The sequence below is a fragment of the Flavobacterium chuncheonense genome, assembly GCF_042686145.1.
Taxonomy (GTDB): Bacteria; Bacteroidota; Bacteroidia; order Flavobacteriales; family Flavobacteriaceae; genus Flavobacterium; species Flavobacterium chuncheonense.
This window is the reverse complement of record NZ_JBHUPC010000006.1, coordinates 172,509-287,851: the sequence shown is the minus strand read 5'-3', so window position 1 is coordinate 287,851 and position 115,343 is coordinate 172,509. Positions and strand designations below refer to the sequence as shown.

99 protein-coding genes, 3 tRNA genes and 1 pseudogene (2 of these 103 cut by a window edge) are annotated in these 115,343 nt (G+C 32.6%); 53 read left to right on the top strand and 50 right to left on the bottom strand.

The annotated features are described in order from the left end of the window. The 4 genes and pseudogenes from ACFS5J_RS01550 to aroB all read right to left on the bottom strand — a co-directional run. Nucleotides 1-71: pseudogene (locus ACFS5J_RS01550) on the bottom strand (DNA primase); its annotated part reaches 226 nt to the left of the window's first position; the annotation flags it as partial. 89 nt (nucleotides 72-160) lie between these two features. After that, nucleotides 161-1,141, bottom strand: coding sequence for a deoxyhypusine synthase family protein (locus ACFS5J_RS01545; protein WP_379810171.1), 981 nt, complete (start codon nucleotides 1,139-1,141; stop codon nucleotides 161-163). 10 nt (nucleotides 1,142-1,151) lie between these two features. Next, nucleotides 1,152-2,555 (bottom strand): arginine decarboxylase, encoded by a 1,404-nt coding sequence (locus ACFS5J_RS01540; protein ID WP_379810170.1) that lies wholly within the window; start codon nucleotides 2,553-2,555, stop codon nucleotides 1,152-1,154. 299 nt (nucleotides 2,556-2,854) lie between these two features. Further along, nucleotides 2,855-3,922 carry a 3-dehydroquinate synthase gene (gene aroB, locus ACFS5J_RS01535; RefSeq protein ID WP_379810169.1) on the bottom strand — a complete coding sequence of 356 codons (1,068 nt, stop codon included), beginning with the start codon at nucleotides 3,920-3,922 and terminating at the stop codon, nucleotides 2,855-2,857. A 94-nt stretch (nucleotides 3,923-4,016) separates the two neighbouring features. On the opposite strand from aroB, the gene ACFS5J_RS01530 reads away from it, so the two are divergent. Next, the gene (locus ACFS5J_RS01530) at nucleotides 4,017-5,183 is read left to right on the top strand and encodes a proline dehydrogenase family protein (RefSeq protein ID WP_379810168.1); all 1,167 of its coding nucleotides are present in this window, start codon (nucleotides 4,017-4,019) and stop codon (nucleotides 5,181-5,183) included. Nucleotides 5,184-5,286: 103 nt separating this feature from the next. Here the strand turns inward: ACFS5J_RS01530 and ACFS5J_RS01525 are convergent, their stop codons facing one another. Then, a complete protein-coding gene (locus tag ACFS5J_RS01525; protein WP_379810167.1) occupies nucleotides 5,287-7,089 on the bottom strand; it encodes an OmpA family protein in 1,803 nt (600 codons plus the stop codon). A gap of 568 nt (nucleotides 7,090-7,657) precedes the next feature. Between ACFS5J_RS01525 and ACFS5J_RS01520 the strand changes: the two genes are divergently transcribed. Next, complete coding sequence (locus tag ACFS5J_RS01520) at nucleotides 7,658-9,679, top strand: sensor histidine kinase (protein WP_379810166.1); 2,022 nt, start codon at nucleotides 7,658-7,660, stop codon at nucleotides 9,677-9,679. Here the strand turns inward: ACFS5J_RS01520 and ACFS5J_RS01515 are convergent. The 8 genes from ACFS5J_RS01515 to porX all read right to left on the bottom strand — a co-directional run bounded on the left by ACFS5J_RS01515 (nucleotide 9,676) and on the right by porX (nucleotide 14,752). Continuing rightward, a complete protein-coding gene (locus tag ACFS5J_RS01515; RefSeq protein WP_379810165.1) occupies nucleotides 9,676-10,311 on the bottom strand; it encodes a LuxR C-terminal-related transcriptional regulator in 636 nt (211 codons plus the stop codon). The two genes, ACFS5J_RS01520 and ACFS5J_RS01515, sit on opposite strands and share 4 nt — an antisense overlap. A gap of 175 nt (nucleotides 10,312-10,486) precedes the next feature. After that, a tRNA-Val gene (locus ACFS5J_RS01510) sits at nucleotides 10,487-10,561 on the bottom strand. Nucleotides 10,562-10,625: 64 nt separating this feature from the next. Next, a tRNA-Val gene (locus tag ACFS5J_RS01505) sits at nucleotides 10,626-10,700 on the bottom strand. Between the two features lie 65 nt (nucleotides 10,701-10,765). Next, nucleotides 10,766-10,840 (bottom strand) — tRNA-Val (locus ACFS5J_RS01500). Between the two features lie 96 nt (nucleotides 10,841-10,936). Further along, nucleotides 10,937-11,323: a DUF4258 domain-containing protein gene (locus ACFS5J_RS01495; protein ID WP_379810164.1), complete on the bottom strand. Its 387-nt coding sequence runs from the start codon at nucleotides 11,321-11,323 to the stop codon at nucleotides 10,937-10,939. A gap of 129 nt (nucleotides 11,324-11,452) precedes the next feature. Further along, nucleotides 11,453-12,649, bottom strand: coding sequence for an alanine dehydrogenase (locus tag ACFS5J_RS01490; protein ID WP_379810163.1), 1,197 nt, complete (start codon nucleotides 12,647-12,649; stop codon nucleotides 11,453-11,455). 102 nt (nucleotides 12,650-12,751) lie between these two features. After that, nucleotides 12,752-13,165 carry a tRNA (adenosine(37)-N6)-threonylcarbamoyltransferase complex ATPase subunit type 1 TsaE gene (gene tsaE, locus ACFS5J_RS01485; protein ID WP_379810162.1) on the bottom strand — a complete coding sequence of 138 codons (414 nt, stop codon included), beginning with the start codon at nucleotides 13,163-13,165 and terminating at the stop codon, nucleotides 12,752-12,754. Between the two features lie 33 nt (nucleotides 13,166-13,198). Continuing rightward, entirely contained in the window at nucleotides 13,199-14,752 is a 1,554-nt protein-coding gene (gene porX, locus ACFS5J_RS01480; protein ID WP_379810161.1) for a T9SS response regulator signal transducer PorX, read from the bottom strand. Nucleotides 14,753-15,068: 316 nt separating this feature from the next. Between porX and ACFS5J_RS01475 the strand changes: the two genes are divergently transcribed. From ACFS5J_RS01475 to ACFS5J_RS01360, 24 genes are all read left to right on the top strand, one after another. Beyond that, nucleotides 15,069-16,862 carry a T9SS type A sorting domain-containing protein gene (locus tag ACFS5J_RS01475; RefSeq protein WP_379810160.1) on the top strand — a complete coding sequence of 598 codons (1,794 nt, stop codon included), beginning with the start codon at nucleotides 15,069-15,071 and terminating at the stop codon, nucleotides 16,860-16,862. Nucleotides 16,863-17,591: 729 nt separating this feature from the next. Then, entirely contained in the window at nucleotides 17,592-18,827 is a 1,236-nt protein-coding gene (locus tag ACFS5J_RS01470) for an HD domain-containing protein (RefSeq protein WP_379810159.1), read from the top strand. A gap of 107 nt (nucleotides 18,828-18,934) precedes the next feature. Then, nucleotides 18,935-19,960: a UDP-3-O-(3-hydroxymyristoyl)glucosamine N-acyltransferase gene (gene lpxD, locus ACFS5J_RS01465; protein WP_379810157.1), complete on the top strand. Its 1,026-nt coding sequence runs from the start codon at nucleotides 18,935-18,937 to the stop codon at nucleotides 19,958-19,960. An 11-nt stretch (nucleotides 19,961-19,971) separates the two neighbouring features. Continuing rightward, nucleotides 19,972-21,360, top strand: a complete 1,389-nt coding sequence (locus ACFS5J_RS01460) for a bifunctional UDP-3-O-[3-hydroxymyristoyl] N-acetylglucosamine deacetylase/3-hydroxyacyl-ACP dehydratase (protein WP_379810156.1) — start codon at nucleotides 19,972-19,974, stop codon at nucleotides 21,358-21,360. A gap of 21 nt (nucleotides 21,361-21,381) precedes the next feature. Continuing rightward, nucleotides 21,382-22,167 (top strand): acyl-ACP--UDP-N-acetylglucosamine O-acyltransferase, encoded by a 786-nt coding sequence (gene lpxA / locus ACFS5J_RS01455; protein ID WP_379810155.1) that lies wholly within the window; start codon nucleotides 21,382-21,384, stop codon nucleotides 22,165-22,167. A gap of 34 nt (nucleotides 22,168-22,201) precedes the next feature. Beyond that, a complete protein-coding gene (gene efp, locus ACFS5J_RS01450; RefSeq protein WP_379810154.1) occupies nucleotides 22,202-22,762 on the top strand; it encodes an elongation factor P in 561 nt (186 codons plus the stop codon). Nucleotides 22,763-22,791: 29 nt separating this feature from the next. After that, entirely contained in the window at nucleotides 22,792-23,721 is a 930-nt protein-coding gene (locus ACFS5J_RS01445; protein WP_379810153.1) for a UDP-3-O-(3-hydroxymyristoyl)glucosamine N-acyltransferase, read from the top strand. Between the two features lie 4 nt (nucleotides 23,722-23,725). Continuing rightward, the gene (locus ACFS5J_RS01440; protein WP_379810152.1) at nucleotides 23,726-24,088 is read left to right on the top strand and encodes a nuclear transport factor 2 family protein; all 363 of its coding nucleotides are present in this window, start codon (nucleotides 23,726-23,728) and stop codon (nucleotides 24,086-24,088) included. 94 nt (nucleotides 24,089-24,182) lie between these two features. After that, a complete protein-coding gene (gene sucD / locus ACFS5J_RS01435; protein ID WP_379810150.1) occupies nucleotides 24,183-25,055 on the top strand; it encodes a succinate--CoA ligase subunit alpha in 873 nt (290 codons plus the stop codon). A gap of 208 nt (nucleotides 25,056-25,263) precedes the next feature. Continuing rightward, nucleotides 25,264-26,010 (top strand): 3-oxoacyl-[acyl-carrier-protein] reductase, encoded by a 747-nt coding sequence (fabG, locus tag ACFS5J_RS01430; protein WP_379810148.1) that lies wholly within the window; start codon nucleotides 25,264-25,266, stop codon nucleotides 26,008-26,010. A 188-nt stretch (nucleotides 26,011-26,198) separates the two neighbouring features. Then, a complete protein-coding gene (locus tag ACFS5J_RS01425) occupies nucleotides 26,199-28,115 on the top strand; it encodes a hypothetical protein (protein WP_379810147.1) in 1,917 nt (638 codons plus the stop codon). 394 nt (nucleotides 28,116-28,509) lie between these two features. Next, nucleotides 28,510-28,887, top strand: coding sequence for a hypothetical protein (locus tag ACFS5J_RS01420; protein ID WP_379810146.1), 378 nt, complete (start codon nucleotides 28,510-28,512; stop codon nucleotides 28,885-28,887). A gap of 97 nt (nucleotides 28,888-28,984) precedes the next feature. Further along, a complete protein-coding gene (locus ACFS5J_RS01415) occupies nucleotides 28,985-33,319 on the top strand; it encodes a CusA/CzcA family heavy metal efflux RND transporter (protein WP_379810145.1) in 4,335 nt (1,444 codons plus the stop codon). Between the two features lie 2 nt (nucleotides 33,320-33,321). Further along, complete coding sequence (locus tag ACFS5J_RS01410; RefSeq protein ID WP_379810144.1) at nucleotides 33,322-34,434, top strand: efflux RND transporter periplasmic adaptor subunit; 1,113 nt, start codon at nucleotides 33,322-33,324, stop codon at nucleotides 34,432-34,434. Nucleotides 34,435-34,568: 134 nt separating this feature from the next. Continuing rightward, on the top strand, nucleotides 34,569-35,282 hold the full coding sequence (locus tag ACFS5J_RS01405) for a VIT1/CCC1 transporter family protein (RefSeq protein ID WP_379810142.1): 714 nt from the start codon (nucleotides 34,569-34,571) through the stop codon (nucleotides 35,280-35,282). Nucleotides 35,283-35,552: 270 nt separating this feature from the next. Beyond that, nucleotides 35,553-36,410, top strand: coding sequence for an ATP phosphoribosyltransferase (gene hisG / locus ACFS5J_RS01400; protein ID WP_379810141.1), 858 nt, complete (start codon nucleotides 35,553-35,555; stop codon nucleotides 36,408-36,410). 17 nt (nucleotides 36,411-36,427) lie between these two features. Then, complete coding sequence (gene hisD, locus ACFS5J_RS01395) at nucleotides 36,428-37,714, top strand: histidinol dehydrogenase (protein ID WP_379810140.1); 1,287 nt, start codon at nucleotides 36,428-36,430, stop codon at nucleotides 37,712-37,714. Next, on the top strand, nucleotides 37,711-38,751 hold the full coding sequence (gene hisC / locus ACFS5J_RS01390) for a histidinol-phosphate transaminase (protein ID WP_379810139.1): 1,041 nt from the start codon (nucleotides 37,711-37,713) through the stop codon (nucleotides 38,749-38,751). Before hisD ends, hisC begins: the two co-directional genes overlap by 4 nt. Beyond that, on the top strand, nucleotides 38,751-39,890 hold the full coding sequence (gene hisB / locus ACFS5J_RS01385; RefSeq protein ID WP_379810138.1) for a bifunctional histidinol-phosphatase/imidazoleglycerol-phosphate dehydratase HisB: 1,140 nt from the start codon (nucleotides 38,751-38,753) through the stop codon (nucleotides 39,888-39,890). The genes hisC and hisB overlap by 1 nt, the downstream gene beginning before the upstream one ends. Then, the gene (gene hisH / locus ACFS5J_RS01380; protein WP_379810137.1) at nucleotides 39,890-40,480 is read left to right on the top strand and encodes an imidazole glycerol phosphate synthase subunit HisH; all 591 of its coding nucleotides are present in this window, start codon (nucleotides 39,890-39,892) and stop codon (nucleotides 40,478-40,480) included. Before hisB ends, hisH begins: the two co-directional genes overlap by 1 nt. Before the next feature lie 3 nt (nucleotides 40,481-40,483). Then, nucleotides 40,484-41,209, top strand: a complete 726-nt coding sequence (hisA, locus tag ACFS5J_RS01375) for a 1-(5-phosphoribosyl)-5-[(5-phosphoribosylamino)methylideneamino]imidazole-4-carboxamide isomerase (RefSeq protein WP_379810136.1) — start codon at nucleotides 40,484-40,486, stop codon at nucleotides 41,207-41,209. A 2-nt stretch (nucleotides 41,210-41,211) separates the two neighbouring features. Then, nucleotides 41,212-41,967: an imidazole glycerol phosphate synthase subunit HisF gene (hisF, locus tag ACFS5J_RS01370; RefSeq protein WP_379810135.1), complete on the top strand. Its 756-nt coding sequence runs from the start codon at nucleotides 41,212-41,214 to the stop codon at nucleotides 41,965-41,967. An 18-nt stretch (nucleotides 41,968-41,985) separates the two neighbouring features. Next, nucleotides 41,986-42,585: a bifunctional phosphoribosyl-AMP cyclohydrolase/phosphoribosyl-ATP diphosphatase HisIE gene (gene hisIE / locus ACFS5J_RS01365; protein ID WP_379810134.1), complete on the top strand. Its 600-nt coding sequence runs from the start codon at nucleotides 41,986-41,988 to the stop codon at nucleotides 42,583-42,585. Between the two features lie 65 nt (nucleotides 42,586-42,650). Next, on the top strand, nucleotides 42,651-43,316 hold the full coding sequence (locus ACFS5J_RS01360) for a DUF2461 domain-containing protein (protein WP_379810133.1): 666 nt from the start codon (nucleotides 42,651-42,653) through the stop codon (nucleotides 43,314-43,316). Here the strand turns inward: ACFS5J_RS01360 and ACFS5J_RS01355 are convergent. Further along, nucleotides 43,313-43,711 carry a glyoxalase gene (locus ACFS5J_RS01355; protein WP_379810132.1) on the bottom strand — a complete coding sequence of 133 codons (399 nt, stop codon included), beginning with the start codon at nucleotides 43,709-43,711 and terminating at the stop codon, nucleotides 43,313-43,315. The genes ACFS5J_RS01360 and ACFS5J_RS01355 overlap by 4 nt on opposite strands. A 202-nt stretch (nucleotides 43,712-43,913) precedes the next feature. On the opposite strand from ACFS5J_RS01355, the gene ACFS5J_RS01350 reads away from it, so the two are divergent. Then, nucleotides 43,914-44,303: an acyl-CoA thioesterase gene (locus ACFS5J_RS01350; RefSeq protein WP_379810131.1), complete on the top strand. Its 390-nt coding sequence runs from the start codon at nucleotides 43,914-43,916 to the stop codon at nucleotides 44,301-44,303. Here ACFS5J_RS01350 and ACFS5J_RS01345 read toward each other — a convergent pair. The 4 genes from ACFS5J_RS01345 to ACFS5J_RS01330 form a co-directional block, all read right to left on the bottom strand. Further along, on the bottom strand, nucleotides 44,300-45,541 hold the full coding sequence (locus tag ACFS5J_RS01345; RefSeq protein ID WP_379810130.1) for a mechanosensitive ion channel family protein: 1,242 nt from the start codon (nucleotides 45,539-45,541) through the stop codon (nucleotides 44,300-44,302). The two genes, ACFS5J_RS01350 and ACFS5J_RS01345, sit on opposite strands and share 4 nt — an antisense overlap. Before the next feature lies 1 nt (nucleotide 45,542). Beyond that, nucleotides 45,543-45,830: a DUF3817 domain-containing protein gene (locus ACFS5J_RS01340; protein ID WP_379810129.1), complete on the bottom strand. Its 288-nt coding sequence runs from the start codon at nucleotides 45,828-45,830 to the stop codon at nucleotides 45,543-45,545. Further along, complete coding sequence (locus tag ACFS5J_RS01335; RefSeq protein WP_379810128.1) at nucleotides 45,827-46,435, bottom strand: YqaA family protein; 609 nt, start codon at nucleotides 46,433-46,435, stop codon at nucleotides 45,827-45,829. The genes ACFS5J_RS01340 and ACFS5J_RS01335 overlap by 4 nt, the downstream gene beginning before the upstream one ends. 118 nt (nucleotides 46,436-46,553) lie before the next feature. Beyond that, nucleotides 46,554-46,922 (bottom strand): hypothetical protein, encoded by a 369-nt coding sequence (locus tag ACFS5J_RS01330; RefSeq protein ID WP_379810127.1) that lies wholly within the window; start codon nucleotides 46,920-46,922, stop codon nucleotides 46,554-46,556. Between the two features lie 225 nt (nucleotides 46,923-47,147). On the opposite strand from ACFS5J_RS01330, the gene ACFS5J_RS01325 reads away from it, so the two are divergent. Then, entirely contained in the window at nucleotides 47,148-49,067 is a 1,920-nt protein-coding gene (locus ACFS5J_RS01325; RefSeq protein WP_379810126.1) for a DUF294 nucleotidyltransferase-like domain-containing protein, read from the top strand. Nucleotide 49,068: 1 nt separating this feature from the next. Next, complete coding sequence (locus ACFS5J_RS01320; RefSeq protein ID WP_379810125.1) at nucleotides 49,069-49,686, top strand: 3'-5' exonuclease; 618 nt, start codon at nucleotides 49,069-49,071, stop codon at nucleotides 49,684-49,686. 1 nt (nucleotide 49,687) lies between these two features. Here ACFS5J_RS01320 and ACFS5J_RS01315 read toward each other — a convergent pair whose 3' ends face one another. The 10 genes from ACFS5J_RS01315 to ACFS5J_RS01270 form a co-directional block, all read right to left on the bottom strand. Continuing rightward, nucleotides 49,688-52,171 carry a zinc-dependent metalloprotease gene (locus ACFS5J_RS01315; RefSeq protein ID WP_379810124.1) on the bottom strand — a complete coding sequence of 828 codons (2,484 nt, stop codon included), beginning with the start codon at nucleotides 52,169-52,171 and terminating at the stop codon, nucleotides 49,688-49,690. A 132-nt stretch (nucleotides 52,172-52,303) separates the two neighbouring features. After that, entirely contained in the window at nucleotides 52,304-54,211 is a 1,908-nt protein-coding gene (gene acs, locus ACFS5J_RS01310; RefSeq protein ID WP_379810123.1) for an acetate--CoA ligase, read from the bottom strand. Between the two features lie 90 nt (nucleotides 54,212-54,301). Continuing rightward, the gene (locus ACFS5J_RS01305) at nucleotides 54,302-56,200 is read right to left on the bottom strand and encodes an acetate--CoA ligase (RefSeq protein ID WP_379810122.1); all 1,899 of its coding nucleotides are present in this window, start codon (nucleotides 56,198-56,200) and stop codon (nucleotides 54,302-54,304) included. An 11-nt stretch (nucleotides 56,201-56,211) separates the two neighbouring features. Then, a complete protein-coding gene (locus ACFS5J_RS01300; RefSeq protein WP_379810121.1) occupies nucleotides 56,212-56,571 on the bottom strand; it encodes a response regulator transcription factor in 360 nt (119 codons plus the stop codon). Nucleotides 56,572-56,585: 14 nt separating this feature from the next. Then, nucleotides 56,586-59,279: a sodium:solute symporter family transporter gene (locus tag ACFS5J_RS01295; protein WP_379810120.1), complete on the bottom strand. Its 2,694-nt coding sequence runs from the start codon at nucleotides 59,277-59,279 to the stop codon at nucleotides 56,586-56,588. Continuing rightward, the gene (locus ACFS5J_RS01290) at nucleotides 59,272-59,466 is read right to left on the bottom strand and encodes a hypothetical protein (RefSeq protein ID WP_379810119.1); all 195 of its coding nucleotides are present in this window, start codon (nucleotides 59,464-59,466) and stop codon (nucleotides 59,272-59,274) included. The genes ACFS5J_RS01295 and ACFS5J_RS01290 overlap by 8 nt, the downstream gene beginning before the upstream one ends. A 106-nt stretch (nucleotides 59,467-59,572) precedes the next feature. Continuing rightward, the gene (locus tag ACFS5J_RS01285) at nucleotides 59,573-61,327 is read right to left on the bottom strand and encodes a sodium:solute symporter family protein (protein WP_379810118.1); all 1,755 of its coding nucleotides are present in this window, start codon (nucleotides 61,325-61,327) and stop codon (nucleotides 59,573-59,575) included. 25 nt (nucleotides 61,328-61,352) lie between these two features. Next, nucleotides 61,353-61,610, bottom strand: a complete 258-nt coding sequence (locus ACFS5J_RS01280; protein WP_379810117.1) for a DUF4212 domain-containing protein — start codon at nucleotides 61,608-61,610, stop codon at nucleotides 61,353-61,355. Nucleotides 61,611-61,633: 23 nt separating this feature from the next. Continuing rightward, the gene (locus ACFS5J_RS01275) at nucleotides 61,634-62,869 is read right to left on the bottom strand and encodes a hypothetical protein (protein WP_379810116.1); all 1,236 of its coding nucleotides are present in this window, start codon (nucleotides 62,867-62,869) and stop codon (nucleotides 61,634-61,636) included. 97 nt (nucleotides 62,870-62,966) lie between these two features. Beyond that, nucleotides 62,967-63,386, bottom strand: a complete 420-nt coding sequence (locus ACFS5J_RS01270; RefSeq protein WP_379810115.1) for a transposase-like zinc-binding domain-containing protein — start codon at nucleotides 63,384-63,386, stop codon at nucleotides 62,967-62,969. A gap of 245 nt (nucleotides 63,387-63,631) precedes the next feature. Between ACFS5J_RS01270 and ACFS5J_RS01265 the strand changes: the two genes are divergently transcribed. From ACFS5J_RS01265 to ACFS5J_RS01215, 11 genes are all read left to right on the top strand, one after another. Beyond that, on the top strand, nucleotides 63,632-64,240 hold the full coding sequence (locus ACFS5J_RS01265) for a flavin reductase family protein (RefSeq protein ID WP_379810113.1): 609 nt from the start codon (nucleotides 63,632-63,634) through the stop codon (nucleotides 64,238-64,240). Between the two features lie 98 nt (nucleotides 64,241-64,338). Next, nucleotides 64,339-66,633 (top strand): oxidoreductase, encoded by a 2,295-nt coding sequence (locus ACFS5J_RS01260; protein ID WP_379810112.1) that lies wholly within the window; start codon nucleotides 64,339-64,341, stop codon nucleotides 66,631-66,633. Nucleotides 66,634-66,796: 163 nt separating this feature from the next. Further along, entirely contained in the window at nucleotides 66,797-68,395 is a 1,599-nt protein-coding gene (locus ACFS5J_RS01255; protein WP_379810111.1) for an AMP-binding protein, read from the top strand. Between the two features lie 39 nt (nucleotides 68,396-68,434). Next, nucleotides 68,435-68,863, top strand: coding sequence for an acyl-CoA thioesterase (locus tag ACFS5J_RS01250; RefSeq protein WP_379810110.1), 429 nt, complete (start codon nucleotides 68,435-68,437; stop codon nucleotides 68,861-68,863). Nucleotide 68,864: 1 nt separating this feature from the next. Beyond that, nucleotides 68,865-69,845, top strand: coding sequence for a carbon-nitrogen hydrolase family protein (locus ACFS5J_RS01245; RefSeq protein WP_379810109.1), 981 nt, complete (start codon nucleotides 68,865-68,867; stop codon nucleotides 69,843-69,845). Between the two features lie 2 nt (nucleotides 69,846-69,847). Then, a complete protein-coding gene (locus tag ACFS5J_RS01240) occupies nucleotides 69,848-70,957 on the top strand; it encodes a cupin domain-containing protein (RefSeq protein WP_379810108.1) in 1,110 nt (369 codons plus the stop codon). A 36-nt stretch (nucleotides 70,958-70,993) separates the two neighbouring features. Continuing rightward, nucleotides 70,994-71,905 carry a fumarylacetoacetate hydrolase family protein gene (locus ACFS5J_RS01235; RefSeq protein ID WP_379810107.1) on the top strand — a complete coding sequence of 304 codons (912 nt, stop codon included), beginning with the start codon at nucleotides 70,994-70,996 and terminating at the stop codon, nucleotides 71,903-71,905. A 1-nt stretch (nucleotide 71,906) separates the two neighbouring features. Further along, on the top strand, nucleotides 71,907-72,656 hold the full coding sequence (locus tag ACFS5J_RS01230) for a maleate cis-trans isomerase family protein (protein WP_379810106.1): 750 nt from the start codon (nucleotides 71,907-71,909) through the stop codon (nucleotides 72,654-72,656). A gap of 109 nt (nucleotides 72,657-72,765) precedes the next feature. Continuing rightward, nucleotides 72,766-76,062: a T9SS type A sorting domain-containing protein gene (locus ACFS5J_RS01225; protein WP_379810105.1), complete on the top strand. Its 3,297-nt coding sequence runs from the start codon at nucleotides 72,766-72,768 to the stop codon at nucleotides 76,060-76,062. 190 nt (nucleotides 76,063-76,252) lie between these two features. Beyond that, on the top strand, nucleotides 76,253-77,176 hold the full coding sequence (locus tag ACFS5J_RS01220) for a hypothetical protein (protein WP_379810103.1): 924 nt from the start codon (nucleotides 76,253-76,255) through the stop codon (nucleotides 77,174-77,176). An 87-nt stretch (nucleotides 77,177-77,263) separates the two neighbouring features. Further along, entirely contained in the window at nucleotides 77,264-77,671 is a 408-nt protein-coding gene (locus ACFS5J_RS01215; protein ID WP_379810102.1) for a hypothetical protein, read from the top strand. 59 nt (nucleotides 77,672-77,730) lie between these two features. Here ACFS5J_RS01215 and ACFS5J_RS01210 read toward each other — a convergent pair whose 3' ends face one another. Beyond that, nucleotides 77,731-79,707 (bottom strand): alpha-ketoacid dehydrogenase subunit alpha/beta, encoded by a 1,977-nt coding sequence (locus ACFS5J_RS01210; protein WP_379810101.1) that lies wholly within the window; start codon nucleotides 79,705-79,707, stop codon nucleotides 77,731-77,733. Nucleotides 79,708-79,916: 209 nt separating this feature from the next. Between ACFS5J_RS01210 and ACFS5J_RS01205 the strand changes: the two genes are divergently transcribed. The 5 genes from ACFS5J_RS01205 to ACFS5J_RS01185 all read left to right on the top strand — a co-directional run bounded on the left by ACFS5J_RS01205 (nucleotide 79,917) and on the right by ACFS5J_RS01185 (nucleotide 84,151). Beyond that, nucleotides 79,917-80,870, top strand: coding sequence for an isopenicillin N synthase family dioxygenase (locus tag ACFS5J_RS01205; protein WP_379810100.1), 954 nt, complete (start codon nucleotides 79,917-79,919; stop codon nucleotides 80,868-80,870). Nucleotides 80,871-80,942: 72 nt separating this feature from the next. Then, nucleotides 80,943-81,275 (top strand): translation initiation factor, encoded by a 333-nt coding sequence (locus ACFS5J_RS01200; RefSeq protein WP_379810098.1) that lies wholly within the window; start codon nucleotides 80,943-80,945, stop codon nucleotides 81,273-81,275. A 45-nt stretch (nucleotides 81,276-81,320) separates the two neighbouring features. Continuing rightward, complete coding sequence (locus ACFS5J_RS01195; RefSeq protein ID WP_379810097.1) at nucleotides 81,321-82,187, top strand: nucleoside phosphorylase; 867 nt, start codon at nucleotides 81,321-81,323, stop codon at nucleotides 82,185-82,187. 156 nt (nucleotides 82,188-82,343) lie between these two features. Beyond that, nucleotides 82,344-83,189 carry a substrate-binding domain-containing protein gene (locus ACFS5J_RS01190; RefSeq protein ID WP_379810096.1) on the top strand — a complete coding sequence of 282 codons (846 nt, stop codon included), beginning with the start codon at nucleotides 82,344-82,346 and terminating at the stop codon, nucleotides 83,187-83,189. Between the two features lie 29 nt (nucleotides 83,190-83,218). Further along, nucleotides 83,219-84,151, top strand: coding sequence for a transglutaminase (locus tag ACFS5J_RS01185; protein ID WP_379810095.1), 933 nt, complete (start codon nucleotides 83,219-83,221; stop codon nucleotides 84,149-84,151). A gap of 11 nt (nucleotides 84,152-84,162) precedes the next feature. Here ACFS5J_RS01185 and ACFS5J_RS01180 read toward each other — a convergent pair whose 3' ends face one another. Continuing rightward, a complete protein-coding gene (locus tag ACFS5J_RS01180; RefSeq protein ID WP_379810094.1) occupies nucleotides 84,163-84,840 on the bottom strand; it encodes a uracil-DNA glycosylase in 678 nt (225 codons plus the stop codon). Between the two features lie 75 nt (nucleotides 84,841-84,915). On the opposite strand from ACFS5J_RS01180, the gene ACFS5J_RS01175 reads away from it, so the two are divergent. The 3 genes from ACFS5J_RS01175 to ACFS5J_RS01165 are packed head-to-tail and all read left to right on the top strand — an operon-like array spanning nucleotide 84,916 to nucleotide 88,287. Beyond that, nucleotides 84,916-85,692 (top strand): hypothetical protein, encoded by a 777-nt coding sequence (locus ACFS5J_RS01175; protein WP_379810093.1) that lies wholly within the window; start codon nucleotides 84,916-84,918, stop codon nucleotides 85,690-85,692. Further along, on the top strand, nucleotides 85,689-87,857 hold the full coding sequence (locus ACFS5J_RS01170) for an endonuclease MutS2 (protein WP_379810092.1): 2,169 nt from the start codon (nucleotides 85,689-85,691) through the stop codon (nucleotides 87,855-87,857). Before ACFS5J_RS01175 ends, ACFS5J_RS01170 begins: the two co-directional genes overlap by 4 nt. Nucleotides 87,858-87,867: 10 nt before the next feature. Continuing rightward, nucleotides 87,868-88,287 carry a thiol-disulfide oxidoreductase DCC family protein gene (locus ACFS5J_RS01165; RefSeq protein ID WP_379810091.1) on the top strand — a complete coding sequence of 140 codons (420 nt, stop codon included), beginning with the start codon at nucleotides 87,868-87,870 and terminating at the stop codon, nucleotides 88,285-88,287. 46 nt (nucleotides 88,288-88,333) lie between these two features. Here the strand turns inward: ACFS5J_RS01165 and ACFS5J_RS01160 are convergent, their stop codons facing one another. The 3 genes from ACFS5J_RS01160 to aroC form a co-directional block, all read right to left on the bottom strand. Then, entirely contained in the window at nucleotides 88,334-89,401 is a 1,068-nt protein-coding gene (locus ACFS5J_RS01160; protein ID WP_379810090.1) for a T9SS type A sorting domain-containing protein, read from the bottom strand. A 222-nt stretch (nucleotides 89,402-89,623) separates the two neighbouring features. Continuing rightward, nucleotides 89,624-90,682 carry a T9SS type A sorting domain-containing protein gene (locus tag ACFS5J_RS01155; protein WP_379810089.1) on the bottom strand — a complete coding sequence of 353 codons (1,059 nt, stop codon included), beginning with the start codon at nucleotides 90,680-90,682 and terminating at the stop codon, nucleotides 89,624-89,626. An 84-nt stretch (nucleotides 90,683-90,766) separates the two neighbouring features. Further along, a complete protein-coding gene (gene aroC, locus ACFS5J_RS01150) occupies nucleotides 90,767-91,828 on the bottom strand; it encodes a chorismate synthase (protein WP_379810088.1) in 1,062 nt (353 codons plus the stop codon). Nucleotides 91,829-91,980: 152 nt separating this feature from the next. Here aroC and ACFS5J_RS01145 point away from each other — a divergent pair, with 152 nt between their 5' ends. From ACFS5J_RS01145 to ACFS5J_RS01135, 3 genes are read left to right on the top strand one after another with little or no spacing between them, the layout of a single operon-like run. Further along, on the top strand, nucleotides 91,981-92,814 hold the full coding sequence (locus ACFS5J_RS01145) for a UDP-2,3-diacylglucosamine diphosphatase (RefSeq protein ID WP_379810087.1): 834 nt from the start codon (nucleotides 91,981-91,983) through the stop codon (nucleotides 92,812-92,814). A gap of 36 nt (nucleotides 92,815-92,850) precedes the next feature. Then, a complete protein-coding gene (locus ACFS5J_RS01140) occupies nucleotides 92,851-93,657 on the top strand; it encodes a hypothetical protein (protein WP_379810086.1) in 807 nt (268 codons plus the stop codon). A gap of 27 nt (nucleotides 93,658-93,684) precedes the next feature. Further along, on the top strand, nucleotides 93,685-94,191 hold the full coding sequence (locus ACFS5J_RS01135) for a hypothetical protein (protein WP_379810085.1): 507 nt from the start codon (nucleotides 93,685-93,687) through the stop codon (nucleotides 94,189-94,191). Between the two features lie 45 nt (nucleotides 94,192-94,236). On the opposite strand, the gene ACFS5J_RS01130 is transcribed toward ACFS5J_RS01135, so the two are convergent. The 12 genes from ACFS5J_RS01130 to ACFS5J_RS01075 all read right to left on the bottom strand — a co-directional run bounded on the left by ACFS5J_RS01130 (nucleotide 94,237) and on the right by ACFS5J_RS01075 (nucleotide 106,011). Further along, nucleotides 94,237-94,680 carry a protease complex subunit PrcB family protein gene (locus tag ACFS5J_RS01130; RefSeq protein ID WP_379810084.1) on the bottom strand — a complete coding sequence of 148 codons (444 nt, stop codon included), beginning with the start codon at nucleotides 94,678-94,680 and terminating at the stop codon, nucleotides 94,237-94,239. Beyond that, the gene (bshA, locus tag ACFS5J_RS01125) at nucleotides 94,681-95,811 is read right to left on the bottom strand and encodes an N-acetyl-alpha-D-glucosaminyl L-malate synthase BshA (RefSeq protein WP_379810082.1); all 1,131 of its coding nucleotides are present in this window, start codon (nucleotides 95,809-95,811) and stop codon (nucleotides 94,681-94,683) included. Between the two features lie 69 nt (nucleotides 95,812-95,880). Then, nucleotides 95,881-96,336 carry a DUF1801 domain-containing protein gene (locus ACFS5J_RS01120; protein WP_379810081.1) on the bottom strand — a complete coding sequence of 152 codons (456 nt, stop codon included), beginning with the start codon at nucleotides 96,334-96,336 and terminating at the stop codon, nucleotides 95,881-95,883. A 2-nt stretch (nucleotides 96,337-96,338) separates the two neighbouring features. Continuing rightward, nucleotides 96,339-99,224 (bottom strand): glycoside hydrolase family 3 N-terminal domain-containing protein, encoded by a 2,886-nt coding sequence (locus ACFS5J_RS01115; protein WP_379810080.1) that lies wholly within the window; start codon nucleotides 99,222-99,224, stop codon nucleotides 96,339-96,341. A 106-nt stretch (nucleotides 99,225-99,330) separates the two neighbouring features. Further along, a complete protein-coding gene (locus tag ACFS5J_RS01110; RefSeq protein ID WP_379810078.1) occupies nucleotides 99,331-99,957 on the bottom strand; it encodes a hypothetical protein in 627 nt (208 codons plus the stop codon). 170 nt (nucleotides 99,958-100,127) lie between these two features. Continuing rightward, nucleotides 100,128-100,610 (bottom strand): ABC transporter ATPase, encoded by a 483-nt coding sequence (locus ACFS5J_RS01105; protein ID WP_379810077.1) that lies wholly within the window; start codon nucleotides 100,608-100,610, stop codon nucleotides 100,128-100,130. Then, nucleotides 100,610-101,233, bottom strand: a complete 624-nt coding sequence (locus ACFS5J_RS01100) for a hypothetical protein (protein WP_379810076.1) — start codon at nucleotides 101,231-101,233, stop codon at nucleotides 100,610-100,612. The genes ACFS5J_RS01105 and ACFS5J_RS01100 overlap by 1 nt, the downstream gene beginning before the upstream one ends. Nucleotide 101,234: 1 nt before the next feature. Then, nucleotides 101,235-102,026 (bottom strand): (Fe-S)-binding protein, encoded by a 792-nt coding sequence (locus tag ACFS5J_RS01095; RefSeq protein WP_379810075.1) that lies wholly within the window; start codon nucleotides 102,024-102,026, stop codon nucleotides 101,235-101,237. Nucleotides 102,027-102,055: 29 nt separating this feature from the next. Beyond that, nucleotides 102,056-102,496 carry an LNS2 domain-containing protein gene (locus ACFS5J_RS01090; protein ID WP_379810074.1) on the bottom strand — a complete coding sequence of 147 codons (441 nt, stop codon included), beginning with the start codon at nucleotides 102,494-102,496 and terminating at the stop codon, nucleotides 102,056-102,058. Between the two features lie 39 nt (nucleotides 102,497-102,535). After that, nucleotides 102,536-103,867: a 4Fe-4S dicluster domain-containing protein gene (locus ACFS5J_RS01085; RefSeq protein ID WP_379810072.1), complete on the bottom strand. Its 1,332-nt coding sequence runs from the start codon at nucleotides 103,865-103,867 to the stop codon at nucleotides 102,536-102,538. An 11-nt stretch (nucleotides 103,868-103,878) separates the two neighbouring features. Further along, nucleotides 103,879-104,841, bottom strand: coding sequence for an MlaD family protein (locus ACFS5J_RS01080; RefSeq protein WP_379810071.1), 963 nt, complete (start codon nucleotides 104,839-104,841; stop codon nucleotides 103,879-103,881). A gap of 36 nt (nucleotides 104,842-104,877) precedes the next feature. Then, nucleotides 104,878-106,011 carry an N-acetylmuramoyl-L-alanine amidase family protein gene (locus ACFS5J_RS01075; RefSeq protein ID WP_379810070.1) on the bottom strand — a complete coding sequence of 378 codons (1,134 nt, stop codon included), beginning with the start codon at nucleotides 106,009-106,011 and terminating at the stop codon, nucleotides 104,878-104,880. A gap of 64 nt (nucleotides 106,012-106,075) precedes the next feature. Between ACFS5J_RS01075 and ACFS5J_RS01070 the strand changes: the two genes are divergently transcribed. Continuing rightward, nucleotides 106,076-108,811, top strand: a complete 2,736-nt coding sequence (locus ACFS5J_RS01070; protein WP_379810069.1) for a putative LPS assembly protein LptD — start codon at nucleotides 106,076-106,078, stop codon at nucleotides 108,809-108,811. A 10-nt stretch (nucleotides 108,812-108,821) separates the two neighbouring features. Further along, nucleotides 108,822-109,208 carry a RidA family protein gene (locus ACFS5J_RS01065; RefSeq protein WP_379810068.1) on the top strand — a complete coding sequence of 129 codons (387 nt, stop codon included), beginning with the start codon at nucleotides 108,822-108,824 and terminating at the stop codon, nucleotides 109,206-109,208. On the opposite strand, the gene ACFS5J_RS01060 is transcribed toward ACFS5J_RS01065, so the two are convergent. From ACFS5J_RS01060 to ACFS5J_RS01040, 5 genes are all read right to left on the bottom strand, one after another. Then, on the bottom strand, nucleotides 109,205-109,588 hold the full coding sequence (locus ACFS5J_RS01060; RefSeq protein WP_379810065.1) for a methylglyoxal synthase: 384 nt from the start codon (nucleotides 109,586-109,588) through the stop codon (nucleotides 109,205-109,207). The two genes, ACFS5J_RS01065 and ACFS5J_RS01060, sit on opposite strands and share 4 nt — an antisense overlap. A gap of 3 nt (nucleotides 109,589-109,591) precedes the next feature. Further along, on the bottom strand, nucleotides 109,592-110,443 hold the full coding sequence (locus ACFS5J_RS01055; protein WP_379810064.1) for an N-acetylglucosamine kinase: 852 nt from the start codon (nucleotides 110,441-110,443) through the stop codon (nucleotides 109,592-109,594). 78 nt (nucleotides 110,444-110,521) lie between these two features. Continuing rightward, a complete protein-coding gene (gene gap, locus ACFS5J_RS01050) occupies nucleotides 110,522-111,523 on the bottom strand; it encodes a type I glyceraldehyde-3-phosphate dehydrogenase (RefSeq protein ID WP_379810063.1) in 1,002 nt (333 codons plus the stop codon). Nucleotides 111,524-111,578: 55 nt separating this feature from the next. Continuing rightward, nucleotides 111,579-112,565 carry a 6-phosphofructokinase gene (gene pfkA, locus ACFS5J_RS01045; RefSeq protein ID WP_379810199.1) on the bottom strand — a complete coding sequence of 329 codons (987 nt, stop codon included), beginning with the start codon at nucleotides 112,563-112,565 and terminating at the stop codon, nucleotides 111,579-111,581. A gap of 20 nt (nucleotides 112,566-112,585) precedes the next feature. Beyond that, nucleotides 112,586-115,343: the 3' portion of a translocation/assembly module TamB domain-containing protein gene (locus ACFS5J_RS01040; RefSeq protein ID WP_379810061.1), read on the bottom strand. 1,643 nt of this gene lie beyond the right edge of the window; 2,758 of the gene's 4,401 nt are visible here — the last part of the coding sequence; its start codon lies beyond the right edge, outside the window; its stop codon occupies nucleotides 112,586-112,588.

The window sequence follows — 115,343 nt, the reverse complement described above, 5'->3', positions numbered from 1 at the left end:
GGAAACTTCTCAACTAACAAAGTCAAGATCTCACTTGTTAATTTAGCGTAATCAACAATTACTCTTTTCATTGGGTTAATTTTATGCTTGTATTTTTGTCAAATGTAATATCCTAAATGAAAATATCAAATACTTTTTGATTTATTTTTTTATCATTTTTTTACCAACCCAATAGGTAAGCGAAAATCAACGGCGCAACTATCGTAGCATCAGATTCTACAATGAATTTAGGAGTTGTGATGTCTAATTTACCCCAAGTAATTTTTTCGTTTGGAACAGCTCCAGAATACGATCCATAACTTGTTGTAGAGTCAGAAATTTGACAGAAATAGCTCCAAAATGGTACATCGTGCATTTCCATATCTTGGTACAACATTGGTACAACACAAATAGGGAAATCTCCAGCGATACCTCCTCCAATTTGGAAGAAACCAACACCTTTACCAGAACTGTTTTTTGGATACCAATCTGCCAACCACATCATGTATTCGATACCACTCTTCATAGTAGTCGCTTTGAATTCTCCTTTGATGCAGTAGGAAGCAAAAATATTACCCATAGTACTGTCTTCCCATCCTGGAACTACAATTGGTAAATTTTTCTCTGCAGCAGCAACCATCCAAGAATCTTTAGGGTCAATTTCATAATATTGCTCTAAAACTCCTGAATTAATCATTTGGTACATGAATTCATGTGGGAAATAACGTTCTCCAGCTTTATCTGCTTTATTCCAGATATCAAATAAATGCGATTGTAATCTTCTAAATGCTTCTTCTTCAGGAATACAGGTATCGGTTACACGGTTGTAATGGTTTTCTAATAAATCCCATTCTTCTTGTGGTGATAAATCACGGTAGTTTGGAACTCTTTTATAAGAGTTGTGAGCAACCAAGTTCATAATATCTTCTTCAAGGTTGGCACCTGTACACGAAATAATATGAATTTTATCTTGACGAATCATTTCCGCTAATGATTTACCCAATTCAGCTGTACTCATAGCCCCAGCCAAAGTAACCATCATTTTACCATCTGCCAATAAATGCTCTTCATATCCTTTTGCAGCGTCTACTAACGCAGCTGAGTTAAAATGAAGGTAGTGTTTTTCTATAAATTGACTAATAGGACCTTTATTATTGCTCATAGTTTTTGTATTATTTGTTTTTATTGTAACCTAAAATATTCAATACGTCTTCAGCTTGCTGTTGTTCAGAAAATACTTCTGTTGCAAGGATACCATTTTTATCGCGATCGATTAAAATGTGTTTGGGTTGTGGGATTAAACAGTGGTGTAAACCTCCAAATCCTCCAATTGTTTCTTGATACGCACCAGTATTGAAGAAACCAATATATAATGGTTTTTCTTTGTTGTACTTTGGTAAATAAACCGCATTCATGTGTTGCTCTGAGTTGTAATAATCATCACTGTCGCAAGTCAAACCACCCAATAACACTCTTTCATAAGTGTCGTTCCAACGGTTTACGGCAAGCATCACAAAACGCTTGTTAATTGCCCAAGTATCAGGTAAAGTTGTAATGAATGAAGAGTCAATCATGTTCCAATTTTCTCTATCATTTTGTTGTTTTTGGTATAAAACCTCATAAATAGCACCACCAGATTCTCCAACTGTAAAGGAACCAAATTCGGTGTAAATGTTAGGTACATCTACTTCAGCTTCATCACAAGCAATTTTGATTTGGTTTAAAATTTCATCAATCATGTATTGGTAATCGTACTCAAAAGCCAATGAATTTTTGATTGGGAAACCACCACCAATATTCAAACTATCAAGAGTAGGACATTCCTTTTTTAAAGCAATATAAACTTTCATACATTTTAAAAGTTCATTCCAGTAGTAAGCCGTATCACGGATACCTGTATTGATAAAAAAGTGAAGCATTTTTAATTCAACTTTTTTATTTTCTTGGATTTGCTTTCTGTAAAAAGGAACAATGTTTTTGTAACCAATTCCTAAACGAGAAGTATAAAATTCAAATTTTGGCTCTTCTTCAGCTGCAATTCGAATTCCAATTTTAATTTTACTCTTAATTTGTTCTTGTAACAAATCCAATTCTTCATAATTATCAATTACAGGAATTGTATTACGATGTCCATTGTTGATTAAACGTGCAATATTCTCAATGTATTGGTCACGTTTAAAACCGTTACAAATAACAAAGGTGTTTTTGTTTATTTTACCTTCTTCAATCAATTTTTCAACAATGTTGATATCAAAAGCAGAAGAAGTTTCAATATGAATGTTATTTTTTAAAGCCTCATTCAAAACGAATTCAAAGTGAGAGCTTTTTGTACAATAACAGTAAAAGTATTTTCCATCATAATCGTGTTTTTCCATTGCATTTCGAAACCAAGTTTTTGCGCGCTTGATGTTTTTCGAAATTTTTGGCAAATAAGTGAACTTTAATGGAGTACCATATTCTTCGACTAATTTCATCAAATCTATTCCATGAAATTGAAGGGTGTCCTTGTTTAAAGTAAATTCTTCTTGCGGGAAATAAAAAGTTTGATTGATTAAGTCATAGTATTTTGTATTCATTTGAAATGTAATAGTTTTAAATTTAAAATAAGTGAAATAATGAGAGGATTACAGACTAATCTCAAACTCTAATATTCGCAAATACGATTAAAAGTTTTTCGTGAAAAGCTTTTAAAAATTTAAACAAATCAATAAAAAACATAGACTGTGATTGCTGATTAAGCAATACAGGACAAGGAAACAACGGAGTTGTCACAGTGTTTTGGTAGTGAAAATAATTTTCGCGTTTATGTTCTTTCATTAACGCAAAGGTAAAAAATAATCTGTCTTAATTTATAATCTTATTCTTTAAAAAAAAGTTATAATTGATAATCAGTAAAAGCATTGTGAATCAATTCGTTACTACACGTTTGATTTAGTTTTGTTTTTCCTATTTCTTCAAGAAGGACAAATTGCACTTTTCCAAATTCATTTTTTTTGTCGAAGATTAACAAATCGATGATCTGATTAATAGCCTCTGTGGTAAATGAGACTTTTTCAAAAATATCCGAAATACAGTATTTGATTTCATGATACGCTTCATTATTCAAAAGCCCCATTTCCTTTGATATATGACTTTCTAAAATCATCCCAATGGCTATTGCTTCTCCATGAAGCAAACTTTTTACATTTGGATGTTCAAGGCAGTAACTTTCAATAGCGTGTCCTAAAGTATGGCCAAAATTCAACGCTTTGCGAATACCATTCTCAGTTAAATCTTCTGAAACGATAGTGTTTTTTATTGCAATCGATTCGTGAATTAAAGTGTCTAAATCATTTGTATTTAAGTTACTTAGATCTTTAAATTTATTCCAATAGGATTTATCATAAATTAAACCATGTTTAAGCATTTCGGCTAATCCAGAACGCATTTGACTGCCATCAAGAGTTTGTAAAAAATCAGTATCAACTATTACAGCTTTCGGCTCTCTAATAATTCCGATTTGATTTTTTAGAATGCCTAAATCAACACCATTTTTACCGCCAATTGCTGCATCAACCATACCTAAAAGCGTGGTAGGAATATTGATAAAATCAATACCTCTTTTAAAGGTACAAGCTACAAAACTACCCAAATCAGTTACTACGCCGCCGCCTAAGTTAAGAATAATGCTTTTTCGGTCCCCTTCAAGTTCTGTTAAAGAGTACCATACTTGTAAACACGTTTCAATATTCTTATTTTCTTCTCCAGCCTCAAGTTCAATAATTTCAATTTCAATATTGGTAGCCAAATGAGCTAGAAAATTAGGCAAACAATATTCAGCGGTATTACCATCAACAATAATAAAAATTTTAGAATACAGTTCAGGCTTAAGAATTCTGTTTAAGTATTCGTATCCATTTTCATTAAAATATACAGAATAGTTTGTAGCGGTAATTGTTTGCATTTTCAGTAATTTCGATTTCCTGCAAAATAAAACATTTTTTATTTAAAATTGGTAAAGGTAGATTATATTTGCAAGGCAAATTATGACACACATCATGAGAAATTTATTCCAAAATACTGAGGTAGCTTTTGCTTTAAAAAGTGATACAGAGCTTGAAAGAGCTTATTTTTTATTTAAATTAATTGAAAGAGAACCACTTGTACGAATTGGTACTGCGGTAACAAATTTTGCTTTGAAAGCGCATTTACCAGTTGAAGGTTTAATTCGTTCTACAGTTTTTGATCACTTTTGTGGCGGTGTAAACGAGAATGATTGCTTGTCTGTGGTAGATAAAATGTTTACAAAAGGGGTTTCTTCGGTTTTGGATTATTCTGTTGAAGGGAAAGAAGAAGAAGCACAATTTGATGCTGCTTTGGAAATGACGTTGAAAACGGTTGATTTTGCCAAAGAACGTATGGCTATTCCGTTTGCGGTTTTTAAACCTACGGGCCTTGGACGTTTCGCTTTGTATCAAAAGATAGGCGAAGGTGCAACATTAAATGCTGAGGAACAAAACGAATGGGATAGAGTAGTGGAACGTTTTGATACGATTTGTCGTATTGCTCATCAAAAAGATGTGGCGTTATTGATTGATGGTGAAGAAAGTTGGATGCAAGATGCTGCAGATGATTTGGTAACAGATATGATGCGTAAATACAATAAAGAAAAAGCTTTGATATTCAATACGCTTCAAATGTACCGTTGGGACAGATTAGACTATTTGAAAAAGTTACACGAGATTGCAAAAGCGGAAGGTTTCTATATAGGAATGAAATTGGTTCGTGGTGCTTACATGGAAAAGGAAAATGCTAGAGCACAAGAAAAAGGATACAAATCACCAATTTGTGTTAGCAAGCAAGCTACCGATGAAAATTATGATGCAGCGGTGCTTTACATGGTGGAACATTTGGATAAAATGGCCATTTTTGCAGGAACACACAATGAAAATAGTTCGTATCGCTTAATGGAATTAATGCAAGAGAAAAATATTGCAAAAAATGATTCTCGAATATTTTTCGGTCAATTGTATGGTATGAGTGATAATATCAGTTACAACTTAGCGGCTGTAGGTTACAACGTAGCGAAATACCTTCCTTTTGGACCGGTGCGTGATGTTATGCCGTATTTAATTCGTAGAGCAGAAGAAAACACTTCTGTAGCCGGACAAACCAGTAGAGAACTGGATTTGATTAAAAAAGAAAGAAAAAGAAGAAAATTATAATAAAGAGCTTTTGTAAAAGGACTTTTTTAAAACAGAAAACCCCGCATTGCGGGGTTTTTCAGGTGTAAAGTTAAACTTTACATAGGGCAAACGAGTAAATAAGTTAGTCAATTATGGTAAATTCACTTCTTCTATTCGCTTGATGTTCCGCTTCTGAGCAACGAACAGCGTTGGAACATTGGTTAATAAGCAGCGTTTCTCCATACCCTTTTCCTGATAATCGCGAGCGACTAATTCCTTTTTTAAGTAACCAATTAATTGTTGCTTGTGCTCTTTTTGAAGACAACAGCATATTGTAATCGTTTGAAGCTCTACTGTCGCAATGTGATTTTATCGTTATATTCAACCAAGGATATTCTTCTAAGAGTGTGAGTAGAATATTCAATTGTTTTTCAGCCTTGTCTGTAATTTGCCATTGGTTTACTGCAAAATAGATATTTTCAGTAGCATAATTTTTTGCAAAATCCTGAACAGAAATTACAAGTGGAGCAAGTCTTATGTCATAAATAGCATCACCCTTTTGTGATAAAGAAAAAAGAGCATTTTCATAAGGCAGATAATTATCCGTTAAAACACGTATAAAATATTTATTTGCGCAGTTTATATTTTTAAACAGATAGGTTCCATCACTATTAGATGTTGTCTGATCAATTTCGTTCATTTTTTCGTCCAATAAAAGAACTTGTGCTTTATATACCACAGCGTATGAATTTGCCTCTGTGATTGTACCAATTAAAGTATTGTTGCAACTTAGGACTAATGGTACGTTTTCTTTAAAAGAATAGATTTTGTCTGCTTTATTGCGATTAGAAGAAACAAATCCGATTGTATCATAATTTGAAAAAGCAAAATCATCGTATTCAGAATTAAAGGGTTTTCCAATATTTATAATCTCTCCAGATTGCAGATTTTTTGTTTTTACAGCAAATATGTCAAGTTTTCCTAGTCCCAAATGCCCATCAGAAGCAAAATATAAAATATTATTGGCCGAAATAAACGGAAAGGTTTCACGGGCATAGGTATTAATGTTTTTGCCCAAATTTTCAGGTTTACCAAAGATTTTATTTGGATTAATAGAAACTTTATAAATATCAGAACTTCCATATCCACCTGGCATGTCCGATGCAAAATAGAGTGTTTGTTCATCCGGACTCAAAGCAGGGTGCGCACAGTTGTAGCTATCACTGTTAAAAGGTAACTCTTGAATTTTTGTCCATTTTTTGCCATTATAAATGGCACGATAAATTTTCAATACGACTTCGTTACCTTCTTTTGTTTTTTTATCGTTTGCACAAAAATAGAGGGTTTTACCATCTTTAGTAATAACGGCAGAAGATTCATTATAAGTGGTATTGTTTTTTTCTAAAAGAGGTGTTATAGTGCTTAAAACACCTATTGAATCGAATTGTGCTTGATAAAGAGTTTTTGTTCGATTGTTATTGCTGTTTTGGTGGTCTTTTGAAGTAAAAATAAAATCAGAATTATGTACAAATCCACCAAAAGTGTCTGTATTTGAATTTGTATTAATACCATTCAAAGTAGCTCTATTAGAATTTTTAGCAATTCTATCAAGATAATTTTCATTTTCGGTATTTGGATTGGCTCTCATATCCTCAGGAACCAGTTGGGAAAACCACTCAAAATAGGATTCAGCTTTTTTGTAATTTCCAGTGAATTTTAAGGATTGAGCATAACGGTAAATAATTTCGGTATTTTCATAATTCGTGTCAGAAAATAGATGGGAATACCAATAGATGGCCTTTTTGTAATGTGCTTTAAAATAGTAGCTGTCTCCTAGTTTTTCATAAACACTGCTATCAATATTCTCTTTTTGTGCTACTTTTTCATAAAAAGCGATTACATCAACTAAAGAATTATTATCAGTTGGATGATTTGTCGTTATCATTTTATATTGGGCCGATAGCTTTAAATTGAATAGAATAAGAATTAATAACACGTAATTTTTAATAGACATTTGGAGATTATTTTAGATTGCATAAGCTTTTTATACGGAATAAGCTTATTATTTAGGCATGATATTTATTTGAATCACAACTTTATGTAGTATTTCAAACTAAAGACTGTAATTTTAAAGAAATGTTTGAAATTGATGTTTTTTGTTATTTTTGAGCAGCTCAACATTATAAATGAAGCTTGAAATAGTAATAACATGACGCTTTAAATGGATAATTGATTTATTTATCATTGAATAGTGAGTTTTGTATAAAAGCATGGTTAACAAGCTGTTTAGTTTAATTGAAAATGGTTTTGTTAATTATATTACGAAAAAAGTAGGTTGTAAAACAAATATGAAAAATCATATTTTCAATTATAGTTCTTTGTGGAAAAACTAAATCTATTATGCAAAAATCATCTTTATAAAAAGAAAATGAGTAGAAAAGAGCAACAAATGTAGAGGTATGAAACTACATTAATTTTAATGTAGTAATGCTATTTGAAACACTATTAACCACATGAAAAAAACAACAAATCGCAAGTTCCAATTTTTAATTTTCACCCTTTTTATAGCTACTAATGTGTTCGCTCAATTTCACATAAGTAAGGCATTGGTAAATGATTTAAATGATACACTTCGGCCAAAGGATTTGAATCACGTCAAATTGAATGAACTCTGTTCTATTATGGATGCTACAGCCGTTACGTTGGTTGAACACAATCAAGAGTTTTTACAATTATTTAATCAACTGGAAAAATTTGATAAATCAAAATTAACAAGAGAAGAATCAATAAGTGCGTATTATACCTTAATGACTTTTTCTAGAAATAATTTTGAAGATTTAATTCCAGTTGTTCAATATGGTGATACGCTTAAAAATTATATTGGAAATAGTATTAAAGGCTACGAAAGGCACATTATCAATTATTACGCAATTAAAGCTGCGGCCTATATAAGTGGTGAAAAATATTCTGAAGCGGTTTACACTTGTAATGAAGCATTAAATTTATATCCGAAAATCAAATACAAGCATTTTTTTATCAATATTTACAGTTGTTTGGGGCATTTGTACAAATTAACGTATCAGTTTGATGAGAGTAATTTTTATTTCAATCAGGCTTACAAAGCAGTGGATAAAAATTCAGCATACTTTAAAAATTACTTTATATACGCTTTTCCTGATTTAATAGTGGAAAACACTTTATTAAATTACCTGCAAAATTCAGAAGATGATCGATTATTATCTCAAGTCGAAAAGGCTTTGGATGAAAATTTCTCAAAGGAGTTGAATCCTGAATGGCTTTCAAAATGGCACCTACAGAAAGCATATTTGAACTATTTTAAAGGTAATTTAAACTTAGCGCAAACGGAATTTGAAATAGCGGATAACATTGACTATCCAAAACGAAAATGGGATATTATTGATGCAAATTATAAAACCTTGGCCGTTTTGCTATGCTTAAAAAATAAAGAAGAAGCCAAAGCAATTCAAATTTTAGAAAATCTTCCAAACGGAATTAATACGTATTTCGAAAGTGTGGTGTATGAAAAAATTTACAAACATTACAAGGAAAATAATGATTTTGAAAAAGCATATAATTACCTAGAAAACTACACAAACAGTGTGACTTTTGAAAATAATCATAAGTATAAAGGTGAGATTTTAGTTGCTGAAAACAAGTATAAAGCACGTGAAAACGAAATTGAAATTCAAAATTTAAAAACAGAAGCTTCAATAAAAAACACACGGTATCAGTTGCAAATAGCGCTTCTTATAGTTTTGGTTTTAGTCGTTTTTACAGTCCTAATGTATTTCAACAGGCAGTTAAAAATAAAAAAATTAGAATCTGAAAAACAATTGCAAGAGCGTAATGATTTTATACAACAGTCATTGAAAGATGCGGAACAATTAATATATAAGGAACGTACTAAAATTGGTGTAAACATTCATAATAATTTGTTGTCTAGAAATTTAGTGCTACAGCATAAATTAAAAAAACAAATAGCCACACTAAAAGAAGAAAACGCGAACCCAAATTTGGAGTTTTTTGAGGGTTTAGTACGTGAGGTTGAAGAAATTTACGAAGAAGCACGAAACTTTTCACATGTATTGACAAATTCAAAGACAGAGGAAGTGGCACAAAACCTTTTAAAATATCTGGAAAATATAAAGGTAAGGTTAAGCGAATCCAATTTGTTGAATGTTTCAATTCTAATGGATGAAGCGGTGCAAAATAGCATTCAAAGTTTTGATAACAAAGCCATTTCGGAAAGTTTGCTACCGCTTATTAAGGAAACCTTATCAAATACCATCAAGCATACCGATTCTTTAAATTACACCATTGCTTTTGAAATTAAAGATCAAATATTGCAAGTGGATATCTCAAATGACGGCAATCCAATTAAAACTAAAAATAAATCAAAAGGAATCGGACTAACAAGTTTAAAAGTTCAAATTGAAGCCTTATCGGGTAAATTTGAAACCGAAAAACTACCAAAGGGATTCAAAGTCAAAGTGAGATTGCCACTTGCGGCTTAGTGAATGTTATAATACCCTTTTTCAATGGCTTTTAAAATCAAATCAGGTGTTCGATTAACACCCATTTTATTCATCAAGCGTTTAGTGTAATAATGAATGGTATTCAAACTTAAATCAAGTTCATACGCTATTTCTTTTGCGGTTTTAGCTTTGCAGATTAACTGTAAAAGTTCGTCTTCACGAGGCGACAATGAAATAGCAGAACCAGACAGTGTATGTTCTAATAATACATCGGATATTCTTGGGCTTACTTTGGTCTTATTCGGAGATTGATTGACTTCATTAAATAAATCAATAATTTCGTCTACCGCATCATTCTTACAGGCATAGCCATTTGCTCCGGCTTTAAAAGTGTCCGAAATAATTTTAGGCTCGATACAAGAACTAAGCATGATGATTTTTAAATCTTCATTAGAATAATCTTTTCTACATGCTTTTAAAACGGTTAAACCATTTTCTTGATTGATGTAAAAGTCTAAAAACAGAAAATCTAATCTGTTATTTTCCAAAAAAGTAAATAGGGCAGAGGCGGAATTAAAAATGTGAATTTTTGAATGCGTCAGTTTACGACTTAAATTGTCTTTTAATAATTCTGCTAATAATTCATGATCGTCTAAAATTCCGATAGTCATGGTAATAGGTTGTTTTGGTTAATAGAATTGTAAAATACAAAAGCTAATTAAAACTTTAATATAATTATTCCGGAAATTAGCAGGTTTGGGTTAAACTGTTTTATTGGGGATTTCAAAACAATTTTTACAAAAGGGTATAAAAAAGAAAAACACTTTTAAAAAGTGTTTTATTTTGTGGGCGATGAGGGGTTCGAACCCCCGACCCCCTCGGTGTAAACGAGGTGCTCTGAACCAGCTGAGCTAATCGCCCTTTCGGGTTTTAAAACAAATTAATGTTTTAAGGTATGCAATAAATAGTATCCTGAAATACGTTGTGGGCGATGAGGGGTTCGAACCCCCGACCCCCTCGGTGTAAACGAGGTGCTCTGAACCAGCTGAGCTAATCGCCCTTTCGGATTTTAAAACAAATTAATGTTTTAAAGGTATTCAATAAAAAGTATCCTGAGATACGTTGTGGGCGATGAGGGGTTCGAACCCCCGACCCCCTCGGTGTAAACGAGGTGCTCTGAACCAGCTGAGCTAATCGCCCGAATTCGGGTTGCAAACTTTAGTAATGCTTACTTCCGTATTGCGAGTGCAAATATACACGCATTATCTGTATCTGCAAGCGTTTTTTAAAAAAAAATTATCTTTTTTCAATCTTATCCAATATCACTTTATTGCTATAATTAATCATGGTTACGGTAATTGCTTCATTGTCAGAATTTTTACCTGCTATCACATAAACCTTACCCGATTTGTACGCCGTATTACTTTTTGAAAAATCGACATCACCATACTGCATGGTTTTCTTAATATCGTCAAGATTGACCCAATTTTGCTCCAATGTAGCTTTCGCTTCAGGAGAATATTCTAATGATTTACTGCGTAATTCTTTTAAAACCCTACAATTTGGCAGGTAACAAAACTCAACCCCTTTTGAATCGGCTTTTGCACCAAGAAAATAAATTACAAAAAAACCGCCCAATAAGGCGCCAAATAGATAATAAGCTAAACGATGCTTGAATTTCATGTCAAATAAATTTGTGCAAATTTAGCAGAAATATAAGATTTAGCATTATAGTTCGAAAGGTTTAACAACAAACGAGCACTTCAAATGAAGTGATAGAGTCGTTTTAGTAAGGAATGCAAGCAAATAAAATTAAAATACGATAAGATTGATGTCGCGGTATTCCAAATTAAACCAATCCGCAATGGATTTATTCGTTAATAAACCATGGTAAAAATAAATACCATTTTTCAAACCACGATTACAACGAATAGCACTTTCAATACCGCCATCTTCTGCAATTTGCAATAAGAAAGGGGAGATAATGTTACTAATTGACATAGAAGCGGTTTTAGAATAACGCGAAGGAATATTCGGTACACAATAATGAATCACATTATTTTTAATGAAAATAGGTTTTTCATGTGTGGTTACTTCTGAAGTTTCAAAACAACCCCCAGTATCAATACTCACGTCAACAATTACAGCTCCTTTTTTCATGTGCTCGACCATCGTTTCGGTAACAACAATAGGAGTACGGTTTTTACCACGCATGGCTCCAATGGCCACATCGCAACGGCGTAAGGCTTTTAATAACCCTTTTTCTTGTATTGTTGAAGTAAAAATGCGTTGGTTTAAAGTATTCTGTAAGCGACGTAATTTGGTAATCGAATTGTCGAATACTTTTACATTGGCACCAATTCCTAGGGCGGTACGGGCTGCATATTCTGCTACGGTTCCAGCTCCTAATATCACTACTTCTGTAGGTGGAACACCTGTAATATTACCAAATAAAAGTCCTTTACCTATACTTTGATTGATCATCAACTCGGCAGCAATATGAACAGAAGCAATACCCGCAATTTCAGAAAGTGATTTTACAGCAGGGTAAGAACCGTCTTCATCTTTTATAAATTCAAAAGCTAGTGCTGTTATACGTTTTCCTGCCAAAGCTTCAAAATAAGCTTTGCGTTGTGTTTTCAATTGGATAGCAGAAATGATGATGGTTTGAGGATTCATCAATTCAATTTCAGGTAGGGTAGCAGGTTCTACTTTTAAAATAATTGGGCAACTAAAGACCTTTTTGGTATCGTTAGTTATTTCGGCACCTGCATCACTATAATCCTTATCAGAATAACTAGAGCTTTCTCCAGCACCCGCTTCAATCATAACCCGATGTCCGTGGCTTGTAAGGGAATTTACAGCATCTGGAGTTAAACAAATACGACGCTCTTGATAAGCGGTCTCTTTGGGTACTCCAATGAACAATTCACTCTTTGCTCTTTTAATTTCCAATTTCTCCTCCTGTGGAAGCAACTGCATTTTTGAAAACGGACTGTATATCGACATAACTAAAGCATGTAAAGTTGCGCCAATTTAATACTTTTTTTCATAACAGGAAACAGATTTAGCATAAAAGAAATAAGAATTTTTGAGTTAAAATCGTGAATACTAGTTCTTAAGCTCTAGTACACGTAACCCATCCTTAGTTTGTGTAATTGAGATAGTTGCGTGGTCTATAGGAATTAAATTCGGGGTTTTATCAGGCCATTCAATAAAACACCAATCGCCCGAATAGAAGTATTCGTCAATGCCCATATCATACGCTTCTTCTTCACTTTTCAAACGGTACAAGTCAAAATGGTAAACAGCTTCCCCTTTATCGGTACGGTATTCGTTTACCAATGAAAAAGTAGGACTACTCGAGTGATCGTTTACACCCAATTGACGTACCAATTCCTTGATTAAAGTAGTTTTACCAACGCCCATTTCAGCATGAAAAGTGATTACTTTTTTCAAGTGTGGTGTGGCAAGAATTTGTTGTGCAACCTGCTGCAATTCATCTAAGCCGAATGTTATCTGCATATACTGTATTTAAAAAGAAGTTTGAAAAGGCTATTATTTTGGTTCCAAAATTACAAAAGGAATAATCATTTCTTCCAATGAAACACCACCATGTTGATACGTATTACGATAATAACTTACATAATGGTTGAAATTATTCACGTAGGCTAAAAATAAATCATTTTTTGCAAAAATAAAAGAACTACTCATGGTTAAAGCGGGTAATCCAATGCGTTTTGGATCTTTAACCGCATATACATCTTTATCTTCATAAGTTAAACTACGTCCCGTTTTATAGCGTAAGTTCAAGCTGGTATTTTTATCTCCGATAACTTTCGAAGGATTTTTACAATTGATCGTTCCGTGATCGGTAGTAATAATCAATTTAAAACCTAGACGTTGCGCTTGCTGAATGATTTCCAATAAAGGCGAATTTTTAAACCAACTCACCGTTAGCGAACGATAGGCTTTATCATCGGCAGCCAATTCTTTTACGACATCCATTTCGGTTTTGGCATGCGATAGCATGTCAACAAAATTATAGACGATTGTCGTTAAATCGTTATCTTTTAATGATTTAAAGTTTTCAGCTAATTTCTTTCCGTCTTTGAAATTGGTAATTTTATAGTATTCTTGCTTGATGTTCAATCCCAAACGTTTTAACTGCTCGGTTAAAAATTCTCCCTCATACAAGTTTTTACCACCTTCGTCAATATCATTTTTCCAATATTGCGGGAATTTTTTCTCCATTTCCAAAGGCGTTAAACCCGAAAAAATAGCATTTCGTGCATACTGCGTAGCCGTAGGTAAAATAGAGTAGTAGCTGGTTTCTTTTACGGTTTTATAATAGGTAGCTACGGTACTTTCAAAGGCTTTCCACTGATCGTAACGCAAGTTGTCAATAACAACAAATAAAATAGGCTTGTCTTTTTTGCGAATTTCAGGCGCTACATATTGTCCAAAAACACGATGCGATAATACCGGAGCATCATCAGGATCTTGAATCCAATCTTCGTAATTACGTTCAATGAACTTACCAAACTGCATATTGGCTTCAATTTTCTGACTTTCCAAAATCTCTACCATGCTTTGGTCTTCAATGGTTTCAAGCTCCATTTCCCAGTACACCAACTTTTTATACAACTCTACCCAGTCTTCATAGGAATTCACCATCGCCATTTCCATGGCTATTTTTCGGAATTCTTTTTGGTAATCTAGCGTAGTTTTTTCAGAAACCAAACGCGAATGGTCTAAGTTTTTCTTTAAACTCAATAATATTTGGTGGGGATTTACCGGCTTGATCAAATAATCGGCAATTTTAGAACCGATTGCTTCCTCCATGATGTATTCCTCTTCACTTTTGGTAATCATTATTACCGGAACCGATGATTTGCGTTCTTTGAGTTCTTGTAGGGTTTCCAAACCACTCAAACCAGGCATATTTTCATCTAAAAAAACCACATCAAAATTGTTCGCATCAAACAGATCGATGGCGTCTTGACCGTTGTTACAGGTGGTAACCTCGTAGTTTTTCTTTTCTAAAAATAAGATATGTGGTTTTAACAAGTCGATTTCATCATCAACCCAAAGTATTTTTATTTTATTCATCGATTTACTGGAATAAAGTGTTTTCTAAATTTTATGTGCAAGTTACTATAACTTCAACGAGCTTTGCCTTAAAATTAGTATAAAATTTTTACAATAAAATTATTTTTTTAGAGCATCGCTTTTGCCTCAATGCAGTTTGTGAGGTATTTTAAACTACTGCAGATAAAGGATTACTTGCTTGTATATTGTTGCTTTATAACTCTATAACCGACATATGTGCAATAAAATTGTAAGTATTTATTGAAATATTATTTTATATTTGAATACAACATAAAGCGCTATACGGTGTTTTTGGTGCTATATTAAATTAAAACATATGAAAAGAATTTTACTACTTCTGGTGCTGTGCTTAGGTACTTTAACATTACAAGGACAAGGTTTTCAATGGTTGCAAAATGGTGGAGGAAACAATATTGTCAATGGCTCGAGTTTTTGGGATAAAGAACAAGTTATTGATATGGCAACCGATAGCAACAGAAATATTTATGTCCTATCCGTAATCGCAATGAGTGGTGTAGAAGTAAACAACAATCCACCTATAGCTGTAAACACCTTTGAACAAAACCCAAATAGAACTGATTTTATTCTAATAAGTTATGCTTGCGATGGCACATATCGTTGGCACAAAGTTTTCGGGGGAGGGGGGTTCGATTATCCATCTGGAATTCAAATAGATAGTCAAAACAATGTATATATATCAGGAAGGGTAACCCAATGTAGCAATAATGACGGGAGTGATCCATTTTATTCCATACCGCGTATAGGTGATAATACAAATATTGATTATACCTTCAATACCACCTTTAACTCTTGTTTACAAATTTTTTTAGCAAAATTCAACAATAATGGTGTCTTCCAATGGATACATTTTCCACATGACCCGCTAACGATTACAGCTACGCAACACATAAGAATTATGCGTAACTTTTATATGGTGAACGACGTCATTCACTGGATAGTGCAATTAGCACCAGGTAGTTATGAAAATGGTGCATTTACTAACACCAATACTACGGCAACATTTCTGTATTATGTATTAAAGTATGACACCAATGGTACTTTTATCAGCGCCACACCGTTTGATTTACAATTTTCAAACTATCCAACAGGCGAACTTCGTTGGTACCGTAATCCTAATAATGGTAATTATTATGTGGTGTACTTTAATACCGCTAATATAACAGTAACAGCTGGTAGTAACACCCTATCTCCCAATTTACCTAAAATTATCTGCTTTAACAATCTAGGACAGTATTTATGGCATAGAGAAACTACAGGTACTTCTATGAATTTTCAATCACTTAATTTTGATATACAAAATAATATATATGTAACTGGTGTTTCAGTTAACTATACTGCTCTTACTAATAGTTTTTTAGGCTGGAGTTTGCCAGGTACCAATACTGGGTTTGCATCTTTTATTATGAAATGTAATCCTACAATGACTAGTTATTATTGGGTATCAAATCATAGTCCAGGCTCTGCTAAAGGAGAAAATGACATCTATTATACACCTAATCAAATATATTTTGTAGGAGCGGTTAATCAATCCACTTTTAGTTGGGGAACACAAACAATTACAGGTCCCGGCCCAAACAATGATTTTGATTCTTTACTTGCAACTTTTGATCCCTCAACAGGTAACTGCAATGGTTTACACCGCTTAATAGGGGGAAACGGTTTTGATGATGGTTTTACCAAAATTATACAAGACAACAACGGAGATATTATATTAGGAGGTTTTATGGGGTATGATTTAACGGATACTAATGGTACAAGTTATTATAGCTATGGAGGCAATAGTGATTTCTTTATAACCAAATTTGCATCACAAGCGTGTCCTGCCTTAGGGACAATGCTTTTTGAGGAAACGTCTATTCGTTTGTATCCTAATCCTTCCAAAGGGATGGTTACCTTGGATTACCAATTGGAAACTGCTGCACAGTTGCAGATAATAGATCTTTCGGGGAGAGTAGTTTTGGAGCGTGAATTGGTTGCAGCTGAGACTTCGTTGCAATTTGAGACTAGGGCTATGGCGCCTGGGGTGTATGCGGTACAGGTTTTAGGTAGTGATGGTGGGGTTTGGAGGCATAAATTGGTAATAGAATAATCTTTTTCTTTTTGTCTTGAAACAAAAAGAAACAAAAAATTCAAGGCTGTATTTCTCTGCGGTTACCTATACTTTCATAAGCTAAATAAAAAGAACTCGCTTCGCTCAGACAGCTTTTTATATTTGCTTCGCCAGTTCGCTTCGCTCGTGTTACGCTTATTTCAAGCAGGCAACATTCGCCTACGAAACACTAGGCCGTTTTAGAAATGTGGTGAATAGGAAATTTAACTTCGGGACAGCTCCGTAAGTTTTGGAATCTGAAGTTGTACGTGGAATTCCCTCCCTAAGATTTGATAGTAAGAGGAGAAACGAAGTTTCGGTCTTTTGGAGGTGTTTTTTTATGGGGTTATTGGTACATTTATTTTAGGGTAATTCAGGGTGTACAGATAGTGTATGGATAAAGCATAGATAAAGCATGGATAATGCATGAGGAGTGCATGAAAAGTAAAAGCTTTAATAATGCTTATTTTGTGCTGTTTATTGTTACTTACTTGTTAAACTGAAATTTTAACAAAAACGGCAGATTATCTGTAAAGGAGTTCATGGTAAGTTGGTTACATTTGCGAACCCAATTTATCATAAAACTTGATCTCAAGAGTTTTTTAAGCAGGAGTAACCTCCTGCTTTTTTATTTTTAAATTTTAATCTTTTCGGGTACTTTAAATTGGAAAACATGAGCCATTGTTATCCAATTTAAAATTAATTACATTTGTTAGCAAAACAAATACTGTGAGCCAAACAAATAAACTCAAAATATTTAACGATCCTATTTATGGTTTTATAACCATTCCGAATACTTTAATTTACGATTTAGTCCAACATCCTTATTTTCAACGTTTGCGTCGCATATCACAAATGGGGATGTCGTATTTGGTCTATCCAGGAGCGCATCATACCCGTTTTCATCATGCATTAGGTTGTATGCACATTATGCAAAAAGCAGTGCAAACCTTGCGTTTTAAAGGGGTGGATATTTCCCAAGCGGAAGAAAATGCCTTATACATTGCTATTTTATTGCATGATATTGGTCACGGTCCTTTCAGCCATGCTATGGAACACAGTATAGTAGAAGAGGTGCATCATGAAGCCTTGTCGTTACTATTTATGGAACAGTTGAATAAAGAGTTTAACGGACACTTGGCGTTGGCAATACAAGTATTTAAAGGGGAATACCATCGTAAATTTATGCTGCAATTGATTTCAAGTCAATTGGATATGGACCGTATGGATTACTTAAAACGCGACAGTTTTTACAGTGGTGTAGCGGAAGGCAACATCAACAGCGAACGTTTGATTCAAATGATGAACGTGCAGAACGATGTGTTGGTGATTGAAGAAAAAGGAATCTATTCGGTTGAGAAATTTCTAGTAGCCCGTCGTTTGATGTATTGGCAAACTTATTTGCACAAAACATCGGTGGTGGCTGAAGTTACGCTGACTAAGATTTTAAAGCGTGCCAAAGAATTAACGCAAAAAGGTGTTGTATTGGAAGCTAGTAAACCGTTGCAATACTTTTTACAAAACAAAGTAACATTTGAAGATTTCACGAGTGGTATTTTGGATACTTTCGCACAATTAGACGATTATGATTTATTAAGTGCTATAAAAGCGTGGCAATTTCAGGATGATTTTGTGTTATCATCTTTGTGTAAAATGATCATTCACCGTGATTTGTTGAAAATCAGAATGGTGGATGAAAAACCTACTCGAGAGTTATTGATACCTTATAAAGAAGCATTTGCTAAAAAGCATGCTTTACCAGAAAAAGATATGGAATACTTTGTTTTCAAAGGAAAAATTAAAAACCAGGCATACAACAAACAAGGAGATTCTATTTGGATTTTGAAAAAGGATGGCAGCATAGAAGATGTAGTTGAAGCATCCGATCAGTTGCACTTAAAAGCCTTATCAAAACCTGTTACTAAATATTTCATATGTTTTCCAAAAGTAATTTTAGATGCATAAGTATTTAATTTTATTTTATATTTTTGTCAAAATGAAAAGGAGTCAAGTTATTGGACAGCAGTGGAGCGTTTTTTCCTAGGCAATTAGGACTAATTTAAATTATTTAAATGAAATTTACAGCAGAGCAAATTGCAGGTATTTTAGAAGGTGAAGTAGTAGGAAATCCTAATGCTGAAGTTTTTAAATTGTCTAAAATAGAAGAAGGATCTGAAGGTTCGCTGACTTTTTTAGCCAATCCAAAATACAACAATTACATATATTCTACAAAGGCAACCGTTACAATTGTCAACAATAGTTTTGTTGCCGATCAACAAATTACCACTACATTAATACGTGTTGAAGATGCGTACCAGGCTTTTTCAAAATTGCTTGAATATTACAATCAAGTAAAATTAATGAAATCGGGTATTGAACAACCATCAGTAATTTCAGAAAATGTAACCTATGGTGAAAACCTGTATTTAGGGAGTTTCTGTTACATTGGTAAAAATGTAGTAATAGGAGAAAATGTAAAAATATATCCCAACAGTTTCATTGGTGACAATGTAACCATAGGGGATAACTGTGTGTTTTTCGCAGGTGCTAGAGTGTATTCGGAAACGGTAATTGGCGATAATTGTACCATTCATTCCGGAACGATTATCGGTTCAGATGGTTTTGGTTTTGCACCACAAGAAGACGGTTCGTACAAAAAAGTGCCTCAAATTGGAAATGTTATTCTAGAAGATAATGTTGAAGTAGGGGCTTGTACTACAATTGATAGAGCTACATTGGGTTCAACTGTAATTCGAAAAGGGGTTAAGTTGGACAATCAAATTCAAATTGCTCATAATGTGGAAATTGGTGAAAATACTGTAATTGCTGCCCAAACCGGTATTGCAGGTTCTACTAAAATTGGTAAAAACTGTGTAATTGGAGGTCAAGTAGGTTTTGCAGGACATCTTACTATAGGTGATAATGTAAAAATACAAGCACAATCAGGAATTAGTAAGAATTTAAAAGACAATGATGTTGTACAAGGTTCGCCAGCATTTGGCTACACCGATTTTGCGAAATCATTTATACATTTTAAAAATTTACCAAAAATTGTTACGGAAGTTGAACAATTAAAAAAGAAGAATAATAACATTTAATTATAATAATAATGGCTAAGCAAACAACTATTGCTAGTGAAATCTCTTTAACAGGTGTAGGATTACACACCGGACAAGAAGTTAAGATGACTCTTAAACCAGCACCAGAAAACAATGGATTTACCTTTGTTCGTGTTGATTTAGAAGGAGAACCTATAATTGAAGCAGATGCTAATTACGTAGTAAATACCCAAAGAGGGACCAACTTAGAAAAGAATGGAGTAAAGATTCAAACTCCTGAGCACGTTTTAGCAGCGTTAGTAGGATGTGACCTTGATAACATAATAATTGAATTAAACGCTTCTGAATTACCAATTATGGATGGTTCTTCAAAGTTTTTTGTTGAAGCGATTGAAAATACAGGTATAGTTGAGCAAAATGCTGAGCGTATTGAGTTTGTAGTTAAAGAAGTTATTTCGTATTTAGACGAAACAACAGGAAGTGAAATTACGGTAATACCGCATGAAGATTACTGTGTTACAGCAATGGTCGATTTTGGTACTAAAGTTTTAGGTACACAAAACGCTACTATGAAATCTTTGAACGAATTCAAAACAGAAATTTCAAATTGTAGAACATTCAGTTTTTTACATGAATTAGAAGCCTTATTAAACCATGGGTTAATTAAAGGTGGCGATTTAAACAATGCTATTGTTTATGTAGATAAAGAAATTTCTGCTGAAACAATGGAAAATTTAAAGAAAGCCTTTGGAAAAGATGAAATATCAGTTAAACCAAATGGTATTTTAGACAACCTTACCTTACACTATCCAAATGAAGCGGCACGTCACAAATTATTAGATGTTGTGGGTGATTTAGCTTTAATCGGACGTCGTATCAAAGGAAAAGTCATTGCCAACAAACCAGGCCATTTTGTAAACACACAATTTGCTAAAAAAATGGCTAAGATTATAAAAATTGAAGAGCGCAACCAAGTTCCTACTTACGATTTAAATAAGGAACCTTTAATGGACGTAACCAAAATTATGACCATGTTGCCACACCGTCCACCATTTTTATTAGTGGATAAAATTTTAGAAATGTCAGATTCTCATGTTGTAGGATTGAAAAATGTTACCATGAATGAAGATTTCTTCGTAGGTCATTTCCCTGGAGCACCAGTAATGCCAGGTGTTTTAATTGTTGAAGCAATGGCACAAACAGGAGGGATTTTAATTTTGAGTTCTGTTCCAGATCCAGAGAATTATTTGACCTATTTCATGAAAATAGACAACGTAAAATTCAAAAACAAAGTTTTACCAGGAGACACATTAGTTTTCAAGTGTGATTTGATTTCACCAATCCGAAGAGGAATTTGCCACATGCAAGCTTATGCTTATGCTAATGGTAAATTAGTTACGGAAGCAGAATTAATGGCGCAAATAGTAAAAGCAAAATAATAAACCGAATACAATTCGATTATGAATCAACCACTAGCATATGTACATCCAGGAGCAAAAATAGCACGTAATGTTGTTATCGATCCTTTTACTACTATTCACAATAATGTTGAAATTGGAGAGGGAACTTGGATCGGTTCCAATGTAACCATCATGGAAGGCGCTCGTATAGGTAAAAATTGTAATATTTTCCCAGGAGCTGTAATTGCAGCTGTACCACAAGATTTAAAATTTGGGGGAGAAGATTCTTTAGCAATTATTGGCGACAATACCACAGTTAGAGAATGTGTTACAATCAATAGAGGAACCATTGCATCGGGACAAACAAAAATTGGTAAAAACTGTTTAATTATGGCCACGGCGCACATTGCGCACGATTGTCACATTGGTGATAATGCCATTATTGTAAACGGAGTTGCTTTAGCAGGCCACGTAATTGTAGGTGATTATGCTATTATTGGAGGTTTAGCCGCTGTTCATCAATTTATTCATATTGGTGATCACGCAATGATTTCTGGAGGATCTTTAGTTCGTAAAGATGTTCCACCATTTACTAAAGCAGCAAAAGAACCTTTATCATATGTAGGAATCAATTCTGTAGGTTTAAGAAGACGTGGTTTTACAACAGAAAAAATCAGAGAAATTCAAGATATTTACAGAATCTTATATCAAAAAAATTACAATACTACACAAGCGTTAGGTATTATTGAAGCAGAAATGGAGGCTACTCCAGAACGTGATGAAATTATCCAATTCATTAGAAGTTCTTCACGTGGGGTAATGAAAGGTTACTCAGGAATATATTAATAATAAGAATTAAATTAAAGTTATACTAAATAAAATGGCAAGTACAGCAGATATTAGAAACGGTTTATGTATTAAATACAACCACGATATTTATAAAATTATTGAATTCTTACACGTTAAGCCAGGAAAAGGTCCTGCTTTTGTAAGAACAAAATTAAAATCATTAACAAATGGAAAAGTTTTGGATAATACTTTTTCAGCAGGACATAAAATTGATGTAGTGCGTGTTGAAACGCACACATTCCAATATTTATATGCGGAAGGAAATGATTTCCACTTTATGAACAACGAAACTTTTGAACAAATTACATTAAACAGAGACGTTTTAGATGCTCCAGATTTATTAAAAGAAGGAGAAAATGTAATGATTCAAATCAACACTGAAACAGATTTACCTTTATCAGTTGATATGGCAGCTTCTGTAATTTTAGAAGTTACATATACAGAGCCAGGAGTTAAAGGAAATACAGCGACTAATGCTACAAAACCTGCTACAGTGGAAACAGGAGCTACAGTAAATGTACCTTTGTTCATCAACGAAGGTGATAAAATTAAAATTGATACAGCTTCTGGTAAATACATGGAGCGCGTTTAATTCATTACCCCATTTAATGGGGTTTTTTTATGAAATTCAACAGAACACATACTTTAAAAGAAATAGCAGCATTAATAAATTCAAAATTTATTGGTGCTGATGATTTTCCAGTTCAAGGGATGAATGAAATTCATGTTGTAGAACCTGGAGATATCGTTTTTGTAGACCATCCGAAATACTATGATAAAGCATTACAATCTGCGGCCACTATTGTTTTAATTAATAAAGAAGTTGAGTGTCCAGAGGGAAAAGCATTATTAGTTTCAGATGACCCTTTTCGAGATTTTAATAAATTAACGAAACATTTCAAGCCTTTTACAGCGGCTTCTGCTTCGATATCAGATACTGCTATAATAGGGGAAGAAACGGTTATTCAACCCAATTGTTTTATTGGTCACAATGTAACGATTGGTAAAAACTGTTTGATTCATGCAAATGTTACCATTTATGATAATACAGTTATCGGTAATAATGTAATTATACACTCGGGTTCAATTTTAGGAGCAGATGCTTTTTATTATAAAAAGCGCCCAGAAGGTTTTGACCAATTGTTATCTGGTGGTAGAGTAGTAATTGAAGACAATGTTGGAATAGGGGCTTTATGTTCTATCGACAAAGGGGTAACAGGTGATACCACTATCGGAGAGGGAACTAAACTCGATAATCAGGTACATGTCGGGCATGACACTGTAATTGGTAAACGTTGCTTAATTGCAGCTCAAACGGGTGTTGCTGGCTGTGTTGTGATAGAAGATGAAGTTACCTTATGGGGACAAGTAGGTACTACAAGTGGAATTACTATTGGAGAGAAGGCTGTAGTTATGGGACAAACGGGGGTAACTAAGTCTATTGAAGGCGGTAAAACCTATTTTGGAACACCTATTGAAGAATCACGTGAAAAATTAAAGCAGCTAGCTAACATCAAACGTATTCCAGAATTGTTGAATAAATTAAAGTAATAACATGTCGTACAAAAAGAAAATTGAACATTTTTATCTTTCAGATGGTTTACGTGATACGAATCAACTTCAAGAGATTCTTCACGATGATGTACAATTGGAATGGGATAGCTCAGAAGGAAAATTAAATTATTCTAAAGCTGATATTTTAAACTTAGCCGAAAATTTAAAGCAAAATTTTGAATCTTCAAAAGTGATAATTTCTAATTTAATCGAAGAGGAAAACAAAGTCGTTTTAAAATACACTCATTTTGTAAGTACAATTGAAAATCCAAAAGAAGAAATGCCAATTGCCAAAATGGTAGTTATTTGGGAGTTTTCTGGCGACAAATTATACAAAGGTTATCAAATAAGTCAACCCGCATAAAATTGCAAAAATAAACGATAAAAAAGTTCTTGTTTTTTCTTAAAAAACTTACTTTTGCATCACACATTTTAAAAAATAACAAAATAATCATATCATGAGTGTTTTAGTAAATAAAAATTCAAAAATAATCGTTCAAGGTTTTACAGGTAGCGAAGGAACTTTTCACGCTTCTCAAATGATTGAATATGGAACAAATGTTGTAGGTGGTGTTACTCCAGGTAAAGGAGGAACTACACACTTAGATAAACCAGTTTTCAATACAGTTAAAGAAGCTGTTGAACAAGCAGGTGCTGATACATCTATCATTTTCGTTCCACCAGCATTTGCTGCAGATGCTATTATGGAAGCTGCTGAAGCAGGTATCAAAGTAATTATTTGTATTACTGAAGGTATTCCGGTTGCTGATATGATTAAAGCTTACGACTACATTCAAGGTAAGGATTGTCGTTTAGTAGGACCTAACTGTCCAGGTGTAATTACTCCAGAAGAAGCTAAAGTTGGTATTATGCCAGGTTTTGTTTTCAAAAAAGGTAAAGTAGGTATCGTTTCTAAATCTGGAACTTTAACATATGAAGCTGCTGACCAAGTTGTACGTCAAGGTTTTGGTATCACTACAGCTATCGGTATTGGTGGAGACCCAATCATAGGTACTACTACTAAAGAAGCGGTTGAATTATTAATGAACGATCCAGAAACTGAGTGTATCATCATGATTGGTGAAATTGGAGGTCAATTAGAGGCTGATGCTGCTCGTTGGGTTAAAGCTGACGGAAACCGTAAGCCAGTTGTTGGTTTCATTGCAGGAGAAACTGCACCTAAAGGAAGAACAATGGGTCACGCTGGTGCTATCGTAGGTGGTGCTGATGATACAGCTGAAGCTAAAAAACGCATCATGAGAGAAAACGGTATTCACGTTGTAGATTCTCCAGCTGAAATTGGTAAAAAAGTTAAAGAAGTTTTAGGATAATCTCTAAACTCTAGATAATATTAAAAAAACCCTTCATCTAAGATAAAGGGTTTTTTTATTTTAAAACATTCGTGTCTTTTCAGTTCTTGTTTAAATCTAACTAGATATATAAATTGTACACGAAAGCAAAATAACATTTTTATAATGCATCAAATTATTCCTATATTTGGGGCTTTATTTTAAAAACAAACTAACGGATATATTAATTATGAAATTACTTCAAGGTAAGGTAGCAATAATTACAGGTGCTAGCCGTGGAATAGGTAGTGGAATTGCAAAAGTTTTTGCGGAACAAGGTGCTAATGTAGCGTTTACATATAGTTCTTCTGCTGAGTCTGCTTTGGCATTGGAAAATGAATTAACAGCAATGGGAATTAAAGCCAAAGGATACAAATCAAATGCAGCTGATTTTAATGAAGCAGAACAATTGGTTGCTGACGTTTTAGCTGATTTTGGAACAGTTGATGTTTTAATCAATAATGCTGGAATTACGAAAGATAATTTGTTAATGCGTATGTCTGAAGAAGATTTCGATAAAGTAATTGAAATCAACTTGAAATCTGTTTTCAACATGACTAAAGCAGTTCAAAAAACAATGCTTAAAAACAGAGCAGGATCAATTATCAACATGAGTAGTGTAGTAGGAGTTAAAGGTAATGCTGGACAAGCAAACTATGCAGCTTCTAAAGCAGGTATGATTGGTTTCACAAAATCAATTGCATTGGAATTAGGTTCTCGTAACATCCGTTGTAATGCTATTGCTCCTGGTTTTATTGAAACGGAAATGACTGCAAAATTAAATGAAGATGTAGTTAAAGGATGGAGAGAAAGCATTCCTTTGAAAAGAGGAGGTTCTCCAGAAGATGTAGCTAATGTTTGTGTATTCCTTGCTTCAGACATGAGTGCATATGTAACAGGACAAGTAATTAATGTAGATGGGGGTATGTTAACGTAATTGCAATAAATTATTATTGCAGATTGTAAAGAAAACCTTATTTTTACAATTACAATATAAATTGCAAATATAATAACATGACCAGTAGCACTATTTTGCTTATATCGATAGCTCTTATAATAGCAGCTTCTGTCTCATTTTTTCAATATTTATACAAAGCCAAAAGCAATTCAAAATTGAATTTGTTTTTGGCTTTTTTGCGTTTTGGGACACTTTTTACACTTTTGCTTTTACTTATCAATCCTGTAGTTAAAACCAAATCTTTAGAAATTGTAAAAACGCCATTACCGGTTGTAATCGACAATTCCAGTTCTATTGCTGGTTTTGTACCTAAGGAAACTGTAGAAGAATTAGTAGAGAAAATAAAAATAAATTCCAAAATTCAAGAAAAATACAATGTTCAGTATTTTCAATTTGATACCGAACTTAAAAGTTTGGATACTTTAAATTTTAAAGGCAATCAAACGCATATTGATAATGTAGCAAAATCGTTGCAACAATTCAATCGTAATCAAGATTACCCCGTTGTTTTATTGACTGATGGAAATCAAACAGTAGGGAATGATTATGTATACAGTTTTAAAGAAAACACACCTGTATTTCCCATAGTCTTAGGTGATACCACTACTGTATTAGACTTTAAAATCAATAAAGTAAATGCCAACAAATACGCATTTTTAAAAAATAAGTTTCCAGTTGAATTATTTGTACAATACAACGGAAAACAAACGTCAACCGCTACACTAAGCATTCAAGAAGGGAAACAAACTGTTTCTAAACAAAATATTACTTTTTCAAAGGATAAAAAAGCACAATCGCTATTAATAGTATTAGATGCAAATACTGTTGGCTTAAAAAAATACACTGCAATACTTTCAACTTCAATCAACGAAAAGAATACCAAAAACAATGCTAAACAATTTGCCATTGAAGTAATGGATCAACGCAGTGAAATTGCCATTATTTCAGATATTACTCACCCTGATATTAGTGCTATTAAAAGAAGTATAGAAACTAACAAACAACGCAAAGTAAGCATATTTAAACCATCTGAAGTAAAATCATTAGACGCTTTCAATGTAATAATCTTTTATCAACCCAATAGTGGATTTAAATCTTTAATAGAGAATGCTAAAAAAGCACAAAAGAACAGTTTTATAATAACCGGACTCTCTACAGATTTTAATGCTTTAAATCAATTACAAAATGATTTTTCTTTTAAAATGAGTGCACAAAAAGAAGATTATTTGGCTGATTTCAATTCAAATTTTACCACTTTTTCAATTCAAAATATTGGTTTTGAAAGTTTTCCACCGCTTGAAAATAAATTTGGAACGATAACCGCTTTAAAGAACAATACACCTCTTTTAAATGCTAGAATTCGAAATGTAGCGTTGGAAAGTCCTTTATTAACTTTTTTAGAAGAGGGTAAATGCAGAACCGCTTATTTATTTGGAGAAAACCTTTGGAAATGGCGTATGGAAACCTATTTGAATAAGAAGTCATTTGAAGATTTTGATATTTTTATGGATAAAACAGTCCAATATTTAGCTTCAAATTCAGACAAGAAAAACTTAATGGTTACCGCTGAACGTTTCTATAATTCTGGACAACCTATCGTGATATCGGCACAATATTTCAACAAAAACTATGAGTTTGATACCCAAGCCGAATTAAGCATAATAGTGACTAATAGTGATACTAAAGCAAGTAAAACCTATAATTTCTTAATTAAAGGAAATGAGTTTCAGGTTAATTTTGATGGTTTGGAAAAAGGGAATTATTCGTATTTGGTAACCGAAAGTAAATCCAAAGCTAAGGTTGCTGGAAATTTTGAAGTTTTAGATTTTGAAATGGAGCAACAATTTGTGAATCCTGATAAAGAACGTTTAGAGCAATTGGCTGCTATAACTGATGGAGCAGTATATTATCCAAATCAAGTTAATGATTTAGTAAATAAATTATTAGATGATAAAAAATATATCCCAATCCAAAAGGAGATTGTTGAAAAATCCCCTTTAATTGATTGGAAATGGTTAATAGGCATTGTAATTTTCTTTTTATCACTTGAATGGTTTACACGCAAATACAACGGATTAGTTTAATTGCTGGTACTGGTGGTTTTGTAACATATAAGCTGCTGTTTGATAGTAGGCAGTTGTAGCATTCAATAGTTTATTATCTATTTTTTCGCGTTCTACTTCTTCATAAAACAAATGTGTTCATTATCCAAAATAGATTTTGAATTAGTTTCAATTAAAACTGCTCTTGTTTTGGATATAATCCAAATCCTCATATAGAGCACGTGAGTAATTCATTATTTAAAATCTAATAACAAAGAATTATGCTCAAAAACAATTAAAAATTGATTTTTAAAACTAGTAATCCTTAGTAGATTTTAAGATTATTTTATGATTTTTTACTCTAAATTTGTAAAACAACCAAAGTAACTTTGAAAATATTTCTTTTAGTAGAAATTAACTATTTCAAACTCGATAAATGAAAAAAGTAATTGCTTTTCTTTTGATAACTATATTTTTGTGTGCCAACACATCAATAGGGCAGTTGCTTAAAGTTCCTAACTTAATGGAACACTATAAAGAACATCAAAAAGAAACAGCTTCAAGCTCAATTTCTTTTGTTGAATTTCTAAAACTACATTATTCAAAGAATTTTGAAAACAATCAAAAAGAACATCAAAATTTGCCTTTCAAAACATTTGAATATGCAACAAATGTGCTGTTTGCAATTTCGTTTGCTTATTTTCAAATTCAATTGGTAAGAACCTTAATTTCTGGTAAGAAAAAGTTTTTTTATAATAAATCATTCAAATCCAATTTGGTAACTTCAATTTGGTTGCCTCCTAAAATAGCCTAACATTTATTTTTTGTAAGAACGTGTTACGTTTTTACTTTTCAAATATTTATCTGTGTGTAACAGGTAAGTACAGTTTTTATCTTTTAATAAAATTAAAATGTTAGGAAAAATTATAGCCTTTAGTTTAAGGAATAAACTTATAATTTTACTTTTCACCTTTGCAATATTAGGTTTCGGAATTTATTCTGTTTTTCAAATTTCAATTGGAGCGGTTCCAGATGTAACCAATAATCAGGTACAAGTAATTACAACTTCTCAAAATCTTTCAACAGAAGATATTGAACAATATATAACAGCACCGGTAGAACTAGAAATGGCCAATCTACCGGGTGTAGTAGAAATCCGTTCCATTTCAAAATTTGGTATCTCTGTGGTGACCATTGTATTTGAAGAAAATATGGGAACGTATCTTCCTCGTCAATTGATTGCAGAAAAAATAAAATCCGCTTCGGAGAAAATTCCTGATGGCTTTGGAATACCAGAAATGGGACCTATAACAACAGGTTTAGGCGAAATTTATCAATATACTTTAGAGGTAAAACCAGAATACGCCGATTTGTACACCATAACGGATTTGCGCACCATTCAAGATTGGACAGTAAAGCGCTATTTATCAGGTATCAGTGGTGTGGTCGAAATTAATACTTGGGGTGGGTATTTAAAGCAATATGAAGTGGCGGTGAATTCAGCAACTTTAAAAGCGATGAACATTTCGATAACTGATTTATTTTCAGCACTTGAAAAAAACAATAGCATTGCTGGTGGTGGTTATATAGAGAAAGCAAATGAAAGTTACTTCATACGAGGAGAAGGTAAGGTTGCAAATCTTGATGACATTAAATCTATAGTGGTTAAAACCACAAATGGAATTCCTATTTATGTAAAAGATATAGCTGAAGTACAGTTTGGTCATGCTAATCGCTTTGGTGCCGTTACGGGGAATGGGCAAGGAGAGAAGGTTATGGGCCAAATTATGATGTTAAAAAACGCTAATTCCAAACAAGTACTTAACGATGTTAAAGAACGTGTAGCGGAATTGCAAAAAAAGATGCCTCAAGGCGTTTACATCAACCCTTTTTTAGAAAGAGGTGAACTTGTTGGTAAAACTACTTTTACCGTTGCAGAGAACCTGATTTTAGGATGTTTGATTGTGATTTTTGTAGTTGTTCTTTTATTAGGCAATTGGCGCTCAGGATTAGTCGTAGCTTCCGTAATTCCACTTTGTCTTCTATTTGCTATTTCCTTTATGAATATTTTTGGTATTGATGCCAATTTGATGAGTTTAGGAGCAATAGACTTTGGAATCATCATAGATGGAGCAGTAATTATAGTGGAATATATTGCCTATCAAATTACAAAAAAGACAGTTGTTTTAAATCAATTATCGAAAACGGATAAACAAAATGAAATAGACCAAATTACGTTTGCTAGTGCTTCAAAAATGATGAATTCAGCCATTTTTGGACAATTAATCATTTTAATCGTTTTTATTCCTATACTTTCATTAACAGGTGTAGAAGGGAAAATGTTCAAACCGATGGCTTTAACCTTTAGTTTTGCTTTGGTAGGTGCAATGTTACTTTGCTTAACGTATGTTCCGGTTGTTTCTTCTTTATTTTTAAAACCAAAAGAGCATAAGGAAAGTTCAATTTCAAATCGATTGATTAACAAATTAAATACTTGGTATTTACCAGTAATTCATTGGGCATTACAAAACACAAAAAAAGTGCTAATCAGTGCTTTTAGTTTATTAGTTGGAACAATTATTCTGTTTACAACAATGGGAGGAGAATTTATACCTACACTGGACGAAGGTGATTTTGTAATCCAACCGGTTTTGAAAACTGGGACTTCATTAGGTAAAACAATAGAAATTACAACTGAAATTGAAAAAACTATTTTAGACAATTTTCCAGAAGTCGAACAAGTAGTAAGTAGAATTGGCGCTGCCGAAGTACCTACAGACCCTATGAGTATGGAAGAAAGCGATGTCATTATTAAGTTAAAACCCAAGAGTGAATGGGTTTCTGCTGATTCCAAAGATGAATTAGCTGATAAACTAAAAGAAGCCATTGAAAGTAAAATTCCAAATATTGATATTGAATTTACGCAACCTATTGAAATGCGCTTTAACGAATTAATCTCAGGCACGCGTTCTGATATTGCTGTCAAACTATTTGGAGAAGATTTAGACATTTTGGCTCAAAAAGCTATTGAAATTGAAGAAGTAATTAATAAAGTAGAAGGAGCTTCTGATGTAATTGTTGAGAAAACAGAAGGTTTACCGCAAATGAACGTACGCTATAACAGAAGTAAAATAGCGCGTTACGGATTAAATATTGCCGATTTAAACAATTTTGTAGCACTGGGCTTTGCTGGACAATCAACAGGACAAGTTTTTGAAGGTGAAAAACGCTTTGATTTAGTAGTTCGCTTAAATGAGAACAAACGTTCTTCTATTGATAATTTGCGAAATTTATTTGTTTCCTTGCCGAATGGCGAACAAATTCCTTTGAATGAATTAGCAACAATTGAATACAGCAAAGGACCTGCTAAAATTTCACGAGACGATACAAAACGTAGAGTAGTAGTAGGGGTTAATGTTAGAAACCGTGATTTACAAAGTGTTGTTAATGATATCAAAGTAAAAATAAATAGTAAAATTGATTTACCTTCCGGCTATTATATCGAATATGGAGGACAATTTAAAAATTTAGAAAGTGCAAAAGCCCGATTAATGATTGCAGTACCTATTGCATTGGTTTTAATATTTGTATTGTTGCATTTTGCCTTTGGTTCAGTAAAAGAGGCTGCAATGGTATATTCAGCAATACCACTTTCGGCAGTTGGAGGAATTTTATTTTTATGGATACGTGATTTACCTTTCAGTATTTCAGCAGGTGTTGGTTTCATTGCTTTGTTTGGAATAGCGGTTTTAAACGGGATTGTATTAATCGAACATTTCAAAGAATTAAAAGCACATCAAGGTGAAATGACTTTAGATGAATTAATTATAAAAGGAACTACTGATAGATTACGACCAGTTTTGTTAACAGCTTCTGCAGCAGCATTAGGTTTCCTTCCTATGGCTATTTCTGCATCAGCAGGAGCAGAAGTACAACGACCGCTAGCAACAGTAGTTATTGGAGGTTTAATAACTGCAACACTGTTAACGATGATTGTACTTCCAGTTTTATTTAAGCTGTTAGATGAAAAAGAAACCAAAAAAATAAAATTTAAAAAAATGAAATCAGGCACTTTAATCTTAATTTTTATGTTTTTTGGATTTAGCGCTAAAAGCCAAGAAAAAAATGAAGAATTATCAAGTTTGATTCAATTGGCTACTGAAAATAATAAAGCATTAAAAGCGCAAGAACTTAAATTGGAAAAAGCAAAGGTTAATGCAAGTACTGCTTTTACACTCGATAGAACCTCAGTGTATTACAGCTATGATCAAAATAATCTTGCGGTTAATAACGAACCTTTAAAAGTTTTCGGAGTGCAACAAGATTTTGATTTTCCAACGCTTTATTTTGCTAAAAAAACTCAATTAAAAGCGGATTATGATGTAGAAAGTAAAGCAATAGCAATTGAAAAAAACAAGCTACATTATAACGTTACCAAGAACTATTACAAAATTGTATATTGGCAAAATAGAGCACATTTGTACCAGTATTTGGATAGTTTGTATCAAAGTTTTTCAATAGCTAGTAACAGACGATTTGAATTGGGCGAAACTAATTATTTGGAAAAAATAACCGCTCAAGCGAAGTCACAAAAAATTACTGCTGAGCTGCAGAAAATTGAAAAAGAAAAAGCAGCAGCTTACAATGCTTTACAGAGTACATTACAAATCGATTCATTAGTTATTGTAAATGAAATTGAATTAAAAAAATATTTAAGTAATACTTTAAATAATGATATTTATAAATCTTATTATGAAAGTATTTATAATAATTATAATTCGCAATTAAAACTTCAAAAACAAGCTTGGTTTCCTTCTATTTCAGCGGAATATTTTCAAGGTAAAAATACCGGTTTATCAAGTTCTCTTTACGGATTTCAAATTGGATTAAATGTTCCCTTATTCTTTTCTGGAAATGCCAAGAAGACAAAAATTTTGAAATTAGAAAAGGAAAGTTGGAACTATCAGAAAGAAGCTGAAATAGTTAAAATAAATCAATTCATTGAAGCTAAAAATAATCAGTTGGTTGGCATACAAACCACTATTGATTATTATGAAAATTCAGGAAAAAAGCTTTCGGATGAAATATTAAAAGTAGCCAATGTGAGTTACAAACACGGAGAAATTGATTTTTTTCAATACATACAAAGTTTAGAAAACGCATTGCAAATTAAAATCGATTATTTGGATGCTATTTTAGAATACAACAATACACTTTTAGATATAGAATACATTAATTATCAATAGCTATGAACAAAATACTATATACCTTTTCTCTTTTATTCTTATTCGTTTCTTGTAAAGAGACCAGTGCCGAAGAACCACTTAATGAAAATGAATCTTCAAATGTAATAACGATTTCAAAAGAACAATTTGAAACTTCAAAAATACAAATCGGCTCTCTTATAGAACAAGATTTTGATGTTGTATTAAATGTTACAGGAAAAATTGACGTACCTGCAAAAGACAAAGCCAATATAACAGCCGTTTTAGGAGGATACATAAAGAAATCGTTTGTCATGATTGGTGATAACATCAAGAAAGGACAAGCAATTGCTATCATTGAAAATACCGAATTTGTCGATATCCAACGTGATTATTTGGAAGTTTCAGAACAGTTAAAATATTTAAAATCAGAATATTTACGACAAAAAGCATTGTTTGATGAAAATATAACGTCCCAAAAGAACTACTTGAAAGCAGAAAGTGAATACAAGAAAAATTTAGGAAGTTACAATTCATTACGTACCAAATTACAATTAATTAATATCAACCCCGATGCTGTTCGAGGAGGAAACTTAACTTCTTCCATAACTATTTATTCCCCTATTGATGGAGTAGTGGTTAAAACTAATGCAAGTTTAGGGGCTTATATAGCTCCCGAAAACACAATTGTTGAAATTGTAGACAATCGTAATTTACATTTGAGTTTAGCTGTATTTGAAAAAGATATTTTAAATGTTTTTAAAGGGCAAGAAATTCAATTTAGTATTGGTGATAATGCAACTAAAAGCTATACTTCAAAAATTGAAATCGTTGGAAAAGCTATAAATGAAGAAGACCGCTCAATTTCTGTTTTTGGTAAATTAACAGATGATTTAAAAGAAAAATTAATCGTGGGAATGTTTGTAAATGCCTCAATATTACAATCTAATAAAAAAGCAATGGCACTACCAAAAAACGCAGTAATTTCTGAAAATGATAAAAAGTTCGTACTTTTATTACAAAAGAAATCAAACACAGTTTATACCTTTAAAAAAGTGGCGGTTAAAACAGGTGTAGAAAGTGATAATTTTATTGAAATAATTCCAAATTCATTGGTAAATAATACAGCGGAATTACTGACAAACGGTACATTATAAGTTTTTTTAATCGTCATTCAAATTGATAATTAATTAAAACAAGTTTAATACAGTACTTTGCAATACTTCTGAATTTGATTTATAATATTGGTTTTTCTTAAAAATAAAATAATATAACCTTTTTTAAAGCACATATGAATCAAAATGAACCCATAGATGATTATTTAGACAATCATTACATTCATCGAAGCAATTGGCTTAGAGCTGCTGTTTTAGGTGCTAACGATGGTATTTTATCAACAGCAAGTATCGCTATTGGAGTTGCAGCTGCTAGTGATAACAGAGATGCGTTAATACTTGCAACACTCGCAGGTTTAGTTGCAGGGGCATTATCAATGGCTGCGGGAGAATATGTGTCCGTAAGCTCTCAAACCGATATTGAGAATGCCGATATCGAGAGAGAAAAACAAGAGTTGATTGAAACGCCAGAATTAGAATTGCAACGCTTAGCTGAAATTTATGAAAAAAGAGGTTTAAAAAAAGAAACAGCCTTATTAGTAGCACAAGAATTGACAGAATTCGATGCCTTAGGAGCACATGTAAGGGATGAATTAGGAATAAATGAAATCAATCAAGCCAATCCATTTCAAGCTGCATTGGCGTCGGGAGCAGCTTTTACAATAGGAGGAATCTTACCATTGTTAGTTACAATTTTCTTACCAATGGCTACTATGGAGCTTTATCTATATGTTTCTGCAATTTTGTTTTTGATGCTTTTAGGTGGATTAGCAGCAAAAACAGGTGGGTCTAGTGTTCTAAAGTCTGCTATTAGAATAACCTTTTGGGGTACAATTGCTATGGGACTTACTGCACTGGTAGGACATATTTTTGGCGTCAACATAGTGTAAATCTGCAATTTAAGAGCATAAAAACAAAAAAAACGAATAAAGATTTGTTTTATTCAAAAATTAATTTCTAAGTTTGCATCGTTAAAGCAAAGAATATGTTTTTAAATCAATTACATCATCATCATCATACCTCCGCTCAAGCGAAGTAATGATGCTATGTAATTAATCCATATAAATCAGAAACCCGTTTGAGTACATCAAGCGGGTTTTTCATTTTCTGATAGTTTTAACTCTTCTTGGTGTACTCATTTTAAATCAAATCCAATTAAAATGAACACTTTAAAAATTGCTATTCAAAAAGCAGGTCGACTACACGATGAAAGCATCCAGATTCTTAAAGATAGTGGCATTGCAATCTATAATGGAAATGACCAATTGAAGGTTTTAGCTTCAAATTTTCCTTTAGAAGTTTACTATTTACGAAATTCAGACATTACACAATATTTAATCGACGGAGTGGTCGATATTGCAATTGTTGGCGATAATTTATTGTTCGAAAAAGGAGCCAATATTCAAATAGCAGAAAAACTAGGTTTCTCAAAATGTAAGGTTTCAGTGGCTGTCCCAAAGAATTTTGAATACAATTCCATTCAAGATTTAAATCAATTACGAGTAGCAACATCGTATCCCAAAACGGTTGTCCAATATTTTTCTTCAAAAGGTATTTCAGTAGACATCCACCAAATTTCCGGTTCCGTTGAAATTGCTCCTAATATAGGTCTTTCGGATGCCATTGTTGACATCGTTTCTTCAGGGAGTACGCTTTTTAAAAACGGATTGAAAGAAGTGGAAGTCATCTTAAAGAGTGAAGCTGTTTTAGCCGTTTCTCCTAAAATTTCAAATGATTCCAAAGTAATATTAAAAAAACTACTGTTCAGAATTCAATCAGTTTTACGTTCCAGAAAATCAAAATATATTTTGATGAACGTTCCAAATGACAAGATTTCAAAAGTAAGTGCAATTCTTCCTGTTCTAAAAAGCCCAACAATTATGCCTTTAGCAGAAGAGGGCTGGAGCAGTTTACACTCTGTAATTGATGAAGATCAATTTTGGGAAGTAATCGACCAATTGAAAGAAAACGGAGCTGAAGGTATTTTGGTGTGTCCAATTGAAAAAATGGTATTATAATTTTAAAACTCACAACTATGCAAATCATATTTAATCCAAAGAAAGAATCTTGGTCGGAAATACTAAAAAGACCAACACAATCATTTGAAGATATTGAAGAAACTGTAAAAGAAATATTCAAAGAAATCCAACAAAAAGGAGATGTGGCCGTTCAAAAATATACATCTCTATTTGACGGAACTTTGTTTGAAAATATTCTAGTTTCCCAAGAAGAAATTGACGAAGCTGCTTCATTAGTTTCTAAAGATTTAAAAGAAGCTATTGAAGTAGCAAAAAACAATATTTACAATTTTCACGCCGCTCAAAAAACAGAAAAAGTTGAAGTAATCACAACTAATGGAGTTACTTGCTGGCAAGAAAAAAGGCCTATTCAAAGAGTAGGATTGTATATCCCGGGTGGCTCAGCGCCTTTATTTTCAACGGTATTAATGTTGGCATTACCAGCACAAATTGCAGCTTGTAAAGAAATTGTTTTATGCACACCACCAAATAAGGAAGGAAAAATAAATCCAGCTATTTTATTTAGCGCTCAATTATGTGGGGTTACTAAAATTTTTAAAGTTGGCGGAATTCAAGCAATTGGCGCTTTAACTTTTGGAACAGAAACTATTCCTCAAGTTTATAAAATATTTGGCCCTGGAAATCAATTTGTAACGGTTGCAAAGCAATACGCTACTCAATTTGGTGTTGGAATCGATATACCTGCCGGACCAAGTGAATTGTTAGTTTATGCTGATGATTCTGCAAATGCAACTTTCGTTGCTTCTGATTTATTGAGTCAAGCCGAACACGGAAAAGACAGTCAGGTAATTTTGGTAACGACTTCTAAAGAAATGATTTCGAAAGTTGAAAAAGAAATTATTGCGCAAATTGATGAATTACCTCGTAAAGAAATTGCCAAAGTTACCATTCAAAATTCTAGACTCATTTATGTAACTACTGAAACAGAAGCAATAGAATTTATTAATGAATATGCTCCCGAACACTTTATCGTTTGTTCTAAAAATGAAGATTTCTTTATCAACGGAATTGCAAATGCAGGTTCTGTATTCATTGGGAATAATACACCAGAAAGCGCTGGAGATTATGCTTCTGGAACCAATCACACGCTACCAACAAACGGATATGCTAAAAGTTATAGTGGAGTAAATTTAGATAGTTTTATGAAAGCGATGACGTTTCAAAAAATCACCGAAGAAGGAATACAAAATATTGGACCAAGTATTGAAATTATGGCCGATGCTGAAGGATTACAAGCACATAAAAATGCGGTCAGCTTACGTTTAAATGCTTTGAAAAAATGAAAACATTCGATTTAAATGCCTTGGTTCGCAATAATGTGAAATCATTAAAACCGTATTCATCGGCAAGAGATGAGTTTAAAGATTTTAATCAAAAGATGATTTACTTAGATGCTAATGAAAATCCGTTTGAAAACGGAGTAAATCGCTATCCAGATCCTCAACAGCAAGAATTAAAGGCTTTATTGGCGTCAAAAAAAGGAATAAAAGCAGAAAATATCTTGATTGGAAATGGAAGTGATGAAGTTTTGGATTTAATTTTTAGAGCCTTTTGTGAACCCAATAAAGACAATATTATCACGTTGCCTCCAACTTACGGAATGTACAGTGTATTAGCAGATATTAATGCAATTGAAAACAAAAAAATCATATTAAAAGAGAATTTTCAACCTGATATTGAAACGATTTTAAACGAAGTAACGAAAGAAACAAAGTTGATTTTCCTTTGTTCACCCAATAATCCAACAGGTAATTCTTATACAGATGAAGCAATCAAAACGTTATTAGAATCCTTTAATGGATTGGTTGTAATAGATGAAGCGTATATTGATTTCTTTGAAAAAGAAAGTTGGTTACAAAGCTTGGAACAATATCCAAATTTAATTGTAACACAAACACTTTCCAAAGCTTATGCAATGGCTGGTTTAAGAATAGGAATTTTATATGCTTCTAAAGCAATAATTTCGATTTTAAATAAGATAAAACCACCGTATAATGTAAACGAATTATCACAGCAAAAAGCTATTGAATTGTTGCGTTTAAACAAAACGAATACTCAAATAAAAGAGCTGATTTTTGAAAGAAATAGAGTAGCAAAAGTACTTACAGAAATTCCATTTGTATTGGATGTTTACCCTTCTGATACTAACTTTATTTTATTTAAAGTAGATGATGCAATAAAACGATATAATCAATTATTAAACAAAGGAATAGTGATTCGAAATAGAACAAACGAACCACAGTGTAACAACTGTTTGCGAATCACAATTGGAACTTCAGGTGAAAACGAAAAAGTTATCTCAATTTTAAAAACATTATAATGGCAAAAAAAATATTATTTATTGACCGCGATGGCACTATGATAAAGGAAGTGTCCGACTATCAGATTGATGCTTTTGAAAAAATGTATTTCTATCCAAAATGTCTAACCTTTCTAGGAAAAATTGCCAGGGAATTAGACTTTGAATTGGTACTAGTTACCAATCAAGATGGTTTAGGAACTTCATCTTTTCCAGAAGAAACTTTTTGGCCGGTTCACAATTTCATTATGAAAACTTTTGAAGGCGAAGGCGTTGTTTTTGCAAATCAATGCATCGATAGAAGTTTCCCCGAATATAATGCATCTACACGCAAACCTCGTACAGGAATGCTCACACAATACATCAACAATCCTGCTTATAATTTGACAAAATCCTTTGTAATTGGTGACCGAATTACCGATGTGGAATTGGCTAAAAATTTGGGTTGCAAAGCTATATTTATTAACGATGGAATACAAGCAGGAACAACTGAAGTTGAAAATTCATTAGAAGAACTTCAAAAATCAATTGCTTTAGAAAGTAATGATTGGGAAAAGATTTATGAATTTTTAAAACTACAAGAACGTTCTGTTTCAATTATTCGTAAAACAAATGAAACGGACATTGCGATTACCTTAAATTTAGATGGGACAGGAAAGAGTTCAATTGATACAGGTTTAGCCTTTTTTGATCATATGTTGGACCAAATTGCGAGGCACGGCCAAATGGATTTGACTATTCAAGTGAAAGGCGATTTACAAGTAGATGAACACCACACAATTGAAGATACTGCAATAGCTTTAGGTGGAGTTTTCGCCAAAGCTTTAGGCAATAAATTAGGAATTGAACGCTACGGTTTTTGTTTACCCATGGACGATTGTTTAGCACAAGTAGCTATTGATTTTGGTGGCAGAAATTGGTTGGTTTGGGAAGCCGATTTTAAACGTGAAATGATAGGTCAAATGCCAACGGAAATGTTTTATCACTTCTTCAAATCCTTTACCGATGGTGCTAAAGCAAATTTGAATATAAAAGCAGAAGGTACAAATGAACATCATAAGATTGAGGCGATTTTTAAAGCTTTTGCAAAAGCAATTAAAGTTGCAGTAAAAAGAGATACTGAAAAACTGATTTTACCATCAACAAAAGGAATGTTGTAATGAAAATAGCGATTATAGATTACGGTTCAGGAAATGTGCAAAGTGTATTGTTTGCCTTGAATAGATTGGGTTATGCAGGTGAAGTTACTTTTAATTGGGATATTATTTCAAAAGCTGATAAAGTAATCTTTCCAGGAGTAGGTGAAGCGTCAAGTGCCATGAAAATGCTACAGAATTTAGGATTAGACAAATTAATTCCTACGTTAAGACAACCTGTTTTAGGTATTTGTTTGGGAATGCAATTATTATGTAAACATTCGGAAGAAGGAAATACCAATGGGTTAGGAATCTTTGATGTAAATGTTGTCCGATTTTCAAATGCTGTAAAGGTTCCTCAAATGGGTTGGAATACCATCAAAAAATTGAGTACAGATTTATTCAAAGAAATAAAAGAAGAAGAGTTTATGTATTTGGTGCATAGTTTCTTTGTTCCAAAATGTAAATACACAATTGCTACAACTGAATATGATATTGAATATGCAATTGCTATACAAAAAGATAATTTTTATGGAGTGCAATTTCATCCTGAGAAAAGTGGAATTCAAGGTGAAAAGATTTTAAAAAACTTCCTTGAACTAAATAATATTTGAAAAATGAGAATAATACCTGCAATAGACATCATTGACGGAAAATGTGTAAGACTTTCAAAAGGAGATTACGATACAAAGAAGATTTATAACGAAAATCCTTTAGAAGTTGCAAAAGAATTTGAAGCATACGGTATTCAATATCTGCACTTAGTGGATTTGGATGGTGCCAAATCGAGTCGAATTGTGAATTATAAAGTATTAGAACAAATTGCATCTAAAACCTCTTTAAAAATTGATTTTGGTGGAGGCATTAAAACCGATGAAGATATTAGAATAGCTTTTGAAAGTGGCGCGAAACAAATCACTGGTGGAAGTATTGCTGTAAAAAATCCAGAAATTTTCAAAAAATGGATTGCTCAATATGGTTCCGACGCAATTATTTTAGGTGCTGATACCAATAATGAAAAAATAGCCATTTCGGGTTGGTTAGAAGAATCTACAGAAGCATTAATTCCATTTATTCAAAAATACCAATCAAAAGGAATTGAATATGTTATTTGTACCGATATTTCAAAAGATGGTATGTTACAAGGACCAAGTTTTGATTGGTATGAAAAGATTTTAAAACAAATTCCAAATATCAAATTAATCGCTTCAGGAGGAATTTCAACATATGATGAATTACCCAAATTAGCTGAATTGGGTTGTGAGGGAACAATAATTGGCAAAGCCATTTATGAAAACAGAATTAGCTTAAAACAATTGGAAAATTACATTTTAAACAATTAAAAATGCTAACAAAACGAATTATCCCTTGTTTGGATATTAAAAACGGACGTACCGTAAAAGGTGTTCATTTTTTAGATTTAAGAGATGCTGGTGATCCTGTTGAATTGGCTAACAAATACGCCAAAACTGGTGCAGATGAGTTGGTTTTTTTAGACATTTCAGCAACGGAAGAACGAAGAAAAACACTAGTCGATTTGGTTCGAAAAGTAGCGGAAGCAATTAATATTCCGTTTACTGTTGGGGGTGGTATTTCTTCTGTAGAAGATGTTGCTATTTTATTAAGAAATGGTGCCGATAAAATTTCAATCAATTCATCAGCAGTAAAAAGATCTGAGATAATTAATGAGATTGCTGCCAAATATGGAAGTCAATGTACTGTTGTTGCTATCGATGCAAAGGAAATAGAAGGAGAGTGGATGGTGCATTTGGTTGGTGGTAAAATTCCAACCAATATTAAACTATTCGATTGGGCAAAAGAAGTAGAAGAAAGAGGCGCAGGTGAAATTTTATTTACTTCTATGAATAATGATGGAACAAAAAACGGTTTTGCTAATGACGCTTTGGCTAAATTATCCGAAATAGTAAATATTCCTATCATAGCTTCTGGTGGCGCTGGGACTATGCAACATTTTACTGATACCTTTAAAGAAGGAAAAGCCGATGCCGCTTTGGCAGCAAGTGTATTTCACTACCAAGAAATCGAAATTCCAGAATTAAAACAATTTTTAAAAACACAGCATGTTCCTGTTCGAATTTAATAATAAGCAAATAATAAAATGAATATAGATTTTTCAAAATATACTGATGGGTTGGTCCCGGCCATTATTCAAGATTATGAAACTAAAAACGTATTAATGTTAGGTTATATGAATCAAGAAGCTTTTACAAAAACAATCGAGACAAATAAAGTTACTTTTTTTAGTAGATCAAAAAATCGATTGTGGACAAAAGGAGAGGAGAGTGGTAACTTTTTGAACTTAATAAATTATGCTTTGGACTGCGATAAGGACACCCTTTTAATAAAAGTAAATCCAGTAGGACCAACGTGTCATAAGGGTTCTTATACTTGTTGGAACGAAAATAATAAACAAGATTACGGTTTCTTATCCAAATTAGAAAAAATTATAAACAATAGAAAAAATAATGCTTCAACTGAAAAAAGTTATGTCGCTTCTCTATTCGAAAAAGGAATAAATAAAATTGCCCAAAAAGTAGGAGAGGAAGCTTTTGAAGTGGTTATTGAAGCAAAAGATAACAATAAGGAATTATTTCTAAATGAAAGTGCCGATTTATTATTTCACTATTTGATTTTATTACAAGCTAAAGAATTTGAGTTAGATGATGTTGTAAAATTGTTAAAAGAAAGAACAGATTAATATTTTGACTGATTTCAAAATAGCTTAATATAGTTTTGTAAATTTAGATATCAAATGAAATATTAATGATAACACAAAATACACTTTCTTTTTTAAAAGAATTGAGACACAACAATAACCGAGATTGGTTTGAAACTAATAAATCGATTTTTGAGAAACAACAAAAGGAAACCAAAGCTTTCTTTAATGAAATTGGACAAGAACTTTCTAAAATTGATAGTATCGAAAAAACTAAGATTTTTAGAATTTACAGAGATGTCCGTTTTGCTAAAGACAAATCACCATATAAAACCAATTTTGGGGTAACATACAGTAGAACAAAACCGATGCTACGTGGTGGCTATTATTTACATATTGAGCCAGAAGGTTCTTTTATAGCTGGCGGTTTTTGGGAACCTAATAAAGAAGATTTACTTCGCATAAGAAAAGAAATTGAATTGGATGCAAATGAGTTAAGCGAAATTATTAGCACCGATGAATTTAAAAAATATTTCGGTGAATTAACGGGTGAAGAAGTCAAAACAGCTCCAAAAGGCTTTGATAAAAACCATCCTGATATAGATTTAATCAAGAAAAAACAATATTTAGTAATTCGAAAATTCACTGACAAAGAAGTTTTATCACCTGACTTTAAAACTGAAGTTATAGTAACCTTTAAAGCAATGCATCCGTATTTTAATTACATGAGTGCTGTTTTGACAACAAATTTAAACGGAGAGCCGCTTTATTAAGCGGCTTCTTCAAAAAGTTGGACTTGACTTTTTAAACGTTCAATGAGTAAATTCATCATACGCTTATTCAAATTAGAAGAATTTTGAATGTATTCTTCATATTCCTGTAAAGTAAACATACCTATTACAATCCCTTTAAGTGAATTTCTAAACTTAATATCGCGCTGTATTGCCGTTTCAATATAATGCATCTTCTTATCAGGAGTTAAACTAAAAAATACACTTTTTTGCTTGGTTGCATAATTTCTAAAAACAGCTAAAAAAAGATCATTCTGAAATTTTAGTATTGGTCGCAATGTTTGATTTTGAAATTTTTCTTCCGAAGAAGAAGTTTCAAAAACATTTCCAATAGCAGTGCCTCTAATTTCTAAAATTGCTTCATCTTTCGTTTTCATAACAAGTTTATTTAAGGGTTACTTAAATTTACAAAAAAAGGATTTTACTTGTGCTTTTTTCATTTTAAGTTATTAAGACATAATAGTTAATAACTCCACACAGCATTGCTTTTCTAAATAATGCTATAAAAAAGAATAATGTAAAAATCTTACTAAACTTATATTTCTTTTGTAATTTCATAACAGCAAATAAATTAGAATTATGAGATTTCATACAAGAAAATGGGTAAAACCCGAAGATTTAAATCCAAATGAAACTTTATTTGGTGGTAAACTGTTAGCTTGGATAGACGAAGAAGTTGCTTTATATGCAATTATTCAATTAGAAAACACAAAAGTAGTAACCAAACATATGAGCGAAATCAATTTCATGAGTTCTGCTAAGCAGGGTGATATTATTGAATTGGGTATCGATGTGGTTAAGTTTGGAAAAACATCCTTAACTCTTAAATGTGAAGTCCGAAATAAAATGACACATGAAACCATTCTTACAGTAGATACAATTACAATGGTAAATTTGGGTCCTGATAATAAACCTAAAGCTCATAACAAAACCCAAATTGAATATGTAAAAGATCGTTTAAAGAATTAATTATCTAAATGAATGGAATTATCCAATTCATACAATTCTAGATCAAAAAATTGTACTGAAGCTATAATGTGGTCAAATATATCAGCCATAATGTGCTCATAATTTTCCCAAACTTTATCTTTTGAAAAGCAATAAATTTCTAAAGGTATTCCTTTATCAGTAGGTTGTAAATGACGTACCATCAACATCATATCCTTGTTAATGCCAGGGTGTGATAATAAATATTGGTTGATATATTTGCGAAACAATCCCAAATTGGTCAAATTTCGACCATTTACAATCATGCTCTTATCAACATCGTTATTTTGGTTGTAACGATCAATATCCGCTTGACGATGCTCGATATATGATGTTAAATGCTGAATTTTTTGAAATTTTTGTAATTCCTTTCTTTGGATAAACTTAACCGATTTTGACTTAATAAGAATATGTCTTTTTATTCGTCTACCATCGGATTTTTGCATTCCTCTCCAGTTTTTAAAACTATCAGAAATTAAACTATATGTAGGAATTGTTGTGGTAGTGTTGTCAAAATTTCGAACTTTAACTGTTGCTAAATTAATTTCAATTACATCTCCATCAGCACCAAATTTATCAGATGTAATCCAATCCCCAATACGTACCATATCGTTAACAGAAACCGAAATACTTGCTACAAATCCTAAAATGGTATCTCTAAAAACGAGAATGATAACTGCCGAAATAGATCCAAAAGTGGTTAAGAAAGCTGTTTTTCCTATATTGAAAAGTATTGAAACAAAAGAAAAAACACCAAACATCCATAATAATATCATGATAACTTGTATGTAGCTATCAATAGGTTTATCAGAATATCGAGGTTTGTTTTTTAAATAGTCTTTAAGGGAATTGAATACACTTCGTACAATCCAAAGTGTTAATAAAATGATATAAATTTTAATACCTTTTTCAAAAAATGATTCCCATTTGGTAAAATCTGTTAGAATTACAGGAACCGTTTTAAAAACGAATAATAACGGAAATAAATGTGCTACATATTTTGCCGTTTTATTGGCTACCAAAAAATCATCAAATGTTGACTTCGTCTTAGCAGCAACAATAGCCAAACAAATAATCAATATTTTTTTAAAAATATAATCCAACAAATAGGCAATTATACATAAGACTACTATGTTGATAACTAAATTTAGATAGATTGCTGATGTATCACCAATACCTAAATCAACAAAAAATTGATATGCCCAGTTGAATATTTTCATTTTAAGTTAATTGATTTAAATACTTTTTTTCAATATAAAAAGTACCAAAAGGAATTAAAGATGCAATGCAAATTAAAAAGTAAGTTGAAAAATTATAACGTTTTTCGAATTTAAAAACTGTTGCTAAAACAATATACGCAATAAACAATAATCCATGCGTCATTCCAATAGGAAACAATAATGATTTGTATAAAACCATATCAATAGGCTTTACAAACCACATATTACCTAAAATGGCAAGTAACGATACACCTTCTAAAAAAGCTGTAATTTTAAAAAATTTTATCATGATAAAGCAGAATAAATTGCATATCCGTAAATAACAAAACGGAATACACGTAAAGATGCGAAAATATAAAATTGTCGTTGTGGAAATTTAATCATACCAGCAGCTAAACAAGCAATGGCAAAAGGTAATGGCAATAATGCACCTACAGCAATTAAAAATCCTCCCCATTTTTGCATATTGCGAATATGTTTTGTCATTTTTCCTTCCAAATAATCATTTATTTTAGGAACCAATAATAAAGTACGACCTTTATAATATGATATTACTCCTCCTAAAAATGACAATACTGCCAAAAGTGACAAATAGAGTAGTGGACTCTCTGTTCCTTTTGTCCATGCAATAAAAATATCTGGAGGTAATAAACCCAGAATACTTTCGGAAACGAAAAACAGGCTAAAAATTGAAAAATCACTGTAATTTTGAGTTACATAAAGCAACATGTCATTGATACTCATTACTTTATAATTGATATACAATAAAATACCAATAATAATTCCTAATGGCAAAAGTGCCTTTTTGGTATTAGCCCATATAAAGGCGTAAAAACCCGTGTATTTATAATATTGATGCAATAATTGCGCTCTAGATTTTTTAGATTTCTGCATGGTCAGTGTGTAAGAAGTACAAATTTAGCAAGAAAAATTAGGGACTTCGTTAAAGAAAAATTAAAAAAAAATCGGTTTTTCAACCGATTTATATTATGTAAAATAGAACTTTAAATTCTTATGAAAAAGCGACAAAAGCTTTATTGTATTCTTTTAAATCTAATACATTATTCTTCATACTTAAATCAAAAATTAATGATAAAAAGTATTCAAAACTTTCGATATTATTTTCAGTAGAAAAATTCTCAGAAGCCGTTTCTTCACCATCAATTGGTTCATCATCTGGAATACCAATTAAAAAAGCATCATTTTCTTCTAAATGCTCATAAGCTAAACGTAATGCTTTAGTAACTATAGGATTTTGTTCTTCAAGAGAATACTCGCGGATTTTTTTTAAATCTGTTACAATTTCCTCAATGTTGAATTTACCTTGTAAAACATTTTTTTGGATTTTCTCAATTAATTTTTGTGCATATTTATTTTCCATTCCGAGCTTTTTTATAGGGTGCACAAAACTATAATTAAAATAAGATTTATCCAACTCTTTTTTGTTAATTTCACACATATAAATAAATATAGAAAACCAAATTAATCAGATTAAGCATAAGAATTAAACATACAATTATTTGACTTATAATATACATTATGTAAAATAGAAAATCATAAAACATATCATAAAATTTATTAAATTAGCTTTAATGATATTTTAGTTATGAAAAACCCTATCGCAGAACGTATAACCGATTTTATTAAAAACTATCACCCATTCTCTGAACTGTCGTATAATCAAATTTTACAAGTTGCCAATACTTGTAAAGTGATTTACTTAGACAAAAATGAAATTTTGTTTAAAATTCATGATGAAATTCACGATTCTTTTTATGTTGTAGCAACTGGTGCCATAGGTTTATCCATAACTTCGGATTCAGATGATGTTTTGATTGATAAATGTGACGAAGGCGACGTTTTAGGATTACGTCCCTTTTTTGCTAAAGACAACTACCTCATGACGGCTAAAGCTCGTGAAGAAACAATATTATATGCAATTCCAATTGCTGATTTTAAACCATTGGCATTGCAGACTCCTGCAGTATTGGATTTTCTATTACAAAGTTTCGCGTCTAATACAAGGAATCCATACGATAAAACACACAAAGGAAAATTAATTTCAGAAAATGTGATTTATGATGATCATAATAATGAGATACAGTATTATCAGCCTATAAGTTATTCTACAGATCCAATAACTGCAGCTGTTAACGATATTGTACAACATGTTGCACAGATTATGTCAAATAGACGTATTGGTAGTATTATTGTACAGGAAAATCAATTACCAATTGGTATTATAACCGATAAAGATTTACGATCAAAAATTGCTACCGGTTTATATCCTATAAGTGTTACCCTTGATCAAATTATGACTACTCCTGTAATAACTGTTCCTGAAAATTTGTCTATAGCTGAAGCTCAAATGATGATGTTAAAATACAATGTTGGGCATTTATGTGTTACAAAAGACGGAACAAATCAATCAGAAATCACGGGTGTTATTTCTGAACATGATGTTGTTGTATCTCAAGCCAACAATCCTGGTGTATTATTAAAGAAAATCAAACGTGCTCATAATATTGTTGATTTGAAACTGGTTCGTGATAAAATGACCGATTTAATTCAACATTCTATCGATAAAAACATACCTATTTCGCATATATGTTCTATTATTGGTGAATTAAACAATGCTATAACAAAGAGAGTTATTGATTTTGCTATTGAAAAAATAGGCACTCCTCCTCCATCAAAATTTGTTTGGTTGGATTTAGGAAGTCAAGGTCGAAAAGAACAGCTTTTGTTAACCGATCAAGATAGTGCTATTATTTTTGATGATGTAGCTACCGAAAATCATGAAAACACAAAGCATTATTTTTTACACTTAGCTAAAATCATAACTAAAAAACTGAATAAAATAGGTTATGAATATTGCCCAGCTGATATGATGGCTTCAAATCCATTTTGGTGCAGATCTCTTTCGGATTGGAATTCTCAAATTCGTAAATGGATTCAAAACCCAGGTGATAAAGGTATTTTAATGACTACAATTTTCTTTGATTACCACTGTATATATGGTGATGAAAATTTGGCCAATGCATTAACCGAAACCATCAATAATGAAATTGAAAACAATGAATTGTTCTTGGCGTTTTTAGGAATTGATGCTTTAAAAAACCCACCTCCATTAGGCTTTTTTAGACAGTTTTTAGTGGAAAGTGATGGTGAACATAAAGATACTTTTGATATCAAGGCTAGAGCTTTAATGCCTTTAATTGATGCCGCTAGGATTTTAAGTTTACATATGGGTATTAATAAAAATACAAACACCTCATATCGCTTTGCAAAATTAGCAGAAATTGAACCCCAAAATGCCCTAATATACGAAGCCTGTAATGAAGCTTTTTTAGAATTATTAAAGTTCCGAACAGAAGAAGGATTACGAAACAATTCAAATGGTAGGTATTTAGATTTAAGTAACTTATCAAAGTTAGATAAAGTAAAACTTAAAAATGATTTTCAACCCATTTCAGAAATTCAGGAAGTAATCAAAAATCGTTTTCAATTAACTTATTTTACATAAAATGAATTGGGCTTTTTTGAAAAATAACAGTAAAGAATTCCCTCCCTTTTGGGAGAGTTATTTGGCGCAATTTAGTTCCGAAAACAAGCAAAAATTGGCAAAAGAATACGTTGTTTTTGATTGTGAAACTACTGGTTTGAGTGTTAAAAATGATCGAATTTTATCAATTGGAGCTGTAAAAATTATTGCCAATCGTATTGAGGTTGGCGAAGTACTTAATGTATTTGTTCACCAAGAGGTTTTTAAACCGGAATCTGTACCGATTCATGGTATTATAAGAGATAGTCAAGAAGATAAAATTGTAGAAGCAGAAGCTATTATACGTTTCTTAGATTTTATTAAAAATAGCACAATTGTTGGACACAACATATGGTTCGACATTGAAATGATTAACAAAGCACTTGACCGGTTGGAGCTTGGCAAATTGAAGAATGATTTTATCGATACCGATGCTATGTACCAAAAATTAAAGCATCTTCCAGATGATGAACACTACAGTTTGGACGAGTTATGTGACATCTATAAAATAAGAAAAAGCGATAGACATACAGCTTGTGGAGATGCATATCTTACCGCTTTACTTTTTTTAAAGTTAAAAAAGAAACTTAATCTTAATTAATTTATTTGGGATCTAACGTAGTTTCAATACGCGCAATACAATCTTGATAGTGATAACGCATTTCAGTTGAACCAGCAGTATTTTTAGCTGTTTTCAAAATAGTTAACAAACTGTTTAGTTCTCCTCGAACTAATGCTTTCACATCAGATTGTGATACATCATAATAATTTGGCCAGTTTGTACTCTTGATATCTTCATTCAATAAATACTCCATTCTTTCTAAATAAGCTCGCTGTAAATTACGCCTTAAAACACTTGCTTTGCCTCCTGTATTTGCTTCTTTCCAAAGTCCTACACGAAGGTTTTTAAAGAAGTCTAGCGCTTTATAATTCTTAGCATCTAAAATTTCATTATTAAACATACGACCTAAACGATCTATACTCATTAAAGCATTTAAATGGCGTACTTGTTGACGTCTTACATTTTCAATATAACCTGTATAATCAATATTTTGTAGAATAGTTTTATCAATTAACCATTCTGGTGTTTCAAAAGCATTTTTCAATAACCAATCTAAGGATTCTTGTTGATTTTGTTTCGGAACAGGAGTATAAACTACACCTTCTTGATTTGGATTTTTATAATCCTCATAAACACCTCCAATATGAGTTACAACGTGTCCAATATACCTACTCCATGTACTCAATAATTCTCCATATAACTCCTCTAAATCTTCATAGTTATTAGTTGCATTACTCGTCCAATTAGGGAGATTTTTAGCAACAATCTTTAAGTTTTTAATACCATAAGTACTTGCTTTTACAGAATTATTTCCAATATCTTCAGTTTGAGATCGCGGATCAAAACTACTCATTTGATTTCCAAATCGGTATATTGGATCATCTGCTTTTTCCACAATCCATTTGTCTAAAGTTTCTTTCTCACTTTCTGGCGTTGTACTATTTGGAATTACACGATACCCCCAATTGACGGCATAAAAATCATAAGGTCCCATTTGACGAATATATCGAACTCCTTCATCACCTGGCTGTGCAATATAATTGTAACGTGCATAATCCATAATACTAGCCGAAATTCCAAATTGTTTTGTAAAAGGGGCTTTACGATAGTTCTCTACATCGTAAGCGCAACTTGCTCCCATATTATGCGGGAAACCTAGTGCATGCCCAACTTCATGCGCAATTACCATTTGCATCATTTCTCCCATATCTTCATCGTTTGTCTCTAAAGTACGAGCTGAAGGATTGGCTGCTCCAGTTTCTAATAAATAACGGTTTCGATACGATCGTAAATGATTATGATACCAAATAATATCACTTTCAATAATTTCTCCTGTTCGCGGATCGGATACACTTGGTCCTACAGCATTTCGAGTTGTACTTGCCACATAGCGAATTACAGAATAACGAATGTCTTCAGGACTAAATTCTGGATCCTCCTCAGGTGTTGGTGCATCTTTACAAATAATTGCGTTTTTAAAACCTGCTGCTTCAAATGGCTTTTGCCACTCTTCTACTCCTGCCTTAATATACGCACGTAATTTTTCAGGTGTTGCAGGATCCAAATAATAAACGATTTGCTTTATTGGCTCTACCAATTCTCCTCTATTATATGCTTCTACATCTTTAGGTTCTAATCGCCAACGTCTGATGAACGTTTTTTTATCAGATTTTAAAGCTTCACTTCCATAATCATAATGTGATGTAGTAAACCACCCTACTCTTCTATCAAACAGACGAGGTTGCATCGGGTTTTCTGGTAATAAAACCATAGATTGGTTCATCTGTACACTAATACTTTCTGTATCGGGTAGCATACTTGGTTTTGTAGCATTATAAGTAAAATCTTGTATTACTTCTATATTATTTGGAAATGACTTCATTGCAGTGATGAAACTACGAGAAGGGTCTAGACCTTTCACTTTGTAGGTATCACGCATTTGATTGGTTAAACCACTTAACGCTTTAATATCCGATTTAAAAAACTTTGTTACATCAACAACAGTTGCTGTAGAATCTTTTGAAAAGGCCGCAATGTCAAATGCGTAAAGTGTAGGCTCGTAATTATTGGAACGAACTGAAATTGAAATAGGTAAACTATCATTAGCGACCGCATTATACGACTTAACTTTAATCAAAACTTTATCTTGAAAGCGCTCCCATACGATTAACTGTTCATTAGCAGAAGAACCTGCATTTACATATCCCCCTCCCAAACCTGCAGGTAACTTTGCAAAACGGCTTACTAACAACATTTCTTTGTTTAGAAGAGTATTTGGAATTTCAAAATAATAGCTATCATTTACTTTGTGAGTTGTAAATAATCCCAAATCACTAATTGCTTCTTTAGTGATAACTTTGTCATACGGCTTTATTTTTTGTGCCTTTTCTTTTTCAATTTTTTCTTTTTGAGCTTTTGCTTTTGCAGCTTCTTCTTGTGCTTTACGCTTTTTCTTTGATTGGGCTTCAAGATTCAAAGGTGCCAAAACAGAAAAAACTAAAAGCAATAAAATAGTTTTTCTCATAAATTAGGTTGGTTTGTTTTCAAAAATAAAAGTTTCAGTAAGGGTATTGTTATTTTTAACGATGTATTAACAAAACAAGACGCCTTTTAGGTACTCCTAAAAGGCGTCGTAACAAGTACTAAATTAAAGAGATTATAATTTTGAATCTTTGATTTCATCTACAATTTCTGGATTTAATAATGTTGAAATATCTCCAAAATTACTAAAATCACCTTCTGCTATTTTACGCAATATACGACGCATGATTTTTCCAGAGCGGGTCTTAGGTAATCCACTTACAAATTGAATTTTATCCAATTTTGCTATTGGACCAATTTGATCTGAGATTAATTGATTAATCTCTTTTCTTAAATTATCTTGATTTCTACTTTCACCTGATTCCTTCAAAATTACGTAACCATAAAGCGCGTTACCTTTAATATCATGAGGGAAACCAACAATAGCACTTTCTGCAACAGCTGGGTGCTCATTTATTGCATCCTCTATAGGAGCTGTTCCTAAGTTGTGCCCTGATACAATAATTACGTCGTCAACCCTTCCTGTTATACGGTAATACCCTACTTCATCCCGTAAAGCTCCGTCACCTGTAAAATACTTACCAGGAAAAGCCGTAAAGTAAGTATCTTTATAACGTTGGTGATCTCCCCAAATAGTACGCGCCATACTTGGCCATGGGAATTTTATACACAAACTTCCAGTAACTTGGTTTCCTTCAATTTCATTACGTAATTCATCCATTAAAACCGGTTGTATACCTGGTAATGGTAACGAAGCATAGGTAGGTTTTGTAGGAGTTACAAATGGAACAGGTGCAATCATAATTCCTCCTGTTTCTGTTTGCCACCATGTATCCACTAGCGGACATCTTTTTCCTCCTACATGATCGTTATACCAATGCCAAGCTTCTTCGTTTATAGGTTCTCCTACTGAACCAATAACTTTAAGTGATTGTAACGGGAAACGTTGCACATAATCCAAACTTTCTTTTGCTAACGCACGAATGGCTGTTGGAGCTGTATAAAATTGATTGACTTTATGCTTTTCGATAACTTCCCAAAAACGACTAAAATCTGGGTATGATGGTACACCTTCAAAAATTACTGTTGTAGCACCATTTAATAATGGTCCGTATAAAATATAAGAATGCCCTGTAATCCAACCGATATCAGCGGTACACCAATACACATCATTTTCTTCATAATTGAAAACATTTTTGAATGTATAAGCCGTGTATACCATATATCCAGCTGTTGTATGTAACATCCCTTTAGGTTTACCCGTTGAACCAGATGTATAAAGGATGAATAGAGGATCTTCAGCATCCATGATTTCAGCAACGTGTGTTGCCATAGCAACATCTAACAAAGGTTGTAACCATATATCACGACCTTCTTTCATGTTCACATTTTCGTTTGTTCTTTTTACAACAAGAACTTTTTCAACACTTTTACAATTATCTAAAGCTTCATCAACGATACTTTTTAAATTGATAGTTTTATTACCACGATATCCTCCATCAGACGTGATTACCATTTTACATTCACTATCGTTAATTCTTGCTGTTACAGCAGAAGCCGAAAACCCAGCAAAAACTACAGAATGTATGGCTCCAATTCTAGCACAAGCTAAAACAGCTACCGCAAGTTCTGGTATCATCGGAAGGTAAATACAAACGCGATCTCCTTTTTTAATACCTTGTTCTTGCAACACATTAGCCATTTTTGAAACTCGTGCATACAATTCATTATAACTTATATGTTGTGCAGCTTCATCTGGATTATTTGGCTCAAAAATAATAGCGGTCTTATCTCCTCTCTTATTTAAATGACGATCGATACAGTTTTTAGTGATGTTCACTTTAGCATTCAAAAACCATTGGAATTTTGCTTCTTGCATATCGTACTCAAATACTTTATCCCATTTTTGATACCAGGTGAATTCTTCATCGGCAATTTTATCCCAAAACTTTCGGGGTTCTCTAACCGATTTTTTATACATTTTAAAATAATTCTCTAAATCTTTTATCTTATAATAGCTCATTCTATTCTCGTATTTTATTTTTTATTCTTATCGTAAATATAAACATTCTTATATCAAGTAAATATCTTTTTGTTGCAAAATTAATATAGTTTATCTATTAAAAACACCTATTTTATTAATTTTAAAATTATAAGCTACTTCTTCAATAATTGCTGGATCATCAATTGTTGAAGGTATTTGAAAATCAACACCATCGGCAATATTTCGTAACAATTTACGCAAAATTTTACCCGAACGCGTTTTTGGCAAACGGTCTACGACTAAAACGGTACGCAAACTAGCGACAGCTCCAATTTTCTCACGAACTAATTTTACAACTTCATGTTCCAATTGGAATTTTTCAATTGTTTCACCACTTTTTGTAACCACCAAAGCCAAAGGAATTTGCCCTTTCAAAGCATCCTCTATTCCTATAACTGCACATTCAGCAACTGCAGAATGTGAAGCTACTATTTCTTCCATTTCCGCAGTAGACAGTCGATGTCCAGCAACATTAATTACATCATCTACCCTACCTGTAATGTAGATATAACCTTCTTGATCTTTATACCCTCCATCGCCAGAAAAATAGTATCCTGGGAATTTAGCTAAATATCCCGCTTGAAAACGAGCATTGTCATTCCAAATATCCATTAACGTTCCAGGAGGCAAAGGAAGTTTTATCACAACATATCCTTCAGTTTCAGCTGCCACCTCTTCGCCCGATTCATCAAATATTCGAATATCATAACCTGCAACAGCTTTCCCCGCTGAACCCGCTTTTATAGGAAGTGTTTCAATACCCATCATGTTAGCAATCATTGGCCATCCTGATTCTGTTTGCCACCAGTGATCGATTGCAGGAATTGGTATATGTTGTTGATACCATTCAAGTGTAGCTACATCACAACGTTCTCCCGCTAAAAATTGAATTCTTAAGCTTGATAAATCATACTGTTTTATGAAATCACCATTCGGATCTTCTTTCTTGATTGCTCGAATTGCAGTTGGTGCTGTAAACATTATACTAACTTTATGCTTTGCAATAACACGCCAAAAAGTTGAAGCATCTGGTGTTTTTATTGGCTTGCCTTCAAAAACAACTGTTGTATTACGATTGATAAGCGGCCCATAAGTAATAAAACTATGACCTACAACCCAACCAACGTCTGAGGCAGCCCAAAAAACTTCACCTGGCTTTGCATCATAAATACACGTCATCGCATATTTTAAAGCTACAGCATAACCTCCAGTATCGCGAACTATTCCTTTTGGTTTTCCAGTTGTTCCTGATGTATATAATACATAACTTGGATGGGTAGCGGGTAAAGCAACGCAACTAGCTTCTTCAGAGCCATAAACCAACGCTTCATAATCGACATCATATTTTTTAAAGGGAACTCTTGCACCAAGTTTTCGATTTAAAACCACAACTTTTTTAGGGCGGTGATTGGCCAATTCAAATGCTTCATCAACCAATGGTTTATAGGCAATCAACCGGTCTACTTCGATACCTGAAGAAGCAGTAATAACTACTCTAGGCTTACAATCGTCGATGCGAATTGCTAACTCATGTGGAGCAAAACCTCCAAAAACCACAGAATGTGTAACGCCAATGCGCGCACATGCTAACATAGCAAAAGTAGCTTCAGGTATCATCGGCATGTAAATTACAGCTGTATCTCCCTTTTTCAATCCTAATGATTGAAGACCTCCTGCTAATTTAGCAACATGTTCTTTTATTTGTTGAAATGTGTATTTTTTTACTGTTTGGGTAACTGGAGAATCATAAATCATGGCTATGGCATCACCGTAACCATCTTGAATGTGTTTGTCAAGTGCTAAATAACATAAATTCAATTCTCCATCTGGATACCAAATAGGGTAATCGTTTTCATCTTTAGCCAAAATAGTATTGGGATTAGCATACCATTCAATTTGATTGGCTTGTTCGGTCCAAAATTTTTCAGAGTTCTCAATACTATGATTATAAAATGTGTTGTAATCCATAAGTATGTTATTTATAGTATTTCATTAACTTTTTCTACAATTTTTTTTAATGAAAAGGGTTTGGTTAAATACGCACTCGCACCTAATTCCATTCCTTTTGCAATATCATCTTCTTTATTTTTTGCAGATAAAAAAATTACTTTACAAGAATTTAGTTTTGAATCGGCCTTAATAGATCGTAAAGTTGCATATCCATCAACATTGGGCATCATAACATCTAAAAGGATTATATCTGGAACTTGATTTACTAAAATATCCAATGCTTCTTGACCATCTCTAGCTATATACACTTCAAAATTATTCTTCTTGAATGTATACTCTAAAGTCATAATGATATTGGGTTCGTCATCTACAATAAGTATCTTCTTCATATCATGCATTTTTATTATAAACTGTCATTTTTTAATAGTGTAAAAGTAAAACAAGCGCCTTGACCATTGTTGTTCTGAGCCCAAATTTTACCTTTATGTAATTCAATAATTTGCTTGCAAATAGCCAAGCCTAACCCACTACCAACGGGTTTTTTAATATTTTGATTGTTCGACTGATAAAATTTATCAAAAATATTATCAAAATCATTTGGGTTTACCCCTTTTCCATTATCCATTACCGCTATTTCATAATAATTGTACTTATCTAAAATAATTATGGTAATTAACCCATTATAATCTGGACAAAATTTAATGGCGTTCGAAATTAAATTAGTCACGACTTGAATCATACGATCTTCATCAAATCGTAGTTTTATAGTTTTATTATTCTCAAAAAAGAGCTGAATTCCTTTGTTTTTGATCAATTGCTGTAACGGAACTATTGTTTTTTGGATGGTTTCAACCAAATCATGTTCCTGAATGTTTAATTTTTGCTTGCCCGATTCAAATTTTTCTAAATCTAAAATTTTATCAATTAAACGACTTAATCGATCCGATTCTGAGATAATATTTTGAAGAAATTGTTTTTTTAAATCTTCCGGAAGCTCTTCATCTTCAATTAATATTTCACTTGCGGCTCGGATTGCCGTAATCGGAGTTCTTAACTCATGCGTTACTGTGTCTAAAAACTCATCTTTTTGTAAATCTTTCAGTTGTAAATTTTTGTTTGCCAACTGTAATTCTGAAGTTGTCTTTTGCAATGCATTTGAAGTTTCAATCAGCTTTTTATTGGTAATAATAGTTTGATTGGACTCTTCCAATATCTTTAAAACTTCTGGTAAAGTAATTTTTTCTTCTTTAACTACACTCGAAATTAAAATTCGAGATGAAGCTGTACCTATATGTCCAGATAGTAAATTTTCAGCAAATTTAATCAAACGAGCATCTGCTAATTCTTGCTTTTTGTCTAAATTATATTTCGTTGAAAAAAGTTGCAACGCTCTTTGGGTACGCTCTTGTCCCAAAAATTTAACCAAAACTTTCTCTATATCACTAATGTAAGCCGTTCCTTTCCAAACAAAAGCATTTTCATGATTGGTACTATACTTATCAATATCCACATACATTTCGGCATAATTACGCTCTCTATAATTCCCTTTAAAACTTAAAGAAACAGAGAAATACGTCAAAACGTTAAACATCATACTCCAAAAAAAGGAATGCGATATTGGTGAAAGATAATCCAACCCAAATAACGCTAAAGGTTTTAGAATGTCAATTGAAAAAAGTCCTTCCGTTACAAATTGATTGTTGGTATTTGAAATGCCTGTTACGTAGGGAATTAATAAAGTATAACAACAAACTAAAAATCCGATAATTATTCCCCAAATTGCTCCTAAACGCGAACCCCTTTTCCAAAATAACGCTCCAAAAAATGATGGCGCTAATTGCGCAATAATAACAAACGCAACCAGACCGATTGAGAAAAGACTATAGTCTAAAGCCAAAAAACGATAAATAAAATAGGATAATATTATCAGGATGAAAATTCCAACTTTTCTAATATTTACAATTTTCTTGTTATTTACATCTTGTTCTTCATCTTTCAAACGTCCTAAGAATGTATAGGGAATTAAAATATTATTACTCAACATCGTTGACAAACTTATACTGGAAACTACAATCATCGATATAGCCGCTGAAAAACCACCTAAAAACACCAAAACTGTTAAGGTTTTATTTTGAAACAACTGTGGTATTAAAAGTGAATAAGTATCTGCATTGGTTTCGGTATCTTCAAACAAAACATTTCCTCCCCAAGCTATAGGAAACACAAATAAGTTAAACAATAACAAATACAATGGAAATAACCATATAGCTGTTTTAATGTGTTTTTCTCTATTATTTTCAACTATAGAAACATGAAACTGACGTGGCAATAAAAAAATAGCAAAAAGCGAGACCATACACAAGAAAAACCAATTCATACCCTGTTCTAAACCCCCAATACTATTTTTTTGATGAAACCCTTCTAAAACGGAAGCTTTTTGATAAATATCTTCAAAACCATCAAAAACAAAATACGTTACATAAATCCCTATAACTAAGAAAAAAATCAATTTCAAAAGACTTTCCAAAGCGACTGCAGTAATTATTCCTTTTCTTTTTTCAGAAGCATCAACATAACGCGTTCCATAATAAGAGGAAAATAAAGCTAAAGCTACAGCTACATAGGTGGTGGTATCAAATAAAACAAATGAGTTTTCTTTTGTTTCTGTAACCACGTGAAAAGTTTCTGAAATAGCTTTTAATTGCAAAGCAATATAAGGTAATATAGCGGCTAAACTTACCAACGTTACTAATGCCCCTAAAAAGCGACTGTTTCCGTATCGTAACGAAATAAAATCTGCAATACTTGAAATTGTATTTACTTTTGAAATACGAATAATTTTACGCAAAATTATTATCCATGCAGGTATAATAATAACAGGCCCAATATAAATAGGTAAATAATTCAACCCTGATTTAGCTGCCACTCCTATACTCCCATAATACGTCCATGCCGTACAGTAAACCGCCAAAGAAAATGCATAAACATAAGCGTTATTGGTCCATTTCAAATTCTCCTTTTTTTCAGCCCAATGCGCAATAAAAAAAAGCAAAACCAAATAGAACAATAAGATAACGACAAGACCTATACTATTCATAATAGCGATTAACAATGATAATGGAAACTATAATAGAAAGCATCCAAATAGAAAATACATAAATATAAAAAAGTGGCACACCCATAAAGGCTTCGCTACTGTCAAACAATAACAATAATGGAAGATTTAAACTAATGAGTAAAAATAAACTCACTACAACAAGTTTTTGTTGGTGTCTCTTTTTCATATAAGATGTTGCTTCTAAAAATACAACTTAAAACGATATATTAAAGATATTCTCTGCAATAAATAATGCAGAGAATATCTAATAAAAAATAACTAAAATTGAATAATTAATGACCTGTAGCTTCTCCAGCTCCCGAAGGAATACGAATATGTTCAACAATATCTTGTACATCAGCTGGAGGTTCTGGGGTAAATGCATTAACCGTAAAAGCAACTATAAAGTTTACAATCATGGCTATAGTACCAAAACCTTCTGGAGAAATACCAAACCACCAAGAATCTTTTAAACCTGCAACTGCATCTTTTCCTCCGTCGAATAATCCAAATTTGAATTTCAACATATAGAAAAGCATTAATAACATACCTACAATCATACCTGCAACAGCTCCCTCTTTGTTCATTTTCTTATGGAAAATACCCAAAATAATTGCAGGGAAGAACGATGCTGCTGCAAGTCCGAATGCTAAAGCAACTACTGCTGCTACGAATCCTGGAGGATTAATTCCAAAATAACCAGCGATTACAACAGCTACCGTTGCTGCTCCACGTGCTGCCCATAATTCTCCTTTTTCAGAAATATTTGGATTAATCATTTTCTTAATTAAATCGTGTGAAACTGAAGAAGAAATTACCAATAATAATCCTGCTGCTGTAGATAAAGCGGCTGCCAATGCACCTGCTGCTACTAATGCGATAACCCAATTAGGTAATTTTGCAATTTCTGGATTTGCCAATACCATAATATCATTATCGATTGTTAATTCATTTCCTTTTAAACCTTTTGCTTCTGTTGCAGCAAGGAAAGCTTCATCTTTTGACTTATCATTATAGTATTGGATTTTTCCATCACCATTCTTATCATCATACTTTAATAAACCTGTTTTTTCCCAGTTGGTAAACCATTGTGGCATATCCGAGTAGTTCTTATCATTTACAGTATCTATTAAATTTACTTTAGCAAATACCGATACCGCTGGTGCTGTTGTATATAAAATTGCAATTAAAAGCAATGCCCAACCAGCAGATTTACGTGCATCTCTAACTTTTTTAACAGTAAAGAAACGAACAATTACGTGAGGTAATCCCGCTGTTCCAACCATTAATGCTAATGTTATAGCAAATACATCAACTAAAGATTTTGAACCATCAGTATATTCCGCAAAACCTAATTCTGTTGATAATCCATTTAATTTGTCCAACAAGTATACATCAGATCCTGAAACAGTTCCTCCCATTCCTAATTGTGGAATTGCATGCCCAGTCATTTGAATCGAAATAAAAATAGCTGGAACCATAAAAGCAAATATTAATACACAATATTGAGCAACTTGAGTATACGTAATTCCTTTCATTCCTCCTAAAACGGCATAGAAAAGAACGATTATCATTCCGATTACAACTCCTGTTTCAATTTCAACTTCTAGGAAACGTGAGAAAACTACTCCTACTCCACGCATCTGACCTGCAACATATGTAAACGAGACAATTAAAGCACAGAATACAGCAACAGAACGTGCCGTTTTTGAATAATAACGCTCACCGATAAAATCAGGCACCGTAAATTTTCCGAATTTTCTAAGATATGGCGCTAACAATAATGCTAACAATACATATCCACCAGTCCATCCCATCAAATAAACAGCCCCATCATACCCCGCAAAGGAAATAATACCAGCCATTGAGATAAAAGATGCTGCTGACATCCAATCGGCTGCAGTAGCCATACCATTAGCCAAAGGCGAAACCCCTCCTCCAGCAACATAAAACTCTTTTGTAGAACCTGCTCTACTCCAAATAGCAATACCAATGTAAATAGCAAATGTAATGCCGACTATTATATAAGTCCAAATTTGAACATCCATGATTTTTTCTTTTAAAAATTAATAATTATTCGTCAAACCCATATTTCTTGTCCAATTTGTTCATCAATCGAACATAGACAAAAATTAGAACAACAAACACGTAAATAGACCCTTGCTGTGCAAACCAAAATCCAAGTGGAAATCCACCTAATTTGATTTCATTTAAAGCATCTTTGAATATAATTCCTGCGCCATATGAAACGGCAAACCATATACTTAATAATATCAAAAGGTAACGTAAGTTTTCCTTCCAATATGCGGTAGCATTTTTTTGATCACTCATAACTGTAATATTTTAAATTGATTTTATAGATAAATCATTGCTTGAAGTGTTATTGTATTTACATTTGATGATGTAGCATACTTCAGCGATTGGTATTCTAATGTTAATTTTGAATTGTGTCCACTCAAGAACAAATTAGTCCCGATTCCAAATTGTGATGCATTATCATCTATAGCATCAATTTGTCTGTTATCAAAAGCAATGTATGGCTGTAATTTGTATTTCATTTTTAAAGGCAACAAATACCCTAAATGAGCATGCAACATTGAACCAGTCTCATATGTTGTCCCCAATCTAAAATCCTTACCATAATCTGTGTTCTGATATAAAGCATAAGCTGTCAAAGCTCCTCCTTTTGTACCTAGTGGAGCATCGTAAAACGCATCAACCGCAAAAATATTTACATCTTCTCCTCTTAAATTTCCATTAGCATCTGCGATTACAGATCCATTCGGATGCATGAAGAATCCCGCACCAACATTGAATACTTTTTTAGTCCCCAAGTAAGACCCTACTTTATAAGGTAAGAAGTTACTTTCGTTGTCAAAGAAACCATATTCAAAATAACCAGCATAAGCTTTACCCGCATCTTTTGAACCTAATAAACGACGTCCTGTATACGTTGCACCACCACCATCTACAGGTGTAGTACCTGCTTGTAAATTATTAGTTTCTGCTTCATTCACCGAAACACGGTATTGAAATTTCCCGAATGATCCTTTGGCATAAACTCCTAAATGACGCGCAAATTGATCCGATAAACCCAAAGTTGCCCATGCTTGTCTTTGGTTATCCAAAGTCATAATATTTAAAGTACTTTGGTTATTCAAACGCGAAATACCATTCCAATAATGTAGTCCTCCTCCAATAGCATGATTTTTACCTAAACTATATTGCGCCCAAACGTCATGAAAAAATAATTGTGCCCCATCACTAGTTCCTGTTGGACTCATATTATCGGCATTTAAGCTGTTTAGTCCAAAATGTGTTAAGATTAAAAAATCTTTACTCACTTGTGCATACATTAAAACACGCGCTCTTCGTAAACTGAAATTTAAATCGGATTGTTCATTGCCATTTGCGTCTAGTGGACGATCCGAATTGTGCTGTGCCCAAACTTGAGCCCAAGAAATAATTCTAAAATACTTAGAACCATCTTCATTGAGATTAACTTTTAATCCACCTCCATAATCAGGGGAACCCTGAGCAAAGGTGAATGCTGTCATTAAAAGCCCAGCAAAAAGTGTTAGTTTTTTCATAATTTTAAATTTGGTTGTATGTTGATTTTGTATGACCAAATTCTAAAAATATGTTAATCCAAAAAAAAATAATATATATAATTGTAAAGCACTATAGCTAATCTTTAAAGCGCTCCCATTTAATCAGCATAAACTTATCGCCTAGTTCCGTAATAATCATACCGGCCCCAGACAATTGATCTTTACTTTTTAAGTAATCTAGTAATTCAGCGTGCTTAAATATCTTATAACTAGGATGATAATTGGGATGTGGTGGTTTTTTGAGTTTAAATTCTTTTACCCAATTACTGATGGAAACATGTGAAACTCCAATGATTCGTTCGATTTCACGATAACTCAAACCTTCCAAATAGAGCTGTAAGGCTTTGGTTACATAATAATCATCTATTTTTTTACCAAGTTTATTTACCGTAAAATAGTACGAACAGGATTTGCACAAATATCGCTGTCTTCCTTTGATAATTCCGCTTTTTACAATTGCATTGTTCTGACACTTAGGACAAGCTATAATATCCATATATATATATTTTGCATAAATATATTAAATTAGCAATTATAAATTACAATAAACTCAAATAAGTTGTTCAAAAATTACATTAATACCAATATTATATAATAATTTTTATAAAAAATACAATTACTTTATTTCTAAAACATTTAAAATAAATTTAGTTAGAAAATAAAAAATTGAATATTTTTTAAGTTTCGTTATAAAAAAATTGTCAATAATTTGTTTATTTTGCGGAAATTCAATCAAAACACATGGAATTCAATACTCACAATACTGATTCAGCTACATTATACAAATTACTTACCGGAGTTGTAATACCTAGACCAATCGGTTGGATTGCTACAGTTGATGAAAATGGCACTAACAACCTAGCACCGTTTTCATTTTTCAATGTTGTAAGCGAAGACCCTCCACAGGTAATGTTTTCAACAGTACGAACAGGCGATAAAAACAAAGACACTTTAAATAATGTTTTAAACAACAAACAATTTGTAGTGAATTTGGTAACTGAAGAGATAGTTGAGAAAATGAATGCTACATCACAAAGTGTAGCTCCCGAAATAGATGAATTTGAATTAGCTGGATTAACTCCTTTAGATGCACTATACATACAGCCAAAAAGAGTAAAAGAAAGTCCTGTTCATTTTGAATGCGAAATGGTACATCATTATTTTACTGAAAACCACAAAAATGGTGGGGCTTGTATTATTATAGGTAGAGTGCTAACGATGCATATTGATGACAATATCTTATCTGAAAACAATAGAATCAATCTAGATACCTATAAACCAGTAGCACGCTTAGCCGGTTCCAATTATTCGAAATTGGGAGAAATCTTCGCTATCAAAAGAAACCAATAAAATCATAATTGATTACTTCAAATATTTATTAAAATAGATTAATCTCAAAAAAGGTAATTTTTTCATAAGAAGAATTAAGCCTTTTTAATATACAAAACATGAAAATAACTGTTATAGGTGGTGGTCCCGGAGGACTTTACTTTTCAATATTAACAAAAAAAGCAATCCCAGATTGTCAAATCGACGTATACGAACGCAATAAATCAGATGATAGCTTTGGTTTTGGCGTTGTTTTTTCAGACGAAACATTAAGTGAATTTTTAACTCGTGATCCACAATCATATGAACTTATTCGTAAAAACTTTGCGTATTGGGATGATTTAGACGTAGCTCGTGATGGTGAAATCGTAAGAATTACAGGAAACGGATTTTGCGGTTGTTCGCGCAAGAAATTATTGCAATTGTTACAACAACGCTGTACCGAAGAAGGTGTTAATTTACACTTTGAAGCTGAAGTAAACGACCTTTCAAAATTTTCAGACTCAAACATAATTGTTGCTGCTGACGGTATTGGAAGTAATATTCGTACTCAGTTTGCAAAAGACTTTGGAACTGAGGTTGAATTAAAAAAGAATCGATTTGTATGGATGGGCTCTACCAAACCGTTAGATGCTTTTACATACTTTTTTAGAAATACACCAGAAGGCTTAATCGTTGCACACACCTATCAATACGAACCCGGAAGAAGTACTTGGATATTCGAATGCAGTAATGAAACTTTCGAAAAATTAGGTTTTGAAGTCGCAAATGAAGAAGATACAGTCAATAAACTTCAAAATATTTTTAAAGATGAATTAGACGGTCACGGATTGATTACAAATAAATCGCATTGGCGTCAATTTCCACATGTAACCAACGAAAAATGGCACACGAACAACATCGTGCTTTTAGGTGATGCGAAAGCTACAGCCCACTACTCCATTGGTTCAGGAACAAAACTAGCTATGGAATGTGCAATTGGTCTATCTGATGCTGTTGTTGCAAATCAAAATGATACTGCAGCAGCATTCGAACAATATGAAAAAACTAGACGCAATCGTGTTGAAATGATTCAATACGCTGCAAAAGTATCCTTAGATTGGTTTGAGAACATGGACCGTTATAACCAGCACAGTTTTATGCAATTTGCTTTTGGTTGTATGACACGTTCCAAAAAAGTCACTTATGAAAACTTACGCATACGTGACAAATCATTTACCGATAAAGTATTGTCTAATTATAATGAATCAATTGGAAATCCTGACAGACAAACTCCACCAGCTTTTACTCCAATAAAGTTACGTGATTTGGAAATCCAAAATCGTATCGCTATGGCTTCAATGGGACAATATAGTGCTGTTGATGGCGTGATTAACGATTGGCATTTTATTCACTATACAACGAGAGCTTTAGGAGGTGTTGGACTCATAACAACCGAAATGACAGCAGTTGAACCTAATGGAAGGATTACTTTAGGATGTGCCGGTATATACAATGAAAATCAAATTGTTGAATGGAAAAGAATAAACGATTTTATTCATAAAAATACGGTATCTAAAACCGCTATTCAATTGGGGCACTCAGGAAGAAAAGGGGCAGTGGCGATACCTTGGAAAACGCTTGAAATGTCACAAGAAGAAAAATGGGATTTAATGTCGGCTTCTTCAATTCCATTCAATGAAAACAGTCTTACTCCAAAAGAGATGACTACTGAAGATATGGATACCATTACAGCATATTTTGTTAAAGCTACGCATAATGCCAATGACGCTGATTTTGATATGATTGAACTACAAGCGCATCACGGTTTCCTTTTAGCTTCTTTTATTTCACCATTAACCAACAAAAGACAAGATGAATTTGGTGGTAATATTGAAAACCGATTGCAATTTCCGTTGCGTGTTTTCAAAGCAATGAGAGCTGCTTTTCCAGATAACAAACCGATGTCGGTACGTCTATCAGCATCAGACTGGGCTGAAAATGGAATAACTGAAGCAGATATAATAGTAACAGCAAAAGCTTTTAAAGCGGCAGGTGCTGACATTATAAACGTTTCTACAGGCAATACTGTTTCCAATCAAAATCCACAAGTTGGAAGAATGTGGCAAGTACCTTTTTCGGATGCAATTCGAAATACTGTTCACGTACCTACTATAACGACAGGTAATATTCAAGATATTGACCAGATTAACACAATTATCCTAAATGGAAAAGCCGATATGGTAGCCCTAGGACGACCACTTTTACTTGATCCCAACTTTGTCCGAAACATGCAAGCTTATGAAAATTATCAAGCTACAGATATTCCATTACAATATCAAAAAGGAATAAGCTATTTATACCCATATAAAGCATCTGAACGCAAAATGATTGAAAACATGAAAAAAGCATTAAAACCAGAAAGTCACAAGTAATTTATTGAAAAGTTCCTAAAATGGAATTTCAATGTTTTACATAAAAATGAAAAACGACTCCAAAAATAGAATGCCTTAATCAAAAAAATAGTTGACCTTTTAAATGGCTTGATGCCAAGAAAAACACTTTAAATCTATCAAACATTTTTTAACAACGTAAAAAATGAAACATTACGAAGACAATTTTGCTCACGATAATTTACCCGAACAGACTTTGCTGCCAGAAACCGATTTCTTTGCATTAAAGCAATTTCAACACCCCGAACACTTAAACTGTGTTGAGCGTTTGTTGGATTATCAAATCGCTATAGGTAATGGTAACAACACTTGCATTCAAACATTTGATACTAAGTGGACTTATCAAGATTTATATGAAAAATCCAATCAAATAGCTCATGTATTAGTAGAAAACTTGGGTTTAAAACCCGGTAATCGAGTATTATTGCGTTCGGCAAATAACCCTATGATGGTTGCTTGTTGGTATGCAGTACTAAAAGCAGGAGGTATTGTAGTTGCAACTATGCCGTTGTTACGCTCAAAAGAAATAAGCACTATTATAAACTGTGCACAAATCACACATGCTTTATGTGACATTGATTTAGCCGAAGAAATGCAACTTGTTTCAGCAGAAACTTTAAAGTCAGTTACCTATTATGGTAATAATGACTTAGAGCAATTGATGCAAAGGAAACCTACAACATTTAGCAATTACGAAACAAAATCGGATAGCATTGCACTTATTGGATTTACATCTGGCACAACTGGTATTCCAAAAATGACAGCTCATTATCACAAAGACATTTTGAATATCTGCGAGGCCTTCCCTCAATATTCTTTACAACCTACGAGTAAAGATATTTTTACAGGTAGTCCCCCAATTGGATTTACATTCGGTTTAGGAGGTTTGGTTTTATTCCCTATGTATTACGGTGCTTCAACTTTTCTAATTGAAAAGCCTAGCCCAGATGCTTTATTACAAGCTATCCAAGATTATAAAATCACTATATGCTTTACAGCACCAACAGCATGGCGGGTATTGACAACAAAGCTTAAAGAATACAATGTTTCAAGTCTGCGTAAATGTGTTTCTGCTGGCGAAACATTGCCATTAAAAGTTTGGCAAGATTGGTACGATGCTACCGGTATCAAAATAATTGATGGAATTGGAGCTACTGAAATGCTACATATTTTCATCGCATCTAATGAGGAAAATATGAAACCTGGTGCTACTGGAAAACCAATTTTGGGATATGAAGCTAAAATAATAAATAATCTTGGCCAAGAGTTACCTATTGGAGAACCAGGAAAATTAGCCGTTAAAGGTATTACAGGTTGTAAATATTTAAACCGTTTGGAAAAGCAAAAAGAGTACGTTCAAGATGGTTGGAATATTACTGGAGATATATTCAGACAAGATGAAGATGGTTATTTTTGGTTTGTAGCTCGTGGAGATGATATGATAATTTCATCAGGTTATAATATTGCGGCAATTGAGGTAGAAAGTGTATTGCTAACTCATGATGCCATAATGGAATGCGCTGTTGTAGGTTTACCCGATGAAGAACGCGGAATGTTAGTTTGTGCAAATATTGTATTGAAAGATAAAACTATTGCATCTTCAGATTTAGCAAAATCCATACAACAATGGTTCAAAGAAGTTGCTGCTCCATACAAATACCCAAGAGTCATTAATTTCATCGATCATTTGCCTAAAACAGAAACTGGTAAAATTCAACGTTTTAAATTAAAAACTACTAATTAAAAAGTAACTTTAAAACATTTTTAATAGTTAATACTAAATATGAAATATTTTATAAAACAAGAAAAAATTCGTTTCCAACATATTGATTATGCAGGTATCGTATTTTATCCAAGATTTTTAGAAATGCTCAACTGTCTTGTTGAAGATTGGTTTGAAGAAGCACTTGAACGTCCATTTGCTAAAATGCACGAAACTAACGGAATTCCAACAGTTGATTTAAAAATACAGTTTAAAAATGCAGCACGTTTAGGCGAAGTATTATCCAAAAAACTTTGGGTAAAAGAATTAAAATCTTCCTCTGTTATTTGTGGTTTTCAATTCACTAATGAAAAAGAACAAACCGTTCTAGAAGGTGAAGTAACATTAGTAAATGTCGCTTTTAATGAAAAAAGAAACGGAATAAAAGCTGAAGCATTCAATGACGATATGAAAGAAAAAATAAATAAATTCGTAATTCAAACAGTATAATATGGAATTTCCAAAATTTAAAGCAGCAACAGTACAAACGGCTCCGGTTTTCTTAAACGTAGAAAAAACGATTGATAAAGCCATCTCTTTTGTAAAAGAAGCTGCAAATAATGGTGCTAAACTAATTGCTTTCCCAGAAGTTTTTGTAGCAGGATATCCTTACTGGAATTGGATCATGACACCTGTTGAAGGAAGTAAATGGTACGAGGAATTGTATAAGAACTCAGTAGAAATTACTAGCCCACATATTAAAAAATTATGCAAAGCTGCAAACGATAATGATATACAAATTGTAATTGGTATTAACGAACGCGGTAATAGCTATGGTGAAATTTACAATACAAATTTAATCATCGATAATAAGGGAACTATAATAGGAAAACATCGCAAATTAGTCCCTACTTGGGCTGAAAAATTAACTTGGACTTCAGGTGATGGATCGTCTCTAAAAGTGTATAATACTGAGATTGGTCCTATTGGAACTTTAGCCTGTGGTGAAAACACTAATACATTGGCACGTTTTACCCTACTTTCTCAAGGTGAATTGATACATATCGCCAATTACATTTCGTTACCGGTTGCTCCACCTGATTACAATATGGCAGAAGCTATTAAAATTCGTGCAGCTGCCCATTCTTTTGAAGGGAAATTATTCACTATTGTTTCATGCTCAACAATTTCACAAGAAATCATGGATGTACTTAAACCAGATGTTCCAAATGTTGAAGAATTATTAACCCGTAAAAACTCAGCATTCTCTGGATTTATTGGTCCTAATGGAGCTGTAATTGGAGAACCTTTAATTGACGATGAAGGAATAATCTATGCTGATATCGATTTAGCAAAATGTATCCAACCTAAACAAATGCATGATATATTAGGTCACTATAACCGATTTGACATATTCGATTTAAGAGTCAATACTGCTCCTACCAGAAAAGTTACTTTTATAAATAATCACGAAGAATTTAATAAACGCTAATTATGGAAGAAAATAAATATTCAGACGATATATACGGTAGAGCGAGAGTACAAGATTCTCCAGAACTAGAACAATATTATAAAGACTTAGAAGGTTTAGGTGCAGGTGCCCTTTGGACAGTTGCCAATGATATTGAGCCTTGGGAGCCAAAATCAACATCTGTCCCTATGCTTTGGGAATACGATAAATTAAGAGATTTAGTTTTAAAATCATCGGAATTGGTTACACCGGAGCAAGCTGGAAGACGTGTCGTATACCTAGTAAATGATAAGCGTAAAGACGTTGCTGCAGCCGTTGGATGGTTGTATTCAGGTATTCAAGTAACTCGTCCGGGTGAATTTACATCTGCACACCGCCATAAGGCTTCTGCCCTGCGTTTCATCATGGAAGGTTCTGGCGGTTATACCGTTGTAGATGGCAATAAAATAATGCTTGAAGTCAACGATTTTGTCATTACTCCCAATTCAACCTGGCACGAACATGGTGTTGAAGCTACAGGAAAAACGTGTATTTGGCAAGATGGTTTAGATATTCCGCTTATAAATGCACTTGAGGCAAACGATTATGCTGTACATGATGGTAAACAAGAACTTGTAAAGCCCTTAAATTATTCTCCAATGAACTACGGAACATCGGGTTTAATTCCAGCAGATAAAACTTGGGACAAACCTTATTCTCCATTATTTATTTATTCATGGAAAAAAGTGTACCCAGCATTATTAGATGCTTTAGAAGTGAATGAAATAAATCCATTTGATGGAATTTTAATGCAATATTCAAATCCTGTAACGGGTGGTCATGTAATGCAAACTATGGGAGCCGCTATGCAATTGCTTCCGGCTAGTTTTAAAGGAAAGGCACACCGCCATACAGGGTCATTTGTCTATCAATGTGCCAAAGGTAAAGGGTATTCAATCATTAACGGCAAACGTTTCGATTGGAAAGAACGTGATATTTTCTGTGTTCCATCATGGGCGTGGCATGAACATCATAATCTGTCCGATACAGAAGATGCTTGCTTGTTTAATTTTAACGATTTACCTGTTATTGAATCATTAGGATTGTTTCAAGGTAGAGAATATACTGAAAACAACGGACATCAAAAAATTTAAAACAAAAATAAAAGAACACTTACCGTTCAAAACAATATGAGATTATTAACATACACAACAAAGGAAAACGACGAAGCGCGCTTAGGATTTATACACAACAATCAAGTAATTGACATGGAAGATTTTGGAGATATCTCTAATTTTCCATTACCAAACGATATGTTGGATTTAATTGATATGGGCTTCGAAATCATAACTGAAATAACGGAACTAATAGCGGAAACTCCTGAAAATTTCTTCGAAGAAATTGCTTATGAAATGAACGAAGTTATATTTTTAGCTCCTATTCAGAAACCACGTAAAAACATCATAGGCATTGGATTGAATTATACAGAACACGTTGCCGAAAGTGCTCGTTCATTAGACACATCAAATGAATTACCGCAACAACCCGTTATTTTCTCAAAACCACCTACAACCGTTACGGCTACCAATACTGAAATTTTATTAAACAGAAAATTAACTAACCAGTTAGACTGGGAAGTTGAGCTTGCTGTTGTAATTGGAAAAGATGGTAAGTATGTACCTAAAACTGAAGCAATGGATTATGTATTTGGATATACCGTTATTAACGATATTTCTGCACGTGATTGTCGTCGTTCAGGACAATGGATTGTTTCGAAAGGTCAAGATACTTTTGCACCTATGGGACCCGTTTTGGTTACTAAAGATGAAATTGAAAATCCACATAACTTAAACTTGTCGCTAACTGTAAATGGTATTGAAAAACAAAACTCAAACACCAAATTCATGTTATTTAACATTAACGATTTAATTGAAGATATTAGTACCGTTTTTACAATTGAAGCTGGTGATATTATTGCAACAGGTACACCTGCGGGTGTTGGTGCAGGAAGAACGCCTCAAGAGTGGTTAAAAGATGGGGATGTTGTAAAATGTGAAGTAGAGAATATTGGAACAATTGTAAACACTGTCAAGGAAATTTAAAATGAAAAAATACAGAATTGGACAAATTGTACCATCGTCAAACGTAACGATGGAAACTGAAATACCTGCCATCTTTCGTTCTCGTGAAACCATTTTACCAGAACGCTTTACGTTTCATAGCAGCAGAATGCGCATGAAAAAAGTAACCAAAGAAGAATTGGAAGCAATGGATGCCATGAGTTTAAAATGTGCTCAAGAACTTTCAGATGCCCATGTAGATGTTATGGGATATGCTTGTTTGGTAGCGATTATGAGTATGGGTAGAGGTTATCACTGTGTTTCTGAAGTAAACTTACACCAAGAAACCGTAGCCAACGACTTCCCTACTCCTATTGTAACTTCTGCTGGTGCATTAATTAACGGACTAAAAGTATTAGGAGCTAAGCAAATTTCAATTATAACACCTTATATGCGTCCTTTAACGGATATGGTGGTTGATTATATAGAAAATCAAGGAATAAAGGTTAAAGAAAGTATTGCACTTGAAATTCCTGATAATTTAGAAGTTGCAGCCCAAAATCCATTAAACTTATTAGAAATCTATAAACAATTAGATTTAACCGATGTTGATGTTTTAGTAGCTTCTGCATGTGTTCAAATGCCTTCACTAGAAGCAATTGATCAAATTCAAAAAGAAATTGGAATTCCAGTAACTTCTGCAGCCGTTTGTACTACTTACGAAATGATGAAAAAAATTGGTATTGAAGCCAAATCGGCTATTGGAGGCGAACTCCTTAACGGAAAATATTAAAAGTAAAAGCCTCATTTAAAATGAGGCTTTTTTATTATTAACAAACAATAAAAAAAACGTATGTAATTGAAAATGTGTATATTTAAGGTGATTTTAAAACAACTAACCGATGAATAAAACATTACTTTTACACATCGCACTTTGGATAACTTGGGTTGGCTTTTCTCAGAATGCACCAACTATTAATAATTCTCTGTGTGATTCCAACAATGATGGAGCAGAAATGTTTGACATAAATGCCATCAGTAACGAGATTTTAGGGAATCTAAGCCCTAATGACTATAGTATAAGTCATCATCTTTCACAATCCGATGCTGTTAACAACTTGAACTCATTACCTTCCTCATATACCAACATTACGAATCCACAACTCATTTTTGCTAATCTTCTAAATACAACAACTAACCAATCTACAATTATTGCTTATAATCTAGTAGTTAATAGCCCACCAATAGCACCCGTTGTAACTACAACCAGTTGTTTAAATACAACCAATTCGGTTTGTTTTGATTTAACAACAGTAATCCCAACTATAACACAAGGTAACACTAATTTTGACATTGTTTTTTACGAAAGCTATAATCCGCAAAGCACAGTTAATGTTCCAATCACCAATTTAAGCTGTTATACCTCCTCTCCTATACCTGGAACTACAAATTCATTCCTTCCGGTTCATTATACTATAGAAGATCTTATTACAGGCTGTATAACAACAAGTGGATTAGTCGAATTAATAGGAGTCCAGTGCAATCCATGTCCTGCTGTAAGCAATATTAGTGTTTCTAATATTACAGAAACATCCGCAGATTACAGTTGGGTTGAAAACGGAAATGCCACAGAATGGCAAATCGAAATTAGCATAAACGGTGTAGTAAGTCAAACCTTTACTGCTACAACAAATTCATATACCATCTATGGTTTAACTTGTAATCAGACAGTGCAAATAGGAATTCTTCCTATTTGTAGTGCAACTCAAACTACAAATATGGTTTATACCACTTTTACCACTTTGAGTTGTAATCCAAGTGGACAACCACAAGATTTAAGTATGTGTACCGATGCCTCACAATACTGTTTTGATTTAACACAAAATGATCTGGACATATTAGCCAACTTAGATCCTAACGAACATACCATAACCTATCATCCCTCTCAATCTGATGCAGAAAACAATACCAATTCATTAACAGCTTCTTATTGCGTAACAAACGGGACAACGACTGTAATTTATAGTCGTATCTCAAATAATCTAAACGGTAATTATTATATAAACTCATTTAATGTAAGTGTTTTTAATATCAATCCATCTGTTCAACAATTAATACCTATCGAACTATGTGATACTGATGGAAATGGAAATATCGATTTTGATTTAACGACTGTTGCTGCACAAATCAGCTCAACAAACAGTATCGCTTTTTATACATCTCTTACAGATGCCCAAACAGAGCAAAATGCTATTTTATCTCCTACAGCATACAATGTAATCGTACAATCAAATGCTGTTATTATCTTTGTAAGAGAATCTGTTACCAATGATTGTGACAATATCTATACCGTCAATTTGAGTACTTTCCCAAATTGTAATTTGGCTTCCGTTTGCTCGTTATCAAATTCACTTTGTGGTGCTCTAGGTAATGCTTTTCCAAATACAATAGGTATTCCTAGTACGGGGAGTTTGGGATGTTTAACAACAACTCCAAATCCAACATGGTTTTATTTACCGATAAGTAGTTCGGGTACTATAAACTTGATGATTCAACAAAGTACCGATCCAAACATTGGAACTAACAATATAGACGTTGATTATGTTTTACTAGGCCCTTTTACAGATCCGGTATCACCTTGTGTTAATCAAATAACACCTAACTATATTGTAAATTGTAGTTATTCATCAAGTGCCGTTGAGTACCCTACAATTACCAATGCTCAAGCAGGACAATATTATTTAATTATGGTTACCAATTACAGTAACCAATCAGGCTATATTAAAATTTCAGAATTAGGGAATTCACAAGGAACAATTGAATGTAGCGGAATTAGATTAAACGCCTTTTTGGACACAAATAATAATGGTACTCAAGAAACTGGAGAAAACAATTTCCCATTAGGTCAATTCCATTATGAGATGAATAATAACGGAACGGTACATAATATAATAGCTCCAACTGGGATTTATAACATTTATGATAGTAATTCAAGTAATAGTTATGATATAGGTTTTGAAATAGATCCAGCTTATGTTACAATGTACAACAATATAACTCCTTCATATTCTAATGTAAGTATTATAGCAAATAACGGAATTACTATCTATAATTTTCCAATAACAACTACACAAGTCTATAATGATGTAGCCGTAATGATTATTCCAATAAATGCTCCACGACCTGGATTCACCTATACTAACAAAGTAGTTTATTCCAATTTAGGCAATCAAACGGTTTCAGGAATACTTTCATTCAATAATGATCCTAGTGTTACTATTACGTCCATAGGACAAGCAGGAACAATCCCAACCGTAAATGGTTTTTCATATTCATATTCTAATCTTACTCCCTTTGAAACAAGAAGTTTTGATATTATTATGCAAATACCTTCTGTACCAACTGTAAATGCAGGTCAAAATTTAACTAATACAGCTAGTATCACTCCTCTTGCTGGAGACATTAACCAACAAAACAATGTATTTAATCTTACACAAATGGTTGTAAATGCATACGATCCAAATGATAAAATGGAAGCTCATGGAGAAAAAATTCTCCACAGTTCCTTCACTTCTGCCGATTATTTATTTTACACCATACGTTTTGAAAATACTGGAAATGCTAGTGCTATAAACATTAAAGTCAATGATGTTCTCGATACAAAGCTTGACGAAACATCTATCAAAATGGTTGATGCAAGTCATGAGTATACAATGGACCGAGTAAATAATAATTTAACATGGACTATGGACAACATAATGTTACCTGTTTCGGTACAAAACACTTCTATAGGAAAAGGATACATCTGTTTTAAAATTAAACCCAAAAATGGTTATACTGTAGGAGACATTATACCTAATACGGCATCAATTTATTTTGATTATAATCCTCCGATAATAACAAACACTTTTAACACAGAATTTGTAGCTGCTTTATCTAGCAATGCTTTTGAAAATAAAATATTTAATATTTATCCAAATCCAGCCAAAAATGTGATTACAATTTCATCAAACAATACTGGTGAACATATAGAATCAATTACTGTATATAATGTTCTGGGAAAAAAAGTACTTCATAGGAATGGACTGAATACATCACAGGAAATAATTTATCTAAATGAATTACAAACTGGAATCTATGCTATAGAAATCATAAGTAATTACAAAAATATATCGCGAAAGAAGTTAATTATTGAATAAATTAAAATCCCTGTTTAAAAACAGGGATTTTTTATAAGACACATTTCTTTAAAAAATTAATCATGAATATTTAATATTTAAAACACTTAAAATCAAGTAAATATTGGTTAAATTTGTAATACCCTACACCGAAAAATTTTCTTATTTAAAACTCTGAAAGTAGTTTTTTGAATCTAAAAATTGATTTTACATGAGAACAATATTTCCTGTTTTTTTAAGTATCCTATTTTTCTTTTCGTTCCCACTTTGGAGTCAGAATCCATTAGAAAATGATTACTTTCAAAAGTTAAATAATTTTGAAATAACCATCCATGAAAACACAATAACACCTTCTAATACAAAAGATCGAGATGTTCCATGGTTCGTTGAACGCTTTAAAATAGCTGCTGGATTATTTCAAGCTAATAGCAATACAAGCATTAGGGTTGGAACCAATAATGGTAAAATTGGTACAGAAATAGATTTCGAAGACGATTTAGGATTTTCAACAACAGCTAGTACATTTATAGCAAATTTTCAATGGCGTGCTTCAAGTCGTTCGCGTTTTGATTTAACCTATTATAACATTCGTAGAAATTCAGAATATACTTTAAAAAAAGATATTGAATTTGGAGATAATACCTACAATATAGATGCTACTGTAAATGCATTTTTTAATACTCAAATTTATCGTTTTTCCTATGGGTATGCAATATTAAGCAAACCTACTTTTGAAGTTGGCCTTTTATTTGGAGCACATATTATTGGAGGAAATGTTGGTATAGGTTTAACAACTGCTAATAATGAACTCGAAGCAGAAGAAGATTTAGGTTTTACTGCTCCTTTACCTGATTTTGGTATTTGGGGTGGTGTTTCCCTAAGCAAACGGTTTGCTTTTAACGGTGAATTCGATTATTTAGCCGTAGAAATTGACAACATTAGAGGTCGTATATTGGCATACAATTTTGGTTTAACCTTCCGTGCCGTAAAACAACTCGATTTAACCGCTACTTATACAGGAATGCATTTCAGAGTTGATGCTGAAAGACGTCATTTAAATGGTCACTTTGTATGGAGTTATAACGGCCCTGCTTTATTAGCCACCTTCTCATTTGGTAATAAAAAATGGCATTAAATTAAAGACAATTTTATTTGCTATCAAAATTTTAATTAACTTTACAAAACACTGATAAACAATAAATAAACCTTAAAAACTAATTATATGAAAAGATTTGTTTTACTATTCCTTTTGCTAACTACTTTTAGTTTTGCTCAAGGTGATAATTGGATTAAAATTGGTGAAAAATCTGTAGCCTTTAAAAACGAAAAAGACAAAGTTACTTTAACAGGTAATGAAAGAACAGTGGACAAAATTAAATTAAAATGCGTTCAAGGTACTGTACAAATTAAAAGCATTAAAATTGTAATGGAAAATGGAAAAAGTAAAACTTATGATGCAAAAGGTATTGGAGTACTTACTAATGGAACTTCATCAATACCTTATGATGTACCCGATAAAAATGATAAAATTAAACACCTTGAATTAGAATATGATTCCAAAGGAAGTATGGTTACTAACAAAAGGGCAAAAGTGGAAATTTGGGGTAAAAAAGATAAAGATAAAAGTTAAAACTAACTTCAAAAAAAGCCTTGTTTGAACAACAAGGCTTTTTTTATGACATTAAATTATTAATAAGCTAATAAAGCTTTTAATTCCTTCTCAAATCTTTCTTTTGGTAAATATTGATCTTCGAGAGCCTTGACAAAAGGAATTGCGGTTTCTAAACTACCAACTCGTTTGACTGGTGCATCTAGGTATTCGAAACAATTTTCCATTATCATTGCCGAAATATCACTTGCTACCCCTCCAAAAAGCGAATCTTCTTGTAAAACTATAACCCTATTGGTTTTCTTAACTGAATTATAAATGGTATCCCAATCTAACGGTTGCAAAGTTCTTAAATCAATAAGATCTGCAGAAATATCAGGATTTTGCTTCAATGTATCTAAAGCCCAATGTACACCAGCTCCAAAAGAAATCACAGTAATATTATTCCCTTCCTTTACAAGCGCCGCTTTTCCTAAAGGTAAAGTATAGTATTCCATAGGTACATCTTGATAAACACTTCTATAAAGCTGCTTATGCTCAAAAAACAATATAGGATTTGGATCATTAATTGAGGCATTCAAAAGCCCTTTAGCATCATAAGGAAATGCTGGGTAAACAACTTTTAAACCTGGCGTTTTGGTAAACCAAGCTTCATTGGTTTGCGAGTGAAATGGACCTGCTTGAGTACCACCTCCACAAGGCATACGCACCACTACATCTGATTTTTCGCCCCATCTATAGTGTTGTTTTGCTAATAAATTCACTATTGGGTTAAAACCAGTCGAGACAAAATCTGCAAATTGCATTTCCACAACTGCTTTAAACCCATTAATTGAAAGACCATTTGCAGCAGAAACAATAGCACTTTCGCAAATAGGAGTATTACGCACACGTTCCTTACCAAATTGCTTTACAAAACCTTCCGTAATTTTAAATGCCCCACCATACTCCGCGATATCCTGTCCCATTATAACCAAATTACTATGGCGTTCCATAGATTGTTTCAATCCACTTGAAATCGCATCGATTAAGCGTATATTTTCATTTGAATCAGTAGGATTAAAAACCTCATGTTCATATGGTTGATACATATCATTTAACTCTTCAGTTAAATCAGCAACAATATCTGATTCTGCTTGAGTTATAGCCCAATTTTCATCAATTTCAGCCTTTATTGCAGTTCTGAATTCTGCATCCTGCTCTGGAGTTAAAACAAAGGTCCTCAACAAAAAATCTTTATAATTCTCTATAGGATCTTTCTCTGCCCAAGTATCCATAAGTTCTTGCGGCACATACTTTGTTCCACTTGCTTCTTCATGACCACGCATTCTAAATGTTTTAAATTCTAATAAAACGGGACGTGGTTTTTCTTTCATTGAAGCCTTTAAATTTGATATCAGATCAACAACCTCCAAAATATTATTTCCATCTACAATATGGCTTTCCATTCCATAACCAATTCCTTTATCGGCTAAATTTTCACAACGATATTGCTCATTTGTTGGTGTTGACAATCCGTAACCGTTATTCTCAATCACAAATAATACGGGTAAATTCCAAACCGAAGCAATATTCAATGCTTCATGAAAATCACCTTCAGATGTTGCACCTTCACCTGTAAAAACAGCAGTAACTTTACCATTCCCTTGTAGTTGATTTGCTAATGCAATACCATCGGCAACACCAAGTTGTGGTCCTAAATGCGAAATCATTCCCACAATTTTATACTCCTGAGTTCCAAAATGAAAACTACGATCTCTTCCTTTAGTGAAACCTGTTTTTTTACCTTGCCATTGTGAAAACAATCGGTGTAATGGAATATCGCGAGTTGTAAATACCCCTAAATTACGGTGCATAGGTAATATGTATTCATCTTTGTCAAGAACAGCTGTAATTCCTACAGAAATAGCCTCTTGTCCAATACCTGAAAACCATTTGGAAACCTTTCCTTGTCGAAGAAGAATAAGCATTTTTTCTTCAATCATTCTAGGTTTTAAAAGTTTTTTGTACAAATCCAGTAATTCAGTATTGGTTAAGTTTTTTCGATCAAAATGCATATGTTATCGGTCGGTTTAGTTTGCTTCAAAAGTATAAAAAATAACATTTTAAACAGGTTTTGTTATATAAAATATTTTTGTTAGTTTACACTCTAACACTATACCTGTTTATCTTGTTAATAACTTTCACAAATTCAATTAAAATTAATTCTATACTTTTGTAAGTATAGGCGCTAGCCTATTGTAAGTTAGTAACAAAATGTATTCAAATGCAAAAAATTCCTAGTGTTGACTTACGTGATTTCCTATCGGATGACCCGGTACGTAAACAAAATTTTGTAAATGAAATCGGAAAAGCCTACGAAGAAATTGGTTTCGTAGCATTAAAAGGTCATTTTTTAGATGACAAATTGGTAACAAATTTGTACGATGAGGTTCGAAATTTCTTTCAACTACCTCTAGACACAAAAGCAAAATATGAAATTCCTGGTATTGGTGGACAACGCGGTTATGTCTCTTTTGGTAAAGAACATGCCAAAGGTCGTTCTGCTGGTGATTTGAAAGAATTTTGGCATTTTGGCCAATACATTTCTGAAGAATCTAAATATGCTGGAGAATATCCAGATAATGTTACGGTTACAGAGCTACCAAATTTTAATACAATTGGTAAAGAAGCTTACCAAATGTTAGAAAAAACAGGTGTTTATGTTTTAAGAGCATTAGCATTATACATCGGATTAGACGAATTTTATTTTGACGCTTTTGTAAAAGAAGGCAATAGTATTTTACGCCCAATACACTACCCTCCTATCACTGATGAACCAAAAGACGGAGCTGTTCGAGCTGCTGCCCATGGAGACATTAACTTGATTACATTGCTAATGGGTGCTCAAGGTAAAGGATTACAAGTCCAAAACCACAATGGGGATTGGATTGATGCCATAGCGGAACCCGATGAGTTGATGATAAACGTGGGAGATATGCTGTCGAGACATACCAACAACAAACTAAAATCTACCATACATCAAGTAGTAAACCCTCCTCGAGAGCTATGGGGAACATCACGTTATTCTATACCGTTCTTTATGCATCCAGTTAGCGATATGAAATTGGATTGTTTACCAGAATGTATTGATGCTGAACATCCAAAACTATATGAAGATACAACAGCAGGTGATTTTTTATACGAAAGGCTTGTAGAACTTGGCTTGATAAAAAAATAATTGTAAATTTATAACTTCAACTAAAGACATTGAGATTTTCTTAATGTCTTTTTGCTTTTAAATACTAAACCAATGGACTTAAGCGAGCAATTAAAAAAACTCTTTCCTGATCATCAACCAATTGAAGATACGGAAATTGAAGATACAACACCACATGAATTATTCGTTCAAAAAGAACCTATGATTTGTAAATACGAAAAAAGAAAAGGGAAACCAACTACCATCATATCAGGTTATGAAGGTGAAGACGAAGATTTTAAAATTTTAGCAAAAGAAATCAAGAGTAAACTAGCTGTAGGTGGAAGCTTTAAAGATGGAGAAATCATCATTCAAGGGGATTATCGCGATAAAATAATGCAAATTTTAAAAGACAAAGGTTTTAAAACAAAGCGTGTAGGAGGCTGATAGTTATAGTAAATCTAATTAACAATTTATGTTATTGCATTCAAAATGATACAAAATTCTGAGTTAATTCTTAATCCTGATGGTAGTCTCTATCATATCAATTTAAGACCGGAGCACATTGCTCATGATATTATATTTGTAGGTGATCCAGATCGTGTAACGACTATTACAAAACGTTTTGATTCTATAGAGTTTTCAACCCAAAAAAGAGAATTCAAAACGCAGACAGGTACCTATAAAGGAAAGCGCATAACCGTTATTTCTACAGGAATAGGCCCTGACAACATTGATATTGTAATGAATGAACTTGATGCTTTGGTAAACATTGATTTAGAAACACGCCAACCTAAAGCAACCACAACAAAATTAAATATTGTCCGCATAGGCACATCAGGCTCATTACAACAGGATATTCCTGTTGATAGTTTTGTAATGAGTGTATTTACTATAGGAATGGATAACATGCTACGCTCCTATTTGATTGATTCCGTTACCGAAAAAGAAATGGAAGATGCTTTCATCAATCAAACCAATTGGGATTTAAAAAAAGGAAAACCATATGTGATTTCATGTAGTAAAGCTTTACAACAAAAAATAGATGATAATAGAATGGTAAAAGGGTGCACTGGAACAGCTCCAGGTTTTTATGGCCCTCAGGGACGTATTTTAAGGTTAACCATTCAAGACCCTGATTTGAATCATAAAATTGAAAAATTTCATTTTAAAGGTATACGAATGACCAATCTTGAAATGGAAACGGCAGCGATTTACGGCTTAGGAAAGCTATTAGGTCACGAATGTCTTTCTCTTAATGCCATCATTGCCAATCGACCAAATGGTACTTTTAGTAAAGATCCGCATCAAGTGATAGAAAAATTAATTGATTATACCTTAGAAAAATTAATTCAGTAGTCATGAAGCACTTTTAGAATGGAACGCTTTTTCATCAATTCATCTAACATACACCAAATATTACAATTCATTTCTACATTCAGACAATTATAATTTAATTAGCCTTCAAAAAGCTTATTGTTTATTTCTATTTTTGTAAATAAGAATCAAACTAATATGAAAACAATAAAGATAGCAGGTGTACCTGAACATTTTAACTTACCATGGCATTTGTGCATCGAAAATGGAGAATTTGAACATGCCGGAATCGATTTGCAATGGACCGATGTTCCTGAAGGGACTGGAAAAATGTGTGAAATGCTTCGTAATGGTGAAACTGATATTGCCGTTATCCTTAGTGAAGGCATCGTAAAGGATATTATTGCAGGTAATAACAGTAAAATTGTACAGGTTTATGTTAAAACACCTCTTATTTGGGGCATACACGTAGCGGCTAATAGTACTTACCAAACAATTGCTGATTTAGAAAACAAAAAAGCAGCAATATCACGTATGGGCTCAGGTTCACACTTAATGAGTTATGTGAACGCACAAAACAACAATTGGGATACAAATAAGCTTCAATTTGAAATAGTAAACACCATTGGTGGTGCTGTCGAAGCTTTAACTTCAGCCTCTGCTGATTATTTCATGTGGGAACGTTTTATGACTAAACCTTTGGTTGACAATGGTACTTTTAGAAGAGTTGGTGACTGTCCTACACCATGGCCATGCTTTGTTATTGCAGTTCGTAATGAGGTTTTAGAGAGCCAATCGCATATTATCGAACAAATATTAGAGATTATAAACACTACAACGGAAGAGTTTAAGATGATTCCTAGTATTGACCGTACTTTAGCTTCAAAGTACAATCAGAAAACAGAAGATATTCAAGAATGGTTAAAAGTTACCCAATGGTCGCAAAAGCAAATGGACAGAAAAACTTTGGATAAAATCCAGCATCAATTATTTGCGTTAAATATTATTGAAAAAATAGTCCCTTATGAAACGATAGTTAAATAAATACTTAATTTTATCGTTTTAAAGATTTAATGATAACAATACATCCCATTTCTTTTACAAAACTCAAAGAAAGGCTTTCTTTACCAAAGCCTTGGGATACTATTATCATTTTTTTATTGAACATTTTAATTGCAATCCCTACCTTTTTGATTGCACATCAAAACTTAATTGAATTACATTGGGTATACAACCTAGATAGGATATTAATGTTCTTAATTATTCTTGTAATCATTCAATTAATTCTAAGAAGTTTAAAAACTATAATCATACTTTGTATTTTCTTTTACCTGATAACACTAACTTACGGTACCATCTTTGGAAATTATGGTTTTGAAAGAGTTTTTGAAGATTATAGGTATATGATTTATTTTATGAGTGAAAGCCCAAAACCTCAAGATTTAATTATTTCAAAGCTTTTACCATTTCCTAATAAATCGAAAATTGTTGATGCGGTTGATTTTACAAATCCTAAAGTTCGAAACTTTGCTTTATACGCTACCACGCAACACTTTAAAAACACTCCTAATTATAATCAAAACAGGAAATTAATTCAATGTTTTGCTGTTTTTAAAGAAATCAAAGACCATTGGAACTATGTAAACGACCCAAAAGGCAGAGAATACATTGCCTATGCCTCAGAAAGCTTACAGCACTTTTCCGGCGATTGTGATGATCATGCCATTTTAATGGCTGCATCTATAAAGGCTATTGGAGGTACACCACGTATTATTCACACAGGTGGTCACATGTACCCAGAAATGCTTATAGGTGATAAAAATGATTTGGAAACAGCAACCTATTTAATCAAAGAAGTCCTTTTTGAAAAAGAAGCGAAAAACCAACAAATTCATTATCATATTGACGAACGTCAAAAAATATGGCTTAACCTTGACTATACTGCAAAATATCCTGGAGGACCATTTATGAAAGAAGAAATTTTAGGAGAATTAACTTTTAATTAAGTTAAAGTAACCTACCAATTAACTTGATTTAAACCCTTATTTTTCAAATAATTATTTGTTTTAAAAAAATGATTATTACCAAACCATTTCCCTTGATTTGCACTCATCGGTGATGGATGACCTGAAGTCAAAATCAAATGTTTTTTTTCATCAATAAGCTTGGCTTTTTTCTGTGCAAAAGCCCCCCAAAGTATGAAAACCAAATGTTCTTTCTCATGTGACAACAAACTTATAACAGCATCTGTAAACTGTTGCCAATGCAAATGCTTGTGACTGTTTGGTGTATCTTTTCGAACCGTTAATGTAGCATTCAACAACAATACTCCTTGTTGTGCCCAACGCTCTAAATTTCCAGAGCTTTGTTCTATCGGCTCAAAAATAGTATCGTATTCTGCGTTTATTTCCCGGTATATATTTCGCAATGAAGGCGGAATTTTAACACCATCATTTACAGAAAAAGCCAATCCATTAGCCTCTCCCTCCCCATGATAAGGGTCTTGACCTAATATTACGACTTTGGTATTTTCAAAACCACATTGATTAAATGCATTAAAAATCAAATCTTTAGGAGGATAACATTCAAAATTCTGATATTCTTCTTCTAAATTATCCATCAAAGCATTGAAATAATCCTTTTCAAACTCATTTTGAAGTTGATTTTGCCAACTATTTTCAATCTTTATACGCATACCTTAAAATTTTACCAAAAATAGAAATTTATCTTTCAAATGCGTGTAAATTTGCAGTATATGCGAGAATCTAAAATGTCTAAAATATTTTTTTTAATAACTTTTTTAATCTTTAAAATTTCATTTTCACAGTCATTACATCAATTAGATCAAATCGATGACTTAGAAAATTTAAAAGAATATAAAAAAATAATCATTCAATATCCTCATTTAAAAAAATTTAAAGCAAAACATATTTTTTCTTTAAAAAATGGTAAAATTGTTAAATATAGAATAAACAAATCTGTATATAAAACGTACTATCACTATAACGCAAATAACGATGTCGATTACCAAATAATTAATCAGAAAATAAAAGAAAATAAGCAAAAAAGAATAACTACTGATACCATATTCTACAAATTAAAATACAATTCAGACAATCAATTAACTGAATCCGATTATTCACTTAAAAAATGTTTTTCAAATTTCAACAAAAGTGGCTTACCTCAGATAATTGAGAATTGTGATTCCAAGATAAATAATGATAGTATACTTGAAAAGGATTTCAAAACAGAATTTCAGTACGATTCTAATAATAGAATATCAAAGAAGACCAGTTATTCCATACTTTATAAAAAAATTGAAACAAATGAGATTTACTATACTTACGATGAAAACGGAAATTTAACACAACTTGAAAGGAAAGATACCCCTAAAGTTGATTATCCAATATATAGCTTAGGAAGTTTACCCCTATATGAAAATGAACGTTTTAGATATCATTTCAATAAAGATGGTATTTGGACAAAAAAATATTGGATTGTAGAAGGAGAAGAATATTTAATTGAAAAGAGAAAATTAGTAAAATGATTTCAGTTACCAATAAAACGTTACAAGATTTAGAATTTAATACTATTTTAGAAACCATTGCAGCTAAGTGTAATACTGAAATGGGACACGAAATGGCACTTGAGATAACACCTTTTAAAAATAAGGAAGAGTTATTGCTAGAGTTATTTCAAACCTCTGAGTATGTATCGTCTTTTATTAATAACAATGCTATACCCAATCACGGTTTTGAGACTATAACCAAAGATTTACAACTACTGGGTATAGAAGACAGTTTTTTGGATGTTAACTCTTTTAAAAAAATAGCTCATGTTGCAACAACAGCTAATTTCTTACTCCTTTTTTTGAAGAAATTTCAAGAATACTACCCGAAATTAAACGAATACGCGAGTACTATTGCAACAACAAAAGACATTAACAAAGCCATTGATGTTGTTTTTGACAAATATGGAGAAATTAAAGACAATGCCTCTCCCGATTTGGTTAACATTCGAAAAAGCATGCAATTGGTTCGTGGTAAAATAAATCAAAGCTTTGGATTAGCTTTATCACAATACAACGCTTCTGGTTATTTGGATGACATCAAAGAAACAGTTGTGGAAAACCGTCGCGTACTAGCTGTTTTAGCTATGTATCGCAAAAAAGTCAAAGGTTCTGTTTTAGGATCTTCCAAAACTGGAAGTATCGTTTACATAGAACCCGAAGCTACTTTACGTTACTCTAGAGAATTAAACACATTAGAACAAGACGAGCGCGAAGAGATTATTCGCATATTAAAACAATTAACCAATGAAATCCGTCCGTTTAAGTCACTTTTATTGGAGTACCAAAGCTTTTTAGCTCATATTGATATTGTTGCTGCAAAAGCTAAATATGCAAATGCTATAAATGCTATTTTACCCGAAATTACAGAAGAAAAACGTTTATTTTTCAGAGATGCATTCCACCCTATCCTTTATTTAAACAACAAAGAGAAAAGAGCAGTCACACATCCACAAACTATTGAACTCACAAATGAAGGACGAATTATAGTAATTTCTGGACCAAATGCAGGTGGAAAAACCATTTCATTGAAAACCATTGGTTTATTACAACTAATGTTACAATCTGGAATTTTAATTCCTGTTCACGAGCGCAGTGAAACGTTTTTATTTGACAGAATCCTAACCGATATTGGCGACAATCAATCTATTGAAAACCATTTAAGCACCTATAGTTATCGTTTGAAAAACATGAACTATTTTCTTAAAAAATGTAATGCTAAAACATTGTTTTTAATTGATGAATTTGGAACCGGTTCCGATCCTGAATTAGGAGGTGCGCTAGCCGAAACTTTCTTGGAAGAATTCTATTCCCGTGAAGCTTTTGGAATTATAACCACGCATTATACCAATTTAAAAATTTTGGCAAACGAACTGCCTTGTGCCATTAATGCCAACATGCTTTTTGATGAAAAAACATTGGAACCCATGTACAAACTACATTTGGGACAAGCTGGTAGTTCCTTTACTTTTGAAGTAGCTCAAAAAAATGGAATTCCTTTTGGGTTAATTAACCGTGCCAAAAAGAAAATTGAAAAGAGTAAAGTTCGTTTTGACAAAACCATAGCAACTCTTCAAAAAGAACGTTCCAAACTGGAGAAAACTTCTCAAAATTTAAAAGAAGAAGAATCAAAGGCACGAGAAGAGAGTAAAAAAATGGAAAATATTAATGCTAAGATTCAGGATAAACTAGAGCGCTATCAAGAGCTTTACGATGCTAACCAACGCTTAATTTATCTAGGACAACGATTGGATGATATTTCTGAAAAATATTTCAACAATAAAGACAAAAAGACATTGATTGGAGAGTTTTTAAAAATGGTAGAAATTGAGAACTCAAAACGAAAAAAAATAACAAAAAAAGAAAAGATTGAAAAAGAAAAAGTTGAAAAAGTAGTAATTGCCGAAGTTAAGGAAAAGGTTGAAGAAATTAGAAAAGAGAAGAAAGAGCAAAAAATAAAAGCACAAAAAATAGAAGAAAACAAACCTAAAGTAATTTTAAAAGTTGGTGATCGTGTGCGAATGATTGACGGTAAATCAATAGGTACCATTGATAAAATTGAAAAAACGAAAGCCGTAGTGAATTATGGTATTTTTACTTCTAAAGTTAGTTTGGACCAGTTAGAATACATACAACCTTTATAATTTAAAAGTTATGGATGTTCAAAAATTACCGAAAGACAAAAAAATAGTACTTTTTGATGGCGTATGTAATTTGTGTGATGCTTCTGTACAATTAATTTGCAAACACGATGTTAATGATCATTTTAGATTTGCTTCAATACAGTCAGAAATCGGGCAAGAGATTATAACCTATTTGGGTATTGATACTTCAAAAACGGATTCTATAATATTATATGAACCTGGATTTGCTTATTACACTAAAGCAGAAGCCGCTTTACGTATTGCAAAAGAATTAAACAGTTGGCATTCCTTTTTATATGGTTTTATTGGACTTCCAAATACTATTAAAAATACCGTTTACGATTACATTGCTAAAAACCGATATAAGTGGTATGGTAAGAAGGATAACTGTATGATACCAACACCTGAGATTAAGACAAAATTTTTATAATACAAAACGACCTATAAATAGGTCGTTTTGTATTATAATTATAAACTTATTGTTTTATAAACTTCTTTGTAGTTGATGAATCTTGATCGGTAACAATTTTTATCATATAGACACCCGATTCTAAATCCGCAACATTTAATTGACTACTATTTTGATTTACAATTACATCTTTAACAACCCTTCCTTTAACATCATAAATTTGAACCGATTTAATATTTTCAGTATCAGTTTTAACATTTAAGACGTCCTTAACTGGATTTGGATAAATAGCCAAAGTACTACCTAATTCATTTGAAAAAGTTTCAGCAGCTAATAAATTATCAGCAGCTGTAGCCTTTACAAGATAATTATCAAAACCAACAGTTGCAATAGTTGAATTTGTATTTCCTCCATATAACTGGATATATACATCAATAGGATTATAAATTCCTGTCAAAATAGTTTGTTTTGAAATGGTTTCAACAGACATATTAATTTTCCAATACGCTTGCCCTGTAGTTGTATTGTAACCAACCCCAAGTCTATACCATGTATTAGCATTTAAAATTAAATCTCCTCCTCCAGATTGTAAAGATGCAAGATAATTTTCCAACCCACCAAACCCATTATCAGGGGATAAATAGGCAATTCCAGATAAAACTCTTGTATTAATAACATAATAAAACCCTGCAAGTATATAATAATATGAACCGTTTTGACCATAAATGTATATATCAAATGAGCTATCACTTGTAGTTATATTTCCTGTATAAAAATCAAATTCAACTTCAATATTATTATTACCTGCTGTACGTGATGCCCATACTGTTTGTAAACCGTATTTCCACATTTTTCGTTCACCATAATTTCCATCGGGACCAATGATTTGCAAACCATTTGTTCCATTAAAACCTGAAGCTACAATTTGAAAGTTACTATTGTCAGCATTTGTTGAAGTTGCTCCAAATCCACCGTTATTAGATAAAGTTAACCAATTTCCTTGTCCTGGAACAGTCCCCATTATATTAGTTCCTACATTGCCAATTGTCAATGCATCAAAATTTTCAGAATCAAGTATTTGAGCATACAATTGTCCAATTGCAATAAAAATTAAAAAAAATAATCTTGCTTTCATGATTGAAAAAATTAATAATTTATAAAATTACAACCAATCAAAATGTAATGAAGAATAAATTAACACAAATAACTAATTATTAATATTTTAAACTAAAATAAAAATACACAAAACGTTGGTTTGTAAATAGATTGAGTAATTTAACACAATCTATTCAATCAAATTATTTTATATAAAAAAACGACCAAGTTATTGGTCGCTTTTTTTATGTCTAAAACTTTTTTATTGTTTTATAAACTTCTTTGTAGTTGAAGAGCCTTCATCGGTAACAATTTTTATCATATAAACCCCCGATTCTAAGTCTACAACATTTACTTGGTTATTACTATCAGTTCCTTCAATATCCTTTACAACTCTACCATTAACATCATAAATCTGAACCGATTCAATATTTAAAGTTTCAGTTTTAATATTTAAAACGTCATTAACTGGATTTGGATAAATAGCTAATGTACCACCTATTTCACTTGAAAAAGCTTCATTACCCAATAAATTATCTGTAGCAGTAGCCTTTGCAATATAATTATCAAAAATTAGAGTAGCTGTAGTCGAATTTGTTGTCGGTGCAACTTGTAAAAAATCAACTTCAACAGGGCTAAACGGCCCAGTGTAAAAAGCAGAATTTGTTAATGTAATAGTTGAACTTGTTGAATTAATTTTCCAATACGGTTGACCATTAGTAGTATTATATCCAACACCAATCCTATACCAAGTGTTTGCATTTAATACCAAACCTCCTGATTGCAAGGTTATACTATAAGTACCTAAAGTTCCAGAATTATTCAAATATGCAACACCCGACAATACTCTTGTATTAGTAATATAGGAAAAACCTGTAAGTGTACGATAAGTACTACCATCTAAACCATAAATACGCAACCCTACTTGACTCGTGCTCGTTGTAACGGCACCAGTATAAAAATCAAATTCTACTTCAATATTATTGTTTCCTGCAGTTCGAGAAGCCCAAGCAGCACCTAAACCATCTTTCCACATATAACGACCACCTGCATTTCCATTAGGCCCAATAAATTGTAATCCATTAGTACTATTAAAACCCGAAACCACAATCTGAAAATTACTGTTATTAGCATTAGTAGAAGATGTACCAGCTGCTCCATTTTCAGCATAAGTTAACCATCCTCCTTGACCTGCAGTAGTACCTGTTATATCAGTACCTACGTTGCCAATTGTTAATGCATTAAAACTTTCAGACTGAAGTGTTTGTGCCGAAAGTTGGCCTATAGCCATACATGTCAGAAAAAGTAATGTTTTTTTCATAAGGTATAAATTTTAAATAAATATAAAAATTTTAACAATACAATTAAAAATACATTTAAAATTTAACACTTTAATAAAACATAACTATTTAAAAATTTTGTTTAACATGAAAGAATCTGCAATCACTAAAGCTGCCATTGCTTCAACAATGGGTACCGCTCTAGGCACCACACAAGGATCATGACGCCCTTTACCTTGTAATTCAATTATCTCACCTTGGTTTGTTAAAACATCTTGCTTTTGCAATAAAGTTGCAACGGGCTTAAACGCAACATTAAAATATATATCCATTCCATTACTTATACCACCTTGAATTCCTCCTGAAAAGTTAGTTTTAGTAGTACCGTCTTCGTTAAAAAGGTCGTTATGTTCACTTCCTCTCATTCTAGCACTCTCAAAACCGCCACCGAATTCAAAACCTTTAACCGCATTAATAGATAGCATTGCTTTACCTAAATCGGCATGTAATTTATCAAAAACAGGTTCTCCTAAACCAATAGGTACATTTTGTATTACACAAGTTATTATACCTCCTATCGTATCGCCACTCTTCTTAACCGCTTTAATGAATTGTTCCATTTGCTTAGCCTTTTCACTATCTGGACAACGTACAACATTATCTTCAATAATTGAAAAATCTAAATCTTGATATTTTTTATCCAATGAAATTTCACCTACTGCAGAAACAAAAGCTGTAAATTTAATATTTGGCACAATCTGTTTCGCTAATGCACCTGCTACTACCCTACTAACTGTTTCTCTTGCAGAACTTCTTCCTCCTCCTCGATAATCGCGAATTCCATATTTTTGTTCGTATACATAATCGGCATGACTTGGCCTATAGGTTTTTTTTATCTCAGAGTAATCTCCTGATTTATGATTAGTATTAGCAATCAAGAACCCTATTGGAGTACCGGTACTCTTTCCTTCAAATATACCCGACAAAAACTGCACTTCATCTTCTTCTTTACGCTGTGTAACTATAGAGGATTGACCAGGTTTTCTTCGCCGTAAATCATTATTTATGGCCTCAAAATCTATCGTAATACCTGCAGGAAAACCATCAATTATTCCTCCCAAAGCTTCTCCATGTGATTCACCAAAAGTTGTTAATTTAAGTAGCTTTCCAAATGTATTTCCTGCCATATTTTTTCAATTTGTTCAAACAAATTTAACTATTATTTACCAAGCTCGTAATAATAATAAACTAACTTTTATTTTTTTAGATAACTTTTTAGTAATATCATTTTAACTATCAATTCATATTTATAGTGGTTTTTTGTATAAAATTTGAAAATTTGAAAAAACGTTTAGTTGATCTTGTTGTAATATCAGATGTACATTTAGGGACATTTGGTTGTCATGCACATGAATTATTGGATTATTTAAACTCCATTAAACCCAAAACTTTAATCTTAAATGGCGATATTATAGATATTTGGCAGTTTCGAAAATCCTACTTCCCAAAAGCTCATTTAAAGGTTATCAAAAAACTAATCAATTTTGCTAGCAAAGGAACCAAAGTCTATTACATTACTGGAAACCATGATGAAATGCTTCGAAAATTCAGTGAAACTCATATGGGAAACTTTTCATTAGTTGATAAAATTGTATTGGAACTCGACGGTAAAAAAGCATGGTTTTTTCACGGCGACGTTTTTGATAGCTCGGTTCATTCTGCAAAATGGATTGCAAAACTTGGTGGTTTTGGCTACGATTATCTTATTTTAATAAACCGTTTCATCAATTGGTTTCTAAAAAAGATGAATAAAGAACCGTATTCATTATCCAAAAAAATAAAAGCAAGTGTAAAAAAAGCCGTTAAATTTATATCTGACTTTGAAACTACAGCCTCAGAAATTGCTATTGATAACCAATATGATTTTGTTTGCTGTGGCCATATCCATGAACCAAAAATCATTCGAAAATCAAACAATAAAGGTTCAACATTGTATTTAAACTCAGGAGATTGGATTGAAAACCTAACAGCACTAGAATACAATAGAAAAAGATGGAAATTATACCAACACAAACCAATAGATAAAAAAGAAAATGAGGAACTATTTGAAATGGAAAATAAGATCGATTTAGAACTTAATGGTGTTATAAATCTCTTACAAAATCAAAAATAATTATTATCTTAGCTTTATAAATCTCAATTTTTTCTTATGAAGCTTACCAAATTTATATTTATTGGATTAACCGGATTACTATTTTCTTGTTCAAGTTCTGATGATAGTAACAATGGATCAAATAACAATTCAACTCCTTTTGCATTGTCTTTAGAAATAGGTAACTACTGGAATTATGATGTTACAGATAGTAGTGGAAATACATTTAGAGATTCCTTATTTATTTCAAAGGACACACTAATAAATGGAATTAATTACAAAAAATTTGAGACAGATGGTATTCCAGCTGGATTTTATTCTTCTACTTTAAACAATAATGGTGTAAGAAAAGATGGTAACAAACTACTTATAACTGGAGATTTTTCTGTAAATGCCGGAACTGGCGTACCTGTAAATTTAGATTTATCAGTTGTTGATTTTGTAATTTTTGATGCAGATGCCTCAAACAACCAAATGTTAAACAGTCAACCTCAAACGGGTAACATTCAACAAACTGTTCAAGGTGTATTGTTAGATATTGATTACGAACTTAACACCTATGGTGGTGAAACATTAGCTACTTATGATGTTAATGGTATTACCTATTCAAATGTTAAAACTTCAAAAGTAAAAGTTACTATGACTATTGGAGCTTCTTATCAAGGTGTTCAAATATCAAATAACATTTTAACCAATAATGAAGTGTTGGTTGCAACGCAATATGTAGCCGAGAATATTGGAGTAATATACAATGACACACAAATCAATGTAAACCTTAATGCACAAATTGCTACCCTAATGGGGACTCCTCAAAACACGTCGCAACAACAAAATGAAAAGCTTGATACTTATTCAACTAATTAAAACTTAACTTTATTAAAATAGATACAAATGAGAAAATTAATTTTATCCGCTTTTATGCTTATGGGATTGGCATTTAATGCAAATGCTCAGGATATTTCAAAACATGCCATTGGTTTACGACTAGGCTCTAATGATGGATTTGGTGGAGAAATTTCTTACCAACATGGTCTTTCTGGAAATAACAGATTAGAGTTTGATCTTGGATGGAGAGATAATAATCATTTTGATGCTATCAAATTGGCAGGTCTTTACCAATGGGTATGGAATATTGAAGGAGGTTTCAATTGGTATGCTGGTGTAGGTGGTGGATTTGGTAACTGGAGTTATCATTATGATCATCCAAAAAATAGTAACGATTGGAAAGAAGACCATAACGAATTTGCTATTTTCGTTGCAGGAGATATTGGTATCGAGTACAATTTTGATTTCCCTTTACAATTATCGTTAGATTTCAGACCTGAAATATATATCAATGATGGTTTAGATGATCATTTTGGTCCTGATGTAGCTTTAGGTATTCGTTACCGCTGGTAAAATTATAATAATAAAAAAAGGTTCCAAATATGGAACCTTTTTTTATTATTTACTTTCTTTAATTAGAGTCTCTTTTGCTTTTGGAATGGCAGCCACTGTAAAAGGATTCGTCAATGCCATAGTTACCATTTCACCTGGCTTAGGTTTTACAATTTTATAAAAAACCGTAATAACATTATTTTTATTTTGAATGTCTTCAACTTCTATACCATAACCACCGGTATTCTTTTGACCTAAATGTAAAATTAATACATTATTTTCTTTAAAATTAACGTTTAACAATTTATCATAATCACTTTCTTCAATAGGTAACTTTGATATTGCTTCAGCTAAATCATTATCATTCTCCAAAACTATATATGAAAAGTTTTCACTTCCGCCATTTGTACCAGAGGCTAAAACACTAAAACCGTGTGCTCCTCCATTTTTAGCAGAATTACAGGAAACCATAAGCACTATGATCATTACTATTGTTACTACTTTTTTCATTTAACTGTTTTTTATTGCTGTATAATATAACTCCTCATATAGCGGAACTATTTTCTTAATATCAAATTGTTTTGCCGATTCTTTTGCATTTGCTTTAAACTCACTCAAAATTTCATCATTTTCTAAAATTTTCAAAGCATTCTGGCTCATTTCCATAATATTACCAACATCACTCAAATAGCCTGTTTTTCCATCAAAATTAACTTCAGAAAGTCCTCCTGAGTTACTAGATATTACCGGAACTCCACAGGACATTGCTTCTAAAGCGGCTAAACCAAAACTCTCGGTTTCTGAAGGCAATAAGAATAAATCTGAAAAACAAAGAATTTTATCAATTTCATTACTATTACCAAAAAAGATTACTTTCTTTTGAATACCTAATTCCTCACATAAATTTTCTGCCATTTCTTTTTCTGGTCCTTCTCCTACCATCATCAATTTTGCCGGAATATGTTTTTGCACCTCGTAAAAAATCTTCACTACATCATCAATACGTTTTACTTTTCTAAAGTTAGAAATATGCGTTAAAATTCGCTCTCCTTCATTTGCCATCAAAGACCTTTTACAAGGATTTTCATGTGCAATATCTGCTTTATTTAAATCTATAAAGTTTGGAATTACATGAATTTCTTTCTTGATATCAAATATACTATATGTATCGTCACTCAAACTCTTTGATACACTCGTCACATAATCCGATTTATTTATGCTAAAAGTTACAGCTGGTTTGTAAAATGGGTGTTTACCAACTAGAGTAATATCAGTACCATGCAATGTTGTAACCATTGGAATTTTAATTCCTTCATCCTCCAACATTTTTTTGGCCATATATCCTGCGTAGGCATGTGGTATTGCATAGTGTACATGCAATAATTCAATATCGAACATTTTAATAGTGTCTACTAATTTACTCGAAAGTGCAAGTTCGTAGGGTTGATAATGAAATAATGGATATTCTGGAACGTGTACTTCGTGAAAGTGAACGTTATTACTTAACAACTCCAAACGTACTGGTTGACTGTACGTTATAAAATGAATTTCATGTCCTTTTTTAGCTAATTCTAACCCTAGTTCGGTAGCAACAACACCACTACCTCCAAAGGTTGGGTAACAAACTATAGCTATTTTCATATTGTGGTTTTAGATTAATTTTTAAAAGTACAGCAAATAATAGATAACCTATTTTAAATATTCGTTAAATTATTTTTTCAGCATACTTTCATATAAAGAAATCCAATTTTCAGCCGACACTTTTTGCACCAATTCACCAATTAATTCAAAAGGGATATCTTCTTCTTTCTTAAAACGAATACAACTTTTCCCCATATCTAATTTACGTTTTGAATATTTTGGATACTCACTCACAAACCAATCATAAAGATTTTTATCAGCGTATATACCCATGTGATAAAAATTAATACTGTTTTTTTGTGAAGCAAAACTCATGAACGGTAAAGGTAATTTTGGATTACAATGATAACCATTCGGGTAAATTTCGTGTGGAATGACATATCCTATCATTCCATAACCCATCCCTTCCTTAAAGTTCTTTGGTAAATTCTCTAAAATGGTTTTTCGAAGTTTTTCCAAAACAGGCTTGCGTTCAAGCGGAACTTCGTTTAAATACTCTTCTGGTGTTTTTGCTGTGGATGTCATAATTAATCTAATAAAGCATCGTAAATAACTTCTTGAATTTTCTCACGAATATTTTCACGTGATAAAATATTGGTTCCTGCTTCAGGATACGTTCTGTTTGATAAAAAAACATATACCAATTCTTTCTCTGGATCAGCCCACGCCATAGTACCTGTAAAACCTGTGTGACCAAAACTTGTCATTGAAACACATCCGCATGTAGGCCCACTTTCACCTAATTGTGGTTTGTCAAAACCTACTCCTCTTCTATTATCATCTTTACAATAATAACAAGTATTAAACTTATCAAAAGTTGTTTCTGTAAAGTATTGGTGTCCACCATAATTTCCCTTTTGCAAAAATAATTGCATCATTTTGGCTACATCTAAACTATTGGAAAATATCCCAGCATGACCACCAACACCACCTTGCATAGCAGCACACATATCGTGAACATAGCCTTGAATTTTAGTATGACGGTAATAATTATCAATTTCTGTTGGTATAATTTTGCTAACATCAAATTTTTGCAAGGGGTTATACATCATAGTAGTAGCCCCCATACTGTTGTAAAAATTATCATACGCCAACTGATCTAGTTTTTTACTTGTTACACGTTCCAAATACTCTTTCATTAAAATAAATGAAAAATCGCTGTACTTGTATTTCTTTTTTGGCAACAAATCGCTTTCGGCAATTGTTTTAATAATGCTATCATTATAATCTTTTCGAATGAACAAATTTTCAGCAACCTGTACTGGAAACTCTTTCGAATACGTTGAACGGTAATACTTTTCACTTGGATTACCCAAACTGTCTAAAGTTGCTTTGTAAAAAGGGATCCAAGGTTGAAAACGCGCTTGATGCGTTAACATATCCAAAAGTGTAGCATTCGCCTTATTTGAAATTTTTAAGGCTGGCAACATTGTTCCTAATTTGGTGTCCAATTTTAGTTTATCCTTATCAAACTGAACCATCAAATTGGGTAGCGTTGCTAAAATTTTAGTCAAAGAAGCCACATCATATAAATCAGAATTATGGACTGGAATCTGATTCTCATACGTATGATACCCAAATGCCTTTTGATAAACTACTTGACCTTTTCTAGCCACCAATACTTGTATACTAGGTGTCATTTTCTTTGCAATAGCATAGTTTGCAATACTATCTATTTTGGATAACTTAATTGCATCCAAACCTACATTTTCAGGAGCTTCAAAACCTAAAATATTAATTCTTGAAGTAATCAAACCATCATTTACATGAAATTCTTCGTCTATTGAAACTGGTATCTTCCCATTCATAGCAACAGCTCCAAAAATAGCTTGAGCAGCAACAGTTTGCGCAAAATCATTATTTTGATATGCTAAAATCAATCCTTCAATTGCGTCGAAATTTTTAATTTTTAATAGCGAATACGGTTTTGTAAAAAATGTAACAATTGTTTTGTTCTGTTTTGAAATTTTATCAATCCACATTACATCTTTAAAAGTCAAATTATGGTTTTTCCAAGCCCCATCTGCTCTATGGTAACCGATAATAACTTTTGAATAGTCTTGTAATGCCACTAAAACAGAATCAATATTGGTAGCTTTTATTTCAGTTACTTTAGTATAAGCATTCAATTTCTCAACGAAAGTTGTATTATAATCATCTCCCAATCCTACGTATGCAATCGATTCTTTGTCAAGCTTTTTAATTGGTAATAACTTGTCTTTATTTTTTAATAGCGTAACTGCATTTTCATACAGTTTATAGTTCATCGCATCGTATTTAGATTGGTTTAAATCTTCAAACAAATTCTTCAATACAATCTCCTTATACTGATGTAATCCGGCTTTATACTTGTATTTTAAAATTTTTTTTACCGATTCAGCTAATCTACTCTCAGTCAATCTTCCATCTTCCAAAGCTTCCTTAAAACGTTGTACTGCCACAGGTATATTTTCAGCAAATAGCAACACATCGTTACCTGCTAAAAAGGCCTCTAAATCAATATCTCCAGGTTGTTTAAAGTTACTTGCTCCTTTCATATTCAAGGCATCAGTAAAAATTAATCCCTCGAAATGCAATTCATTTTTCAGAATATTAGTCACAACATTATAGGATAATGAAGTTGGAAAACCATCACGAGGCTCAATACTTGGAACATTCAAGTGAGCTACCATTATACTGGCTAAATCATTTTTAATCAATTCTTTGTAAGGATACAACTCCACATCATCCAATCGCTTGCGGTCAAAATTAACCACAGGTAAAGTATGGTGCGAATCCGTTGAAGTATCGCCATGACCTGGAAAATGCTTTGCTGTAGCAAAAACACCGCCACTTTGTAAACCATTCATTAAAGCAATTGCAGCATTGGTAACACCAATTTTATCTTCGCCAAATGAACGATTTCCAATAATTGGATTTTTCGGATTGGTATTGATATCAACTACAGGCGCAAAATTAAAATGGATCCCCATTCGTTTCGATTGCTCGGCCATTTGCATCCCCATTTTATCTATCAAACTATAATCTTGAATAGCGCCTAAAGTCATGTTCCATGGATAACGATAGGTAGAATCCAGACGCATACTCAATCCCCATTCCGCATCAATCCCTACAAACAAAGGAATATCCGCTTTAGATTGGTAACGATTGGTTAATTGCGCTTGACGTACAGGACCACCTTGAAAGAAAATTACCCCTCCAATTTTATATTTTTCAACCAAAGCATCAATATCACGATAATGCGATTCATTTTTATTAGAATAAGCGGCAACCATAAACAACTGTCCTACTCTTTCTTCAAATGACAAACGGTTGTAAATACTATCTACCCATTGTTGTTGTGGTAAATTTGATTTTTTTTGAGCAAATGAAAAATGGAATAAAAGTAGAAGAATGGGTAATAAATTGCGCATATAAATTGAAAATGTAAAATATAAAAAAATCACCAATACCGAAGTAGTGGTGATTTCAAATATACTAAAAATTAAAAGTAAAAATCTTTATAAAACGCTAAAATTATTATGTTCTTACATCTATCACAATCCATTTTTGCGAACTTGCATCATACACTAAATCAAAAGTACCTTGACCTTGCGTTGATAATGTTCCTCCTGCACTACTTTCATAAGTATTAATTTGATTTGAAGCGGTTGAACCTGAATTTGCATTTTCAAGACTCATAGCTGATGAAGTTGTATTGATAATAATGATATGTCTTCCATCTACACCTCCTTGAATACCAGTTACAGAAAAACCAGTTGTTGCTCCGACAACTCTAAAAACAACAACTTCTTTGTTTACGCCACTTAAATCTAAATTAACATTGTTAAACACGTTATTTGAATTATTTGTAGCAGCTAAATTTATTGTTGCAATTTTATAACTCGCCACATCCGAACGTACTGATGACAAGACATTACCTGTTAAATTTAAGTTATCTCCTAATACAACATCAGTAATTCTACCTTCAGTGCCAATACCCGTTAATTTTACTGGTGTAGACACAGCATCTGTGTTGGTTACTTGAAGAGTTCCTTCAACGTGTAAATCTGATTGTGGAGAAGTAGTACCAATTCCTACTTGAGAAAATGAAGCAAATGGAATGCACAGCAATAAGCTTGCAATAATACCGTGGTTAAGTTTCATAGTTAATAGCTTTAATTACAGATTAAAGATATTATACTAAAGTTAACTGGTATAAAATAGCCGATAAATTACATTAAAAAACGATAAGTAGGATTTTTATGAATAATTTAACTTTGAAAATCAGATAAAATACTATTTAATAGGTTAAAAAACTTAACATTAAGTTAATATTAAAAGAAGCGACTGTGCCAACTTTCACTTGCTGGAACCTCCCAAAACTCTTCCCACTCTCCTATTGTATTCACTAAATTATTAAACACTATGGTATTAGCAGAAACTGCTTTTTCTTTAGCCATTTTTTTGAAGTCAATCAAAGATTTGTGTGCTATGTGTTCTCCTAATTTGAATGTAACATTCATTTTATCCAACAAGTCAATGCTATACTTTTGTTCTAGGGCTTGAATAAATTGCACTGAAGCATCAATAGAACAACCTGTTGCAGCTTGCACGTCTTGATTTACAGCTATAATAATAAAACGATTATAAACGATTTGGAAAGAAGCTTCTAAACTTTGACCATGCGCTGACCAATCTTCTAAAAAGGCTTTCGTTGCTTCTGTAATTTCTAATTCTTCACTCTCTGAAAATTTTCTATTCGATTGGTAAATCCAAATTCGAGAATGTGCTGGTAAAGTATCAAAGGGTACGTACATTATATTTTATTTAAATCAGAAATTATTTTTTGAACAATAAATTTATTCAATTTGACATCATAAAGGGCTATTTCGTAATAACTAACTTTTACAATATCATTATTTTTTAACACTTTATCAGTCAGTAAAAACGAATTATCAAAATCATTTAGCACTATAAATTCATTTACTTTTCCTGAAGGTTCAACTATTTTTAAAACTAAATTATTTGAAAACGATATGGATTTTACTTTTCCTTCTATTGCAGCATATTCATCTTCGTAATCTGCATCCTCTACATCCGTTTCATTAAGTTTCTTTCTTCCTAATGCTAATACAAAATCTGGACAATGATTAACCATTTTTAACCCAATTTTTTCACCAAAGGCTCTCATTTGGGTTGAGTTTGACATGTCCAATCTTTCGGCTAAAGAAAACTCATCAATATGATTTTTATAACTTTGAATCATGCACAAGCCTAATTCCATAGTCAATTGATTTTCATCTTCATTTTCCAAATTGATATTACGCTCTGAAATACAAGAACACGTTTCTTTTGCAATAACATCTAAAATCACTTCATTTTGTGAAAAGCCGAACAAACTGAATAATAAAAAAGAACTAAAAGTAATTACTTTAAACATCTTACAAATCTTGAGCATTAGCAATTATTTCAGCAATATCTAAAACCTTTACTTCATTTTCTTTCTCATTAAACTTAACACCATCAGTCATCATGGTATTGCAATAAGGGCAACCTGTAGCAATAATATTTGGATTGGTTTCGAATGCGTCTTTTGTTCGTAATACATTGATGTCCATATTTCCTTTTTCAGGCTCTTTAAACATTTGAGCGCCACCTGCTCCACAACATAATGCTGAATTTTTACTGCGCTTCATTTCAACTATAGTAGCATTAGTTTGTTTTAAAATGTCACGAGGTGCTTCGTATTCATTATTAGCTCTTCCTAAATAACACGGATCATGAAAAGTAATGCGACTTCCTTTATAGGTATCTGTATTGAATTTTATACGTCCTTCACTTAATAAGTCTTTAATAAACTGAGTATGGTGCAAAACTTCGTACTTTCCTCCTAGTCCAGGATATTCATTTTTTAAACAATTGAACGAGTGTGGATCACAAGTAACAATCTTTTTAACATTATAAGCATTTAATAATTCAATATTCATCATTGCCTGCATTTGAAACAAAAATTCGTTTCCTGCACGCTTTGCAACATCTCCAGTACAACTCTCTTCAGTTCCTAAAACCGCAAAATCAACATTTGCTTTATTTAATATTCTTACAAATGCTCTTGTAATCTTTTTTGCTCTATCATCATAACTACCCGCTGAACCAACCCAAAATAAAATTTCCGGTTCTCTTCCTTGAGCCATCATCTCTGCCATTGTAGGCACTACTAAATTTTCAGACATAATACTATGTTTTCTGTTTATACTTTAAACTATTGCTCGTCTTTAAATACTTGAATAGTAACTTCTTTATCTATTAAATCAGTAAATTTACCTTTATATCGAGTCGCCTTTACCAAATGATTGTCTATCCAATGGTAATTACCTCCCCTAGGCTTACCCATCAACATCCCATGATATTTAAAACCATGTTGTTTTAACCAAGCTTCGGTAACGGTTCTGTGTTCTTCTGTACGTGAAGTAAAAAAATAGATAATATGACCTTCATCATACCATTTATTCAAAGTTACCAATGCATCAGGATAAACTTGCGCTGTTACCATTCGCTCTGGCTCTTCATTTGGAATGTCATCACAAATTGTTCCATCAATATCTATAAGGTAGTTTTTAACTCCCTCAGGAAGTATAGGGCTTAATTGCTCCCCATTTATTGAAATTGGTTGCAATTTGCTTTCAATTTCTTCTTTTTTCATTTCCTTATGATTTACAATTTGTAATAATCGCTCTAATGATTAAGCCTCGTCTTTCCAATTTAAGCGATCCATTTGGTTATAAGGCCAAGGTGCTCCATTATTCTCAATATTAGCCATCATAGAATTTAATTCCATTGGTGCAGCACTCTGCTCCATTACCAAATAACGACGCATATCCATTATAATTGATAATGGACTGATGTTTACTGGACATTCTTCCACACATGCATTACATGTAGTACATGCCCAAAGTTCTTCTGGAGTAATATAATCATTCAATAATGACTTACCGTCTTCTAGAAAAACACCGTTATTCGCATCAATATTTTTACCAACTTCCTCCAAACGATCACGCGTATCCATCATGATCTTTCGCGGTGACAGTTTTTTTCCTGTTTGATTTGCCGGACATGAAGAGGTACAACGTCCACATTCTGTACAAGTATATGCATTTAACAATTGAACCCAATTTAAATCTTGCACATCAGAAGCACCGAATTTTGCAGGCACAGCATCTGGATTAGCTGGAGCAGCAAAAGGATCAGCTGAAGGGTCCATCATTAGCTTAACTTCGTTGGTAACACTTTCCAAATTATTAAATTGTCCTTGTGGATTCAAATTTGCAAAATAAGTATTTGGGAAAGCTAATAAAATATGTAAATGTTTTGAGAAGTATAAGTAATTTAAGAATACTAAAATACCTGTAATATGCAACCACCAAGCGCCTCTTTCAATTATAAACACAGCTGAATTGCTCATACCATCAAATAATGGAGCAATAAATTGAGAAATTGGGAAACTTCCTGCTTGATTGTAATGACCAAATCCACCACTTACATGTTGTAAATGAAAATCAGCGGCATTCATTAGTAAAAAAAGCGACATCAATACCATTTCAAAATATAGAATGTAGTTAGCGTCATTCTTAGGAAAACCTTGCATTTCTGGTTTCCAAAAGCGCTGTAATTTTATAATATTACGTCTTGTCCAAAACACAATAACCGCTACTAAAACTAAGAATGCTAATACTTCAAAAGAACCAATCAACACATTATAAAAACCACCTAAGAAACTAAAAACACGGTGTGTACCAAATAATCCATCAATGATAATTTCTAAAACTTCAATGTTGATTATGATAAAACCTACGTACACTACAATATGTAAAAAACCTGCAACAGGACGTTTTACCATTTTTGATTGTCCTAATGCAATCATCAACATATTATTCCAACGCGCAGATGGATTATCAGTTCGATCAACATTTTGACCTAACTTAATGTTACGAATTAACTTTTTTACATTTTTAGCAAAATATCCAATTCCTAAGAATAAAATAATGGCAAATAAAAGATTAGGTAAAAAACTCATCTTGATTGTAATTAATTAGTTGGTTGGCTTTGTTCTTTAAACTCTGGTGCTACGTATGGTTTCTCTTTTTTTCCAAAAACCGAAACGTTTATGTATCGTGTAGGGTGTAGTCTTAAATCTTCTAATAGTAATTCTAATTCTTTAGATGCAGAAGAGAAGTTGTTGTACATGGTTTCATCTTTCATAAGTTTACCCATAGTACCTTCACCATTTTGCATACCAAGCATTAATTTATCAACACTTGCTAAAGTCTTTTGTAAGTTCTCAACGGTTTGTCCTAAATTAGCTTGGGCTAACGAATCGGAAATAGTAGCAAAATTAGATGACATTCTATCTAAATTACTGAATGTGGTGTCTAATTTACCTTTATTAGTAGCTAATAATTGATTTAAACTTTTTGAAGCACTGCTAAATTCAGTCATGGTTTTATTCATTTCTGCAATAGCATGCTGTAAATTGTTCTTGGTATTTTCGTCTAAAATTTGATTAACATTAGCGAACAGAGTATTTGCATTATCCAAAAGTTTTTCAACTTTATCTTTCAATGGTTCAATTTGCTTTGCCAATGCATCTGTAAGTCCCAATTTATTAGAAGGAGTTAAGAAATCACCGGAAACAGCATAATTTTGATCTTCTAAGTTAAGAATAATGGCAATTTCACGTCCTCCAACTAAACCTGAATCGTAAATCTCTGCCACACTTGATTTTGAGATAGGAAAATCATTCATGATTAACAACTCTACTAATAACCTACCATCAGGTTCAATAGAAATACTATTAACCTTCCCTATTTTTAACCCATTTAACGTAACAGGAGCTGAAGTAACTAACCCTGCGACATTCTCATAATTAACGTATAACTTTTTGTTGGTACTGAATAAATCTTTCCCTTTTAAAAAACTGTAACCCCAGACAAACAGCAAAATAGATGAAATGACTAAAATTGCGGTCTTAATTTCTCTTGTTAATTTCAAAGCTTTCTTTATTTTTAACAAAAATAAAACTTTATTTTATTTAATTGCTTCCGATAGGCTAATTTTTACTCCGTCTTTATAAGCTACAATATAAGCATCTTTATAACCTTTTGCTTTGGCTTCAGACATGCGTTTATTAATCATCTGATAATCATTTTCATTACCATAGAAATACTTATAAACTTTCCCCACCTGTTCTACTGATATAGAAGATAGTCCTTTAAAATTTGACGGGCTAGTTTCTAATTTTCGGCTACTCGCAGAAATCTGAACTTTAAAAACCACACCTTGCACCGTTTCAACTGCAGGCTCCTTATTCTCTTTTGGTATTGTGGTCGTCACAGTTGGTACATACGCTTCTGTTGAACCAGATGAATTATAAAATTGCTTCTTGTATTCCAAAACGGCTTCAGCTATTGCTTTTGCCATATCATTTTTACCAGCATCTGAATTCAAATAAGCACCTTCTGTTTTATTAGAAAGAAAACCCAACTCAATTAAAACACTCGGCATGTAAGATGCGTCTAAGACCCACAATGGCGCTTGCTTAACCCCTCTGCTATTTCTCTTCAATTTTGTTGAAAAAGCATTTTCAATTTTTGAGGCTAACTCAATACTTTGCGATAAATATTCTTCTTGTAAAATTTTTAACCCGATAAACGATTCTGGACGGTTAGGATCAAAACCGTTATATTTCTCTTTATAATCCTTTTCTAATAAAATTACCGAGTTCTCGTTTTTAGCGACTTCTAAATTGGTATTACTACGCGATAATCCCATTACGAATGTTTCAGTTCCCATTGGTCCAAAATTCTTAACAGAATTACAGTGTATCGAAACAAACAAATCGGCATCCGCTTCATTGGCTACCTTTGGGCGATCTTTTAACTCAATAAAAATATCTTTTTTACGAGTGTATAAAATTTCAATATCATTGTATTTTTCTAAAATATCACCAACTAAAAGTGTAGTTTGCAGGGCTATGTTTTTCTCAACATATCCGTGATAAGAATTTCCTGGATCAGTACCCCCGTGTCCAGCATCTAGCACAACTTTAAATTTTGGTTTTGTTTGTGCAAATACTGCGTTAAAAGAAAAAGGCAATACCCCTACAAATAAAAGAAAAGTTGCTTTTTTTGAAAGTATTGAAATTTTAGTTTTTATTAGCATAGTTATAATTTTATTAAAAGCTTATTTTTGCAAAAAAATATATGTAAGTTTGACACTTCAAAAAGTGAGCCAAATTTTTACAAAAATACTATTAATAGGATTGCGTACCAAGTTATTTCATATCGTTTTATTAGCAATTTTTCTAACAAATGGGAATACTGCTGTTTTTTCACAAGATTTAAAGCAAAAAGATTCCATCAAGCTCAATAAAAGCAGTTTACCCCTTCCTGAAAACACTCTGAATATTACTACAAAAAACGACTCTGTTAAAGAGGAAACTACTACAAAAAAAGACACAGTAGTAAAGAAAAAAGGAGCTTTAGAAGGTATCGTAAAGCGAAAGGCAAAAGATTACGAGCGCGTGGACCAGCGAACAAAACAAATGACGCTTTATAACGAAGCTGAATTATACTATACCGACATACAATTAAAATCAGGAATTATAGTTGTTGATTATGATAATAATGAAGTTTACGCTGGACGCATAAAAGACAGTTTGGGCAATTACACACAATCACCTATATTCACACAAGGAAGTAACGTAATTGAACCCGACTCCATTCGATTCAATTTCAAAACCAAAAAAGCTTTAGTTTGGAATTCTAGAACCAAACAAGGGGATTTAAATATCAAATCTGAAATTTCAAAACGAGAAAATGATTCGGTTTATTTCTTAAAAAATGCCCGAATTACAACTTCAAAAAACATTGAAGATCCAGAATATTATTTCTTAGTCTCGAAAGTAAAATTTGTACCTAATAAAAAAGTTGTGGTTGGCGGAACGAACTTAGTAATACAAGATGTCCCTACTCCTTTATTTTTACCGTTTGCTTACTTTCCCATGACAGACGAAAGTACCTCTGGATTTATTATGCCAACGCCAGGGCAATCCAATCAACAAGGTTACTTTTTACAAAATGGAGGGTATTATTTTGCATTAAGCGATTATTATGACTTAGCCATTCTAGGGGATTACTACACCAATGGTAGTTATGGTTTACGATTTGAGAGTAGTTATGCTAAGCGTTATAAATTTAACGGTCGGATGAATTTCAGATTCGAACACAACATACAAGGAGAAAAAGGCTTTCCTGATTATGCCCGCTCTAAACAGTATAATATTCAATGGAGTCATAGTCAAGATGCTAAAGCTTCTGCTAATTCAAGATTCTCTGCTTCTGTAAACTTAGGAAGTAGCCAGTATTTTAGACAATCGGTAAATGTAGCTAATATTGGTTCTAGTTTAAACAATAACTTGAGTTCTTCTGTTTCCTATTCGCATACTTTTCAAACTGTCCCACAAGTTAATTTTTCACTTGCAGCAACGCATAATCAAAACACCAATACTGAACTAATCAACATGACGCTTCCGACACTACAAGCAAGTGTGGATCGTATTTTTCCATTTGCTCCAAAAGATGGTGTTAAAAAAGGATTTTTTAAAAATATTAACTTTCAGTATAATCTAAGAGGAGAAAATAGAATTACAACTGCTGATTCATTGTTTTTTAAACCACAAATGTTTAGAGATGCAAAATCAGGGTTTCAACACTCTATACCTTTAAGTACAAATTTTAAAGTATTCAAGTATTTTAGTGTTTCTACATCTGCAAACTATAATGAAGTTTGGACTTTTAATACAATAGATAAGTATTATAGTGCCGCGCAAAACAAAATTATTACTGAAGATGTTAAAGGTTTTGATGCCTTTAGAACCTATAATTTTGCTGCTAATATTGGAACAACTATTTACGGTACATTTAATTTTGGAGAAGATAAAAAGATTCAGGCTATTCGCCACGTAATGCGCCCTGGTATTTCTTATAACTACACTCCTGCTTTTGACCAATATTACGACACCTATGCAATTGATGCTACAGGGAACAATATGGATAATTTTACTCGCTTTGAAAGCGGACTTTTCGGGACTCCAGGGAACGATTATGCAAGTAGCGTTGGTTTATCATTAAGTAACACTTTCGAAGCTAAAGTAAGAGACAAAGACAGTAAAAAAGATGAACCTAAAAAGGTTATGCTTTTAAATAACTTAAATTTAGCAACAAGCTATAATTTAGCTGCTGATTCTTTAGCTTTAGCTCCTTTAAGAATTAGTGGTGGTACCCAGTTATTCAAGCAAAAAATGAATGTGAACTTTGCTACTACACTTGACCCATACGCTATTGACAATTCAGGAAAAAGAATCGAGACTTTTAATATTGATAATGGAGGTAGTTTATTCCGCATGACTAGTGCAAACATGACCATTAATTACTCTTTTTCAAGTAATGATTTAGCTAAAGACAATAAAGAAACTACAACTCAAACGGAAAGTCAAACCGCTTTAAATGGTGGCCGTAATGATGATTTATTTGGTACAGGTGCCGATTTGAGCGATAGCCGCCAAAGTTTATTCAACAAGAAAGACAAAGAAGGAGAAGATTCTAATGATGAATGGTACAATACAAAACTGCCTTGGGATCTTCGTTTAGCATACTCTGTTACCTATAACAATACAAACCGCCAAAGCGAAATCAGCAACAATTCCTTAATGGCATCTGGTAATATTGAACTAGCACCACGTTGGAAAGTAGGATTCTCTTCTGGTTACGACTTCAAACAAAGAGGCGTTACTTTTACTCAATTTCGATTTGAAAGAGATTTAGAAAGTTGGAGAATGAGCTTCAACTGGGTTCCATATGGTCCTAATGCATATTGGGGATTCTTTATTGGAATTTCATCTTCAGTATTGAGTGACATTAAATGGGAAAAAAGACAAATTCCAGATCGCGTATTCAGATAATATAAAACATATGAAAAAGATAATTTTTACAGAAAAAGCACCTGCTCCTATTGGTCCATATAACCAAGCGGTATTAGCAGGTGGAATTTTATACACTTCAGGTCAAATTGCCATTGACCCAAGTACCGGTGAATTGGTTCTTTCAGATATTGAGATAGAAACGAAACAAGTAATGGAAAATATGAAAGCTGTTTTAGAAGCTGCAGATATGACCTTTGAAAATGTTTTTAAAACTACCATTTTCATTAGTGATATGAATGATTTTGCTAAAATTAACGGAGTATACGGTAGTTATTTTAACGAAAAAACCGCTCCTGCAAGAGAAACGGTTCAAGTTGCTTGTTTACCTAAAAATGTAAATGTTGAAATTTCAATGATGGCTTCAAAAGAAGCTTAATCAATCGTTAAAGCATTTAATAATAATTGTGCCGTTGCTCCATTTGTGGCCAATGGCACATTATGTACATCACAAATGCGAATCAACATACTAATATCGGGTTCGTGTGGATGACTTGAATTAGGATCTTTAAAAAAAATAACCATTTTCGTTTTTCCTTCTGCTACCCTAGCGGCTATTTGCGCATCACCTCCTAGTGGTCCTGAAAGCATTTTTTTTACTTTAATTCCTATGTTTTCTACTTTACTACCAGTTGTTCCTGTAGCAATAAGTTTTATCTTTTCAGAGATTAAAATTTCTTTATTATGATTTAAAAATTGCACCATATCTGCTTTTTTAGCATCATGTGCAATTATCGCTATTTCGTAAGATTTTTTCATTTTTTAAGCATTTAAAACATGGTATTCAATTAATCCATCAATTGGGCGTGAAACCACTTTCCCCATTGTAATACCATATTGATTTAAAATTGTTTCGATTTCATCTTTCAAAAAGAAAGCGATTGAACCAATAAAATGTACTGGAATTTCTTTATAGTCCTCAAATTGCATGATATAATTTTCAACAAAAACTTTGATTTCTTTCGTTATAAATTGTTGGCAAAATACAGTATCCTTATGTTTAATTAAAAAAGAAGCAAAATTTGCTAAATATGCATTCGGATTCGGTTCTTTATAAAAATTTTGCTTGATAACATCTGCATCCAAATCAAAAGTCGTTTCAAATTCAAGTGCCAACTCCTTTGGCATTTTATTGAAATAATAGGCCCGAATCAAATGACGTCCAAAACGATTACCACTGCAATCGTCCATAGCAATATAACCCAAGGATTGTACTTTTTGATGTAAAACTTCACCATCAAAATAACTACAATTTGATCCTGTCCCTAAGATACATACAATTGCTTTATCTCCTTTTTTTGTTGCCGCATAAACCGCTGCATAAGTGTCTTCATTGACTAAGACTGTAGCATTTGTAAAATATTCTTGAAAAACTTGAGCTAAAAACCGCTTCATCCTATCAGTACCACAACCAGCACCGTAAAAAAATATATCTGAAGCTTGATCTTTGATCTCTAAAATTTCAGTTGCACTATTTAAACGAGCAATAATATCTTCTCTACTTAAAACCTCAGGATTTAAGCCTAAAGTATGCGTCGTAAAAAGTACATTTCCATCATTATCCGTTGCAATCCAATCGGCCTTTGTAGAGCCACTATCTACTAATAATTTCATTATATATTCATCTTAATTTCAGAAAGAATATAGCTTAAAACCAAACCATCCTATCTAAAATCTTTTAAATTTAAATACTTACAAACTTCCAATGTGGGCTACTAAATCTATTAATTTAGAAGAATAGCCATATTCATTATCGTACCAAGAAACAATTTTAAAAAAAGTCGAATTAAGCTCAATACCCGCATTTGCATCAATAATAGAAATACGCTTATCCGATATAAAATCGGAAGAAACAACTTCATCTTCCGTAAAACCTAAAATTCCTTTCATAGAAGTCTCAGAAGCTTGTTTCAAAACCCGCATGATTTCAGCATATGAAGTTTCCTTTTCTACTTTTACAGTTAAATCCACTACGGATACATCAGCAACAGGAACACGGAAAGCCATACCAGTAAGCTTGTCTTTTAATTCTGGAATAACTTTAGTAACAGCTTTTGCCGCTCCCGTAGAAGCTGGAATAATATTTACTAATGCCGAACGTCCCGAACGATAACTCTTTCGAATTGGACCATCAACGGTTAATTGCGTAGCAGTTGTAGCATGTACAGTGGTCATCAAAGCTTCTTTGATACCAAAATTATCATGAAGTACTTTGGCTAATGGCGCCAAACAATTTGTTGTACAAGAAGCATTCGAAACTATCGTATCTGTTGGTTTTACCTGATCATGATTGACTCCCATCACAAACATAGGTGCATCAGATGAAGGTGCTGAAATTACAACTTTCTTAGCACCCGCTGTTAAATGCGCATTAGCTTTTTCTAAAGTTGTAAAAATACCGGTACAATCAGCTACCACATCTACTCCAACAGCATTCCAATTTAACTGTGTTGGATCTTTCTCTGCAGTAACTCTAATATACTGACCATTTACCCACAAATGCCCTTCTTTAACTTCCACAGTACCTTTAAAAGGACCATGTACCGAATCGTATTTTAAAAGATAGGCCAAATGATCGACATCTAGTAAATCATTTATAGCTACAATTTCTACATTATCTCTATTGAGTGTTTCTCTGAAAACAATTCGTCCGATACGGCCAAAACCATTGATTCCAACTTTAATTTTTGTCATAAATATTGTGTTTTATGATTTTAATCTTATTAAAACCATTTAATTCAAACTAATCCTAAGTAGTCATTATATCAGAAACACGAAGTAATTCCCTATCCACTTCGGTATTTCCTTTAATGGCTTGTGTTAAGGGTGTAAGCGCTACTTTGTCGTTAAGTAGTCCTACCATGAAATTTGTTTTGCCTTCCAAAAGTGATTCAACTGCCTTAACACCCAAGCGAGAGGCTAAAACACGGTCAAAACATGAAGGAGAACCACCACGTTGCATATGTCCTAATACAGAAACACGAACATCATATTCTGGCATATTTTCTTCCACGTAATCTTTTAATTCGAAAACATTTTTACCAATTTTATCCCCTTCGGCAACCACCACTATACTAGAAGACTTACCTGACAATTTACTTCGTTTTAACGATTCTACAAGTCGGTCTAAACCTAAATCTTCCTCTGGTATCAAAATTTCTTCCGCTCCTGCTCCAATTCCTGAATTTAAGGCAATATGACCTGCGTCGCGTCCCATAACTTCAACAAAAAACAAGCGATTATGTGAACTCGCGGTATCGCGAATCTTATCAATAGCCTCAACAACGGTATTCAAAGCGGTATCAAAACCTAAAGTATGACTTGTACCATAAATATCATTATCAATAGTACCAGGAATTCCCATTACTGGAAAATTAAATTCTTTATTAAAAACTTCAGCCCCTGTAAAAGAACCATCACCACCGATAACAACCAATGCATTAATACCTGCATCTATAAGATGTTGGTAGGCTTGTTTACGTCCATCTGCAGTCATAAATTCTTTAGAACGTGCTGATTTTAATATAGTACCACCTTTGTTGACTATGTTATTAACGGAACGAGGCCCCATTTCTTTAAAATCACCCTCAATCATTCCTTGATAACCACGGTATATACCAACACACTCAACATTGTGAAAGGCACAAGTTCGTACTACGGCACGAATAGCAGCGTTCATACCTGGAGAATCTCCTCCGGAAGTCAACACTCCGATTTTTTTTATTGTAGAAGAAATTATTGTCATAGAAGATAAATTTAATCAATTTCAGGAACATATTCTAATTCTTCATTTCGAATTCCATCGGATTTATTTTGTTGTTTACGCTCATTAATAAAATCAATAAATCCTGGAGGTAAATCAGAATCCGGAACATCTGAAGAATTATCACTTTGATTGGATTGTTTTTTATCTTTTCGTTTAAAAATTTCGTAAATCAATTCTTTAAATTTATCAAAATCGACACTATATGTGACCCCAATTCCTTGTGTATAGCCAATTCCTTCTCCTATATAATTGATATCATTTTCTCTATTAAAAACATGAGCTCTTAAAGTACCGTCTTCGTTTAACTCCATTTGAATTTCTACATTCCCTACAATAACTGATTCTGTTACTCCTCCTACTGGAACCCCTACTTTACCATTAATGGAAATTTTATCATTAATCTGTGTTGCCAAGGTTACTCCAACTCTATCTGACAAATCGTTCAAACGATCTCCTTGGGTATAATCGACTCCAAATTGCAACTTGCTATCTTCATCGGCAAAAATATCACTAAATAAAGAACTTGCTCGCTCAAACAATGGTCCATAAGCCGCATTTCCAGCTGTTTCAGGTGTCATAAAGGATCCCGTTGACAACAATGCCAATGCTTGTGTTTGACGTTTGTCTTTATTTTGTAATTGATAATCGATTTCACTTTTCATTACCGAACTTACATTCGGGAAATTAATACTAAAATCAGGTTCTGGATTTTGTAAACTTCCAGTAATTAAAATTGAAACATCTGTTTCGACTTTTCGGTTAAAAGAAGCACTTTCAACCAAAACTCCTGGGTTGGCTTGTGTATGATAAACAGCCTCTAAATCCAAAATTGCGTTCATAGGTTCACCATCCCAACGTATTGTTCCGCCATTTTTTACTGTAAACTTTTTATCAATTAAACCTCCATATTTAAATTTATACTCTCCTTCTACAACGATAAAATCCCCATTCATTAAAAACTTACCCAAAGTATTAATTTCCATTCGCATAGATCCATAACCTCTACCCTTCATTGAGTGCCCAGTATTACGATCCAATATAACTTCAATCTCTGCATCCGTATCAATATCAAAATCAAGTTCCAATTCTATACCTTCATACTTGTTCTCCTGAGACACAATTCCTTTCTCCATGTTTCGATATTCCTTTTCCGAAACAAACGTTACAAATGAATTATCTCCTATCTCTTCGGAATCACTCACTGGAATCTTAATACTTGTTCCTTTTTCCGACTCTCCTACTACCTTAATTTCTAATGCGTTTGTAGGTCCTTTAACTGTGGCATAACCATTCATAAAAGCTGTTCCATAATAAAAGACATCATCACCATCTTTGGTATCTAATGCTAAAATATTATCGGATTCCAACTCCAAATCTATTTGCCAATCGTCAAATACAAGATGTCTAACATTTCCACTTAACACGCCACTAGAATTATATTTAGTATCGGTTACATGAATATTTCGGAATAAAAACTGATGCTCAGTAACATCAACAATTGCATTAGGCTCAAAATTATAATCTACATTAAGATACGGTATACTCAATCCTGATTCATTCAAATACAAACGTCCATCCACTTCCGGATTTGTCAATACTCCCTTTATAGCTGCTCTACCAGATGCATTACCTCTTACATTCGAAACAATCGAACTTAAAAGAGGACCAAACGGAGCTAATTCAAATTTATTAAAACCAGCATCTAAATCAAGCCTAGTTTCTTTATTGATGTACTTTAAATCACCATCCAAATAAAAACGTTCCTCTCCATTTTGTGTAATATTTGCATCAACTTCAAATAAGTTTAAATTTTCATTTCCATCAATATTCAACTCAAAATCACCTACCGGTAATTCATTAATTTTTAAATTATCAATTTTAATTTCTGAAAGTGGCTTATATACCTTTTTCTTCTGATTTAATTCCAAAAATCCATTTATTTTCCCTTTAAAACTCAAACTATCAACAGAAGGTACTATTTTTTCCAAATCTACATCCTTAAAAGTCAAATGTAAATCTTTAAAGGTTGAATCTTTTATTGCTCCGTAAAAACTCATGTCTTGGTTATTATGAGACAAACTCAACTTTTCGAAATTAAAATTACTTAACGATTTATCGAATGTAATTTTATTATCATTTGTTCCTTTTTCGTTGATATACCAAACAAAATCTTTTAAGTTAATCTCCGACTTCTTAAAACCAATAACTGATTGTTTATCCGTATTAATTGTGTGGTACAAGTTCAATGAATAATTATCTTGATTTTCAGAACCTCCTTTAAACTCTGAACGAACAAACAAGGTATCGTTTATTGTAAGATTAATTAAATTAAAATCGGAAATTTTATAATTTCGATTTCGAATACTATCAATAGCTATATAAGTATTATAAATAGGGTTTTTATTATCAATATCTATCTTAATGTTACTGAAACTATTTTTATAGGCCTCAATACTAGGAGAAACAAAGTCAAACACAAATTTACCTTTATCAGCGTTTATTTGACCTTTAATTTTTGTATGCTCTGAAATCAATACTTCCGGAACAAATACCTCTACTATCTTATTGTAAATCGTAAAATCAAAATCTAAATATTGTCCTTCGTTCAGTTTATTAGGAGTATAATTTGCATATAAACTCCCAACAGCATTTTCTACAATTTTTGGTAATTCAGCCGTTTTAAATTTACCCACAACCTTACCGTTAATAATATCTGGAGAATTAACCGCAATCGTACGAATGTTGTTT

Excerpts from the sequence above, each read along its gene's own strand:
- ACFS5J_RS01545 (WP_379810171.1), bottom strand. The coding sequence starts at position 1,141 with ATGAGCAATAATAAAGGTCCTATTAGTCAATTTATAGAAAAACACTAC.
- ACFS5J_RS01540 (WP_379810170.1), bottom strand. The coding sequence starts at position 2,555 with ATGAATACAAAATACTATGACTTAATCAATCAAACTTTTTATTTCCCG.
- aroB (WP_379810169.1), bottom strand. The coding sequence starts at position 3,922 with ATGCAAACAATTACCGCTACAAACTATTCTGTATATTTTAATGAAAAT.
- ACFS5J_RS01530 (WP_379810168.1), top strand. The coding sequence starts at position 4,017 with ATGAGAAATTTATTCCAAAATACTGAGGTAGCTTTTGCTTTAAAAAGT.
- ACFS5J_RS01525 (WP_379810167.1), bottom strand. The coding sequence starts at position 7,089 with ATGATAACGACAAATCATCCAACTGATAATAATTCTTTAGTTGATGTA.
- ACFS5J_RS01520 (WP_379810166.1), top strand. The coding sequence starts at position 7,658 with ATGAAAAAAACAACAAATCGCAAGTTCCAATTTTTAATTTTCACCCTT.
- ACFS5J_RS01515 (WP_379810165.1), bottom strand. The coding sequence starts at position 10,311 with ATGACTATCGGAATTTTAGACGATCATGAATTATTAGCAGAATTATTA.
- ACFS5J_RS01495 (WP_379810164.1), bottom strand. The coding sequence starts at position 11,323 with ATGAAATTCAAGCATCGTTTAGCTTATTATCTATTTGGCGCCTTATTG.
- ACFS5J_RS01490 (WP_379810163.1), bottom strand. The coding sequence starts at position 12,649 with ATGTCGATATACAGTCCGTTTTCAAAAATGCAGTTGCTTCCACAGGAG.
- tsaE (WP_379810162.1), bottom strand. The coding sequence starts at position 13,165 with ATGCAGATAACATTCGGCTTAGATGAATTGCAGCAGGTTGCACAACAA.
- porX (WP_379810161.1), bottom strand. The coding sequence starts at position 14,752 with ATGAATAAAATAAAAATACTTTGGGTTGATGATGAAATCGACTTGTTA.
- ACFS5J_RS01475 (WP_379810160.1), top strand. The coding sequence starts at position 15,069 with ATGAAAAGAATTTTACTACTTCTGGTGCTGTGCTTAGGTACTTTAACA.
- lpxD (WP_379810157.1), top strand. The coding sequence starts at position 18,935 with ATGAAATTTACAGCAGAGCAAATTGCAGGTATTTTAGAAGGTGAAGTA.
- ACFS5J_RS01460 (WP_379810156.1), top strand. The coding sequence starts at position 19,972 with ATGGCTAAGCAAACAACTATTGCTAGTGAAATCTCTTTAACAGGTGTA.
- lpxA (WP_379810155.1), top strand. The coding sequence starts at position 21,382 with ATGAATCAACCACTAGCATATGTACATCCAGGAGCAAAAATAGCACGT.
- efp (WP_379810154.1), top strand. The coding sequence starts at position 22,202 with ATGGCAAGTACAGCAGATATTAGAAACGGTTTATGTATTAAATACAAC.
- ACFS5J_RS01445 (WP_379810153.1), top strand. The coding sequence starts at position 22,792 with ATGAAATTCAACAGAACACATACTTTAAAAGAAATAGCAGCATTAATA.
- ACFS5J_RS01440 (WP_379810152.1), top strand. The coding sequence starts at position 23,726 with ATGTCGTACAAAAAGAAAATTGAACATTTTTATCTTTCAGATGGTTTA.
- sucD (WP_379810150.1), top strand. The coding sequence starts at position 24,183 with ATGAGTGTTTTAGTAAATAAAAATTCAAAAATAATCGTTCAAGGTTTT.
- fabG (WP_379810148.1), top strand. The coding sequence starts at position 25,264 with ATGAAATTACTTCAAGGTAAGGTAGCAATAATTACAGGTGCTAGCCGT.
- ACFS5J_RS01420 (WP_379810146.1), top strand. The coding sequence starts at position 28,510 with ATGAAAAAAGTAATTGCTTTTCTTTTGATAACTATATTTTTGTGTGCC.
- ACFS5J_RS01415 (WP_379810145.1), top strand. The coding sequence starts at position 28,985 with ATGTTAGGAAAAATTATAGCCTTTAGTTTAAGGAATAAACTTATAATT.
- ACFS5J_RS01410 (WP_379810144.1), top strand. The coding sequence starts at position 33,322 with ATGAACAAAATACTATATACCTTTTCTCTTTTATTCTTATTCGTTTCT.
- ACFS5J_RS01405 (WP_379810142.1), top strand. The coding sequence starts at position 34,569 with ATGAATCAAAATGAACCCATAGATGATTATTTAGACAATCATTACATT.
- hisG (WP_379810141.1), top strand. The coding sequence starts at position 35,553 with ATGAACACTTTAAAAATTGCTATTCAAAAAGCAGGTCGACTACACGAT.
- hisD (WP_379810140.1), top strand. The coding sequence starts at position 36,428 with ATGCAAATCATATTTAATCCAAAGAAAGAATCTTGGTCGGAAATACTA.
- hisC (WP_379810139.1), top strand. The coding sequence starts at position 37,711 with ATGAAAACATTCGATTTAAATGCCTTGGTTCGCAATAATGTGAAATCA.
- hisB (WP_379810138.1), top strand. The coding sequence starts at position 38,751 with ATGGCAAAAAAAATATTATTTATTGACCGCGATGGCACTATGATAAAG.
- hisH (WP_379810137.1), top strand. The coding sequence starts at position 39,890 with ATGAAAATAGCGATTATAGATTACGGTTCAGGAAATGTGCAAAGTGTA.
- hisA (WP_379810136.1), top strand. The coding sequence starts at position 40,484 with ATGAGAATAATACCTGCAATAGACATCATTGACGGAAAATGTGTAAGA.
- hisF (WP_379810135.1), top strand. The coding sequence starts at position 41,212 with ATGCTAACAAAACGAATTATCCCTTGTTTGGATATTAAAAACGGACGT.
- hisIE (WP_379810134.1), top strand. The coding sequence starts at position 41,986 with ATGAATATAGATTTTTCAAAATATACTGATGGGTTGGTCCCGGCCATT.
- ACFS5J_RS01360 (WP_379810133.1), top strand. The coding sequence starts at position 42,651 with ATGATAACACAAAATACACTTTCTTTTTTAAAAGAATTGAGACACAAC.
- ACFS5J_RS01355 (WP_379810132.1), bottom strand. The coding sequence starts at position 43,711 with ATGAAAACGAAAGATGAAGCAATTTTAGAAATTAGAGGCACTGCTATT.
- ACFS5J_RS01350 (WP_379810131.1), top strand. The coding sequence starts at position 43,914 with ATGAGATTTCATACAAGAAAATGGGTAAAACCCGAAGATTTAAATCCA.
- ACFS5J_RS01345 (WP_379810130.1), bottom strand. The coding sequence starts at position 45,541 with ATGAAAATATTCAACTGGGCATATCAATTTTTTGTTGATTTAGGTATT.
- ACFS5J_RS01340 (WP_379810129.1), bottom strand. The coding sequence starts at position 45,830 with ATGATAAAATTTTTTAAAATTACAGCTTTTTTAGAAGGTGTATCGTTA.
- ACFS5J_RS01335 (WP_379810128.1), bottom strand. The coding sequence starts at position 46,435 with ATGCAGAAATCTAAAAAATCTAGAGCGCAATTATTGCATCAATATTAT.
- ACFS5J_RS01330 (WP_379810127.1), bottom strand. The coding sequence starts at position 46,922 with ATGGAAAATAAATATGCACAAAAATTAATTGAGAAAATCCAAAAAAAT.
- ACFS5J_RS01325 (WP_379810126.1), top strand. The coding sequence starts at position 47,148 with ATGAAAAACCCTATCGCAGAACGTATAACCGATTTTATTAAAAACTAT.
- ACFS5J_RS01320 (WP_379810125.1), top strand. The coding sequence starts at position 49,069 with ATGAATTGGGCTTTTTTGAAAAATAACAGTAAAGAATTCCCTCCCTTT.
- ACFS5J_RS01315 (WP_379810124.1), bottom strand. The coding sequence starts at position 52,171 with ATGAGAAAAACTATTTTATTGCTTTTAGTTTTTTCTGTTTTGGCACCT.
- acs (WP_379810123.1), bottom strand. The coding sequence starts at position 54,211 with ATGAGCTATTATAAGATAAAAGATTTAGAGAATTATTTTAAAATGTAT.
- ACFS5J_RS01305 (WP_379810122.1), bottom strand. The coding sequence starts at position 56,200 with ATGGATTACAACACATTTTATAATCATAGTATTGAGAACTCTGAAAAA.
- ACFS5J_RS01300 (WP_379810121.1), bottom strand. The coding sequence starts at position 56,571 with ATGAAGAAGATACTTATTGTAGATGACGAACCCAATATCATTATGACT.
- ACFS5J_RS01295 (WP_379810120.1), bottom strand. The coding sequence starts at position 59,279 with ATGAATAGTATAGGTCTTGTCGTTATCTTATTGTTCTATTTGGTTTTG.
- ACFS5J_RS01290 (WP_379810119.1), bottom strand. The coding sequence starts at position 59,466 with ATGAAAAAGAGACACCAACAAAAACTTGTTGTAGTGAGTTTATTTTTA.
- ACFS5J_RS01285 (WP_379810118.1), bottom strand. The coding sequence starts at position 61,327 with ATGGATGTTCAAATTTGGACTTATATAATAGTCGGCATTACATTTGCT.
- ACFS5J_RS01280 (WP_379810117.1), bottom strand. The coding sequence starts at position 61,610 with ATGAGTGATCAAAAAAATGCTACCGCATATTGGAAGGAAAACTTACGT.
- ACFS5J_RS01275 (WP_379810116.1), bottom strand. The coding sequence starts at position 62,869 with ATGAAAAAACTAACACTTTTTGCTGGGCTTTTAATGACAGCATTCACC.
- ACFS5J_RS01270 (WP_379810115.1), bottom strand. The coding sequence starts at position 63,386 with ATGGATATTATAGCTTGTCCTAAGTGTCAGAACAATGCAATTGTAAAA.
- ACFS5J_RS01265 (WP_379810113.1), top strand. The coding sequence starts at position 63,632 with ATGGAATTCAATACTCACAATACTGATTCAGCTACATTATACAAATTA.
- ACFS5J_RS01260 (WP_379810112.1), top strand. The coding sequence starts at position 64,339 with ATGAAAATAACTGTTATAGGTGGTGGTCCCGGAGGACTTTACTTTTCA.
- ACFS5J_RS01255 (WP_379810111.1), top strand. The coding sequence starts at position 66,797 with ATGAAACATTACGAAGACAATTTTGCTCACGATAATTTACCCGAACAG.
- ACFS5J_RS01250 (WP_379810110.1), top strand. The coding sequence starts at position 68,435 with ATGAAATATTTTATAAAACAAGAAAAAATTCGTTTCCAACATATTGAT.
- ACFS5J_RS01245 (WP_379810109.1), top strand. The coding sequence starts at position 68,865 with ATGGAATTTCCAAAATTTAAAGCAGCAACAGTACAAACGGCTCCGGTT.
- ACFS5J_RS01240 (WP_379810108.1), top strand. The coding sequence starts at position 69,848 with ATGGAAGAAAATAAATATTCAGACGATATATACGGTAGAGCGAGAGTA.
- ACFS5J_RS01235 (WP_379810107.1), top strand. The coding sequence starts at position 70,994 with ATGAGATTATTAACATACACAACAAAGGAAAACGACGAAGCGCGCTTA.
- ACFS5J_RS01230 (WP_379810106.1), top strand. The coding sequence starts at position 71,907 with ATGAAAAAATACAGAATTGGACAAATTGTACCATCGTCAAACGTAACG.
- ACFS5J_RS01225 (WP_379810105.1), top strand. The coding sequence starts at position 72,766 with ATGAATAAAACATTACTTTTACACATCGCACTTTGGATAACTTGGGTT.
- ACFS5J_RS01220 (WP_379810103.1), top strand. The coding sequence starts at position 76,253 with ATGAGAACAATATTTCCTGTTTTTTTAAGTATCCTATTTTTCTTTTCG.
- ACFS5J_RS01215 (WP_379810102.1), top strand. The coding sequence starts at position 77,264 with ATGAAAAGATTTGTTTTACTATTCCTTTTGCTAACTACTTTTAGTTTT.
- ACFS5J_RS01210 (WP_379810101.1), bottom strand. The coding sequence starts at position 79,707 with ATGCATTTTGATCGAAAAAACTTAACCAATACTGAATTACTGGATTTG.
- ACFS5J_RS01205 (WP_379810100.1), top strand. The coding sequence starts at position 79,917 with ATGCAAAAAATTCCTAGTGTTGACTTACGTGATTTCCTATCGGATGAC.
- ACFS5J_RS01200 (WP_379810098.1), top strand. The coding sequence starts at position 80,943 with ATGGACTTAAGCGAGCAATTAAAAAAACTCTTTCCTGATCATCAACCA.
- ACFS5J_RS01195 (WP_379810097.1), top strand. The coding sequence starts at position 81,321 with ATGATACAAAATTCTGAGTTAATTCTTAATCCTGATGGTAGTCTCTAT.
- ACFS5J_RS01190 (WP_379810096.1), top strand. The coding sequence starts at position 82,344 with ATGAAAACAATAAAGATAGCAGGTGTACCTGAACATTTTAACTTACCA.
- ACFS5J_RS01185 (WP_379810095.1), top strand. The coding sequence starts at position 83,219 with ATGATAACAATACATCCCATTTCTTTTACAAAACTCAAAGAAAGGCTT.
- ACFS5J_RS01180 (WP_379810094.1), bottom strand. The coding sequence starts at position 84,840 with ATGCGTATAAAGATTGAAAATAGTTGGCAAAATCAACTTCAAAATGAG.
- ACFS5J_RS01175 (WP_379810093.1), top strand. The coding sequence starts at position 84,916 with ATGTCTAAAATATTTTTTTTAATAACTTTTTTAATCTTTAAAATTTCA.
- ACFS5J_RS01170 (WP_379810092.1), top strand. The coding sequence starts at position 85,689 with ATGATTTCAGTTACCAATAAAACGTTACAAGATTTAGAATTTAATACT.
- ACFS5J_RS01165 (WP_379810091.1), top strand. The coding sequence starts at position 87,868 with ATGGATGTTCAAAAATTACCGAAAGACAAAAAAATAGTACTTTTTGAT.
- ACFS5J_RS01160 (WP_379810090.1), bottom strand. The coding sequence starts at position 89,401 with ATGAAAGCAAGATTATTTTTTTTAATTTTTATTGCAATTGGACAATTG.
- ACFS5J_RS01155 (WP_379810089.1), bottom strand. The coding sequence starts at position 90,682 with ATGAAAAAAACATTACTTTTTCTGACATGTATGGCTATAGGCCAACTT.
- aroC (WP_379810088.1), bottom strand. The coding sequence starts at position 91,828 with ATGGCAGGAAATACATTTGGAAAGCTACTTAAATTAACAACTTTTGGT.
- ACFS5J_RS01140 (WP_379810086.1), top strand. The coding sequence starts at position 92,851 with ATGAAGCTTACCAAATTTATATTTATTGGATTAACCGGATTACTATTT.
- ACFS5J_RS01135 (WP_379810085.1), top strand. The coding sequence starts at position 93,685 with ATGAGAAAATTAATTTTATCCGCTTTTATGCTTATGGGATTGGCATTT.
- ACFS5J_RS01130 (WP_379810084.1), bottom strand. The coding sequence starts at position 94,680 with ATGAAAAAAGTAGTAACAATAGTAATGATCATAGTGCTTATGGTTTCC.
- bshA (WP_379810082.1), bottom strand. The coding sequence starts at position 95,811 with ATGAAAATAGCTATAGTTTGTTACCCAACCTTTGGAGGTAGTGGTGTT.
- ACFS5J_RS01120 (WP_379810081.1), bottom strand. The coding sequence starts at position 96,336 with ATGACATCCACAGCAAAAACACCAGAAGAGTATTTAAACGAAGTTCCG.
- ACFS5J_RS01115 (WP_379810080.1), bottom strand. The coding sequence starts at position 99,224 with ATGCGCAATTTATTACCCATTCTTCTACTTTTATTCCATTTTTCATTT.
- ACFS5J_RS01110 (WP_379810078.1), bottom strand. The coding sequence starts at position 99,957 with ATGAAACTTAACCACGGTATTATTGCAAGCTTATTGCTGTGCATTCCA.
- ACFS5J_RS01105 (WP_379810077.1), bottom strand. The coding sequence starts at position 100,610 with ATGTACGTACCCTTTGATACTTTACCAGCACATTCTCGAATTTGGATT.
- ACFS5J_RS01100 (WP_379810076.1), bottom strand. The coding sequence starts at position 101,233 with ATGTTTAAAGTAATTACTTTTAGTTCTTTTTTATTATTCAGTTTGTTC.
- ACFS5J_RS01095 (WP_379810075.1), bottom strand. The coding sequence starts at position 102,026 with ATGTCTGAAAATTTAGTAGTGCCTACAATGGCAGAGATGATGGCTCAA.
- ACFS5J_RS01090 (WP_379810074.1), bottom strand. The coding sequence starts at position 102,496 with ATGAAAAAAGAAGAAATTGAAAGCAAATTGCAACCAATTTCAATAAAT.
- ACFS5J_RS01085 (WP_379810072.1), bottom strand. The coding sequence starts at position 103,867 with ATGAGTTTTTTACCTAATCTTTTATTTGCCATTATTTTATTCTTAGGA.
- ACFS5J_RS01075 (WP_379810070.1), bottom strand. The coding sequence starts at position 106,011 with ATGCTAATAAAAACTAAAATTTCAATACTTTCAAAAAAAGCAACTTTT.
- ACFS5J_RS01065 (WP_379810068.1), top strand. The coding sequence starts at position 108,822 with ATGAAAAAGATAATTTTTACAGAAAAAGCACCTGCTCCTATTGGTCCA.
- ACFS5J_RS01060 (WP_379810065.1), bottom strand. The coding sequence starts at position 109,588 with ATGAAAAAATCTTACGAAATAGCGATAATTGCACATGATGCTAAAAAA.
- ACFS5J_RS01055 (WP_379810064.1), bottom strand. The coding sequence starts at position 110,443 with ATGAAATTATTAGTAGATAGTGGCTCTACAAAGGCCGATTGGATTGCA.
- gap (WP_379810063.1), bottom strand. The coding sequence starts at position 111,523 with ATGACAAAAATTAAAGTTGGAATCAATGGTTTTGGCCGTATCGGACGA.